Origin of the sequence: Nocardia wallacei (assembly GCF_029869545.1) — a bacterium.
GTDB lineage: Bacteria > Actinomycetota > Actinomycetes > Mycobacteriales > Mycobacteriaceae > Nocardia > Nocardia wallacei_A.
On record NZ_JARWQD010000183.1, the window covers coordinates 1 to 101,470 of the forward strand.

At 70.0% G+C, this 101,470-nt stretch carries 73 protein-coding genes and 3 pseudogenes; 42 read left to right on the forward strand and 34 right to left on the reverse strand.

The genetic code is table 11. The features are described 5' to 3' along the window. Positions 1–875, reverse strand: an 875-nt coding sequence (locus tag QH290_RS15005; protein ID WP_280383421.1) for a Dyp-type peroxidase, incomplete at its 3' end; no start/stop codon positions are given. 309 nt (positions 876–1,184) lie between these two features. Here QH290_RS15005 and QH290_RS15010 point away from each other — a divergent pair. Then, the gene (locus tag QH290_RS15010) at positions 1,185–2,237 is read left to right on the forward strand and encodes a DUF6585 family protein (RefSeq protein WP_280267691.1); all 1,053 of its coding nucleotides are present in this window, start codon (positions 1,185–1,187) and stop codon (positions 2,235–2,237) included. A gap of 9 nt (positions 2,238–2,246) precedes the next feature. Here QH290_RS15010 and QH290_RS15015 read toward each other — a convergent pair whose 3' ends face one another. Beyond that, positions 2,247–2,852, reverse strand: a complete 606-nt coding sequence (locus QH290_RS15015) for a maleylpyruvate isomerase N-terminal domain-containing protein (RefSeq protein WP_280383423.1) — start codon at positions 2,850–2,852, stop codon at positions 2,247–2,249. 156 nt (positions 2,853–3,008) lie between these two features. Here QH290_RS15015 and QH290_RS15020 point away from each other — a divergent pair, with 156 nt between their 5' ends. After that, entirely contained in the window at positions 3,009–4,040 is a 1,032-nt protein-coding gene (locus QH290_RS15020) for an FAD-dependent oxidoreductase (protein WP_280383424.1), read from the forward strand. Here QH290_RS15020 and QH290_RS15025 read toward each other — a convergent pair. The 3 genes from QH290_RS15025 to QH290_RS15035 form a co-directional block, all read right to left on the reverse strand. Continuing rightward, a complete protein-coding gene (locus tag QH290_RS15025) occupies positions 4,000–5,175 on the reverse strand; it encodes a Fic family protein (protein ID WP_280267694.1) in 1,176 nt (391 codons plus the stop codon). The two genes, QH290_RS15020 and QH290_RS15025, sit on opposite strands and share 41 nt — an antisense overlap. 196 nt (positions 5,176–5,371) lie before the next feature. Continuing rightward, a complete protein-coding gene (locus QH290_RS15030; protein ID WP_280383426.1) occupies positions 5,372–7,324 on the reverse strand; it encodes a hypothetical protein in 1,953 nt (650 codons plus the stop codon). Between the two features lie 142 nt (positions 7,325–7,466). Further along, positions 7,467–8,225 carry a CPBP family intramembrane glutamic endopeptidase gene (locus tag QH290_RS15035; RefSeq protein WP_280267696.1) on the reverse strand — a complete coding sequence of 253 codons (759 nt, stop codon included), beginning with the start codon at positions 8,223–8,225 and terminating at the stop codon, positions 7,467–7,469. 265 nt (positions 8,226–8,490) lie between these two features. Here QH290_RS15035 and QH290_RS15040 point away from each other — a divergent pair, with 265 nt between their 5' ends. Both QH290_RS15040 and QH290_RS15045 read left to right on the forward strand, forming a co-directional pair. Then, positions 8,491–8,934, forward strand: a complete 444-nt coding sequence (locus tag QH290_RS15040; protein ID WP_280383428.1) for an EXLDI protein — start codon at positions 8,491–8,493, stop codon at positions 8,932–8,934. 28 nt (positions 8,935–8,962) lie between these two features. Next, a complete protein-coding gene (locus tag QH290_RS15045) occupies positions 8,963–11,179 on the forward strand; it encodes an MMPL family transporter (RefSeq protein ID WP_280383430.1) in 2,217 nt (738 codons plus the stop codon). A gap of 21 nt (positions 11,180–11,200) precedes the next feature. Here QH290_RS15045 and QH290_RS15050 read toward each other — a convergent pair whose 3' ends face one another. From QH290_RS15050 to QH290_RS15065, 4 genes are all read right to left on the reverse strand, one after another. After that, positions 11,201–11,797, reverse strand: a complete 597-nt coding sequence (locus tag QH290_RS15050) for a hypothetical protein (protein WP_280267699.1) — start codon at positions 11,795–11,797, stop codon at positions 11,201–11,203. Positions 11,798–11,868: 71 nt separating this feature from the next. Beyond that, positions 11,869–12,822, reverse strand: a complete 954-nt coding sequence (locus QH290_RS15055; RefSeq protein ID WP_280383432.1) for a hypothetical protein — start codon at positions 12,820–12,822, stop codon at positions 11,869–11,871. A gap of 94 nt (positions 12,823–12,916) precedes the next feature. After that, positions 12,917–13,852, reverse strand: a complete 936-nt coding sequence (locus QH290_RS15060; protein ID WP_280267701.1) for an RluA family pseudouridine synthase — start codon at positions 13,850–13,852, stop codon at positions 12,917–12,919. A gap of 64 nt (positions 13,853–13,916) precedes the next feature. Further along, a complete protein-coding gene (locus QH290_RS15065; RefSeq protein ID WP_280383435.1) occupies positions 13,917–14,357 on the reverse strand; it encodes a TIGR03667 family PPOX class F420-dependent oxidoreductase in 441 nt (146 codons plus the stop codon). 158 nt (positions 14,358–14,515) lie between these two features. On the opposite strand from QH290_RS15065, the gene QH290_RS15070 reads away from it, so the two are divergent. After that, positions 14,516–15,646 (forward strand): AMP-binding protein, encoded by a 1,131-nt coding sequence (locus QH290_RS15070; RefSeq protein ID WP_280383437.1) that lies wholly within the window; start codon positions 14,516–14,518, stop codon positions 15,644–15,646. Here the strand turns inward: QH290_RS15070 and QH290_RS15075 are convergent. Continuing rightward, entirely contained in the window at positions 15,633–16,268 is a 636-nt protein-coding gene (locus QH290_RS15075; RefSeq protein WP_280267704.1) for a GNAT family N-acetyltransferase, read from the reverse strand. The genes QH290_RS15070 and QH290_RS15075 overlap by 14 nt on opposite strands. A gap of 47 nt (positions 16,269–16,315) precedes the next feature. After that, the gene (locus QH290_RS15080) at positions 16,316–16,780 is read right to left on the reverse strand and encodes an MTB12 C-terminal domain-containing protein (protein ID WP_280267705.1); all 465 of its coding nucleotides are present in this window, start codon (positions 16,778–16,780) and stop codon (positions 16,316–16,318) included. 165 nt (positions 16,781–16,945) lie between these two features. Between QH290_RS15080 and QH290_RS15085 the strand changes: the two genes are divergently transcribed. From QH290_RS15085 to QH290_RS15115, 7 genes are all read left to right on the forward strand, one after another. Then, positions 16,946–18,226 (forward strand): FAD/NAD(P)-binding protein, encoded by a 1,281-nt coding sequence (locus QH290_RS15085; RefSeq protein WP_280267706.1) that lies wholly within the window; start codon positions 16,946–16,948, stop codon positions 18,224–18,226. An 8-nt stretch (positions 18,227–18,234) separates the two neighbouring features. Beyond that, positions 18,235–21,345 (forward strand): non-ribosomal peptide synthetase, encoded by a 3,111-nt coding sequence (locus QH290_RS15090; protein WP_280383439.1) that lies wholly within the window; start codon positions 18,235–18,237, stop codon positions 21,343–21,345. A gap of 69 nt (positions 21,346–21,414) precedes the next feature. Continuing rightward, positions 21,415–22,440 carry an ABC transporter substrate-binding protein gene (locus tag QH290_RS15095; RefSeq protein WP_280267708.1) on the forward strand — a complete coding sequence of 342 codons (1,026 nt, stop codon included), beginning with the start codon at positions 21,415–21,417 and terminating at the stop codon, positions 22,438–22,440. 33 nt (positions 22,441–22,473) lie between these two features. Beyond that, positions 22,474–24,081, forward strand: coding sequence for a condensation domain-containing protein (locus tag QH290_RS15100; RefSeq protein WP_280383441.1), 1,608 nt, complete (start codon positions 22,474–22,476; stop codon positions 24,079–24,081). Beyond that, positions 24,078–28,502, forward strand: a complete 4,425-nt coding sequence (locus QH290_RS15105) for a non-ribosomal peptide synthetase (RefSeq protein WP_280383442.1) — start codon at positions 24,078–24,080, stop codon at positions 28,500–28,502. Before QH290_RS15100 ends, QH290_RS15105 begins: the two co-directional genes overlap by 4 nt. Beyond that, positions 28,499–30,337, forward strand: coding sequence for an ABC transporter ATP-binding protein (locus QH290_RS15110; RefSeq protein ID WP_280266171.1), 1,839 nt, complete (start codon positions 28,499–28,501; stop codon positions 30,335–30,337). The genes QH290_RS15105 and QH290_RS15110 overlap by 4 nt, the downstream gene beginning before the upstream one ends. Continuing rightward, complete coding sequence (locus tag QH290_RS15115; protein WP_280383444.1) at positions 30,334–32,064, forward strand: ABC transporter ATP-binding protein; 1,731 nt, start codon at positions 30,334–30,336, stop codon at positions 32,062–32,064. Before QH290_RS15110 ends, QH290_RS15115 begins: the two co-directional genes overlap by 4 nt. A 4-nt stretch (positions 32,065–32,068) precedes the next feature. Here the strand turns inward: QH290_RS15115 and QH290_RS15120 are convergent, their stop codons facing one another. Continuing rightward, positions 32,069–32,767, reverse strand: a complete 699-nt coding sequence (locus QH290_RS15120; protein ID WP_280383446.1) for a siderophore-interacting protein — start codon at positions 32,765–32,767, stop codon at positions 32,069–32,071. A 120-nt stretch (positions 32,768–32,887) separates the two neighbouring features. Here QH290_RS15120 and QH290_RS15125 point away from each other — a divergent pair, with 120 nt between their 5' ends. The 8 genes from QH290_RS15125 (at position 32,888) to QH290_RS15160 (ending at position 50,267) form a co-directional block, all read left to right on the forward strand. Further along, positions 32,888–36,337: a non-ribosomal peptide synthetase gene (locus QH290_RS15125; RefSeq protein WP_280383506.1), complete on the forward strand. Its 3,450-nt coding sequence runs from the start codon at positions 32,888–32,890 to the stop codon at positions 36,335–36,337. 30 nt (positions 36,338–36,367) lie between these two features. After that, positions 36,368–42,496: a non-ribosomal peptide synthetase gene (locus QH290_RS15130; RefSeq protein WP_280383448.1), complete on the forward strand. Its 6,129-nt coding sequence runs from the start codon at positions 36,368–36,370 to the stop codon at positions 42,494–42,496. 20 nt (positions 42,497–42,516) lie between these two features. Further along, positions 42,517–43,278 carry a thioesterase II family protein gene (locus tag QH290_RS15135; RefSeq protein WP_280266167.1) on the forward strand — a complete coding sequence of 254 codons (762 nt, stop codon included), beginning with the start codon at positions 42,517–42,519 and terminating at the stop codon, positions 43,276–43,278. Then, positions 43,271–44,587, forward strand: a complete 1,317-nt coding sequence (locus tag QH290_RS15140; protein WP_280266166.1) for a beta-ketoacyl [acyl carrier protein] synthase domain-containing protein — start codon at positions 43,271–43,273, stop codon at positions 44,585–44,587. The genes QH290_RS15135 and QH290_RS15140 overlap by 8 nt, the downstream gene beginning before the upstream one ends. Continuing rightward, on the forward strand, positions 44,580–47,618 hold the full coding sequence (gene nbtC / locus QH290_RS15145) for a nocobactin polyketide synthase NbtC (protein WP_280383451.1): 3,039 nt from the start codon (positions 44,580–44,582) through the stop codon (positions 47,616–47,618). Before QH290_RS15140 ends, nbtC begins: the two co-directional genes overlap by 8 nt. A gap of 68 nt (positions 47,619–47,686) precedes the next feature. Then, a complete protein-coding gene (locus tag QH290_RS15150; protein WP_280266164.1) occupies positions 47,687–48,670 on the forward strand; it encodes an ATP-binding cassette domain-containing protein in 984 nt (327 codons plus the stop codon). After that, positions 48,667–49,464 carry an ABC transporter permease gene (locus tag QH290_RS15155; protein WP_280383453.1) on the forward strand — a complete coding sequence of 266 codons (798 nt, stop codon included), beginning with the start codon at positions 48,667–48,669 and terminating at the stop codon, positions 49,462–49,464. The genes QH290_RS15150 and QH290_RS15155 overlap by 4 nt, the downstream gene beginning before the upstream one ends. Continuing rightward, positions 49,461–50,267 carry an ABC transporter permease gene (locus QH290_RS15160; protein ID WP_280383455.1) on the forward strand — a complete coding sequence of 269 codons (807 nt, stop codon included), beginning with the start codon at positions 49,461–49,463 and terminating at the stop codon, positions 50,265–50,267. The genes QH290_RS15155 and QH290_RS15160 overlap by 4 nt, the downstream gene beginning before the upstream one ends. Before the next feature lie 41 nt (positions 50,268–50,308). Here QH290_RS15160 and QH290_RS15165 read toward each other — a convergent pair whose 3' ends face one another. Then, the gene (locus QH290_RS15165; protein WP_280383457.1) at positions 50,309–50,620 is read right to left on the reverse strand and encodes a hypothetical protein; all 312 of its coding nucleotides are present in this window, start codon (positions 50,618–50,620) and stop codon (positions 50,309–50,311) included. Positions 50,621–50,878: 258 nt separating this feature from the next. On the opposite strand from QH290_RS15165, the gene QH290_RS15170 reads away from it, so the two are divergent. From QH290_RS15170 to QH290_RS15180, 3 genes and pseudogenes are all read left to right on the forward strand, one after another. Then, positions 50,879–51,949, forward strand: a complete 1,071-nt coding sequence (locus tag QH290_RS15170; RefSeq protein WP_280383507.1) for a glycosyltransferase family 4 protein — start codon at positions 50,879–50,881, stop codon at positions 51,947–51,949. After that, a pseudogene (locus tag QH290_RS15175) lies at positions 51,946–52,209 on the forward strand (glycogen debranching N-terminal domain-containing protein); the annotation flags it as partial. The gene QH290_RS15170 and the pseudogene QH290_RS15175, both read left to right, overlap by 4 nt. A 434-nt stretch (positions 52,210–52,643) precedes the next feature. After that, positions 52,644–54,296, forward strand: coding sequence for a cutinase family protein (locus QH290_RS15180; RefSeq protein ID WP_280383458.1), 1,653 nt, complete (start codon positions 52,644–52,646; stop codon positions 54,294–54,296). A gap of 73 nt (positions 54,297–54,369) precedes the next feature. On the opposite strand, the pseudogene QH290_RS15185 reads toward QH290_RS15180, so the two are convergent. Next, a pseudogene (locus QH290_RS15185) lies at positions 54,370–56,053 on the reverse strand (ABC-F family ATP-binding cassette domain-containing protein). A gap of 154 nt (positions 56,054–56,207) precedes the next feature. Here QH290_RS15185 and QH290_RS15190 point away from each other — a divergent pair. Further along, a complete protein-coding gene (locus QH290_RS15190; RefSeq protein ID WP_280269092.1) occupies positions 56,208–56,747 on the forward strand; it encodes a DUF8020 domain-containing protein in 540 nt (179 codons plus the stop codon). Between the two features lie 34 nt (positions 56,748–56,781). Here QH290_RS15190 and QH290_RS15195 read toward each other — a convergent pair whose 3' ends face one another. Continuing rightward, a complete protein-coding gene (locus tag QH290_RS15195) occupies positions 56,782–57,624 on the reverse strand; it encodes an SDR family NAD(P)-dependent oxidoreductase (protein WP_280383460.1) in 843 nt (280 codons plus the stop codon). Between the two features lie 118 nt (positions 57,625–57,742). On the opposite strand from QH290_RS15195, the gene QH290_RS15200 reads away from it, so the two are divergent. Together QH290_RS15200 and QH290_RS15205 are read left to right on the forward strand one after the other, a co-directional pair. After that, entirely contained in the window at positions 57,743–58,384 is a 642-nt protein-coding gene (locus QH290_RS15200; RefSeq protein WP_280269094.1) for a TetR/AcrR family transcriptional regulator, read from the forward strand. A gap of 114 nt (positions 58,385–58,498) precedes the next feature. Further along, complete coding sequence (locus QH290_RS15205; protein WP_280383462.1) at positions 58,499–59,827, forward strand: prenyltransferase/squalene oxidase repeat-containing protein; 1,329 nt, start codon at positions 58,499–58,501, stop codon at positions 59,825–59,827. Here the strand turns inward: QH290_RS15205 and QH290_RS15210 are convergent. The 4 genes from QH290_RS15210 to QH290_RS15225 all read right to left on the reverse strand — a co-directional run bounded on the left by QH290_RS15210 (position 59,782) and on the right by QH290_RS15225 (position 63,148). Next, positions 59,782–60,210 carry a hypothetical protein gene (locus tag QH290_RS15210; RefSeq protein ID WP_280269096.1) on the reverse strand — a complete coding sequence of 143 codons (429 nt, stop codon included), beginning with the start codon at positions 60,208–60,210 and terminating at the stop codon, positions 59,782–59,784. The two genes, QH290_RS15205 and QH290_RS15210, sit on opposite strands and share 46 nt — an antisense overlap. A 134-nt stretch (positions 60,211–60,344) precedes the next feature. Then, positions 60,345–61,199: a lysophospholipid acyltransferase family protein gene (locus QH290_RS15215; RefSeq protein ID WP_280269097.1), complete on the reverse strand. Its 855-nt coding sequence runs from the start codon at positions 61,197–61,199 to the stop codon at positions 60,345–60,347. Between the two features lie 249 nt (positions 61,200–61,448). Then, the gene (locus QH290_RS15220; protein WP_280269098.1) at positions 61,449–62,069 is read right to left on the reverse strand and encodes an MBL fold metallo-hydrolase; all 621 of its coding nucleotides are present in this window, start codon (positions 62,067–62,069) and stop codon (positions 61,449–61,451) included. After that, the gene (locus QH290_RS15225) at positions 62,066–63,148 is read right to left on the reverse strand and encodes an S-(hydroxymethyl)mycothiol dehydrogenase (RefSeq protein WP_280383465.1); all 1,083 of its coding nucleotides are present in this window, start codon (positions 63,146–63,148) and stop codon (positions 62,066–62,068) included. Before QH290_RS15225 ends, QH290_RS15220 begins: the two co-directional genes overlap by 4 nt. Positions 63,149–63,510: 362 nt before the next feature. Here QH290_RS15225 and car point away from each other — a divergent pair, with 362 nt between their 5' ends. Continuing rightward, positions 63,511–67,005 carry a carboxylic acid reductase gene (gene car, locus QH290_RS15230; protein ID WP_425303605.1) on the forward strand — a complete coding sequence of 1,165 codons (3,495 nt, stop codon included), beginning with the start codon at positions 63,511–63,513 and terminating at the stop codon, positions 67,003–67,005. Between the two features lie 83 nt (positions 67,006–67,088). Then, the gene (locus tag QH290_RS15235; RefSeq protein WP_280269101.1) at positions 67,089–67,874 is read left to right on the forward strand and encodes an IclR family transcriptional regulator; all 786 of its coding nucleotides are present in this window, start codon (positions 67,089–67,091) and stop codon (positions 67,872–67,874) included. Positions 67,875–67,878: 4 nt separating this feature from the next. Here QH290_RS15235 and QH290_RS15240 read toward each other — a convergent pair whose 3' ends face one another. The 8 genes from QH290_RS15240 to lpdA form a co-directional block, all read right to left on the reverse strand. Next, entirely contained in the window at positions 67,879–68,811 is a 933-nt protein-coding gene (locus QH290_RS15240) for a hydroxymethylglutaryl-CoA lyase (RefSeq protein WP_280383469.1), read from the reverse strand. After that, positions 68,808–70,049, reverse strand: coding sequence for a CaiB/BaiF CoA transferase family protein (locus tag QH290_RS15245; protein ID WP_280383471.1), 1,242 nt, complete (start codon positions 70,047–70,049; stop codon positions 68,808–68,810). Before QH290_RS15245 ends, QH290_RS15240 begins: the two co-directional genes overlap by 4 nt. Before the next feature lie 15 nt (positions 70,050–70,064). Continuing rightward, complete coding sequence (locus tag QH290_RS15250; protein ID WP_280264903.1) at positions 70,065–71,507, reverse strand: GntP family permease; 1,443 nt, start codon at positions 71,505–71,507, stop codon at positions 70,065–70,067. 106 nt (positions 71,508–71,613) lie between these two features. Further along, positions 71,614–72,240 carry a nicotinamide riboside transporter PnuC gene (gene pnuC, locus QH290_RS15255; RefSeq protein WP_280383474.1) on the reverse strand — a complete coding sequence of 209 codons (627 nt, stop codon included), beginning with the start codon at positions 72,238–72,240 and terminating at the stop codon, positions 71,614–71,616. Positions 72,241–72,469: 229 nt separating this feature from the next. Beyond that, positions 72,470–73,741 carry a dihydrolipoamide acetyltransferase family protein gene (locus QH290_RS15260; RefSeq protein WP_280383476.1) on the reverse strand — a complete coding sequence of 424 codons (1,272 nt, stop codon included), beginning with the start codon at positions 73,739–73,741 and terminating at the stop codon, positions 72,470–72,472. Beyond that, the gene (locus tag QH290_RS15265) at positions 73,734–74,738 is read right to left on the reverse strand and encodes an alpha-ketoacid dehydrogenase subunit beta (protein ID WP_280264906.1); all 1,005 of its coding nucleotides are present in this window, start codon (positions 74,736–74,738) and stop codon (positions 73,734–73,736) included. The genes QH290_RS15260 and QH290_RS15265 overlap by 8 nt, the downstream gene beginning before the upstream one ends. Before the next feature lie 23 nt (positions 74,739–74,761). Further along, positions 74,762–75,862: a pyruvate dehydrogenase (acetyl-transferring) E1 component subunit alpha gene (gene pdhA / locus QH290_RS15270; protein WP_280383478.1), complete on the reverse strand. Its 1,101-nt coding sequence runs from the start codon at positions 75,860–75,862 to the stop codon at positions 74,762–74,764. Positions 75,863–75,875: 13 nt separating this feature from the next. Further along, positions 75,876–77,324, reverse strand: coding sequence for a dihydrolipoyl dehydrogenase (gene lpdA, locus QH290_RS15275; protein WP_280383480.1), 1,449 nt, complete (start codon positions 77,322–77,324; stop codon positions 75,876–75,878). A gap of 178 nt (positions 77,325–77,502) precedes the next feature. Here lpdA and QH290_RS15280 point away from each other — a divergent pair, with 178 nt between their 5' ends. After that, on the forward strand, positions 77,503–78,441 hold the full coding sequence (locus QH290_RS15280) for an alpha/beta hydrolase (protein WP_280264909.1): 939 nt from the start codon (positions 77,503–77,505) through the stop codon (positions 78,439–78,441). A 41-nt stretch (positions 78,442–78,482) separates the two neighbouring features. Here the strand turns inward: QH290_RS15280 and QH290_RS15285 are convergent, their stop codons facing one another. The 3 genes from QH290_RS15285 to QH290_RS15295 form a co-directional block, all read right to left on the reverse strand. After that, a complete protein-coding gene (locus tag QH290_RS15285; protein ID WP_280383482.1) occupies positions 78,483–79,373 on the reverse strand; it encodes an alpha/beta fold hydrolase in 891 nt (296 codons plus the stop codon). A 158-nt stretch (positions 79,374–79,531) separates the two neighbouring features. Beyond that, complete coding sequence (locus QH290_RS15290; RefSeq protein ID WP_280264911.1) at positions 79,532–80,716, reverse strand: PucR family transcriptional regulator; 1,185 nt, start codon at positions 80,714–80,716, stop codon at positions 79,532–79,534. Between the two features lie 79 nt (positions 80,717–80,795). Beyond that, complete coding sequence (locus QH290_RS15295; RefSeq protein ID WP_280383484.1) at positions 80,796–82,295, reverse strand: MFS transporter; 1,500 nt, start codon at positions 82,293–82,295, stop codon at positions 80,796–80,798. 104 nt (positions 82,296–82,399) lie between these two features. Here QH290_RS15295 and QH290_RS15300 point away from each other — a divergent pair, with 104 nt between their 5' ends. After that, positions 82,400–83,431 carry an Lrp/AsnC family transcriptional regulator gene (locus QH290_RS15300; protein WP_280265064.1) on the forward strand — a complete coding sequence of 344 codons (1,032 nt, stop codon included), beginning with the start codon at positions 82,400–82,402 and terminating at the stop codon, positions 83,429–83,431. 261 nt (positions 83,432–83,692) lie between these two features. Further along, complete coding sequence (locus QH290_RS15305; RefSeq protein ID WP_280265065.1) at positions 83,693–83,905, forward strand: hypothetical protein; 213 nt, start codon at positions 83,693–83,695, stop codon at positions 83,903–83,905. A 30-nt stretch (positions 83,906–83,935) separates the two neighbouring features. Here QH290_RS15305 and QH290_RS15310 read toward each other — a convergent pair whose 3' ends face one another. Beyond that, the gene (locus tag QH290_RS15310) at positions 83,936–86,377 is read right to left on the reverse strand and encodes a hypothetical protein (RefSeq protein WP_280265066.1); all 2,442 of its coding nucleotides are present in this window, start codon (positions 86,375–86,377) and stop codon (positions 83,936–83,938) included. A 274-nt stretch (positions 86,378–86,651) separates the two neighbouring features. Continuing rightward, positions 86,652–88,151, reverse strand: coding sequence for a PucR family transcriptional regulator (locus QH290_RS15315; protein WP_280383486.1), 1,500 nt, complete (start codon positions 88,149–88,151; stop codon positions 86,652–86,654). Between the two features lie 190 nt (positions 88,152–88,341). Here QH290_RS15315 and QH290_RS15320 point away from each other — a divergent pair, with 190 nt between their 5' ends. From QH290_RS15320 to QH290_RS15330, 3 genes are all read left to right on the forward strand, one after another. Next, positions 88,342–89,694, forward strand: a complete 1,353-nt coding sequence (locus QH290_RS15320; protein ID WP_280383488.1) for an 8-oxoguanine deaminase — start codon at positions 88,342–88,344, stop codon at positions 89,692–89,694. Between the two features lie 361 nt (positions 89,695–90,055). Further along, on the forward strand, positions 90,056–91,492 hold the full coding sequence (locus tag QH290_RS15325; protein WP_280265069.1) for an NCS2 family permease: 1,437 nt from the start codon (positions 90,056–90,058) through the stop codon (positions 91,490–91,492). Between the two features lie 88 nt (positions 91,493–91,580). After that, positions 91,581–93,122 carry a cytochrome P450 gene (locus QH290_RS15330; RefSeq protein WP_280383490.1) on the forward strand — a complete coding sequence of 514 codons (1,542 nt, stop codon included), beginning with the start codon at positions 91,581–91,583 and terminating at the stop codon, positions 93,120–93,122. Positions 93,123–93,326: 204 nt separating this feature from the next. Here QH290_RS15330 and QH290_RS37935 read toward each other — a convergent pair. Continuing rightward, a pseudogene (locus QH290_RS37935) lies at positions 93,327–94,070 on the reverse strand (LLM class flavin-dependent oxidoreductase); the annotation flags it as partial. Positions 94,071–94,165: 95 nt separating this feature from the next. On the opposite strand from QH290_RS37935, the gene QH290_RS15340 reads away from it, so the two are divergent. Further along, a complete protein-coding gene (locus QH290_RS15340) occupies positions 94,166–94,945 on the forward strand; it encodes an enoyl-CoA hydratase-related protein (RefSeq protein ID WP_280383494.1) in 780 nt (259 codons plus the stop codon). Between the two features lie 3 nt (positions 94,946–94,948). On the opposite strand, the gene QH290_RS15345 is transcribed toward QH290_RS15340, so the two are convergent. Beyond that, positions 94,949–95,689, reverse strand: coding sequence for an SDR family oxidoreductase (locus tag QH290_RS15345; protein ID WP_280383497.1), 741 nt, complete (start codon positions 95,687–95,689; stop codon positions 94,949–94,951). Positions 95,690–95,738: 49 nt separating this feature from the next. On the opposite strand from QH290_RS15345, the gene QH290_RS15350 reads away from it, so the two are divergent. The 7 genes from QH290_RS15350 to QH290_RS15380 all read left to right on the forward strand — a co-directional run bounded on the left by QH290_RS15350 (position 95,739) and on the right by QH290_RS15380 (position 101,334). After that, complete coding sequence (locus tag QH290_RS15350) at positions 95,739–96,071, forward strand: winged helix-turn-helix transcriptional regulator (RefSeq protein ID WP_280265073.1); 333 nt, start codon at positions 95,739–95,741, stop codon at positions 96,069–96,071. Positions 96,072–96,202: 131 nt separating this feature from the next. Then, positions 96,203–96,649, forward strand: coding sequence for a hypothetical protein (locus QH290_RS15355; RefSeq protein WP_280383499.1), 447 nt, complete (start codon positions 96,203–96,205; stop codon positions 96,647–96,649). Between the two features lie 105 nt (positions 96,650–96,754). Next, positions 96,755–97,660, forward strand: coding sequence for a metal-dependent hydrolase (locus QH290_RS15360; protein ID WP_280265075.1), 906 nt, complete (start codon positions 96,755–96,757; stop codon positions 97,658–97,660). After that, entirely contained in the window at positions 97,657–98,766 is a 1,110-nt protein-coding gene (locus QH290_RS15365; protein WP_280265076.1) for a PDR/VanB family oxidoreductase, read from the forward strand. Before QH290_RS15360 ends, QH290_RS15365 begins: the two co-directional genes overlap by 4 nt. Before the next feature lie 53 nt (positions 98,767–98,819). Then, positions 98,820–100,583: an SDR family oxidoreductase gene (locus tag QH290_RS15370; protein ID WP_280383502.1), complete on the forward strand. Its 1,764-nt coding sequence runs from the start codon at positions 98,820–98,822 to the stop codon at positions 100,581–100,583. A gap of 134 nt (positions 100,584–100,717) precedes the next feature. After that, on the forward strand, positions 100,718–100,954 hold the full coding sequence (locus QH290_RS15375; RefSeq protein ID WP_280265078.1) for a hypothetical protein: 237 nt from the start codon (positions 100,718–100,720) through the stop codon (positions 100,952–100,954). Between the two features lie 107 nt (positions 100,955–101,061). Continuing rightward, the gene (locus tag QH290_RS15380) at positions 101,062–101,334 is read left to right on the forward strand and encodes a hypothetical protein (RefSeq protein ID WP_280383504.1); all 273 of its coding nucleotides are present in this window, start codon (positions 101,062–101,064) and stop codon (positions 101,332–101,334) included. Positions 101,335–101,470: the final 136 nt, after the last annotated feature.

Genomic DNA, 101,470 nt, shown 5'->3' on the forward strand with positions numbered 1-101,470 from the left:
CGGCGGGCTGCTGCCCGCGCTCTTAAGGCCCCCCGCGCCGCGGGGCCGGCCCCCCCCCCGCCCGGGCGCCCGATGATGCTGTCGTGTTCCACCGCGGGCAAATGATCCCATTCGGCGGTCCGCATTCGAATCTTGCGGAACACCAGGTAGGTTCCGCCGCGGAACCACGCCGGTTCCCCGGGCGAATCGGCCCACACCGCGCGATCGAAATCCGGTGTCCCGGGTTTCGGATTCGCGGTGCCGTCCTTGTGGCCGAACATATTTCGCGGCGTACCGCCGTCGGACGGTCTGCCGAGGAAGCCGTGCTGCGTCCAGCGCATGCGGGCCAGACCGGGCATGCGGGCGCGCAGCGCGCGGAAGGCGTGGCTGACGATCTGCGGGTCGTCGGCGCAGATCTGCGCCAGCACGTCACCGCCGCACCAGGCGGGACGCAGTGCGTCACCGGCGAATTCGGGTAGCGGCCGCAGATGCGCGGGGCGCAGGCCGCCGAGGCCGAACCGGTCGTCGAAGATGCCCGGGCCCAGGCCGAAGGTCACGGTCAGGCGCGCGGGAACGAGTCCGGTCGCGAAATCGGTATGGGCGCTGAATACGGCTGGCGTGCCGGGCTTTTCGGGCACCCTGTCGCCCACGGTCAATGCGGCGGCCGTGGCCGTCCAGGCGGACAACAGATCTCGCAGCGCGCCACGGTCGGCGCGCGCGATATCGCAGGCGAGGAACAGCGCGTGCGCCTGCGCCGGGGTGGCGATGCCCGCCTGGCGAGATCCGTGGAACGCCTCGACATCCGGGGCGGGGCCGGAGTGCTCCGGGGCCGTCGCACGTCCCGCGACGACGCCGACGGACGCCGCTCCGGCCATCGCGAGCGCCGATCCGAACATCGCTCGTCGCGAGACTCGGCCATCGACCGGACCGGTGTTACTACGCTCAGTAGTAGACTCGCTCATGCCGCCCAACGGTAGCGGAAGAACCCGAAGCCTTCAATAGAGCTGAAGGCGTGGGTGGGAACTCGACGGGGACAGCGCTATTCGCGACGGTGAGAGCAAATGGCGGAGACGGATTTCCCCTGGCGATCGGCCGAAAAGCGAAGCCCCGCATTATTGGTTGCCGCCGAATCGCGTGGAGCGGTGGCGGAATTCCGTCGAGTCGAATACGATCCGCGCGGAACCAACCGTCCGTTGGAGGGACAATTGACCACCCCGAGTACGCTGCAGCGCGAGACCGGGGGAACCGCAGGTCGGCGAACGGTACCCCTGTCTCAGCTGATCTACCTCATGGCCGAGCACGACAAGCTGGGCGAACACCGCCAGACGTTTCTACCCCCACCGGTGAGTGGGGACACCGTGGTGCGCGGCTGCGCCCTGGTGGCGGGCGGACTGGTCGTCGTGGGCGCCCTGTGCGCGGCCGCCGGTTCGCTGGTCGGTAGCGGTGCCGTCGGCGGGCTGGCGCTGGTCCCGGCAGCGGTCGCATTCCTCCGGGGGCGCCGCAACCGTGGTGGCCGCCGGGCGCGACTGGATCTGTTCGATTACGGCATGACCGTGTACCGCGGATCCGAGAAGATCGTGGCATTCCGCTGGGACACCCTCGAGGTCCGGCAGCAGGTCATCCCGTTCCACAACGCGGCCGCCGCGGCGACCGATTACTCGTTCACGCTGACCGGTCCGGGAAACAGCACCGCGGCCTTCGACGAGCAGATCTTCGACGGCGCGCGGGAATGGGGCCCGACGATCCAATCGGCCGTCACCGCAACGCAATTGCCGCACGTGGTCGCCGCCATCGACAGCGAGCAGACCATTCGCTTCGGCGATATCGCGGTCGATCTGAACTGCCTCACCTACGCGGGGACCTCCTATCCGTGGGAGCACATCCAGCGGATCGAGGCGCAGCACGGCCTGGTCTGCATCAAGGTTGGCGGACAATGGGTTTCGCTGGTCTCGGTCGAAACGATCCCGAATTTCTACATTTTCAACGAGGTCACCGAACGACTACGCCTGGCCGCATTGGACGAGATGGCCGCGGAGGCGGCGCCCGCACCCACGCCGTGGAGTCGGTCCGATCCGGATCCGGCGGAGGCTTCCGGCGGTGCCGGGCCGGTGCCGCCCGCGATACGGCCCTCGGCCGACGTCGCTACGCCGCGCAAAGAGTCCGCCGAGGTGCCGATTCGTCCTGAGCAGGAGGATGTTTCGAATCGGGAGGATGCGGAAAGGGTCGGAGTCTCCGGTCCCGCACGGGAATCCGAGTAGGACGACCCGCTAACGCATCACCGGCAGGACCGGAGTATGCGATCGGCCGGTAGCGGCTTCGATGAAGGCGACCGGATCGGCTACCGCGGAAAGGATTTCGACCGTCCGGCGCAGACCCGGCTCCGGCGGCGCGTCTCCTCCGATGGCGTCGATCAGGTCGAGCAGGTGCGTGGTCGCCTCCACGATCATCGTGTCCGTCAGCGCCTGGAAGCTGACGGTGCCGAGGACGGGGTGGACGAGTCCGGCGGCCGGATCGGCGTCGCGGAGTTCGTCGAGCATCGCCGGGCCGTCCTCGGCGAAGTGGCGGACCAGCGCCTCGGGGCCGATCACCGAGCACTGCTGCGCCTGCTCGGCCACGTCGTCGGCCAGCGTGTGGGCCGCGCCGCCGGGCTCGTTGAAGATGCGCAGCCACTGGGCGCCGCTGGTCACCGTGGGTGACTCCACCCGTTCCCCGCGCAGGAAATCGAGCACCTGCTTGTCCGGGGCCATGTGGGCGACGAGGTCCTGCACCGTCCACTCCGGAAGTCGCGTCGGTGTCGTCCACTGCGCGGGCGTCAATGCCGCGACCCGTTCGCCCCAGGTCAGGCAGAGCTGTTCCAGCGTCGTGATGTCCATCTGATCCTCGGATCCACTCAGCGATTCGGACGCGATGCCCTCTCATGTCAGCACCATCCCGCAGCGGCGCGCAATGAGATATCGCTCGATGCCGACGACGCCGGAATTCGTGTACCGCCGCGGCCGCCCGCCCGCAGGGTCACCGCGTGCACATCGATGCGCGGGCGGAAGGCGTTGGCGGCGACGCTGCCGCCGCATCTGTTCGCGCTCCTCGCGGCCGTCGCCGGTCGGCCTGCGATGAGCGCCAACGGTTTCGATCACCGGCTGCGTCGGGCAGGAGTGTTCGCGCTGGACGACCCGCCGCCGAGCCCCGGCACCGCGGAGCACCTGCTACCCGCGCATACGGTGATCGATCGCCAGATCCTGCTGACGGGTCTCGATGATGTCGTCCACTTCGGGCGCCGGTGTATCGGCTATGACAGCGACGGGGACGTGGTCACGGCGCGGTTCGCCGACGGGGGCACCGCGCAGGGTTCGCTGGTGGTGGCCGCCGACGGCATCGGGTCGGTGATTCGCTCGCAGCGTCTGCCGCACGCCCGCGTCGTGGATTCGGGGACGCGATTGATCTACGGCCGGGTGCCGCTGACCGCCGAGTTGCGCCGCGCCCTTCCGGCGGCGATGTTCAGCGTCTTCAACTCCGTCATCGGGCCGGACCACCGCTTCGTGGGCATTGCACCGGTCGAGTATCGGGAATCACCGGGGGCCGCCGCGGCGCGATCGGCGTCCGGCGAGGACCTGCGCGACCTGGTGCTGGAACAGCTGTCCGGCTGGCATCCACTGGTGACCCGAATCGTCGAGGGATGGGCTCCGGGGAGCGTCTACCCGATCACCGTGCGCAGCAGTATTCCCGTACCACGGTGGCAGGCTTCGAACGTGACGCTGCTCGGCGACGCGATCCATGCCATGAGTCCCGCCGCCGGAGCGGGCGCGAACATGGCGCTGCGGGATGGCGCCGCCCTGGCCGCGGCGCTCGTCGATGTTACCGACGGGCGTCCGCTCCTCGACGCGATGCGCGAATACGAGCAGGCTTATGGTGGAGGAGGGATTTCATATTGTGCGGCGGTCGGCAGGGAACGGGACACAGGCGCAGGGAGCAGATCCGCTGCCGGAGTGACCGGGCCGGTCGGAGCTGCCATTCCCGCGATGCCTAGGATCGGATCTCGCCCAAGTACTGTCGCCACGCCCTGATGTCTTGATGACCGCCGTACTCGAATGGTGCGGTTTGCCCGCCCTGAGCCTGATAAACCCGCTGCTCGAACTCTAAACCGAAGGTTTCTATCGGATCGGCATCTGCTCCGAGGCTATGGAGACGGAATGTGCGTTCCGAATATGCGGCACTGCCGGCACGTACCTCATCGGCCCAGGCGTCGGGTGTGGAGAAGAGATCCCTGTTGAAGTCCGAGGGCGCGCTCGGCGGCAAGCCTTCGCGCTCCAGTGCCCAATTCATCAGTACCCGTGACGACCGGCCGTTGTAGTCGTTGAAGGGATGAATGGAGACATACCGCTGCTGAAGTTCCGCGGCGAGACGATACGGATCGGTCCCAGGTTGGTTGCGGGCGTTGTTGTACCAGTCGGACAGCGACTGTAGTTCGCGTCGAATGGCATCCGGTGTGTTGACACGGTATTCGTATGCGGCCTGGTCGGCGCGGAGCGGAACGGTCCCGGGAGGGACGTATCCCAGATACGGATTCGCCTCGATCGCGGCCAGCTCACGGTCGGTGAACGGTCTGCCCGCCTGAACGCCGATCCGCCTGCTATTGGCGAACTGTCCTCCCTGTCCCATCATGGAGGTGCTGAACTGAGACATGCGCCGGTGAATCTCGGTCATGAAAGCTACGGACAAATTCCGATCGCCGTGTCGCCTGGCGAAGGCGCGGGCATCGAGATAGCCCGCCCACTCTCCTTCGCCGAACAACAGCTCCGGTTGTGGCTGACGGGAGATCAGGGCCGCATGGTGGAGCGGCTGATCGATGAACAAGCTCGACTCCAGCGCGCGCTGTGATGGAGTGCGCAAGCCCAATTCGGCCGACCGTCGATCAATCGTGGCCCGCGCGGAGACGGCTATGATGTCCGGCCGGGTAGTGTTCGGGTCCTCACGGTTCGACCTCGACAGAGCCGTGGCCCGTGCCGGATCGGTGCGTATGCTGCGAACCTGCTCGGCACCTCTGCGATCGGTTTCTCGCACCTCCTCCGCCTGTCGTCGCAGCCCGGCACCGAACCCGCGTGTGAATGTCGAGTCGGCCTCGGTCGCCTCCGTCAGCCGACTGACCCGAGGGGCGATATTTCGACGGAATATATCGGCGAGGACGCTGTTGATCCGCATGGCGCGCGCCCTCCCCATATCCGACGCAGGCCGCGGCTCGGCCTAGCTGCCAGTCCTCATCACCGATCTACGCAGTTCCTCCGCTGCGCCCCTTTCATAGATTGTGGCGCTGGCAATAGCACCGCAAGCCGTAACCTTCCCACCACTGGGTGTATGTGAACGGTAATAAGTCGCTTGCGGAAGTGGGAGGTCGAAGTCACCCGCTGATGGCGTAGGGGCGGCGGATGCGGCGCGCGGCCTCGAGGATGCCGAGGATCCGGGAGCCGGGCAGGCCGATGGAGGCGCCGATGGCGGCGGGGGTCCAGGACTCGTCGGCGAGGGTCAGGACCTCCGCGAGCTGTTCGACCGAGAGCTTGGACAGCCGCCGCTCGGAGATCTCGCGCGCCACCGCCCATACCCCGACGTCATCGATTTCGGCGGCGAGATCATTCACCCCGGCGTGGTCGTCCGAATCCTGTTCGGCCGCTTCGGTTTCCTCCTCGGGCTGTGTATAGGTCTGCCGATACTTGGCGACGTCGACCGGCGCCGGGTCGTCGAGAGCCAGCTGCGTGCTGGCCTCACCCGACCGCTGCTGTCGAGCAGGTTCCGGGCGCGCCGCGGCGGCCGACTTCGAGCCGGGGCGGCGGTTGTAGGGGTGTTCCGCCGAGGAGTTCTGAGAAGAAGCGGTCTCGGCCGCATCGCCGGACCGGGTACTCGGAGATCCGTTCCGCGCGGGTCGGTCCCGGTCCTGCTCGGCCGTAGGCGCCTCGAGTGGCCGCAGGTCCGAGCTGTGCGGCCCGGCGATGTCGCCCAGCCCCTGCCCTTCGGTCTGCGTGGTATGCACGGCGTTGCCATTGCGGTGGGCCGTCGCAGCGGCTCCGTCGCGAGCCATCCGCGCATCGTCCGACCGGTCGTTCCGAGTGCTGGTGGTCAGGTGAAAGCCGTTGTGTCCCAATTCGGTTACCGGCAGGTTGTGCAGGTGGGGGTCGAAACCGTTGGAAGGGGGAGCTGTCGGCGGCTCGTGAAACCCGTTGTGTTCCACAGGGGTTGTGGGCAGGCCGTGCCCGGTTCGGTGACCGTTGGCCGCAGGTGGCGCAGTGGGGCCCGTGCTGCCGTTGTGCGAACGGAGGTCGGCACTCGGGTGCATCTCGGCCGCCGATGCGTGGTGATGTCCATCGACCCTGGGCGCGGCCTCGGCGGAGTGCGGGTGGCCGTTGCGGCGGGGATGCGTTGCCTCGGTGCGGGCGGGGGCGGGTTCGGGCCGGTAGTCGGAAAGCATTGGGCCGGAGTGGGATTCGTGCGTGGGCAGGCGACGGTGGCCTACCGAGCCCTCGCGCACCGCGAAGGCGTCGACGATGCGGTGGGTGACCGTGCGGCCGTGGTCCGTCGTCGAATGGTCCGGTATCGCGTCGATGAGCTGGGCGTAGCGGGCGGAGACCCAGGCGTGCAGCCAGATCACGACGCCCACCATGACCGGGGCCACCGCGGCCTCGGCGGCGCGGGCCGGAGCGCCGTTCGCCAGGTGCGGCCCGGCATTGAGGGCGATGGTGACGCCCAGCAGCGCCGCCTCGAGGAAAACCACCTTGCCCCGGGCGATTTCGCGGCCCCAGCGCGCAGCCGTGGTCGCCACCACCATGATGGTGATGATCGGGATGGAGATCATCGCCTCGAAGCCGTAGCTCAGCCAGTACAGCGGATCGGACATGTCGCCGCTGGGCACCAGATTCTGCTGGACGTTGACGCCCGCCCACACCATGCCGAGCACGACCACGCCGATCAGGGCCCGCGACGACCACTCCGCACGGCGATACAACTGGGCAAGGCGCGCATCGGGATTCGACACCCGCCGCCGCGCCGCGAGCGCCTTGCGATGCCAGCGGGCGTCCGCGTCGTCGGCCCGGCGCAGGGCGCGCTCGACGCGGCGGTCGCGTTTCTCCGCGGCCAGTTCGGCGGCCACCGCGCCGCGCCGCTGACGCCTGCGCTGGGCCCGGATCCATTCCGCCAGATCGCGTTCCGCGGCGATCTCCGATTCGGACAGTTCGTCGAACAGCGCCGGATCCGTCTGCAGCGGGAGCTTGCCGCGCGCGGTCGCCACCCGCTGGGCCAGGGCCGCGATCTCCGCGCTGGCGTAGGACGTCTCTGCATTCCCGGCCGACTGGTCGTCGCGCATCGCGAGCCTTCCATGACGCAGGTATGGTGCCGAATATCCGCAACAGCCGATTACTCGAACATATGTGTGACCGCAGTGAGAGTAATCCGTGACCTACGGGCGGTCAATGGTGACACCGAACATCAGTTCGGTTCGGGCGCATTCAGCGCATGGCGGTATGCCAGAGAATCGCCGCCGTCAGGGCGCCCGCCCCGTTCAGCGACCAGTGCAGGGCGATCGGCGCGAGCACGCTACCGCTGCGCCGACGCAACCAGGTGAATACCGCGCCCGCCGCGGCGGTGGCCAGCACGGCGAGTGCGATGCCGCCGATCTGCCCGGCCAGGCCGCCGCCGAGGAATGTGCTCAGCCCGCGGTTGCTGCTGGTCAGGCCGAGCGAGGAGGCGATGTGCCAGAGGCCGAAAAGCAGTGAGCCCGCGGCGAATACGCCGCGCGCGCCATACGCTCGGTCGAGCGCGCCGTGCAGGACGCCCCGGAAGGCCAGCTCCTCGGGAATGGCCGTCTGCAAAGGGATCACGATCATCGACGCGATCAGTGCGCCGGAAATCGTGGCATAGCGATCGGCCAGAAAGAACGGCCGCGTAATCGGCAGCAGCGCGCCGATCGCGACGGCGCCGAGCACGATGCCGACGGCGGCCACCGAATAGAGCGTGCCCTTGCGCCAGTGCCGCGGTGACAACCCGAGCTCGGACCAGCCGAGCCCGCGCCGCCGCATCATCGCCACCAGGACCACGGCGGCGATGGGCACCGTCACGATGTTGGCCCACGTCGAGGTGAAGTGCGCGATCAGGTTCGTGCAGGCCAGCACCACCACGACAACGGCGACGTCCAGGTAGGCGTGCAACCGGCGGGGCGAGCCGGTGACCTCGGGTTTCGGTGCGGCGTCGTTATCGTTTCGAGACATCGCCGCCAGTCTACGTTCATCCGCCGCGGGCGCGCTGTGTTCCTCCGAACATCGCCGCGATCCGGGACTTGCTTTGTATGTATACGTCTACGTATAGTCTCATTCGGGTGGAAGGTATGAGCGCCCCGGCGATGGTGTCGAGCTGATCCGACGAGGGGTATGGGCTCGAGTTCGCGCTCACCGAATCCCGCGGGCACCGGTGATCACCGTGCCTCAAAGATCAATGAATGCGCACGTGCGCAGCCATGCATGAACGGAGATCCGAATGACCACCGATCCGCAGCACCTCGAGGAGCAGAATCGGGCCGACGACCAGGGCGAGCTCGTCCCGGCCGATGCGGCGTTCGGCGACATCACCCTGAAGGACGGCCCCGGCGGCCTGCGCATCAAGCGCTTCACCGGCCGCTACCTGGCCGAGGTCCGCGAGGTGGCGAAGACCGGCATCGAGATCACGAAGGTCTATCGCAGCCGCAAGGGCAAGTTCGTGATTCAGCGCCAGCAGACGGACTGGTCCGACTTCTCGACGCTGTCCAACTTCGCCGCGGACTGGAAGAACTGGCGCTCGATCCTCGGCGACGGCGACTGGGGCGACTTCACCGTGGAGATCGTCGATTCGCTCGATGACCTGCGCGCGGCCGTGTCGCCCAAGCTGCATCGCCGGGTCGCCGCCGCGGTCGAGCGGCCGCAGGCCGAGACCCTCGATATCTGATCGGGCCCGTTCCCGGAAAGGACCTGACATGTTCGCACGGCTGGGCGCAGTGGTCGTCCACAATCCGTGGAAGACGATCGGCCTGTGGGTGCTGATCGTGATCGCGGTCATGGCAACGGCGCCGAAACTGACCTCGACCACCGACCAATCCGACTTCCTGCCTTCGCATTACGAGTCGATTCAGGCAATGGAGCTGCAGGAGAAGGCATTTCCACAGAGCTCCGCACCCGCGGCGATCGTCGTGTTCGAACGAGCGGACGGCGCGCCGCTGACCGCCGCCGATTCCGCTGCGGTCGAAGCGATCACGGCGCAGCTGGGCGAGGCGCGCATCGAGAACGTCACCGGAATCCAGGCGGCGCCGCCGTCGGACAACCGGCTGATCCAGATCGCCGGTGTGCAGATGACCAAGCCCACCGGCGCCACCGACACCCGGCAGGGCGATGCGGTGCGGGATCTGCGCGATGCGCTGCGGTCGAAGGTGGACGGCACGGATCTGCGGGGAGGTGTCACGGGGCAGGCCGCGCAGACGCTCGATGCCACCGAATCCTCCGAAAAGGGCATGGCCATCATCGGTGTCGCCACGATCCTGCTGATCCTGGTGCTGTTGCTGGTCATCTTCCGCAGTCCGGTGATCGCGCTGCTGCCGATTCTGGTGATCGGCGCGATCACCGGCGTGGTCAACGGGCTGATCGCCTGGGTGAGTAAGGGTTTCGACCTGAAGGTCGACAGCTCCGTGACCTCGATTCTGCTCGTCGTGCTCTACGGGGTCGGCACCGACTACATCCTGTTCCTGATGTTCCGCTACCGGGAACGGCTGCGGGCGGGGGAGGATCCCAAAACCGCGATGGTGAGCGCGGTGACCCGGGTCGGCGAGGCGATCACGTCCGCGGCCGGTGCGGTGATCATCGCCTTCATGGCGCTCACGCTGTCGACCCTCGGCCTGTTCAAATCGCTCGGCCCGGCGCTGGCGATCGCGGTGGCCGTGGCGCTGCTGGCCGGTCTGACCCTGGTGCCCGCGATCGTCTCGCTGTTGGGCACCAAGGTGTTCTGGCCCTCGAAGGCGTGGCGGGCCGAGCCGAAGGGCGCGGGTTTCGCCAAGGTGGGACGAGGGCTCGGCAAGCGGCCGGGCGTCTTCGCGGTCGTGTCCGGCGGCGTGCTGGTGGTGCTGGGTGTGTTCGCCGTGGGCTTCAGCCCGACATTCGACCTCACGTCCGGATCCACCTCGAATGCCTCCGAATCCGTGGTCTACAACAAGGAATTGGTGAAGGGCATGCCCGCCGGTGTCACCCAGCCGTCGGATGTGATGCTGCAGTCGACCGGCGGGCTGACCGACGAACAACTGGGCTCGTATCGGGACGCACTCGCCGCGGTGCCCGGCGTGGGGCAGGTCGCGGAACCCGCTCTCTCGCAGGATCGTACGGTCGCCGACTTCCGCGTGACCTTGACCTCGGCACCCGAATCCGATGCGGCCATCGAGACGGTCGAGGGCCCGCTGCGCGATGCGGCGCACGCGGCCGCGCCGCCGGGCACGACCGCGGCGGTGGGCGGCATGACCGCGGTCTTCGTCGACTTCCAGGATGCGATGAACCACGACTACACGGTCGTATTCCCGGTCGCGGCGATCCTGATCATGATCGTGCTGGCGCTGCTGCTGCGCAGCCTGGTCGCGCCGTGGTACCTGATGGCCTCGGTATTCCTGGGATTCGCTGCGACACTGGGCGCTTCGGTGCTGGTGTTCCAGCACATGCAGGGCGAGCCGGGACTGATCTTCACGCTGCCGGTGATCATGTACCTGTTCGTGGTCGCGCTCGGCACCGACTACAACATCCTGATGGTGGCCCGGCTGCGCGAGGAGGCGCGCGAGGGCAACGATCCGCACCGGGCGGCGGCGCTGGCGGTGCGGCACACCGGGCCGACGATCGTCGCCGCGGGCGTCATCCTGGCGGGCACGTTCGCCTCGATGATGTTGGCGGGCAACACCATGCTGTCGGAGATGGGCTTCGCCATCTCGGTCGGCATCGCGATCGCCGCGTTCGTGATGGCGCTGTTCTTCACCCCGGCGGTCACGGCGTTGATCGGGCACCGCGCGTGGTGGCCGGGACACGGTGACAGCAAGCCGAAGGGGAAGCGCACGCCGAATACCGGTGCGGTGCAGCATGATCCGAACTGGTCGAAGTACATGCACGCCGATACCTACGACCACAACGGTGTACCCCGGGTGTCGGTATCCGAGCGGCGCAGGTGAGCAGTACCCCCGGCGGTGCTCTCAGGGCTGGGGATATCTTCCCCAGCCCTGGGCCACGGCCAGCCTGCGCTTGCTCGAACCACGTTTGATCGCAACGACGATGAGCATGATGAGACCGGCGAGCACTCCGGCACCGGCGACGCCGAACGCCAGGAGGATCGTGGTCACCATCGAGGTGCCGATCCCGCGCCCGACCGCCGCCGTGACCGCGGAATCGCCCTGTGTCACCAGGTGATAGGTGCCGGGCCGGGCGGCATCGAACGAAAAGCCCGCCCGCCCTTCGTGTCCGCCGAAGGCGTAGGTCAGCTCCGAGTCGTAGTCCCGCAGCGATACCGGTGCACCGTCCGGGTCGGCGAGCTGGACGTTCACGCTACCCTCGGGAACCTGTGACGAGGCGGAGGGATATTCGAAATACACGGTGTAGCCGCCCGTTTCGGTGATCCGCACGTCGGCCGAGCCGGGTATCTCGACCCGCTGGAAGTTGTCGACCCGGTCCGACATCCGCACGAAGCCCAGCACGCCGATGGCGACGGCCGCGACGATGCCGATCGCGGCGAGCGCTCCGGCGAAGGCGTACCAGCGTCCGGACGGAGTGACCCGCCGGGATGGTTGCGACATGCTGAGTTCCTCCCTCTCGCCTCGATGCCGATCGGCAAGCGATTGAATCATCGCCCGTCGGACCACGCCCGTTAACCGGCCGACAGCGCGGTCGAACCATCGGCCCGGGACAGCAGCGCGCCGAGCCGCTCATAGGTCGGCGCCAGCCTGCGGAGTGTGGCCGCGGCCGCGGCGTGGTCGTCGGTCACGATGTCGTACTGGAGGGCACCAACCAGGCGGGCCTGCGTGGCGGCCACGTCGGCGGCGGCATCGAAACCGAGGCCGTACAGCGCCGCGGCGGCGTCGGACAGGCGCCGCGCGCCGACCCGGATCGCGAAGTGCATCAGGTGGTCCTTCAGCTCCGGGCCGGGACCGGCGGACAGCATATCGGCGAGAACGCGGGCCGCCGCCGCGGTCCCGAGCGTGCCCTCGGGGACGGGCAGATCCGCCCGGTTCGACAGGAACGCAACGGCATTCGGGACGGCGGCCCGCAACGCCTCGTCGACGGCGACCTCGCGGTCGCGGGCGAAACCGTGCCGCATCGTGAACGGCGAGCCGTAGGGTATGGTCTCGGCCCGCCAGGCCCTCAGCAACAGCGGCACCGGCAGCGCCGCGAACGGATATCCCTGCGGATCGTGCATCACCACCCGCTCGTCTCCCACCTCCAGGACGACGACGTAATGGTCCGCCCCGATCGGCCCGGACATGCCGGGCTGATGACGGAGCAGTCCCATCTCCACCGGGCCGACCAGCACCGGGCCCTCCGCGGTGGCCCGCCGCAGCCTCCGCAGCGCCTCGGCCTCCTCACCCCCGCTGTCGCACCGGCACCGCCACCCCAGCAGCGAGAGCGCGGTATCGAGGCCCAGTTCGGGATCCCACCCGTACGGGTCGAAGAACGGCAGCTCGCCCGCCACCAGCGCCATTCCGAAGGGCGCCCCGGTCAGCACCTCGATGGTTCCCGGCTCCGGTGCCGCATTCCCCAGCATCATCGCCAGCGAATGGCTGTAACAATACGGGCCGGAGCCGGAGTAGAGCAGTCCGGGCATGCGGCATCGCCTCCATCGAAATTATTGTGCCCCAATTAATTTCATCGAATTCCCTACCCACGATAGTGAATTTCCCAGAAATTCGACAGCCGCTTCAGGCGCCCGCCGCCCAGCCGGTCGGGTCCGTCCATGCCCGCAGGGTGCGCGTGGTGTCGAAGCGGCGCGGCTCGCGGGTGATCGGGTCGGTGAATTCCAGTGTGGAGGCCAATAATTGGAGCGGGCGGGTGAAATCATCGATGGGCCGGTCGGTGAGTTCGGGGTAGAAGTCGTCGCCGAGGAGGGGAACGCCGAGGCCGTTCATGTGCACTCGCAGCTGATGGGTGCGGCCGGTGTGCGGGGTCAGGCGGTAGCGGCCCAGGCCGTCGCGGTGCTCCAGCAGTTCCACCAGGGTTTCCGCATTCGGCTCGCCCGCCACCTCGAAGGCCCGGAGTATGTTGCGCTCCTTGAGGATTCGGCTCGTGACGGTGCGCGGCAGCGTCAGCCCGGGATCGTAGCGGGCGACGGCCTCGTACTGCTTGAAGACCCGGCGCCGGTGGAACATGGTCTGGTAGGCGCCGCGGCGGGCCGGATTGATCACGAACAGCAGCAGCCCCGCCGTGGCCCGGTCGAGCCGATGCGCGGGCACCAGCTCCGGCAGGTCCAATTCGCGGCGCAGCCGAACCAGTGCCGTCTGCAGGATGTGCCGACCCCGCGGAATCGTGGCCAGGAAGTGCGGCTTGTCGACCACCAGCAGATCCTCGTCGCGGTGCACGATCGTGATTTCGAACGGCACCTCGGTCTCCGCGGGCAGGTCCCGGTGGAACCACACCGCCCCGCCCGGCACGTAGGGGGCATCCGGCGCGATCGGGCCGTCCAGGTCGACGATGCCGCCCTCGGCCAGCAACTCGTCGATCCGCGCGGCGGGCACCCGCGGCAACCGCTCCACGAGGTGATCGCGGATGGTCGCCCAGGTGCCGTCCTCCGGCAGCCGTAGCCGAGCCGGGTCCAACCCGTGCCGCTTGGCCAGCGGCGGCTTCTGCCTGCGCCTCACGATATCGACCCTAGCGGCCGGAGTTGAGCGGTGATTGCACAGGTCGCGGGGCTTTCCCGGTGACTCAGAAGCCGCGCAGGCGGTCGGGGCGGATGCGAATGAGGGTGGAGTAGGTGGCGTAGAACTGCTCCGCGGGCATTTTGATGTCCACGAAGCCCTGCGTGTATTTGGTGGAGAATTCGGCGATTTCCTCGGGGGTGGCTCCCGCCTCGTCGATGCGGGCGTCGCCGGTGAGGACGGCGACCTCGCCGCCGTGCTCGGTGCTGTTGAGGTGCAGCGAGATTCGCGGATTTCCGGTGATGTTCTTCAGCTTCGCCTGGTTCGCCTGGCTGAAGACGAGGAATTCGCCGTCACGCCACAGGAACCACACCGGATTGGGCTGGGGGGTGCCGCTGCGCCCGACGGTGGTGAGCCAGGCGATGGCCTCGCGGCCCAGCCGCTCGGCGACGTGGGCGCCGAATTCGGTGCTGACATCTACCACGGGGGTGCTGCCGGTCGCGGTCATCGGAACTCCTTCATGACGGTCGTGTCGTGATTCCCGTCGCACAACGCCGACCGATTCGCGAGGATTCCCGCGGCCTGCCCGGAGCGCAAGGCCCGGCATCGTAACCCGACCGTCACTAGGCTAGGCTACCCTTAGTAGACCGGAGATGAGGACGGACGATGCTGAGCGTGCTGCCCGAGACCACTGTCGCCGGGCCCGAATCCGCCCTGCCCGAGCACCTGCGGCGGCGGGTGCTCGATGAGTGGGCGACCGGCGTGGAGCTGTCGGACGTGGTCGCCGTCGCGGGGTTGCTCCGGCGCGGCCGGGCGGTTCCGGTGATCCGGCCCGCGGTGCACTGCGGGGCCCGGCGGATCGACTACGGCGAACTGTTCGACCGCGTCGACGCGACCGGCCCGGCGGTACGAACCGATGAGAACGATGCCATCGGTGTCTGCGTACGGATGCTCGCGGCCCTCGGCGTCCACGGCGGCGCGTCGATCCGTCTCGGCGGCACCGGCGACGGTGTGCGGCTGAGCGCCGCAGCGGTGGCCGCGGCGGTGGCCGATCGCCGCGCGGTCGCCGTCGAACGCCGGTGGAGCCCGGTGGATCCCGCGCTCGGCTCCGCCGACGTGCGCCTGGTCGTCGCGCCGCCGAACAGCGCGCACGCATTGGTCGAATTGCTGGCGGCCGTCGCCGACGGCGCCACGCTGGTCGTGCCGACCGCGGCGCAGCGAGACGATCCGGCCGCGCTGGCCGCATTGATCGGCGCGCTGTCGGTGACACACGTCGTCGCCGCCCCCGCGACCCTGCTGCGCCTGGGCGGCAAGACCGCCCTGCCCGGCGAGGAGTCGTCTCGTATTCCCGACCGCACGTCGCCTCGTTTGCCCTCGGTGCGGCGCTGGGATGTCGTCGGGAACGCTTGTCCGCCAGGGCTTTCCGATTGGCTGCTGACGCTGTCTCCCGACGCCCTCACCAGTTTCGCCTACGCGCCACCGGAATACGCCGGTGCCCTTGCCCGCGGGCCGCTCGACGGCACGGGCCGCGTGCGGCCGATCCCCGGCGCCCGGCTGCTGGTGCTGGACGAATACCGTCGGCCGGTGCCACCGGACGTCGTGGGCGAGCTGTGGGCCGGTGGCGCCGCGCTGGCGGAAGACGAACGCGCCCAGGGTGTTTCGAGTCGAGTCGTGGCAGACCCGTATCCGGTCGACGGTACGGGCGGGCGGCTGGTGCGCACCGGTGCCCGCGCGCGCTGGAACTCCGAGGGCTGGCTGGTCATCGAGACCGAGCCGGGTGCGCTCAGCCGCGGGTGACCGGGAGATCGCCGGGCGTGCGCGGCGCGGCGTAGAGCGCGATCCGCCGGTCCGGCCGGACGTCGAACTCACCCACGCAGGTCCAGTCCGACTTCTCGAACGCGCGCCGGATCGCGCGATTGCTGTACTCCGGATCGCCGAGGACGCGGCGGCAGCGCGGATCGGCGGCGAACAACGCCGACGGCAGTCGTGCGATCCACCGCGACATGACACCGCGCCCGGTCAACTCCAGCTCGCCGGTCGCGATGTGGAATCCCAGATCGTGCGGGTCGGCGTCGTAGAGTCTGCCGCATTCGTCCTTGGCGACGCGGTAGATCTCGATATACGCCGCCTCCCGGCCGTCGACGGAGAGAATGCAGGGCCGCGTATAGCCGCCCTCCAGCTGGGCGCGCAGATGCTGGCGCCATCGATCCACCGGCCAGGGCTGATCCCAGGTCCGCACCAGGTGCGGACGTGACATCCACGCCGCGACGGTGGCGGGGTCGTCACCGTCGGCATCGATCACACGCAGGGAATAGGGCGCGTGAAATTCCGGTACGGGCGGCGCGGGAGCCTGCCGCACCGCGTCGGGGATGTCGGTCAACTCCCGCGGCAGCACGTAGGGAGTGGAGGCCTGGTTCATGGTGGGCTGTCTTCTCTTCCGTCGACGACCGGTCGGCGCGCGGCGGGCTACACCGAGCAGGGCACACCGGCGTAGGTGCCCAGCTGGCATTCCGACTCGCGGGTCAGCTTCCAGGCGCCGTCGATCTCACGCCAGGACAGTTCGAGAGAGTAGCCCTCGAAGCCGGGGGAGCCGAACTGCAGCTGGTGGGTGAGGGTATCCCCGTTGACATTCACCGGACCGGCGGCGTTCCAGTGAAATCCGGGCACGCTGTTGACCACGTTCGCGATCTGATCCGCCATGCCCAGCCCGGCCTCGCCGGCCTCCAGTTCGGCGGCACGGTTCGCGCGCGGCGCACCGGTGTCGAGCAGGACCTCGAGCTTGCTCTGCAGCTCACCGACGCTCGGCGCGGCCGAGTGCATCGGCGCCACCACGGGTGCCGCCAGGGCCGGGGTCGCGCTGACGGCGACGCTGGTGCACGCCGCGGCGGCGAGCAGGAGGGCGGCGGCGGTCCGGGAAGCTAATGCAGGCATCTTGTCTCCGATTCGATCTGTGCGGGGCCGACGTGTGTCGTGCCTCGCTGTTTTCTTGCCGGGAGTTGGCGATCCCCACAATATAAGGTAAGCCTATGCAAAGGAAGGCCACCCTCATCCGGGGCCCGGCATGTCGGTGGCCGGAATCACAGAACGGAGTACCGAGTGGAAAAGCTTCTCGTCGTCGGTGCCGGACCGAAGGCCATGGCCGTCGCGGCGAAGGCTCGCGTACTGCGTGATCTGGGAATGCCTGCGCCGCAGGTGATCGTGGTGGAGTCGCACACCGTGGGCGGCAACTGGCTGCCCAGCGGGGGATGGACCGACGGTCAGCACCGGCTGGGGACCAGCCCGGAGAAGGATGTCGGGTTCCCGTACCACTCGACGTGGGCGCGCGGCCACAACCGGGCGATCAACGAGGCGATGACGGCGTTCGGCTGGACCGCGTTCCTGATCGACCGCGGCACCTATGCCGAATGGGTGGACCGCGGCAAACCCAGCCCCCACCACCATGTTTGGGCCGAATACCTGCAATGGGTGGCGCGCAGGGCCGAGGTGCGGCTGATCAACGGCACGGTGTCGAGCATCTCGCCCGCCGGTGACGGCTGGCGGGTCACGGTCACCGGAACCGAATCCGGCACCCGGATCGACGCGGACGGCGTCATGATCACCGGGCCCGGCAGCAGCCGCCGCGCACTCGCCGAGCACCCGAAGATGTTGAGTATCGCGGACTTCTGGGACCTGGCCGGGAAGCGCCGGTTGCCGCCGTCGTCGCGGGCCGCGGTCATCGGCGGCGGCGAGACGGCGGGCTCGGCGGTGGACGAGCTGGTCCGGCACGACGTGCTCACCGTCGCGGTGATCTCGCCCGCGGCCACCATCTACACCCGCGGCGAAAGCTACTTCGAGAACTCGCTGTTCAGCGATCCCACCACGTGGGCCGGGCTGACCCTGCGCGAGCGCCGGGACGTCATCCGCCGCACCGATCGCGGCGTGTTCTCGGTCGCGGTGCAGGAGAACGTGCTCGGCGACAACCGGGTGCATCACCTGCAGGGCCGGGTGGTGCGGACGGCCGACCACGGTGACGGCATCGGGCTCACGCTGCGCAACGAGCTGCGGCCGGATCAGGAGCACAACTTCGATCTGGTCGTCGACGCGACCGGTGGTCAGCCGCTGTGGTTCTGCGATCTGTTCGATTCGGACACTTCGGATCTGGTCGAACTCGCCGTCGGCGGGCCCCTCACCCCGGAGCGCCTGGAGTCGTCGATCGGCTACGACCTCGCGGTCACCGGGCTCGACGCGAAGCTGTATCTGCCGAATCTGGCGGCCGTGGCGCAGGGCCCGGGATTCCCGAATCTCAGTTGCCTGGGGGCGTTGTCGGATCGGGTGCTGGGAGCCACGGTGACCGTGGATGATTCGGCCGCGGGGTTGTCCCGGCTGGCGAGATCGTAGGTGCTGTCATGTCGTTGACCGCGAGCGAACGCCGAATCTGGTTCCTGCACAGGCGCGATCCGGAGGACGTCGCCCTCACCGTGCGCGCCACCTATCGACTCACCGGTGCGCTCGACATCGCGCGCCTGCGGGCGGCCGTGGGCGCGGTGGCCGCTCGGCACGAGGTGTTGCGCAGCGTGCACCGGGCGGGCGCCGACGGCGAGCCGGAGCGGACCGTCCGCGCGGATCTGTTGCCGTCGTGGGAGTTTCACGACGTGTCCGGCCTGCCGGAGCCCGGCCGGACGGTGCGGGTGCGGGTGCTCGCGCGCCGGGTGGCGGCGCGGCCGTTCGACCTCGGCGACGAGGCGCCGCTGCGGTGCGCTCTGATCCGTTGCGGCGCAGTGGAATACCGGTTCGTCGTGGTGGCCCACGCCATCGCCTGGGACGAGCGTTCCTGGCAGGTGCTGCACGCCGAGCTGACCGCCGCGTACAACGGGGACGCGATGCCCGGTGAACGCGTCACCGAGATCGCGGACCGGACGCTGCCGGAGGAGGCGGCGGTCGAGTACTGGCGCGGTCTGCTGCGTCCGCCACCGCAACCACTCGACATACCCGGCCGGACAACGCTTCCCGGGCCGGGATCCGGACCGGCCGGATATGCCGCGCGGTCGCTTCCGGCCGGGCTCGCGGACCGGCTGCGCGCCTTCGCCGCCACACACGAGGCCGATCCGGCCGCGGTGCTGCTCGCCGCCTGCGAACTGGTCGTGTACCGCTACTGCGCGGCCGCCGACTTCCTGATCGCGGTGCCGGTCCCGGTGCGCGACGACGCCGCCGACGCGCTCGGCAACCACGACAATCTGCTGCTGATGCGGGCGACACCCGCCGAGGACGGCACCTTCACGCGCTTCGCCGCCGCCGTCCGGGATTCCTGGGCCGCGGGCCTGCGTCATCGGCGGGCCGGTATCGATCGGGTGGTGCGGGAGTTGCGTCCGGACCGCTCCGACGGCCGGGACGGACTGGAACACCTGGTGCGCCTCGGATTCGGGGTGCGCGACGACGACGCGGGTTTCGGCTTCGCCGGTGTCACCGCGGACCGCCTCGAACTCGGTCACCCGGCGCAGCGAATTCCGTTGCAGCTGACCATGGTCCGGCGCGACGGCGAGATCGCGCTGGAGGCCCGGTATCGCGCCGACGCCTTCGACCAGCGACTGGTGGACCAGCTGCTGACCCATTGCCTGCGGCTGCTCGACGGCGCGCTCGCGGAGCCGGACCGCCGCCTGGGTGAGCTGGACATGTTCGACCGTGCGGAGCGAGCGGACCTGCTGGCCCGATCGCACGGCGAACTGGTCGCGGCCGCACCGGCCACGCTGGTGGAGATGTTCGAACGCCGGGCCGCGCGGCTGCCGGACGTCACGGCGGTGATCGCCGCGACCGGTGGGCCGGAGTTCACCGAGTTCACCTACGCCGAGCTGGCGCGCCGGTCGAATCGCCTGGCGCACTGGCTGATCGGGCAGGGCATCGGCAGCGAGGACCTCGTCGGCCTGCGCATGCCGACCGGCGCGGACTTCGTGATCGGGGTGCTCGCCGTGCTCGGGGCGGGTGCGGCGTACCTGCCGATCGATCCGGACGCCCCGGATCAGCAGCAGGACTTCATGATTGCCGAGGCCCGGCCGCGAATCGTGCTCGGACCGGAGGAGTTGCTGTCCGCCGAGCGGGCCGCGCGCGGCCTGCCGGAGTCGGCGCCCACCGATGCCGACCGGGTGCGACCGCTGCGGCCGGAGAACTTGGCCTACGTCATCTACACCTCGGGCTCGAGCGGGCTCCCGAAGGGCGTGCCCGTGGCGCATGCCGCGATCGCCGACCACGTCGAGGGATTCTGCGCGCAGTGGGGGCTGACGGCCGGGGATCGGTTGCTGCAGACGTCGCCGACCACCTTCGACGCCTCCCTGATCGAGATGTTCGGCCCGCTGACCGTCGGTGCGTGCCTGGTGATTCCGAAGCCCCGCGCGCTCGCGGACATCGCCTACGTCGCCGATGTGATCGCCCGCCACCGCGTGAGCGTGCTGCACATGGTGCCGTCGATGCTGCGCACGCTGCTGACCCTGCCCGAGGCCACGCGATGGCGCTCGTTGCGTCAGGTCCCGGTCGGGGGCGAGGCGCTGCACGGCGACGTGGCGGACAGGTTCGCCGGGGTGTTCGATGCCGAGCTGCGCAATCACTACGGCCCCACCGAGGCGGTGGTGTCCTCGACGCATCTGAGCGTGCAGGGCCCGCAGGGCACCCGGATCGTTCCCATCGGCGCGCCCAATCGCAACGTGTACGTCTACCTGCTCGACGCCCGCCTGCGCCTGGTGCCCGCCGGGGTTGTGGGTGAAATCTACTTGGGCGGAGCGCAATTGGCGCGCGGATACCTGGACCGCCCCGGACCGGCGGCCGAGCGCTTCGTGCCGGATCCGTTCCGGCCGGGACAGCGGCTGTATCGCACCGGCGACCTGGCGCGCCGCAACCTCGACGGCGAACTCGAATTCCTCGGGCGCGTAGCGGATCTGGCGAAGGTGCGCGGTTACCGGATCGAGCTGGGCGAGGTGCAGGCCGCCCTCGTGAGCCACCCGAGCGTGCGGCACTGCCTGGCCGAGGTGGTCGCCGATCCGCGGCACGGTGCGATGCTCGCGGCCTATGTGGTGCCCGCGCCCGACGAGCAGATCGACGTGGCGCAGCTGCGGGCCCACGCGTCGGCGACGTTGCCGCGCTACATGATTCCCTCCGGGTTCGCGGTGATCGACGACATTCCGCTCACCGCGCACGGCAAGCTCGACCGCGCGGCGCTGCCGCCGCCGCGGCACGCCCCGGCGGTCCGGTACCGGGAGCCCGCGACGGCCACCGAATCGCGCGTCGCGGAACTGTTCGGCGAGCTGCTCGGCCGGGACGCGGTCGGCGGGGACGATTCCTTCTTCGAACTCGGCGGCCATTCGTTGCTGGCGGCCCGGTTGGTGGCCGCGCTGCGCACCGAGTTCGGAGTCGAACTCGAGGCCGGGCTGCTGTTCGAGACGGCGACGGTGTCGGGCCTGGCCGCGCTGATCGAATCCGCCGCGGTACACGGTGCGTCGCTGTCCGCAGGGCACCCGATGAGCACGGGCTAAATCAGGTTAGCCTAACCTGGGCTATAGTTTGCGCAGTTGCGCGGTTTTCGAGGGCAAGGAGTGGTCCGCATGAGGTCAGGCCGAAAAGCGGAGAGACGGAACCGGCGTGGAGCCGTTCGCAAGTCGATCGAACGGATCGGATTCGCCGCCGTCGCACTGACATTGGCGGTCACCGTGGCGGGCTGCGGTTCCGACTCCGACTCCGGTGCCTCGGGCAGCGGCGACGGCGGCGCGGTGACCATCAAGCACCGGCTGGGGGAGACCACCGTCGAGGGGACGCCGCAGCGGGTGGTGACCATCGGCAACCAGTGGCTCGATGCCGCGCTGGCGCTGCAGGTCACACCGGTCGGCTACGTGGATATGGTCGCGGCCGGGACCAACACCAAGGCGCCCTGGGAACCCGAATCCCTCGGTGACGCCAAGCAGCTCTCGCCGAGCGGCAATATGGTCGAACAGATCGCCGCGCTGAATCCGGATCTGATCCTGGTCCCGTCCTACGGTGTCGACAAGTCGTCCTACGACCAGCTGTCCAAGCTCGCGCCCACGATCGGCGCGGTGAGCGAGGGCGTGCAGGTCGACCTGTGGACCGACGACGTCACCACGCTCGGCAAGGTGCTGCACAAGCAGGAGCAGGCCGACAAGGTGATCGCCGACGTGAACGGCCGCATCGACGAGCTGGCGAAGAAGTACCCGGGCCTGCGGGGCAAGACCTACCTGACCACCATGCTGACGGGTCCCGCGCAGCTGATGGTGCTCGCGGACCCCAAGGACGGCTCCGCGAAGCTCTTCGAGCAACTGGGCCTGCGCATTCCGGATCGGTTCGTGCAGGAGGCCGGGAAGGCGGGCGGTCGGCTCGCGCTCTCGCCCGAACGGCTCGCCGACCTGACCTCGGACCTGCTGGTCGCGAGCGCCATGCCCGGCATGGAGGAGAACTTCAAGGGGCTGCCGGGGTACGCGCAGCTCCCGTCGGTGCGGTCCAACGGCCTCGCCTTCGTCGACGCGGCGACCATCAACGCGATCAACACCCCGACCGCCCTGTCGGTTCCGTTCGTGCTCGGCAAGCTCGAGCCGGCGCTGGCGAACGTCGCGAAGTAGACGCGGTACCGGGTCGCCGAGGAAGGATCTTTCATGCCTGATCACAAGGGTATCCCGCTGTCGCTGTCGCAACAGGCGGCACTGCTGCCGGAGCGGCTGCGAAAGGCGGTGGCAGCCAATCTTTTCCGGGCGCTGGAACTGCCCGGCGACCACGACGCCACGGCACTGGCCGCGGCGGCGGACGCGGTGGTCGCCGAGCACGAGATCCTGCGCACCGTGTACCCGCAGGGCCGCCGGATGCCGAGCGGCCAGGTGGTCGACGCGCCCGAGGGAGTGCTCGAGCGCGTCGATACGCCAGCCGACGGTTTGGAGGCCGCGCTGGAGGCCGATGCCCGGCACCGGTTCGACCTGACGCAGCAGCCGCCCGTGCGAATCCGCCTGCACCGCATGCCCGATCGCCGGGTGCTCTCGATCGCGGTACATCCGGTCGCCGCGGACGATGCGGCGCTGGACCTGCTGGTGGAGCGCCTGCTGTCCGGCCCCGCCGCAGCCACCGGGACGCGCGGCTACAGCGACTACGGCGCTGCCCAGCTGCGCAACCTGACCGCCACCGCGGACTCCGATCCCGATGTGGCGTACTGGGTCGGGCGTCTCGCGGATCTGCCCGCCCCGCTGCTGCCGATGTCGGCGGCGACCTTGGCGCACAGCAGCTTCCGGCTCGACACCGGCACCGTCGCCGGGCTCACCGGGTCCGATCGCACGGCGGGCTTCGCCGCGCTGGTGAGTCGCGCGCTGTACGAGGCCGGTGCCGGTACGGATATCGCGGTCGGCATCGTCGATCCCGCCCGGCCCGATGCGGAGGCCGAGAAGGTCATCGGCAACTTCGCCAATTACCTTGTGCTGCGGCAGGACCCGTCCGGCGGCCGCACACCCGCGGAGCTGATCGGCGCCGCGGCCGAGGCGACCGCCGAGGCGCGCGCCCATGCCGGGGTGCGCATCGAACGGCTCACCCACCTGCTGCGCGGCAATGCCGCGGACGATCCGCTGTTCCAGGTGCTGGTGGCGGTGCGCGACGAGGGTGGCGCCCGGGAACTCGTGCGTCACCCGGCGCGGCCCCGCGGGATCGGCCTGACCTTCGATATCGCGCTCGGTGGCGACGGTGCGACGGTGACGGTCGGATACCCGGACTTCCTGGCCGGGCAGCCGCAGGTGGACGAGTTCGTCGAACACCTCGAACTGCGCTGCCGCGAGTGGGGTGCGGCGCCGGATGCCGCCCTGCCCGAGTCCCCGGACTTCCTCGAACTGTTCGTGCCGCCGTCGGCACCGGCCGTCGCGATGGGCGAATCGGGGCTGGGCGGGCCGCCGCAGACCGACGCCGAACGCGTTGTGGTGGAGGCCATCCGGGAGATTCTGGAGCTGGACGAGGACGACGAGATCGGCCGCGAGGACACGTTCTTCTCGCTGGGCGGCGACAGCATCGCCGCGCTGAAACTGGTCACCGTGCTGGCGCAGCAGGGCCATGCGTTGCAGGTACAGACGGTGTTCGGATATCCGGTCATTCACGAATTGGCCGCGCAGCTCACCGAATTCGACGGCGGGCAGGCGGCCGCCGCTCCCGTGCCCGAGTCGGCGCCGATGAGCGCGTCCGGACTGGACGCGGACACGCTCGGCGCGCTCGGCAAGAGGTTCGCGGGTCGATGAGCGACGGGATCCTCGATGTCGTGGCGCTGTCCCCGCTGCAGCGGGGGCTGTACTCGGTCAGCCGGATATCGGACGGAATCGACCCCTACCTGGTGACTTTCGCGGTGCGGGTGGACGAGCTGTCCGACCTGTCCACGCTGCGGGCGGCGTTCGACGCGGTGCTGGAGCGGTATCCGCACCTCGCGGGCGCGGTGGTCGCCGACGATCTGCCGCATCCGGTGCTGGTCGTCCCCGCGTCCGGCCGGATCGGCTGGGACGAGGTGGATCTGCGCGACGCCGAGGATCCCGAACAGGCCGCCTGGGACATCTACTGGAACTCGGGCCGCTACCGGCTGGACCTGGACAACGGGCCGCTGTTCCGGGTGACGGCGGCCAGGGTGGCCGAGCACGCCTACGAATTGATCTGCACGGCACACCATCTCGTCATCGACGGGTGGTCCATTCCGCTGGTGTTCCAGGACCTCATCGCGATCCACCGCGGGCAGGGCGACACGCTGCCGCGCCCGCCCGCGCTGCGCGACTACGCGGCCTGGCTGGCCACGCGGGACGCCCCGGCCGCGCTGGCGGCCTGGACCGCGGATCTGTCCGGGCTGGAACCGATGCCGATGGTGGCGCCGCCCGCGGAACCCGACCTGCCGGTCGTGGGCGAGGCCCGCATGGACCGCGCGGAGACCGAGCGGGTCGCCGCCTGGGCGCGCGGCCGCGGCCTGACCATGAACACCGTGCTCGAAATGGCCTGGGCCCGTATTCTTTCCAGCCTGACCGGCCGCGACGACGTGGTGTTCGGTCAGACCACCTCCGGCCGGGATGCGAGCCTGCCCGGCGCGGACCGCCTGGTCGGGGCCCTGGTCGCGACGATTCCGGTGCGTGTGGAGGTCGACGAGCGCGATGTCGAGGCGGTCGCCGCCGAACTGCAGCGGCGGGTGGCCCGGCTGCGCACCCACGAATTCGTCGGCATCGCGGAGATCACCCGCTGTGCCGGGGCCGGGCAGCTGTTCGACACGCTGCTGGTATTCGAGAACGTGCCCACCGGGTCGATGACCGCCGAGATGGAACTCGGGCACGGCGCCCGGATGCGGTCGCGGCGCATCGACTCACCGAGCCACTATCCGATCACGATCGTGCCGATCGTCGAAGCGGGAGAACTGGTGAGCCGCACCGAGATCCGCCCGGACCTCGTGCAGCGATTCGACCCCGACCGGCTGGCGCGCCGGGTCCTGCACGTGGTGCGCGCAATCGTCGCGGGTGCCCGCTACTGCGACCTGGACGTGCTGCTCGACGACGAGCCCGCGGTACTGAGCGCGCCGAGCGAGGGCGTCACGACAGCGCCGGAAGGGGCAGGCGGTGCATGGGCTTCGGTGCCGGGCAGTACGGGCGGCGCAGGGGATTCCGTGCCGGAGGCGCTGCTGCGGCAGGCCGATCGTGTTGGCGATCGGGTTGCCGTGGTGGATGGCGAGGGGGAGCAGAGCTTCGGTGAATTCGCCGCGGCGGTAAGGGCATTGGCGGACGGGCTGCGGGCGCAGGGCGTGCGGCCGGGCGAGGCGGTGGCGGTCGTGCTGCCCCGGGACCGGCGGGTGCTGCAGGCGCCGTTCGCGGTCGCGCTTGCCGGTGGGATGAGCGTGCACGTCGATCCGGCCACTCCGGCCGAGCGCGTGGCGTACATGGTGCGGACGGCGGGGGCGCGGATCGTGCTCGCCGACGAATCGCTCACGGATTTGATCGTCGAGGTGCGTGCCGAGGGCGTGGAATGCGTCCACGGTGTCGTCGCGCCCGACGGGCGGCTGCGGGTCCTCGGTGCGGGCGAGGCAGACGCCCCGGGCCCGGATCGGTCGAACCGCGTTGCGATCAACCGTCCGAACCCCGTTGCGGCCCATCCCGATACGCCGTTCTATACGGTCTTCACCTCCGGCACCACCGGGCGCCCGAAGGGCGTGGCGGTGTCACACCGTGCGCTGCTGAGCCACTGGGCCAACCACGAGCGGCGGATCTTCGCCCCGCTCACCGAGCGGGCCGGTCGGCAGCTGCGCATCGGGCACGGCTGGTCGACGGGTTTCGACGCCGCCTGGCAGCCGACGGTCGCGCTGCTGAGCGGGCACGCGGTCGTGCTGCTGAGCGAAGCCGAACGCATCGACGCCGAGCGGATCGTGGCGGCCGTCGAACAGCGCGGCATCGATATCTTCGACACGTCTCCGTCGATGCTGAGCCGCCTGATCGCCGCGGGCCTGTTCACCGAGCGCGACGGTGCCGAGCGCTGCCCGCTGGCGGTGCTGGCCCTCGGCGGGGAGGCGATCAGCCCGGACACCTGGAATCGGTTGCGCGCGTTGCCCGATACCCGCGTCATCAACTTCTACGGGCCCACCGAGGCCACCGTGGAGGCCCTGATGGCCGACGTGCACGAGCATCCGGCGCCGACCATCGGGCGGCCCTTCGACCGGATGACCGCCGAGGTCCTCGACCATCGGCTGCGCCCGACCCCGCCCGGCGGGCACGGTGAGCTGTACCTGTCCGGCGATCAGCTCGCCCTCGGATATCTGGGCCGACCCGGCGCGAGCGCGGCCGCCTTCGTGGCCGGGCCCGGCGGACGCCGCTACCGCACCGGCGATCTGGTCCGCCGCACCCCGGAACGCACGGTGATCTACGAGGGCCGCATCGACAGCCAGGTCAAGATCAACGGCTATCGCGTCGAACCGGACGAGGTCACCGTGGTGCTGCGGGAGCTGGACGGCATCGCCGATGCCGCCGCGCTCGCCTTCACCGAACGGGGACGCACCCGCTTGGGCGCGCTGGTCGTGGGAGACCTTCCGGTCCGGCAGATCCGCGCCGAACTGGTGCGTCGGCTGCCGCAGTTCCTGGTGCCGACCCGGATCGTCGCGGTGGAGCAGCTGCCGGTGAACCGCAACGGCAAACTCGACGGCCACGCCGCCACCGCGCTGCTGGCCCGTCCGGATCGCGACACCGCGGCGGACGAGCCGGAGACCGAGACCGAACGGACCCTCCTCGACCTGGTCGGCGCGCTGGGCGCGCAGGGCCGGATCGGGATTCGCGACAGCCTGCTCGACCTGGGCATCGACAGCATCGGGGTGATCGATCTCGTCTCCCGCCTGCGCGGTGCGGGATATCGGGCCGCCGCGCGCGACGTACTCGCGGCGGCCGATCTGCGAGAGCTGGCGCGGGAATTGGATGCCGCCGGACGCGGAGGCGACGATGCGCCCGCGATCCCCGCCGGAACGATCCTGCCGCTCACTCCGCTCGCCCGCGAGATCATCGGCCTCGGCGACTACCGCTACCTCGCGCAGTCCCAGGTGGTCACCCTGCCCCCGGACGTCCCGGTGGGGACGATCGTCGAACGGCTCGAGGCGATCGCGGTCGCGCATCCCGCGCTGCGCTCACGCCTCGCGAGCGGTCCCTCCGGTGAACCGTGCCTGCTGGTCGAGGAAACATCCAGTGCGGCAACACATCTCGAGGTGGTCTCCGACGGCGGCGACGGTGCCGCACAGGTGTCCGCCGCGGTCGACCGGCTGGATCCGGACGCCGGTGTGATGATCGCGGCCACCGTGCTGGAGGGCACGCACCGCCGTCTCGTGCTGGCCATCCACCACCTCGCGGTCGACGTCGTGTCCTGGTTCGTGCTCCTCGACGATCTGCGCCTGCTGGACCGGGGTGCTGCCCCGATGAACGAGTCTCCGGCCGAGAACGCGGGTACCGAGCCCGCCTCGACGCCGCGGATCATCGGCGCCCCGCTGGGCGGCCGCTACACCGATCCGGCCGTGGATCGCGCGGGCAAGACGAGCGCGAGCATCGCCGAACTCGGCGCCGCGGCGACCCGGCGGCTGCTGGACCTGTGCTCCGAATCCGGTGTCGCCCTGGAGGATGTGCTGATCCTGGCCTGCGCGGCCACCTTCGCCGACGGCGCCGATGCCGACGGGCGCGTGGCGATCACCCGCGAATCACACGGGCGCGGGGTGTCGATGTCGGCCGCCGAATCCGGCGGCGACGACCGCAGGGTCGGCTGGTTCACGGTCGAGGAGACGGTGCTGGTGGATTCGGCGCGGACCGCCGGGTGGACGCTGCGCGCCGGGCCGCCCGCGCTGGCCGACCGCAGCCCCGCGGTGCGCGGCCAGGTCCGCCTCAACCACCTCGGGCGATTCGATCTGCTGCAGTTCGGGACCGGGGCCTGGTCGCCGGTGCCGCTGTCGGAGTACAGCGAGAACGTCGGGTGGGCAACACATCCGGACCTGCCGCTGCGCTTCACGGTCGACGTCTCCACCGCGGTGGTCCCGCGCGCGGACGGCCCGTCGCTGGTGGCGCGCTTCGACGTCAATTCGGCCGTACTCGACGAGGCCGCCGCCACCGCGCGCACGCAGCGCTGGTCGGCAATACTGTCGGCGTTCGCGGGGACACGATCGGAAGGGGAGTCATGACGGTCGACGCTGTCGAGCAGCTGGAGCCGGATCGGGTCGCGCTGAAACAACAGCAGCGGGCCGCCGCGGCGGCGCGCAAACGAATCCTGGCGCCGGTCAACGGTTCCCTGACGCTCGCGAGCCTGGTGATCGCCGTGGCGGCGGTGTGCGCGGTGGTGCCGTTCATCCTGATCGTCGAGCTGTGCCGCGAGCTGCTGTCCGGGTCGGCCGACTCGGATCGGGTGTGGCAGTTGCTGATCGCGGCCGTCGTGGTCCTGGTGGTGCGGGGTGTGCTGCAGGCCGGTGCGCTGGCCTACAGCCACCAGGTGGACGCCAAGTTCCAGCTGAGCCTGCGGGAACTGTTGGCGGCCAAGCTGACCCGCGTCCCGCTGGGCTGGTTCACCGACCGCACCTCCGGCGAGGTCAAGAAGTTCCTGCAGGACGATGTCGACAAGCTGCACTACATGGTGGCGCACGCCCGGCTCGATTTCGTCGATGCGGTGACGGTGCAGCTGGTCGCGCTGGTGTATCTGTTCATCGTCGACTGGCGGCTGGCGCTGGTGCTGCTGATTCCCCTGGCGCTGTACGCGCGGCTGCTGGGCGTCATGATGGCGCCCGCGCACGTCGAGCGGCTGGCCGCGTTCGAGCGGTCGCAGCGCACCATCGAGGACGCCACGATCGAATTCGTCGACGGCATCCAGGTGGTGCGCACCTTCGGTCAGGCGCGCAAGGCGCACAACGTCTTCCAGCGCGCGGTCGATCGCACCGCCGACCTGCTGCTGGCCTGGAAGCTGCCGATCACGCGGCTGCAGTCCGCGTCGGAGGTCCTGCTCACCCCGCTGTTCCTCACGCTGGTCGTGCTCGTGGCCGGGATCGGCTTCGTGCAGCTGGACTGGATGGCGGCGGCGGATGTGCTGCCGTTCCTGCTGGTCGGGGTCGGGCTCGGCGGTGCGCTGCTGGGCATCGGCTACGGCGGGCAGGCGATGCGGCAGGCCGCCGCGGCGGCGCAGCGACTGACCGACCTGCAGGATACGGCCGAGCTGGCGGTGACGGCCGCCGCTGGATCGGAACCGGCCGCCGACGCCACGGTGCGGTTCGAGGGTGTGAGCTTCGGGTACCGGCGCAACCGAAACGTTCTGCACGACATCGACATCGAGCTGCGTCCGGGCACCATCACCGCACTGGTCGGGCCGAGCGGCTCCGGCAAGTCCACGCTGGCCCGCCTGCTCCCGCGCTTCTACGACGTCACCGACGGCCGGATCACCATCGGCGGCAAGGATGTGCGCGAGTTCTCCACCGAGGAGCTCTATCGCACCGTCGGATTCGTGCTGCAGGACGTCCGGATGATCCGCGGCAGCATCCGGGACAACATCCGCCTGGCGCGCCCCGACGCCGACGACGCGACGGTCGAGCGGGCCGCCCGCGCCGCGCAGATCCACGAGCGCATCGCGACCCTGCCGCGCGGCTACGATTCCGAAATCGGCGTGGACGCCGTGCTTTCCGGCGGCGAAGCGCAACGGCTGTCCATCGCCCGCACGCTGCTGGCCGATACGCCCGTGCTGGTCCTGGACGAGGCGACGGCCTTCGCCGATCCGGAGTCCGAGGCCGCGGTGCAGGACGCGCTGGCCGTGCTGGTGGCCGATCGCACCGTGCTGGTGATCGCGCACCGCCTGCACACCATCACCGGTGTCGACCGAATCCTGGTGCTGGACAAGGGCCGCGTCGTCGAGAGCGGAGATCATGCCACCCTCTCCGGGGCGGGCGGGCTCTACCAGCGACTGTGGGAAATCAACGAGGCATCGCTGGTCGAGCTGACGGGCTCCCCGGCCGCGGCGGGACAGAAGGAGATCCGGTGATCACCAAGGTTTTCGCGCTCGTTCCGGCCGAATTGCGCCCGCAGGTGCCGCGGTATCTGGCGCTGGTCGTCACGCAGGCGCTGTGCCAGGTCGCGGCCTACCTGCTGGTGATTCCGTTGCTGGAGGCGCTGTTCCGGGGCGAGTTCGGTACCGCGTGGCGGTGGGCGATCTGGCTGGCGGTCGCGGTGGCCGCGGCCTCGGTGCTGTGGTACCTGCAGGCGAAGGCCGGGCTGCGGATCGGTGTCGGCATGCTGCGCGGCGTGCAGACGCGCCTGGGTGATCATCTGAGCACGCTGCCGCTGGGGTGGTTCGCCACGGCCAATTCCGGATCGGTGTCGCGGATCATCGTCGCCCATGTGCGCGAGATCCTCGACGTCGTCACGCATTTGGTGGCGCCGATGGTGGGCGCCGTGGTGATTCCGCTGGGTGTCGCCGTCGGGGTCGCGTTCGTCGAATGGCGGGTGGCGCTGGCGATGCTGGTCGGCCTGCCGGTGCTGCTGCTGGTCAGCCGCTGGGCCAACAATCTGCACTCCCGCTCGAACCAGCGCCTGCACGACGCGTCCGCCGAGGCGAATGCGCGGGTGGTCGAGTTCGCGCAGGCACAGCCGGTGCTGCGGGCCTTCGGCGCGGTCGGCACCGGCAACCGGGCGCTGACCGGGGCGCTGCGCGATCAGCAGCGGGCCGCCACCGGGCTGATCGCCGCCAGCGTGCCGGGGCTGATGGTGTTCGCGCTGCTCGTGCACGCGGTGTATCTGCTGGTGGTCTCGGTGATCGTCGCCCGGACCCTGGACAACACGCTCGCGGTGCCCGCAGCCCTCGCCCTGGTCGCGGTCGGATCCCGCTACATCGAACCGCTGCTGGGGACCGCGCAGCTGAGCAACGCGATGCGCAGCGCCGCGGACGCCGCGGACCGGATCACCGGATTCCTTGCGGTACAGGGCCTTCCGGAGCCCATCGAACCGGTCGAGCCGGAGAACGCGGAGATCGTGTTCGAGGATGTGGCATTCGGCTACGGCGACGAGTCGACGGTGCTCTCCGGCGTCTCGTTCACGGTGGCGCCGGGCACCACCACCGCGATCGTCGGACCGTCCGGCAGCGGTAAGACCACGCTGGTCCGGCTGGCGGCGCGCTTCTACGACGTCGACTCCGGCCGGATCACGCTGGGCGGCCACGATATTCGCCGATTGCCGTCGGACGCACTGCTGCGGCAGGTGTCGCTGGTGTTCCAGGACGTGTACCTGTTCAACCAGACCGTCGAGGAGAACATCCGGGCGGGCCGCGCGGAGGCCACCGCGGAGCAGGTGCGCCGGGCGGCGGCGATCGCCCGCGTCGACGAGATCGTCGAGCGGCTGCCCGACGGCTGGGACACCGTGGTCGGCGAGGGCGGCAGCGCGCTGTCCGGCGGTGAGCGGCAACGCGTCTCGATCGCCCGCGCACTGCTCAAGGATGCGCCGATCGTGCTGCTGGACGAGGCGACCAGTGCCCTCGACCCGCACAGCGAGGCGGTGGTCGCGCGCGGCATCCACGAGCTGACCCGCGACAAAACCGTTGTCGTGGTGGCGCATCGGCTGTCGACCATCCAGCATGCCGACCAGATCCTGTTCGTCGAGGACGGCCGGATCGTCGAACGCGGCGCGCACGCCGAGCTGGTGGCGCGCGGCGGCCGCTACGCCGAGTTCTGGAACGAGCGCTCGCGGGCGACGGGCTGGCATCTGGCGCCCGCGTAGCGGATCACCGCCAGTAGGCCCGCGCGGCGATATTCTGTTTCGGCAGCTTGGTGCGCAGCGTCTTCACGATCGCCCGCGTGGTCGCCGCATCGCATGCGGCCCAGCCGAATCCGTCGGGCGCACAGGTCACGGTCTCCGCGGCCTGGCGCAGCAGCTGCCCGTAGTTGACCCGCTCGACCCAGGTCACCTCGGTCTCGGGCCCGGAGCGCACCGGCAGCGTCCGATCGGATTCGTACTGCCACTCCAGCCATATCCGGGCGGGCGTCTCGCCGATGGCGTCCAGCAGCGAGTTGATCGCGGGCAGCGACGCGGTGTCGCCGAAGATGACGAACTCCGACGGAACCGGTTCGGGGACGGCGAATTTCGACCCCATCACCGTCGCGTCGATGACGTCGCCCGCGGCGGCCCGCTCGGCCCACAGCGAGGCCGGGCCGCCGTGCAGGGCGAATTCGATATCGAAGACGTCGCGGGCGGGATCGGGATCCACCAGCGTGTAGCCGCGCTGCTGGAGGCTGCCGTTGCCGTCGGGGAACCACATCCGGATCCACTGCGTCGGATGCACCGGATGGTCGGTCAGCAGGCCGCCGCCGCTGAACCCGAGCCGCAGGTACTTGTCGCTGATGCGGTCCGTCGAGGTGACGGTCAGCCGGTAGTCGTCGGCGCGCAGCGCCTTGAGGACGAACCCGTTGAAGCCTTTGCCCATGTGGTTAGGTTAGCCAAACCACATCCCTACGTCACGGCCAGTGTCGTGAGTTACTATGCACAAAGGTTAGGCAAGCCTAGCCTTTTTAGCTGATGAAGGCTGTGGCCGGTGAGGAGTCTGATGCTGGGCGAGGCGGACGTTCGCGACATCGTGGCGGCGGAACTCGGGGTGCACCCCGAGTCGATCGGCTACGACGACGATCTGGTGAGCCTGGGCATGCATTCGATGATGCTGATGCAGCTGGCCGCCCGCTGGCGCAAGCAGGGTCACGAGGTGCGCAGCTCCGCGCTGGCCCTGCAGCCGACGGTAGCAGCGTGGACGGAGCTGCTCGCCGGGGCTCGCGCCACCGAGCCCGCGCGGCCCGCGCAGGCCGCACCCGCCGAGGCGGCCGAGACCGACGAGTTCGCGCTCGCCACGATGCAGCACGCCTACTGGGTCGGCCGGCGGCAGGACCAGCGTCTGGGTGGCGTCGCGGCGCACCTGTACGTGGAGTTCGACGGCGCGGGCGTGCAGGCGGATCGGATGCGCCGCGCGGTCGAGCGGGTGGTGCGAAGACACGAGCAGCTGCGCGTGCAGTTCACCGACGGCGGCACCCAGCGCGTGCTGCCCGAACCGCTGCGGCCGGTGTTCCACCTCGTGGACCTCACCGCCGAATTCGACGGTGGCCGGATGGAACTCGAGCGGCTGCGCCAGGAGAAGAGCCATCAGCGGATGGACATCGAGTCGGGCCAGGTCATCGACATCACGCTCACGCTGCTGCCCGACGGCCGCCACCGCGTGCACGTCGATGTCGACATGCTCGCCGGTGATGCGTTGAGCTACCGCAGAATTCTCGACGATCTGGCCACCGCCTACGACACCGACGCCGACCCGGCGGCGGCCATCGGGTACACCTTCCGCGAGTATCTGTCGGACAAGCGGCGCACCGCCCCCGACAACTCGGCGGCGAAAGCGTGGTGGGACAACCGGGTTCACCACCTGCCCGAAACCCCCGCGCTCCCGGTGCTGCCCGAGAGCGAGCGGGCCGATCCGGCGCGCAGCGTCCGCCTGCACCACTGGTTCCCGCCCGAGGCGAAGGCGCAGCTGCACAAGGTCGCGCACGCTCACGGCGTCACCACGGCGGTGGCGCTGGCCACCGTGCTGTCCGAGGTGATCGCGCGCTGGTCGGCCGAGCAGCGGTTCCTGCTCAACGTGCCGCTGTTCGACCGCGAGCCGCTGCACGACGATATCGACCGGGTCGTGGGTGACTTCACCAACTCGGTGCTGGTGGATGTCGATGCGCGCGAACCGGAATCGATGGTGGCGCGGGCCAGGCGGCTGCAACACGAATTGCACAGCTGCGCGGCGCATTCCACCTACGAGGGGCTGGACGTGCTGCGCGACCTCGGCCGGTTGCGCGGCGCCCCGGTGACCCCGTCGGTCGTGTTCACCTCCGGGCTCGATCTGGGCGAGCTGTTCTCCGATCGCGTCACCCGGATCTTCGGGGAGCCGGTGTGGATCCTGTCGCAGGGCCCGCAGGTGGACCTGGACGCCCAGGTGGTCGAGCTGGACGGCGGACTGCTGGTCAACTGGGACGTTCGCCGCGATGCCATGCCCGCCGGGGTCGTCGAGTCGATGTTCGCCGAGTTCCGCAGGCTGCTGCTGGCGCTGGTCGAACCCGGCGCCGACTGGCAGGCGCCGCTGTCGATCGCGCTGCCGGAAACACAGCGCGCGGTGCGGGATTCGGTCAATGCGACGCGCCGGGACCTGGGCGAGCGGACGCTGCACGACGCGTTCTTCGCACGCGCGCAACAGGATCCGGAGCGGGTGGCGCTGCGCTGGCGCGACGGCGGTTCGCAGAGCTACCGCGAGCTGTCCGAGCAGGCGCTGGCGGTGGGCCGGGCGCTGGCCGACGCCGGAGTGCGGCCCGGCGACACGGTCGCCGTCGTTGTTCCCAAGGGACACCGGCAGATTCCGGCCGTGCTGGGCGTCCTCGCCGCGGGCGCGACCTACGTCCCGATCGGCACCGGTCAGCCGCGGGCCCGCCGGGATCGGATCCTGGCGCGCTCGGGTGCCCGGGTGGCCGTCGTCGACGACCACCTCGAACTGCCGCCGGATGTCGCCGCGGTCCGGCTGGACGAGGCGGTGCGGGGGCCGCGCCTGGAGCGTGCGCACGGCGGCGACCCGGACGCCCAGGCGTACGTGCTGTTCACCTCCGGTTCCACCGGGGAGCCGAAGGGCGTGGAGGTCGGCCATCGCGCCGCCGCCAACACCGTCGACGCGCTCGCCACGCACTTCGCGCTGGGCGCGGACGACCGTCTGATCGGGCTGTCCTCGCTGGAGTTCGACCTGTCGGTGTTCGACATCTTCTGCCCGCTGTCGCTCGGTGGCGCGCTGGTGTGCGTGGACGAGCAGACCGAGCGCGACGCCGCGGCATGGGCCGCGCTCATCGCCGAAACCGGTGTCACCGTGCTCAATTGCGCGCCCGGCCTGATCGGCATGCTGCTCGATACCGCCACGGCCCGGCAGCTGCGGTCGATGCGGGTCGTGATCACCGGCGGTGACCGGGTGAATACCGAACTGGGGCAACGGTTCCGGGCGCAGGTCCCGCGGCTGCGGTTCGCCGGGCTGGGCGGGACCACCGAGACCGCCATCCATTCCACGGTGTGCGAGGTCACCGACGACTTCCCGTCCGAGTGGTCCGCCGTGCCCTACGGCACGCCGCTGGCGAATGTGCACCTGCGGGTGGTCAACGAGCGCGGCGAGGACTGCCCGGACTGGGTGATCGGCGAATTGTGGATCGGCGGAACGAGTGTCGCCGACGGCTACCGCGGCGATGCGGAGCGCACCGCGCAGCGCTTCGTCGAGGTCGAGGGTGTGCGGTGGTACCGGACCGGCGATCTCGCGCGATACCTGCCCGACGGCACGGTGGACTTCCTCGGCCGCGCCGACCACCAGGTCAAGATCCGCGGCTACCGCGTCGAACTCGGCGAGGTCGAATCGGCGCTGACCGCGCTGCCGCAGGTCCGCGAGGCCGTCGCACTGGTGACCGAGGGCGGCAGGCTGGTAGCGGCGGTGACCGGCCCCGACGCCGTGGAACCGCTGACCGAGGCGCTGCGAGAGCTGTTGCCCGCGCACATGATTCCCGAGGCGATCGAGGTGCTCGACGAGCTTCCGCTGACCGCCAACGGCAAGCTGGACCGCGCGGCGATCCGGCGGCGGACGGCCGCAGACGCGCTGGCGGCCCGCCATGTCCACGTGCCGCCCGCGAACGAGGTGGAGGCGGCCGTGGAGTACATCGCCGCGCAGGTCCTCGGGGTCGACTCGGTCGGCGTCGAGACCGACTTCTTCGATATCGGCGGCAATTCGATCCTGGCCACCACGCTGACCGCCAAGGTTCGCGGGCTGCTGCAGGTCGAGCAGTTCGGCGTCACCGAGGTGTTCGGCGGGCGGACCGTTCGCGCCATGTGCACGAGTCTGCTCGCCGCCGAGCCCACACCGGCACGGCTGCAACAGGTGTCGCGAATCCTGCTGGAGCTCGCCGGGGTGGGCGTCCCCGCCGGGGACCCACAGCCCGTGTCAGCCCACTGATTTCGCCGCCTCCCGGATTGGTTCTATTCGATGCGTTCGTTGGAAGACCTGCAGCAGGCCATGCAGGAACGGCTGGCCCAGGAGGGCCTGGCCACCGCGCCCACGGTGCCCGTGCGCCGCGACCCCGCCCGTGCCCCGCTGTCGTTCGGGCAGCGCTATGTCTGGGCGCACCAACAGCTTTCGCCCGACAGCACCGCCTACAACCTGTGCCTGCTGCTCACCTTCCGCGGGCAGGTCGACGTGGCGGCGCTGCGGACGGCATTCGAGGCCCTGGTCCGGCGGCACGAGGTGCTGCGCACCACTTACCACTGCGACGACGACGGCGAGCCGTATCAGCGCATCCACGACGATCTGACGGCCCGGCTCGCCGAGCTGGATCTGACCGGCGCGGCCGATGCCGCGGCCCGGGTGCACGAGCTGGCGCATGCCGCGGCGCGGGAGCCGTTCGATCTCACCCGGGAATCCTCGCTGCGGGTGACCTTCGTGCGGGTGCACGCGACCGAGGTGGTCGCGGTGCTGGTCATCCAGCACATCGCCTGGGACGGCATGACGCTGCCCGCGCTCGCGCAGGACGTGCAGCGGTTCTACGGGCAGGCCCGCACCGGCCCGGTGGAGTTCGAACCGCTGCGGTTGCAGGTCGCCGACTTCGCGGAGTGGGAGCAGGAGCGCTTCCGCACCGACGACCGCGCCGCGGATATCGCGTTCTGGCAGAGCAGGTTCGACGGTGATCCGCCCGAGCTGTCGCTGCCCTACGACCGGCGCCCGCTCGGCCCGGCCCTGCACGGCGCGCGCTCGGATCGCCCGCTCGGCGACCGCGCCGACGCCGCGCTGCGCCGGCTCAGCGCCGCGCTGAGCACGACACCGTTCTCGGTGTTCCTCGCCGCCTACTATCTGGCGCTGCGGCAGCTGACCGGACAGCACGACATGGTCGTCGGCACCACCGTGGCCAATCGCGAGGAGTCCGGCCAGGAACTGCTCATCGGCAATTTCAGCAATGTGCTGCCGCTGCGGCTCGCGGCCGGGTCCGTCGGCACCTTCGCCGAACTGGTCGCCCACGTGGGCGAGGTGACCACGGAAGCGTTCCGGCACAAGACATTTCCGCAGGAGGCGATCGCCCGCGCGGTGCACCGGGCCACCGGCCACGCGGGATCGCAGCTGTTCGACACCATGGTGCTGTTCCTGCATCAGCGGATCGACGGACCGCAGCTGCCCGACGCCGCCACCAGCTGGGAGCTCATCGATCACGGCGCCGCGCTGCTGCCGATCGTGTGCGAGACGTTCATGCACGCCGACCGCACCGACGTGCAGCTCACCTACCGCACCGACCTGTTCGATCCGGCCACGGTCGACCGTCTGCACGAGTACATCGACCGGATGCTCGCCGCGGCAACGGAATCCGTGCCAGTGGAGCGGCTGCTGACCCTCTCGGCGGCCGATGCCGAGCGATTGCACACCTGGTCGCACGGCCCGGCGGTGCCGATCGCGCCGGAGACGACCGACGCGATGATTCGCGCGGCCGCCGCCAGCCATCCGGAGCGGATCGCCGTCGTCTTCGACGATATCGAGCTCACCTACGCCGAATTCGACGCACAGGTCAACCGGCTGGCGCGGCTGCTGCTCGAGCACGGTGTGCGCCCCGGCGACCATGTCGGCGTGCTGGCCGAGCGCAGCGAGTGGCTGCCGATCACGTTCGCGGCCGTGCTGCGGGTCGCGGCGGTGTATGTGCCGATCGATCCGGGCTACCCGGCCGACCGGATCGAATATCTGCTCGCGGACTCCGAACCCGCCGTCCTGGTGCGGTCGGTCTCGAGCGTGCCGGTGCCGGATGTGGTGACTGACATGCCCGTGATCGACCTCGGGGACGCGGCGACCGGGGCGCGGCTCGCCGGGCTCGCGGGGTCGCCGCTGGGCGCGGACGAACTCGCGCGCTCCCCTCAGCCGCTCGACGCCGCCTACCTGCTGTACACCTCCGGCACCACCGGCCGTCCCAAGGGCGTCGTCATCGATCACCTCGGCATCGCCTCGCACGCCCAATGGTTCCGCGGCCGTCCGGGTTTCGACGCCGAGCGGGTGCTGCAGAAGGCACCGATCGGGTTCGACGTCTCGGTCGGCGAACTGGTGGTCGCGCTGTGCAACGGCGGCACCTCGGTGCTGCCGCCGCCGCAGTGGTGGCAGGCGGATGTGGAGTCGCTGGTCGGCATCGTCGAACGGCACCGCGTCACGCAGATGTCGCTGGTGCCCAGTGCCTTACGCGCGTTCCTCGACGCCCGGCCGGATCCGCGGCGGCTCGAATCGCTGCGCTGGCTGTATCTCGGCGGTGAGTCGGTACCGCCCGCGCTGGTCGCCGAGACCCGCCGGGTGTTCGGCTGCACCGTCATGGGCCTCTACGGCCCGACCGAGGCGACGATGGACCTCACCTGCGAGGAATTCCTCGACATCGGCGACGACGCGGACGGCCCGGCGACGGCGTTGATCGGTGTGCCGGAATGGAATTCGTCGGTGTACGTGCTCGACGAGCGGCTGCGGCAGGTGGCCCCCGGCGTGGTCGGCGAGCTGTACCTGGGTGGCGTGCAGCTGGCGCGCGGCTATCACCGCCGCCCCGACCTGACCGCGGGCGCGTTCGTGGCCTGCCCGTTCGGCACCGATCCGGGCGAACGCATGTATCGCACCGGCGATATCGTGCGCTGGAATGCCCGAGGACGGCTGGAATATCTGGGGCGCTCCGACGACCAGGTGAAGATCCGCGGCCACCGCATCGAGCTGGGGGAGATCGGTACGGTGCTGCGCGCCATGCCGGGCATCGCCTCCGCCGCCGCCGTCGCGGTGCCGCACGCGGGCGGCCCGATCCTCGCCGCATACTATGTGCCCGAACCGGATTCGGACTTCGCCACCACCGCGGACGAGGCGGCCGAGACGCGGATCAAGGAGCATCTGGCGGTCCGGCTTCCGGAGTACATGGTGCCCGCGGCCCTGGTGCGACTGGATGCGCTACCGCTGACCGCGAACGGCAAGCTCGATCGCAAGGCGCTGCCGGACCCGGATCTGGGCGGCGGTACCGCCCGCGGCCGTGCCCTGCGAGAGGGCCCCGAGCAGGCCGTCGCCGCGGCCGTGCGGCAGGTGCTCGGGCTCGGTGACACCACCGAACTGGGCGCAGACGACGACTTCCTCGCGCTGGGCGGCGATTCCATCACCGCGATCCGGATGGTGTCGGCGCTGAAGAAACACTCCCTGATCATCACCACCAGCGCGCTGTTCGAGGCCCGCACGATCGCGCGGATCGCCGCGGCCACAGCACCTTTGAACGAGGTGGACGCCCCGGCCCTCGTCGACGGCGACGGCACCGGGTGGATTCCGCTCAATCCGATCGCGACGATGGTGACCGAGCAGGCCGTGGAATACCGCGGTTTCAGCCAGTCGACGGCGGTGGTGACACCCGAGGGGTGCACCCGGGAGCGGGTGTCGGCGGTCCTGCGGGCGCTGCTGGACCGGCACCCGCTGTTGCGCGCTCGCGTGGTGCCCGGGCCCGACGGCCGCCTCGCCTACTATGTACCGGCCTCGGGTGAGCCCGTCGCCTATCCCGGGGTCGATGAGGTGGTGCTGGACGCCGCCGAGTGGGACGCGGTCGCACCGGGCGAGCTGCAGCGCCGGATGCGGGGGGCCGCACGCGAACTCGACGCCTCGGCGGGCCGCATGGTCGGTGCCGTCTGGGTGCGTTCCTCGGACGGGGCCCGCGGCCGTCTCGTGCTGGTGATCGATCACATGGTGGTGGACGGGGTCTCCTGGCGGATCATCAACGACGATCTGCGGCAGCTGTGGGCGGCCGTGCGTGCGGCCGAACCCGGTGCGGCCCGGGTCCTCCCGGCCGACGGCACCTCGGTGCGGGCGTGGAACACCGCCGTCGCGGAGCTGGCCGACTCCGACCGTGTGCGAGAGTCGCTGCCGTACTGGCGATCCGCGGCGGCCGGGCCGGATCCGCTGCTCGGCGAGCGCGCCCTCGACCCGGCGATCGACACCGTCGCCACCGTGCGGGAGCTCACCGCCGAACTCGGCGCCGCGGACACCGCGGTGCTGATGACGACCGCCACCCGGGCGTTCGGCTGCGACTTCCTCGACATCCAGGTCGCGGCGCTGGCCGTGGCCGTGCACCGCTTCCGGCACCGCCGCGGCACCGACGCCGACACCGTCTCGCTGACGATGGAGCGGCACGGTCGCGTCGAAAACCTGTTCGCCGGAGCGGATCTCGCCAATACCGTGGGCTGGTTCACCACCGCCTATCCGGTCAGCCTGGACGTGGGCGCGGCGGATGTCGAATCCGCGGTCCGGGCGGTGAAGGAGCAACTGCTCGCGGTGCCGGACAGCGGCATCGGCTGGGGGCTGCTGCGCTGGCTGAACCCGCGGACGCGCGCGGAGCTGGCCGCGCATCGCGCGCCGCAGATCGCCCTCAACTACATGGGCCGCTTCGCGGTCGCGGGCGCGGCGGAGGTGGCCGGGGAATGGGACGCGGCACCGGAATTCGGCTATCTGGGCGGCTACGCCGACGACGCCATGCCCGCGCCCGCGCTCATCGACATCAACACGGTGGCGGTCACCGACGATGACGCGGCGGCCCTGCACGCCTCGTTCCGGTTCGCCAGCGGCGTACTGAGCGAGGCGGCCGTGCGCGAACTGGCCGAGTCGTGGATGGAGGCGCTGCGCGAACTGGCGAAGACGGTGCGCGAGAACCCGATTCGGCGCCTGACCCCGAGCGATGTGCTGGCCCGCGACGTCGGCCAGCTCGATCTGGATCGCTGGCGCGCGCTGTACGGCGAGTACGCCGACGTGTACCCGCTGTCCCCGATGCAGTCCGGCCTGTACTTCACCGCGCTCAGCACGGCGGGCCGGGACCTGTACCTGGTGCAGACGATGATCACCGTCCGCGGCCCGCTGGACGCGCCGCGGCTGGTCCGGTCGATCGACACGGTGCTGAACCGGTATCCCAATCTGCGCGTGTCGATTTCGGTATCGCACGCCGGTCGTCCCTATGCCATCGTCGCCGAGCATATGGAGATCCCGCACCGCGAGCTGGACTTCTCCGATCTGCCGGACGCGCGGGATCGCCTGCAGCAGTTCGTGACCGCCGATCTGGCCGACCAGTTCGACCTGTCCCGCGGACCGCTCATGCGCTCGGCGCTGATCCACCTGCCCGGCGACGAGCACGTGGTGATGCTGACCACCCACCACGTCCTCACCGACGGCTGGTCCGGTCAGGTGCTGCCGCGGGAGCTGTTCGCCGCCTACGCCACCGACGGCACGGCGCCCCCGTCGGGCGACCCGGACACATTCGCGAAGTTCCTGCTGCAGACCGCGGCTCGCGAGGCCGAGGCCGAGGCCGCGTGGGACGACTACCTGTCGCGGGTGCGGCCCTGTGTCGTTGCGCCGGGCCGGGAATCGGGCGACGGCGGTGTCCCCGCGGCGCGCGGCGCCGAGCTCGAGCCCGCGATGGTGGACACCCTCACCGCGCTGGCCGCCGAGCTCGGCACCACCTTCAACGTGGTCTGCCAGCTGGCCTGGGGGAGTGTGCTGTGCCAGCTGACCGGCACGGGCGCATCGGTGTTCGGCGAGGTGGTCTCGGGCCGCCCGGCCGATCTCGACGATGTGGACACCGCGGTCGGCTGCTTCGTGAACACGGTGCCGGTCGCGGTGGACCTGGACCCCGCGCGCAGCTGGCGCGAGGTGCTGGCCGAGATGCAGCAGCACCGGCTGGAACTCATGGAATACCACCAGTTTCCGCTCACCTCGGCGATCCGGGCGACGGGCGCGCGCAAGCTGTTCGACACCATGTACGTGCTGCAGTCCTACCCCTCGGGGCGGGACGAGATGGTCGAGCAACTGCGGTCGGCGGGGCTGGAGCTGGTGGAGGTCGCACCGGGCGGCGCCACCGACAATGCGTTGCTGCTCATGGTGTTCCCGGCGAATTCGCTGCTGCCCGGAGATCGCGTCCGGGTCATGGTCTTCTACGACGAGTCCGCATTCGAGCCCGACGATGCCCGCATCGTCGAAACCGCGTTCCTTACCACGCTGCAGTCGATCGCGGCGGACCCCGATCGCCGCATCGGCGAGGTGCGGGTCCTCGACGACGACGATCAGGCCGTCCTGGTCATGCGGCGCATGTGGCAGTGAGCAACAGAGGAGAGACAGATATGGCACATGTGCCCGGATGGATCCGCAAATTTCACAAGTCCCGCTCGGAATCGGCGGCGCCGCTGCTGATCTGCCCGCACGCCGGGGGCGGCGCCTCGGCGTACCGGTCGCTGTCGAAAGTATGCCGGGACGATTTCGACGTCCTGCTGTTCCAATATCCGGGGCGCCAGGACCGCGCCACCGAACCGGCGATGACGAGCATCGAGGCGATGGCGGGCGGGGCGTTCGACGAGTTCGCGCGCTCGCCGTACAACCGGGGTGAGCCGATCACGGTCTTCGGCCACAGCATGGGCGCGCTGGTGGCGTTCGAACTGGTCCGGCTGGCCGAGGCCGCCGACGTACCGGTGCGCCTGCTCGCGGTCTCCGCCGCGGTGCCGCCGTGGCGGGTGGCCGAGGTGCCGCCGCATCCCACCGACGACGAGGAACTGCTCGACCACCTCAGCGCGCTGCAGGGCACGGGCGAGGAGGTGATGGGCAACCGCGAGCTGATGCGGATGACGCTGCCGGTGCTCAAGGCCGACTACCGCGCCTTCGACGCCTACTCCTGCGCCGATGATGTGGTGTTACGCACGGAGATTCACGCGATGGGCGGCGAGGACGACGTCGTCTCGTTCGGCGATCTGTACGGCTGGCAGCGGCACACCGAGCGCGACCTGCAGGCCACGATGTTCGAGGGCGGGCACTTCTACCTGTACGACAACTTCCCGGGCATCGCGGAACTTCTGGTGCCGGAACCGATCTCGGCGAGCAGACATGAGTGAGGCGGGCGTGGTCGGCGCCGATCCCGTGGTCGTCGCCGGAATGGCGATCGAGGCGCCCGGCGGCATCGAGACCCTGTCGGCGTACTGGGACGCGCTGGCACAGGGCAGCGATCTGATCGGTCCGTTTCCGCGCGACCGCGGCTGGCCGATCGAGCAGCTGCTGACGCTGGACCGCAACGAGGGCTGGGGCAAGGTCAGCGACGCCGGTGGATTCGTCTCCGGGGCAGCGGAATTCGATCCCGCGTTCTTCGGGATCACCCCGCGCGAGGCGGTGGTCATGGATCCGCAGCAGCGGGTGGCGCTGCGGGTGGCCTGGCGCGCGCTGGAGAACGCCGGGATCAACCCTGCCACCATCGACGGCACCGAGGTCGGCTGCTACATGGGCGCGTCCGTCACCGAGTACGGCCCGCACGCGGCGGCGGTGACCGACTGCGTCGGCTATCGGGCGACGGGCAGTGCCATGGGCGCGGTCGCGGGCCGGATCTCGAACTGCCTCGATCTGACCGGACCGTCGGTCGTGGTGGACACCGCCTGTGCTTCGTCGCTGTCGGCGGTGCACCTGGCCGCGAACGCGATCCGCGGCGGCGAATGCGAGTGGGCGCTGGCCGGGGCCGCCTGCGTGATGGGTTCGCCCGGAGCGTTTTTCGAATTCTCCAAGAACAACGCGCTGGCGCCGGACGGGCAGTGCCGCCCCTACTCCGACGACGCGGCGGGCACGCTGTGGGGCGAGGGCGTCGGAGTGCTGGTGCTGGAGCGGGAATCTCGCGCCCGCGAGCACGGGCACCGCGTGTACGGCCGGATCCTCGGTTCGGCGGTCAACCACAACGGTCGCGGCGGGCCGATCGCGGTGCCGAGCACCCCGGCCCAGGAGCAGGTCATCCGTCGGGCGGTGCGAGCGGCGGGCATCGCCCCCGAACTCGTCGGCATGATCGAGGGCCACGGCACCGCGACCACCGTCGGCGATCCGATCGAATTGGCCGCGCTGCAGTCGATTTACGGTCACAGCAATGCCCTGCTCGGCTCGGTCAAATCGAATCTCGGTCACGCCCAGGCCGCCTCGGGCATCCTCGGCCTGATCAAGCTGCTGCTCAGCGGATTCCACGGGCAGATACCGCCGACCCGGTTCGCGGACCGGCCCGCGAGCACCGTCGACTGGGAGTCGTCCACCCTGCGGCTGGCCGCCGAACTGCGGGACTGGGCACCGCACGAGGGGGTGCGCTACGGCGCGGTGTCCTCGTTCGGGGTATCGGGAACCAACAGCCACGCGATCGTGGCCATGCCCGTTGCGGAAGAGGAGATCCATGTCTAGCTACCGGCTTCCGGACGGCACCGTCCCCGTCCTGCTGTCCTCCGACACCCCCGACGGCCTGCGCCGGGAGGCGGCGGCGATCCGCGAGTACGCGCTGGACCGGCCGCGGATCGCACCGGCGCGCATCGCGGCGATGCTGTTTCGCACCCGCTCGGCGCGGCGGCACCGGGCGCTGATCATGGCCTCCGGGCGGGACGATCTGCTCGCGGGCCTGGGCGCGGTCGCGGCGGGTGAATCGCATCCCGCCGTGGTCGCCTCGGCCGAACCCGCCCGGCCGCGCCGGGTGGCGTACGTGTTTCCGGGGCAGGGCAGCCAGCGGCCCGGGATGGGCCGGATGCTGTACGACCATTCGTCCGCGTACCGCGCGGCGGTCGAAGAGTGCGACGACATGTTCGGCGAGCTGTTCGGGCTGTCGCCGCTGAAATATCTTCTGGACGCGGACATGCCGCCGGACGACAGTGCGGAAACGGTGCAACCGGCGCTGTTCCTGCAGATGATCGGTGTGGCGGCGATGTGGCGGGCGGCCGGGGTGGAACCCGTGGCGACCGTCGGGCACAGTCAGGGCGAGATCGCCGCCGCCTATCTGTCCGGCGCGCAGACGCTGCACGACGCGGTCCTGGTGGTCACCAATCGCGCGCGGATCGTGGACGGCCTGCAGCTGGACGGATATTCGATGGCGGTGCTCGGGGTCGGCCGCGAGGAGTGCGAGGATCTGCTGGCCCGGCACGCGGGCTGGGCGGAGCTGTCGGTGGTCAACTCGCCGAGCCTGCTGGCGATCTCCGGGGAATCCGCGACGGTGCGCGATATCGTCGAATTGCTCAACGGCGAAGGCAAATTCGCCAGGGAGATCCGAGTCCAGTACCCGGCGCACACCTCGTTCCTGCAGAGCGTGCGCGAGCCGCTGGCGGGCACGGTGGACGACGCCATGGACAATCGCGAGTTCTTCGACACCGAGATCGACTGCATCGGAGCCACTTTCGGCGACCGCATCCAGTCGGACCTGTCGATCACCGACTACTGGTACCTCAACCTGCGCAACCGGGTGCGGTTCGACCGTGCGGTGGCGACGGCCATCGGACGCGGCGTCGACACCTTCCTCGAGATCTCCGAGCACCCCACGCTGATGCTGGCGATGCAGGAGAACCTCGCCGCCGCGGGCGGGAAGCAGCTGCGGGCGCTGGCGACCTCGCGGCGCACCGCCGAGGATCTCGCCGAGTTCACCCGCAACCTGGCGTCGGTAGCGGTCCACGATGCGGATTTCCACTGGGATGCGTTGCGCGAGAAGGTTTGCGAGCCCCCGGAGCTGCCGCTGCTCGACTTCCCCAACACGCAGATGGCGGCGAAGAAGCTGTGGGCGGCGTATCCCTACGAGACATCGGCGGGGGAGGCCGCCTCCGCTCCCGCGGTCGGCGTCCCCACCCGCCGGGTGGTCGAACGCTGGCAGCGGCTGTCGCGCCGCACGATGACGCCGCCGCGCACCTTCGCCGTCGTGGACCACACCGGGCGGTGCGGGGATCTGGTGGCCGCGCTGCCCGCCGCCGCCCGCCGCCTCGGCGCCACACCGGCCGAGAAGGATGCCGACACGGTCGTGATCCTGCTGCCGGAGTCGGGGGGCGCGACGGCGGCCGATGCGGTCGACGGCGTCGCCGCATTCCTAGGGGACCGCGGCTGGCTGCCGGATCTGGACGGTGTCCGCGAGGTGTGGCTGGTGACCGTCGGCGGCGAACGGGTGCTGCCCGCGGATGTCCCCGACGTCGCGCATGCCGCGGCCCAGTCCGGATTCCGGTGCCTGGCACCGGAACACCTCGGTGTCGCGTTCCGCCATCTCGATCTGGCCGCCGCGGAAACCGGTGCGGCCGCGGCGAAGTCGATCGTCGGGGCGATCCACACCGCCGGTGAGCCCGAACTCGCCGCGCGCGACGGCGGGTTGTATGTCAAGCGGCTGCACCTCGACGACGACGCCGCGTCCGGCCGCCCGCTGCGCGATGCGGAGCTGCGCGATGTGCTGATCATCGGCGGTACCGGCAAATTGGGCCTGGAGCTGTGCGGCCACCTGGCGCGCGCGGGCGCGGGACGGATCACGCTGCTGAGCCGGTCCGGCGGCGACGCCGCTGCCGCGGAGCGGATTTCGGCGCTGCGGGACTCCGGTGCGGAGATCGTCGTGCGGCGCTGCGACATCACCGACGAGGATGCGGTGCGGGCGCTGGCGGAGGAGTACCGCGGGGGCGGGGCGACGCTGGTCGTGCACGCCGCGGTCGATTACGCCGCGACCGGCGAAACACCCACGCCCGCATCGGTATACGCGGCCGCCGCGCCGAAGATCCTGGGCCTGGACCTCGTGCTGCGGCACCTGCCGCTGGCACCGGACGGCCGGGTGGTGCTGTGCTCCACCCTGGTCGCCACCCTGGGCGGCCGGGACAACATGGTCTATGCCGCGACGAACCGGATGCTCGACGCGCTGGCGGTGCGCTACCGCGAGCGCGGCATCGCCTGCTCGAGCGTGCAGTGGGGCCTGTGGCCCGAGGTCGGCGCCGGTCGGGAGCAGGCGCTGGCACGGACCGACGGCACGGGTGTGCACCCGGTCGACCCGGCCGCCGCCGTCGCGGCCGGACTGACCACGGCGGCCGCCGATTGCATTGTGGCGGCGGTGGATTGGGCCACGCTGCGCCGCCTGTTCGAGATGTTCGGGCAGTCGGTGCTGTTCGACGCGCTCCCGGCGGACGAACCGGCGGCGACGCCGGAACCCGAGCCGGTGCCGGTGGCGTCCGAGGCCCCGGTAGCCCCGCCCGATACGGCCGCGCCCGCGGTCCAGGACACCGGCGAGCGGGTGCGCCAGGTGCTGCGCGTGGTGATGGGCCTCGAGCCCGACGACGTCATCGACGGGTCCGTCCCGCTCGTCGCGCTCGGCCTGGATTCGCTGCAGGCGCTGGACCTGCGGCGGCGGGTCGAGACCGAACTACAGCGGGAACTGCCGGTCACGGCGATTCTGGGCGGCGGCTCACTGGACGAGGTGGTGGCGCTGCTCGGCTAGCCGCAGAGCGCGAACAGGCAAGTCAGGCCACCGGCGGTGGTGGTCGCAGACCCGGAGACGGAGAACAAGTGTCGGAACGCACGAGCGAGCCGGTCGGTGCGACCGGACGGGACCACGCCATCGTCGTCGAATCCGTGGAGAAGTCCTACGGTGACGTAAAAGCCTTGCGCGGCATCAGCTTCACCGCACCCACCGGCACGGTGCTCGGCGTGCTCGGGCCGAACGGCGCGGGCAAGACCACGACCGTCTCGGTGCTGTCCACGCTCGCCCGGCCGGACGCGGGCCGCGCGCTGGTGGCGGGCTACGACGTGGTTCGGCAGGCCGAGCAGGTGCGCGCGTCGATCATGCTGACCGGCCAGTACGCCGCGCTGGACGAGGTGCTGACCGGCCGGGAGAACCTGGTGCTGTTCGGGCGGCTGATGGGCCTGCGGCGCAAGGCGGCCGCGCGCCGCGCCGACGAACTGCTGGCGCAGTTCGACCTCACCGAGGCCGCGGACCGCAAGGTCGGCCAGTATTCCGGCGGCATGCGGCGGCGCGTCGACATCGCCTGCGGCCTGGTCCGCCCGCCGCAGGTGGTCTTCCTCGACGAACCGACCACCGGGCTGGACCCGGTCAGCCGGCAGAGCCTGTGGTCGCTGGTGCGGTCGCTGCGGGATGAGGGCGTCACCATCCTGCTCACCACGCAGTACCTCGAGGAGGCGGATGCGTTGAGCGACAACATCATCGTCGTCGACAAGGGCACGGTGATCGCCGAGGGCACCGCCGACCAGCTCAAGGCCCGGTCGGGCGCCAGCTACTGCGAGGTGGTCCCGGTCGACGCCGCGCAGGTACCGGCCGTCGCCGCGGCACTGGACGGGCTCGGCGAGATCACGATCGCAGAATCGCGGGACCGGGTATCGCTACCGGCGCCCGACGGCGCGGTGACGCTGTCGGAGGCCCTGCGGCGAATCAACGGCGCCGGAATCGAATTGATCGATATCGCGCTGCGGCGGCCGTCGCTGGACGAGGCGTTCATCGCACTGACCAGGCCCGCGACGGAGGCTTCGGCATGACTGTGGCGGATACCGGGCGTTCGGCGAACCACGTTCCGGTGCACCGGGTTCCGGCTCGGATGCAGTGGATCGCGCTGAGCGAGCGCGGTATTCGCACGGTGCTGCGCGAGGGCGATGCCCTCATGCTGTTCACCGCGCCGCTGGTGTTCTTCGTCTGCTTCTACGTGCCGCTGCGGCGGTCGATGGAGGCGGGCGGCGCGGACTACGCGCAGTACCTGTTGCCGCTGATCGCGGTGCACGCCATGTTCTTCACCTCCATGTTCGCCGGGGACCGCGCCGCGCGGGAGGTGGTCGGTGGGATGGCCACCCGGCTGCACTCGCTACCGATGCGGCCGTGGGTACCGGTGGCGTCGCGACTGTCGGCGAATCTGGTGCGCGCGACGGTGGCGCTGGCGGGCGCGCTGACGATCGGCGCGGTGTACGGGTTCCGGTTCGAGACCGTCGGCGGGGCGGTGCTGTTCGTCGTCGTGCTGTTGGCGTTCGCGATCGGGCTGGCGATCGGCACCGACGCGCTCGGTACCGTGACCCGCAACCCGGAGCTCGGCGGCACCGTCCTGTTCGTCCCGCAGCTGCTGCTGATCATGGTGTCCACGGGACTCGTCCCGGCGGAAGGGTTCCCCGGCTGGATCCAGCCGTTCGTGCGCAATCAGCCGGTCTCGCAGGTGGCGGGTGCGCTGCGCGACCTGGCCGCCGGGCGCTACACCGCCCATCTGGCGGTGTCCGCGCTGTGGATCGCGGGCCTGCTGGTGGCCGGGGTCGCGCTGGCGATCCGCGCCGAGGGGCGGCGTCGATGACCGTGAAAGGGGCTGTGGTGGTGGATGACTCGCGCACGAGGTCCGGCCTGATCGATCAGAGTCTCGTCGAGGCCGGTCGGCTGCTGCGCCGGTGGTCGCGGCAACCGGACGTGCTGGCGAGCACGCTGGTGCTGCCCGTGCTGCTGCTGATCATGTACGACCTGGTGCTCGACAGGTCGCTGGGTGCGCTCGGCGGCACCGATCCGATCCACGGCTTCGTCGCGATGGTCGCGGTGGCCGGTTCCATGTACGGCGCGGCCGGGACCGGGATGTCGCTGTTCCGGGAGCGCGAGAGCGGTCTGCTGCGCAAGTTCTGGGTGCTGCCGATCCACCGCTGGTCCGGACTGGCGGGCCGGCTGCTCGCCGAATGCGGCCGCGCGGCCGTCACGACCGTGGTGGTGGTCGCGGTCGGGATGCTGCTCGGCCTGCGCTTCCAGCAGGGATGGGCCGGGGCGCTCGGGGTGCTGGCCGTCCCGATCCTCGTGATCGCCGGATTCACCCCCCTGGTGATCATGGTCGGGGTCAGCAGCATCGGCGACAAGGTGGTGCAGCTGTTCGCGATCGTGGTGCTGGTCGGCATGTTCTTCAACTCGGGATTCGTTCCGGTGCAGAACTATCCGGGCTGGCTGCAGCCGATCGTGCGGGCTCAGCCGATGAGCTGCGCCATCGACGCCATGCGCAACTTCACCGTCGGAGGCCCGCTGCTGGTGCCGGTGCTGCAGACACTGGCGTGGGCCGTGGGGCTCGCCGCGGTGTTCGGCGCACTGGCCGTGCGCGGCTACCGCAGGGCCGCCGAGAGTTAGCTGTCCGGCGCCGGTCGCGGCCTGCCGAAGCGTATAATGAATCACTTTGTGGCCCTTGCGCTTACATTCGCCTTTACATCCGGCGAACGTTGCTGATATTGCTGTGTCGATGCCGTGTCCGGCGCTAGAGTGGTGATCAGCCGCTGACCGCCCGGCGCGATGACGCGCCTCGGGGCGCCGTGGATCGTGGTGACACCCCGCGCAGGGCTGATCACCACGGCACCGTCGCCGGACCCGGAGTTCTCCCGAACCCATCCGCAGCCGATCCACGCCACGGAAAGTGCGCCGGTCAGCGTCGCGACCGCCGCGCGCCCACAGGTAGCGGCGTCCGGGCAGATTTCATCGTCGAACACCCTCTCCGAACGAGGCCGTGCCGCCGTGTGCCGGCGCCGTTCCCGTCCGGCGATACCTGCCGCCGGGACGCCTCGCTGCCTTGTCGCCGCGGCACATTCGGCACTCGGCGCACGGGTGCCGACCGCTTGTGTGTTATCAGGAGAAAAGTCATGAACGCTCAGTTCTCGGCTCCGGAGCAGGGCTTACGGCCCGCGCAGTCCTCGGCCCGCATCGCCTCGTTCCAGGTGCCGCCCACCCGCGACACCCTCCACATCGCGATGGTGGTGCCGCCCTACTTCGACGTCCCGCCCAAGGCCTACGGCGGCGTCGAGGCCGTCGTCGCCGATCTGGTCGACGCACTGGTCGGGCGTGGTCACGAGGTCACGCTGCTGGGTGCCGGGGAGGCGGGCACCCGGGCCCGGTTCATCCCGGTGTGGGACCGCATCCAGGCCGAGCGGCTGGGCGACCCGTTCCCGGAGGTGTTGCACGCGTTGAAGATCCGCCGCGCCCTGGAGCGGCTGTGCGCGCACGAGGACATCGACCTGGTCCACGATCACACCTTCGCGGGCCCGCTCAACGCCCCCTCCTACCGGGGTCTGGGCCTGCCCACCGTCGTCACGGTGCACGGACCGGTCGACGGCGATCCGCACCACTACTACAGCGCGCTGGGGCGCGACGTGTCGCTGGTGGCGATCAGCGACCGCCAGCGCGAACTCGCGCCGGATCTGAATTGGGCGGGCCGGGTACACAATGCGCTGCGGATCGGCGATTGGCCTTTCCGAACCGAGAAGAGCGACTACGCTCTGTTTCTGGGCAGGTTCACCGCCGACAAGGCGCCGCACCTGGCGCTGGAGGCCGCGCACGCCGCCGGAATCCCGCTGGTGCTCGCCGGTAAGTGCAACGAACCCCCGGAGCAGGCGTATTTCGACAGGGCGGTGCGGCCGTTGCTGACCGAGAACGACCACGTGTTCGGCATGGCCGACGCCGCCGCCAAGCGAAAGTTGTTGTCCGAAGCCAGATGTCTGCTGTTCCCGGTGCAGTGGGAGGAGCCGTTCGGGATGGTGATGATCGAGGCGATGGTGTGCGGCACGCCGGTGGTGGCGTTGCGCGGCGGCGCGGTGGCGGAGGTGATCGTCGACGGCGTGACCGGCCGCATCTGCGACGATCCGGCCGAGCTGCCGGTGGCGGTGAAGGAAGTGCAGGACTACGACCCGGCGGCGTGCCGCGCGCACGTGGCCGCGCACTTCGGCGAGGACACCCTCGGCCGCGGCTACGAGCAGGTGTATCGCCGGGTGCTGCGGTCGCGGCGCGCGCCCCGGGTGAGTCGTGCCGGAAAGGACGCCGTATGACCGGTCCCACCCCGCTGAATTCCGGCGAGCCGTCGCTGCTCGGCGGCGCCATCACCCTGGTCGAGGGCAGCACGTTCTGCCTGTCGGACCGGGTCGGTGACGTCGAGCCGGGCACCGCGCAGGGCCTGTTCTATCGCGACGCGCGGGTGCTGTCGCGGTGGGAGCTGCGGGTCGACGGCCAGCGCCCGGAGCCGCTGTCGGTGCTGAGCCCGGAGGCGTTCACCGCGCGGTTCATCGCGCGGCGGGGGGGCCCCGCCGGGGGGGGGGGGGGTGGAGGGGAGGGGACCCCCCCGCCCGGGCGTGGGGGCCCCCCCCCCCGCCCGGGGGGGGCTCGGGCCGCGGGGCCGAAAAAGCGGGGTGGGTGGGGTGGCGGGCGGCATCTTTGTGGGGGGGGGCCTTCTGGGGCGGGTGTTTGCACCCCCCCCCGGGGGGCCCCGGGGGGGGGGGCGGCGGGGGGCTCCTCGCGACCGATCAGCCTGAGGCGTTCCTGTGGGGTAGAAGTCATTTCGACGATGATCCGGATAATTCGGGCGCCGGTCCACCCATTTTCGATCTTCGCGGCACGGGATGTGATCTTTCCCGCGCAACCGACCGACCGGTAACGCTCGCCGCCCCGGCGGCGACGTTCCCCGTGACACATGCCCGTCGGGGGGCTTGTCCGTCCATTTGTCAGAACCGGAATGGGGATAAGGACATGGCTCTTCGCGAGTTCCTTGCGCGCCATCGCATCATTTCCGCCGCCGCCGCGCCCGCGGTGCTGGGGGTGGCGGCGATCGTCGCGGCGTCTTTCGCACTGACGTCGACGCCGGAAACCAGGGATACGCAGCTCACCTCGTCGGTCACCGAATGCCACGACATGGTGACCATCTCGGTCGCCGGTCGCGGCGACACCCCGGTCGCGGGGACCACGAAACTGCTGGTCGACGCCAATGGCAACGAGTTGCCCGCCGCGCTGTCGGGCGACCACAGCAGCGAATGGGTCGACCCGGTGGTGAACGCACCGGCCGGTGCCGTGGAACCGGGCTCCTATGCCGCGGTCTACATCGCGTATCCGGCGAATATGGCGACCTATGAAGACGCGGCCACCACGGGTGTCGCGAATACCGAGCGGGTGATGCGGGAGATCACGCAGGCCTGCCCGGACACCAAATTCTCGATCGTCGGCTACAGCGAGGGCGCCGATGTCGTGCGCCGCGTCGCGATGAATGTCGGTCATCAGGAGCCCGGCGCCGACGGGAAATACGGAATCGTCGATCCGACGGATGTTGTCGGTGTCGTCATCCTCGCCGATGCGGGGCGCAGCGCGGGCGACGGCCCGTTTCCGGGGGCGAAGGATCCCTTCGCCCATCCCGACGGTTTCGATCAGCGCTATCAGAATGGCGTGAAACCGGTCGCGGGACAGGGGGCGCTGCCGGGTACGAGCGGGGATTTCGGCGCCTTGAACGGAAAGATCGCGTCGTTCTGCTCCGACGGCGATCTCACCTGCGCCGCACCGCAGAACATTTCGCTGCTGCAGCTGATGGTCAATGTCGGCCGTCAGCTGAACGTCGATGCGCTCGAGCGCGAGGGGCTCACCCCGGCGACCGGGCAGGATGTCGCGGTGGTGCTCGGCCGGATCGCGCTGGCGGCGTTCGCCGATATTCGGTCCCAGCCCAATTGGATGCAGAGCGACGAGACCTTCCTCAAGGTGCTGCTGCGGGTGTCGGACCCGGCCTACAAGCCGGGACAGGCGAAGGCACCGGCGAAGGCGGATTCGATCGCGGCGGGCGATATGTCGCCGCTGGCCTACCTGCCGCAGAAGGTGTTCAACGAGATCATCGGCCTGATCGTGACCAATCAGAACACCATCCCCGTGATCATGAGCGACCCGTACCAGCTCACGCTCGGGCCCAACCACACCGGTCATCACTTCGACTACTGGAAGGATGCCGATCCCCACGGCGGCAAGCCGCTGACCTCCGCCGAGTACGCGGCGGCCTGGCTCACCCACCTGGCGAAGCAGGCGCAGGCGGGCGAGCCGGTCGACACCACCGCCAGGCCGGAGGCCGCGGATCTCGCCGCCGCCTACAAGGCGGCGGAAACCTCGACATCGGCGAAATCCACTGCGACGACGAGCACTTCGGCCAAGCCCACGACCTCGTCGAGCACCGGCGCCGCGCCGACCGGCGGGACATCGGTGACCACCCCGCCGACAAGCTCGGCGCCGGGCACGACCACTACGCCGACGGTGACCACCCCGCCGGACCGCACGCCCGTGGCGGCCACCGCGACAACAACGCAATCGCCCACCACGACAACGGGATCCGCGACAACAACCACCACGGCCCCGAGCACCACGGCGAAGTAGAGACCACGCCGCGAAGTGGATTCCGGCCGAAAGCATGTCGGAAACATGTGGTGTAGGTGCCGGGCCGGGCGGCTCAGCGGGAGCGCACCACGCGGGTTTCGTCCCAGACCGGGGTGTCGCTCTCGTACACCACGCCATCGGCCCCGAATACCAGAAAACGGTCGAAGCCCCGGGCGAACCATCGGTCGTGGGTCACCGTGATGACGCAGCCCTCGAATTCGGCGATGCCCTGTTCCAGCGCCTCGGCGGAATGCAGGTCCAGGTTGTCGGTCGGCTCGTCCAGCAGCAGCATGGTGGCGCCGGACAGTTCGAGCAGCAGCACCTGCAGCCGGGCCTGCTGGCCGCCGGAGAGATCGTCGTAGCGCTGCTCGGCGGCGCGGGCGAGCCCGTACCGGTCGAGTACCCGGCTCGCATCCTCCCGGCCCATGCCGGCGCGGCGCTCGGTGCCCAGGTGCAGGATCTCGAGCAGCGTGCGGCCCGAAAGATCCGGCCGCGCATGGGTTTGCGCGAAGTATCCCGGGCGTACCCGGGCACCGAGCGCGGCGACGCCGGTGTGCGGCACCGGCGCGAGTCCGAGGCCGTCGCCGGGCAGATGCCCGATATCGGGATCGGTGCCGCCCGCCGCCAGCAGCCGCAGGAAATGCGATTTGCCGGAACCGTTGGCGCCCAGCACCGCGACGCGGTCGCCGTACCAGATCTCCGCGTCGAACGGCCGCATCAGGCCGGTGAGCTCGAGCCGCGTGCACACCAGCGCCCGCTTGCCGGTCCGTCCGCCGCGAATGCGCACGCGGACGTGCTGGCGCAACGGAATCTCCTGCGGCGGACCGGCGGCCTCGAATTTCGCCAGCCTGGTCTGCGCGGCGTGATAGCGCGCCGCCATTCCGTCGTTGAATTTCGCCTTCTCCCGCAGGCGCAGCACCAGCGCCCGCAGCTTGGCGTGGTCCTCGTCCCAGCGCCGGCGCAGTTCCGCCAGACGGGGAATTGCGGTCCTCGCGCGCCTGGTGATAGCTCGCGAAACCGCCGCCGTGGATCCAGGCGCTCGCGCCGTTGACGCCCGGTTCGAGGGTGACGATCCGGGTGGCCGCGTTCGCGATCAGTTCCCGGTCGTGGCTGACGAACAGCACCGACTTGGGCGAGTCGGCGAGCGTGCGCTCGAGCCACTGCTTACCCGGCACGTCCAGGTAGTTGTCCGGCTCGTCGAGCAGCAGCACCTCGTCCGGGCCCGCGAACAACGCCTCGAGGACCAGGCGCTTCTGCTCGCCGCCGCTGAGCGCGCGCACCGACCGCCACTTGGCGCGATCGAACGGGATGCCGAGGGCGGCGGTGGTGACGCTGTCCCAGCCCGCTTCGATCTCGTACCCGCCGACGTCGGCCCAATCGTTCAGGGCATGCGCGTAGGCCAGCTGGGCGGGTTCGTCGTCGCGCTCGATCAGCGCGTTCTCGGTGGCCTCGAGCGCCTGCGCGGCGGTCCGGACGGCGGCGGGCGCGACCGACAGCAGCAGGTCGCGGACCGTCGAGTCGTCCGCGATGCTGCCGATGAACTGCCGCATCACGCCCAGCGAGCCCGACCGCGTCACCGCACCGCCGTCGGCGGCGAGATCACCGGCGACGATCTTCAGCAGCGTGGTCTTACCGGTGCCGTTCGGCCCGATCAGCGCGGCCTTCACGCCGTCACCGATCCGCAAGCTCACGCCGTCGAGCAACTGGCGCCCGTCGGGGAGGAAGTAGTCCAGGTCGGCGATGTCGATGTGAGCCACGGAGGCTCAGACAACCCGATCCGCCGGGGCCGTGGCAAGCGAGTTTCGGAAACCGACCGCCGCCCACGGTTTTTCGCGGGAGAATGGGGGCGGCCGAGATCCGGCCACGAGGGGATTATCGGCCGTTGCCCGGCCGATGGAAGTGGGGAAGATCATGAGAGCCAATCGAATCGCCGCCACCGCCCTGCTCGCGATCGGTGTCACCGGCGTTACGGCGGGCGTCGTGCAGGCCGAGCCCGCCGCCGAGGTGGGCATCCGCGGTGTCGAGCACGGCATCGGCTACGTCACCGCGGCGGCTCCGGGCGACAGCGGCGTGACCACCACCGTGGACGCCGGGAGCTTCGCGCTCACTCCCGACGGCCAGGCGGTGACGCTCACCGACGGCGTAGGCAACCAGGTCGTGACACTGCCGCTGACGGTGCAGGCCGCGGGCGGAACCGTCGGTCTCACACCGCGAATCGACGCCGCGGGCCGCAGCCTGACGCTGACGCCGCAGGCCGACCCCGCGCAGGTGGCACAGCATATCGACGAGGCGGAGACCCTCGCGCGCAAGCAGCACAACGCGGTCGTGGGTGCGCTCATCGGCGCCGGGATCGGCGCGGTGATCGGATTCTTCCTCGGCGGCGTCGGTGCCCTGGTCACGGTCCCGATCGGCGCCGGTATCGGTGCGCTGATCGGCTTCTCGACACCGTAGGTCGCTCCCGGTGCGCGGCGCCGCGATCCCGAGATCAGGCGCTGCGCACCGTTTCTCCGCGCAGCAGGTCGGCCGTGATCTCCGCCAGCCGATCCGCCGCACCCGGATCGAACGGCGCACCGTGCACGTCGACGGCGTCGTCCTGCATGAATGCCGACAGCCGCGCCGACGGCGGATTGTCGAGATGGCGCAGCAGGCGGGGGAGCGCGGCGGCCATCGGCTGCGCCCGCTCGCGCATCCCCGCAACGACTTTCGCGTCGGCGGCGTCGTAGTCGCCGGTGAAGCCGGAGGCCGTCAGCCCCGGATGCAGTAGTACGTAGGCGATCCGGCTGTCCGGATAGCGCCTGGTGAACGCGACTCCGAGCAGATCGCTGAGCTTCCCGCACTGATGCATGATGTCGTCGGGCCGGTACTCGCGGGCGAATTGCAGGTCGTCCCAGCGGATTCGGGACAGCTCGCCGCCGGGCCCGGACAGATCGAGCAGCACCGGTGCGTCGGCCCGCTCCAGCCGCTCGGCGAGGCCGTGCCCGAGCAGATACCGGCTCAGGTAGAACAGCGCGAAGTTGGCCTCGAAGCCCTCCATGGTGACGAATCGGCGGGATCTGTAGTAGCGCGCGGCGAGTACCAGGATGTCGACGACCGGGTAGGCCGCGGTGATCCGATCGATCACCCGCCGGTTCTCGGCGACCAGGCTGAGATCGGCCTGGATGAATTCCAGGCGCGAGTCGGCGCCGGACTCGCGGGCGGCGTCGAGCAGTGCCTGCCCCTTCCGCGGATTGCTGCCGAGGGCGACGACCCGATCGCCGCGGCGCAGACAGGTCAGCGCGAGCGCCTTCCCCATGCCGTCCGTACCGCCGGAAATGACCACGGTCTTCACAAGAATTCTCCTCACTCGGGCATGTAGACCAGATTGACTATCAATCTAGACTCGTGAGTCTAATACGTTTCGGGCCGGAGAACCAGACTCGTGAGTACAAATTGCCTATGATGGCTGGATGAGCGCGGCGACCGGTACCTCCCCGACCCGAGCGGCCCGGGGTCGCATCGACAAACAGCAGGCCGTGCTGGCGGCCGCGTTCGCCGTCTTCGCCCGGGTCGGATACGCGCAGGCGCGCGTCGATGAGATCGCGGCCGAGGCCAAGGTCGCCAAGGCCACCGTCTACAACCACTTCGGCGATAAGGACACCCTGTTCCGGGCGGCGGTGCGGGCGCTGTCGGACAGCGCGCTGGCCGCGAACCTCGCCGCGGTCGAACGGCTCGAGGCGGCCGGTGACGACATCGCCGCGACGCTGCGCGACGTCGGAACGCACCTGGCCGCCTGCTATTGCGCCGAGGATTCCCGCGCGCTGCGGCGGCTGATCTGCGCCGAGGCCGCGCAGTTCCCGGACCTGCTCGAGGTTGTCGACGCCGTGTCGGCCCGGGTCGTCCGGGCGCTCGCGGACCGGCTCGCCCGGCTCGCGCTGGCGGGAGCGTTGCGTCTCGACGACCCGGATATGGCGGCCGCGCAATTCGCCGCCCTGCTCAGCGGTCCCGTCGACGCACGGTCCCGGTTCGGCACCCGCGCGGTGCCCGAATCCGAACTACGTGCCGTCACCGACGCCGCGGTCACCACATTCCTCGCGGCATACGGCCGCTGAACCGACGGTCCGGAAAGGGCCTACGAACAGCACATTTCCCGTAACTATCCGGACTCACCGGTATGCGCGCAGATCCCAGCGGGTATCGGAGTAGGCAAGGGAAATCGGGAAGTGATGGCGATGCGAGGTGTGCGGGCAACGGATTTGGACGGCCGGATCGGCGCTGCGGTGGAATGGCTGTACCGGCATCAGCGGCCGGATGGGCGCGACGGCGCGGGATGGGGATGGATATCGGATGTGCCGCCGAATCCGATGAGTACCGGGGAGGCGGTGTGCGCGCTGGCGCTGGCCGGACGCGAGATACCGCGGGCCAAGGAGGTCGCGCTGCTGATTCGCCGAATCGCCACGGGCGGTGAGGATTCGGAGCCGCCCGTGGAGGCGGCGTGGCGGCTGCGGGCGCTGCGGTGCCTGGGCGTCGCGGCCGACGATCCCGACGCGGTCGCCTTCCGGCGGGTGCTGCTCGAAGCGCAGGACGCCGACGGCGGCGGCTGGCCTATGACGGGACGGGCCGGGCCGGTATCGATCACCGCGACCGCCAATGCGATTGCGGCACTGGGGACCTCGGCGCCGTCGGATCCCGCGGTGGCCGACGCCGTGCTCTGGGGAGCCGGGCGACTGGTCTCCTCCATACTCGACCGGCCGTCCTCGCGCGCGCAGCCGGTCTACGAATCCGGCTGTGTGGCAGCGACACTGGCGCGTCCGGAGGTCGCGGCCATCGGCGGAGACCGCTTCGTGCACGCGCGCGAACTGGCCGTGTGCCGGTTGCTGGCGGCGTTGCGGCGGGGCGGGATGCGCATCGAGGAGGAGTCGTTCCGGCGCGGCGGGGCGGCCGATACCTGGCGGCATCTCACACTGCACGCGACGCTGGGCGCGCTGACCGCCGCCGATCCGCAGGCGGTGCGTGATCCGGTGGTGCTGCAGGCCCTGGCGGGCCTGCTCGACCTGCAGGAGATGGAGCCGCTGCACTCGCAGTACGGCGGATTCCGCACCTCGGCGGATGGGTACGTCACCTCGTCGGCGACCGCGCAGGCCCTGGAGGCGATGGTGCGCGCGCGGGCGCAGATGGGCGACGACGACAGCGCCACCACGGTATTCGAACCGATCGGGCGGATGTTCCGGCACCGCCGCGCCGAGGCCCGGCGCTCGGCCGCGGACCGGCGGCGGGCGACGGCGTTCGGTCGCGGCCGGACCGACGCCACCGTGTGGGCCACGAGCGGTTCGGCGGGGCTGACGATCGCGCTGATGGCCGTGCTGCTCGCCGACCACCTGGGGCGGATCGGCAGCCGCGCGCTGGTCGCCTGGGGGATGTTGTTCGTCGCGGTGGGGACGTACGAGGGGATCGCGGTACGGCTGCCGCAGCTGTCGCGACGACGGATCGCCGCCGCGGTGATCGGCACCTACTCGGCGGTGGTGTTGCCGGTGCTGGCCTTTCTGCTGACGTGATCGGCCACCGCGGACCGATGGTGCCAGGCGGCAACGAGTCTCGCGCCCTGCTCCGCGGTGATGACCCGCTCGGCGATCCCGGCGGCGACCGCCTCCTGCACGCAGGTGTCGGCCGCGCTCGGGGACATCACCGAAATAGACTCCCGCGCAGGGGATTCCGTGGTGATACCGGCGTAGCCGTATTCGACGTGCCGGGGAGAAATCGAGACCGTCGTCTCGTCGGCGTGGCCGAGCGGTGCGGTGGCCAGGCGCACGACGAGGTGCTCGGAGCCGAAATCCACCACGGTGCCGTGCGCGCCGTGGACACAGCGCGGGTTGCCGCACGGGGCGTGCAGGGTGACGGGATCGCCTATCCCGAGTTGCCAGCCGTACCGATCCAGCAAGGGATGCTCCCTCCTGTCACGCCGCGTTCCTGTAGTGAACCACGGGGTCTCCGCATGCCGCAGCGTTTCGCGGCGCGTAATCCCTTGGTACGGAACGGTTCACAAGATCACCGCCGCGTGGCGCCGGACCGGGATCAGACCGGGACGAGGTCGGCCAGGCCCGACAGCGGCCCCGGCAGCCCGGCCAGGTGCTTCTTGACCCCGGTGGCCACGGGATTGGGCGTCTCCTCGCGCAACCGGTCGAGCTCGGTCTGCATGACACCGACCGTATCTCGGTAGCAGGCGTCGACCACGTCCGGATTCTCGGGGTCACCGGGCTCCGTCGACCAGGCCAGCGGCGGCAGGAAGCTGACCTGCACCGTCGCGGGCAGCGGGAGCTGCGGCAGGATCGGCGCCACCCCGAACGGGACGCCCACGGTGTAGGGAAAGACCTTGGCGCGCACCAGCTTGTCGAGCTGCAGCAGCCGGGCGGTGCGTTCGCCGCGGCTGACGATGAAAATGGAATCGTGACCGCCGTTGGCGACCGCGGGGATCACCGGAACCCCGAGTTCCAGTGCGAGCCTGACGAATCCCTTGCGGTCCGCGAAGTCGATCTTGGCGCGGTCGGACCACGGGCGGCATGCCTCCCAGTCGCCGCCCGGGTAGACCAGCACCGCGCCACCGTCCTTGAGTCCGGCGGTCGCCGCCTCCCGGGATGCGGGGAGCACCCCGAAATCACGCAGGCTGTCGCCGAGAAACGGTGCGCGCAACAGGATTTCGTGCGCGACGCCATAGGTCGGCTCGCCCGGCCTGTGGTCCATCATCGCCATGAAGGTGATCCACACCTCGGGCGCCCAGTAGATCGACGAGTGGTTGCCGATGATCAGTGCGGGGCCGGAGGCCGGGAGATGCTCGATGCCGGTGACCGTCGGCGTGAAGTAGTTGACGTAGGCCCGCGCCAAGGGGAGCAGCGGGTGGTTCGGATCCGGAATCTGCCGGGGGTTGCTCATGTGCCATCCTGTCTGTCGTGTCGCCGGTGGACGGCGGCACACGACGACCGGCCCGGCACCCGAAAAGGTGGCGGGCGGAACCGAATTGCCCCTTGGTCACATCCCCGTTGATATTCCCTGTCGGCCGCGCGTGCGCGAACCGGCACGGTGCGTTCGCATCGTCTGCCCGACCGATGCCGATCACCGTCCTCCTGCACTGCCGACATTACCAACCCAAGCAATTGCTTGGTGGAGAATGTGCGGAATCTTTCAGTGCCCGCGGGCGATCCACTCCTGGAGGTGCGGGGCCTCGGCGCCGATCGTGGTGGAATCGCCGTGGCCGGTGTGCACGGTGGTTTCCGGCGGCAGCGTCAGCAGGCGGGTGCGGATCGACTCGATGATGGTGGGGAAGTCGGAGTAGGACCGCCCGGTCGCGCCCGGCCCGCCGGAGAAGAGGGTATCGCCGGTGAACAGCGCGTTCTCCGCTTCCAGGTAGAGGCAGCAGCAGCCGGGGGCGTGGCCGGGCGTGTGCAGCACGCGGATGTCGGTGGCGCCCACCGGGATTCGCTGATCGTCGGCGAGCGGGCGGTACTCGACATCCGGATGGACCGCGCGCCACAGCATGTCGTCGGCGGGGTGTAGCCAGATCGGTGCCCCGACCGCCGCGGCCACCTGCGGGGCGACGTTGATGTGATCGTTGTGGGCATGTGTGCACACGACGGCGGTGACGGTCCGCCCGGCGACGGCATCGAGAATCGGTGCGGCGTCGTGGGCGGCGTCGACGATCACCGCCTCGTCGTCGGTGCCGATCACCCACACGTTGTTGTCGACATCCCAGCTGCCGCCGTCCAATTCGAACTTCCCCGAGGTGACGACGCGACGGATGTTCACAGCACCACCACCGAGCGCAGCACGTCGCCGTTGTGCATGGTGGTGAACGACTGCTCCACGCCGTCGAGCGGAATGCGTTCGCTGACGAAGCGTTCCAGCGGCAGGCGGCCCTGGCGGTACAGGTCCAGCAGCATCGGGAAGTCGCGCTCGGGCAGGCAGTCGCCGTACCAGGAGGACTTCAGCGAGCCGCCGCGGGAGAAGAAGTCGATCAGCGGCATGTCCAGGCGCATATCGGGGGTGGGGACCCCGACGAGCACCACGGTGCCCGCGAGGTCGCGGGCGTAGAAGGCCTGCTTCCAGGTTTCCGGGCGGCCGACCGCATCGATCACCACGTCGGCGCCGAAGCCGCCGGTCAGTTCCTGGATGCGCTCGACGATATCGTCGCCGGTCGTGAGGGTGTGGGTGGCGCCGAGTTCGGTGGCCCACTGCAGTTTTCGCGGATCCCGGTCGACGGCGATGATCGTGGTCGCCCCGGCCAGCCGCGCCCCGGCGATGGCCGCGTCGCCGACGCCGCCGCAGCCGAGCACCGCGACCGAATCGCCGTAGCGCACGTTCCCGGTGTTGATCGCCGCGCCCAGCCCGGCCATCACGCCGCAGCCGAGCAGCCCGGCCACCGCCGGATCGGTCTCCGCATCGATGACCGTGCACTGGCCCTCGTGCACGAGCGTCTTGTCGGCGAAGGCGCCGATGCCGAGCGCGGGGGTCAGGACGGTGCCGTCGGCCAGCGTCATGGGGCGGCTCGCATTGTGAGTGCTGAAGCAGTACCACGGTTTTCCGCGCTTGCAGGCCCGGCAGGCGCCGCATACGGCGCGCCAGTTCAGCAGCACCCGATCACCGGGTTGCACATGGGTGACCGCGTCGCCGACGGTGTCCACTACGCCCGCGGCCTCGTGCCCGAGCAGGAAGGGGAACTCGTCGTTGATGCCGCCCTCGCGATAGGTCAGGTCGGTGTGGCAGACCCCGCACGCCAGCACGCGCACCACCACATCGTGCGGCCCCGGCTCCGGAATGACGATGTCGACGATCTCGACCGGCGCGCCCTCGCTGCGGGCAACGACACCGCGGACCTTCTGGGACATGGCAATCTCCTTATACGCTGACACCCACCACCCGGATCGTAACCGCGGCCGTCGCACCCGCGCGCCGGGTTACGAGTTCACCCAGCGCATCGCGGGGTTTCCGGTGTCCGCGACCGCATCCGGCGTGAGCCGGGCAAACGGTGCAAAAAGCCCAGCGTGACGCACGCCTCAATCGGCTCTAGCTCGGTGGATGGCGCGGCTCGGCGTGACCCGCTTGACACTGCGGCACGAGCGGGACGACCGTGGAGATGCTTAGTGCAAGCAACTATTTCTCAGGGCGGGATGCGAAATCCCGCGCGCATGCATCGACTGCCGGTATCTGTCGGGACTATTCAGAGAGGTCGGGGATGGACATCTTGGGGATGGAGGTCGCGGATGAGGATGCACAGCTGGTACGGCGGGCGACCGAACTGATCGAGCGCGATCCGCAGATCCGCGCGGCCCTGCCGATCGACGCGGTGGGCGAGGCCGTGCAGCGGCCGGGGATGCGCCTGGCCGAGTCGGTCGCGACCGTCATGGAGAGCTACGCGGACCGCCCCGCGCTCGGGCGGCGCGCGGTCGAGTTCGTCGCCGACGACGCCGGGCGGCGGCGGGCGCGGTTGCTGCCCCGCTTCGACACGATCACCTACGGTGATCTGTGGCAGCGGGTGCGAGCGCTGACCGCCGCGTGGCACCACGACCCCGAACACCCCACGCGGGCAGGGGATTTCGTCGCGATCCTCGGTTTCACCAGCATCGATTACACGACCGTCGACCTGGCCTGCACCTGTGTGGGCGCCGTCGCCGTGCCGTTGCAGGCCGGTGCGTCGCAGGCCCAGCTGACGCCGATCGTCGTGGAGACCGAGCCGCGGGTGCTCGCCGCCGATGTCGAACAGCTCGATGCGGCAATCGATCTGGCGCTCGCGACCGAGTCGGTGCGTGCGCTGATCGTGTTCGACTACTACGCCGAGGACGAAATCCAGCGTGCCGCCGTCGAATCCGCCCGCGCCCGGCTGGCGGACAGCCCGGTGCGGGTGGAGACCCTCGACGCGGTGCTGGCCCGCGGCCGCGAGCTGCCCGCCGCGCCGCTGCACACCGCCGGGGACGACAGCGAATTGGCGTTGCTCATCTACACCTCGGGCAGCACCGGAACACCCAAGGGGGCAATGTATCCCGAGCGGCTGCTCGCGCGGATGTGGCGCCCGGGGCCCATACCGGCGCTCGGGCTCAGCTACATGCCGATGAGCCATATCGCGGGCCGGGCGTCGCTGACGACCTGCCTGGCCTCGGGCGGCACCGTGTACTTCGCGGCGCGCAGCGATATGTCGACACTGTTCGACGACATCGCGCTGGCCCGCCCGACGATGCTGTTTTTCGTTCCGCGCGTGTGCGACATGGTGTTCCAGCGCTTCCGCGGCGAGGTGGATCGCACGGTCGCGGCCGGGGCGGATCCCGCGGTGGCGGAGCGCGAGGTGAAAGCCGAACTGCGCGAGCACTTCCTGGGCGGCCGCTTCCTGCTCGCCCTGTGCGGCAGCGCGCCGCTGTCGGCGGAGATGCGGACGTTCATGGAGTCGGTGCTCGAGCTGGGCATGTTCGACGGTTACGGCGCCACCGAGACCGGCGGCGGGGTGCTGCTCAACAACCAGGTGCAGCGTCCACCGGTGATCGACTACAAGCTGGTCGACGTCCCGGAACTGGGGTACTTCGGCACCGACAAGCCTTATCCGCGTGGGGAATTGCTGGTCAAGGCGGAGTCGCTGGTGCCGGGCTATTACAAGCGGCCGGATCTGAACGCGGAGATCTTCGACGCCGACGGCTTCTACCGGACCGGTGACGTCATGGCCGAGACCGAGCCGGACCGGCTGGTGTACGTCGATCGCCGCAACAATGTGCTGAAGCTGTCGCAGGGCGAGTTCGTGGCGGTGTCGAAGCTGGAGGCCGTGTACACCTCGAGCCCGCTGATCCGCCAGATCTACGTCTACGGCTCCAGCGAGCGCGCCGCGCTGCTGGCGGTCATCGTGCCGACCACCGACGCCGCGGCCGCGCATCCGGACACCGCCGAGCTGAAGGCGGCCATCGCGGAGTCGATGCAGCGGGTGGCGCAGGACGCGCATCTGAACTCCTACGAGATCCCGCGCGACTTCCTGCTCGAGACGGAGCCGTTCAGCATGGACAACGGGCTGCTGTCGGGCATCGGAAAACTGTTGCGGCCCAAGCTGAAAGACCGCTACGGCGCCCAGCTCGAACAGCGCTACGACGAACTCGACCGCGAACAGCGTGACGAACTGCAGGCGCTGCGCGGTGCCGCGGCCGACCTGCCGGTCCTGGAGACGGTGGGGCGGGCGGCGCGGGCCCTGCTCGGCTGCGCGACGACCGAGCTGCGGCCGGACGCGCACTTCGCCGACCTGGGCGGGGATTCGCTGTCGGCGCTGTCGCTGTCGACCCTGCTGCAGGAGATCTTCGGCGTCGAGGTGCCGGTGGGGGTCATCCACAGCCCGGCCACCGACCTGCGGCGGCTGGCCGAGTACATCGAGTCCGAGCGGCGGTCCGGCCGACAGCGGCCGACGGCCGCGTCCGTGCACGGCGGTGGCGGTGAAATCCGCGCCGCGGACCTGACTTTGGACAAGTTCATCGATACGGCGACCCTGGCCGCGGCGGCCGATCTGCCGCGCACGCCGCATCCGGTGCGGACGGTGCTGCTGACCGGGGCCAACGGCTACCTCGGCCGGTTCCTGTGCCTGGAATGGCTACAGCGCCTGCACGATTCGGGCGGCACGCTCGTGTGCGTGGTCCGCGGTGCCGACGCGGCCGCGGCGCGCGAGCGCCTGGACGAGGCGTTCGACAGCGGCGATCCGGAGTTGTCGCGTCGCTACCGGGAGCTGGCCGAGGGCACGCTGGAGGTGCTGGCGGGTGATATCGGCGAACCGAACCTCGGTGTGGGCGAACAGGTGTGGGCGCGGCTCGCGGAGTCGGTCGATCTGATCGTGCATCCGGCCGCGCTGGTGAATCACGTGCTGCCCTACGACCAGCTGTTCGGCCCGAACGTGGTGGGCACCGCCGAGGTGATCCGGCTGGCCCTGACGGCCCGGCTGAAGCCGGTGACCTACCTGTCGACGGTGGGAGTGGCCGATCAGGTGGATCCGGAGGTGTTCACCGAGGACGGCGATATCCGGGAGATCAGCGCCGTGCGTGCGCTGGGCGACGGGTACGCCAACGGCTACGGAAACAGCAAGTGGGCCGGTGAGGTGCTGCTGCGCGAGGCGTACGACTGGTGTGGTCTGCCGGTGGCGGTGTTCCGCTCCGACATGATCCTGGCGCACAGCCGCTACGCGGGCCAGTTCAATCTGCCGGATATGTTCACGCGGCTGCTGCTGAGCGTGCTGGCGACGGGCGTGGCGCCGAAGTCGTTCTACGAGACCGACTCCGAGGGCGATCGGCAGCGCTCGCACTACGACGGGCTGCCCGCCGACTTCACCGCCGAGGCCATCACCACCCTCGGCGCGCGGGCGGGCACGGGGTACGAAACCTTCGACGTGCTCAATCCGCACGACGACGGGCTGTCGCTGGACGAGTTCGTGGACTGGCTGATCGCGGCCGGGCATCCGATCGAGCGCATCGACGACTACGCGGAGTGGTTGTCGCGCTTCGACACCGCGCTGCGCGCCCTGCCGGAGCGGCAGCGCAAGCACTCGGTCCTGCCGCTGCTGCACGCCTACGCACGCCCCGGCGCCCCGATGCGCGGTGCCGCCCTGCCCGCCAAGAAGTTCCAGGCGGCGGTGCAGCACGCGAAGATCGGTGCGGCGGAGGACATCCCGCACCTCGGCCCCGAGCTGATCGAGAAGTACGCCAACGATCTACGCCTGCGCAATCTCCTGTAGACAGATGAACTTGCCCCGGTACAACGACGCCCGCACCCGGCCCCTCGCCGGTAGGCGCCGCTCATCGGCGTAGATTCGGCGGTATGTCGAGCGATGACGGCGGTGCGGCGTCGAGGAATCAGCCGCTGCTGGTGCTGGTCAAGATCACCGAGATTCTGGACGCGTTCTCGCCGGCGCGGCCGTCGATGACGCTCGGCGAGATTCAGCAGGCCACCGGACTCCCGGCGTCCACGGTGCAGCGGCTGGTCACGAACATGGTCGCGCAGGGGCTGCTCGACCGCGTCGGCGACCAGATCCGGATCGGGCTGCGCATGAGCTACTGGGCGGCGACGGCGGTGAAGGGCCTGGACCTGTTGTCGATCGCCAACCCGGTGCTGCGGGAGATCCGCGACAAGACCGGCGAGACGGCGTGTCTGTTCCGGGCCGAACACGGTTTCCGGGTGTGTGTCGCGATCGCCGAGACCCGGCACGCGCTGCGCCGGGATATGTACGTGGGCAAGATAATTCCGCTGTACGCCGGGTCGGCGGGCCGGATCCTGCTGGCGTGGAATCCGGAGCTGGCCGAGTCGGTGCTGGCGGCGCCGCTGGAACCGCTCACCGAGGGGACCGTGACCAGCCCGGACGAGTTGCGCGCGCGCATCGCCCAGGCCAAGGCCGACGGCTACGCGATCACGGCGGGGGAGCGCGAGGACTCGGCGTCCGGCCTGTCCGCGCCGGTCTTCGACGCCTCCGGTGATGTCGTCGCGGCGGTGACCATCAGCGGCCCGACCATCCGCATGCCGCAGTCGCAATGCGAGGCGTGGGTCGACCTGCTCGTCGGCTACGCCGAACAGATCACCCGGACCATCGGCGGTCGCCTCCCCGCGTGAGCGGTCAGGACCGGACAACCCACTCGAACGCCGCGGCCTTCGACCGCGCCCCCTGCGCTGCCTTGGAACGGTTGGGCTCGCCGAGCTCGGCGAGCAGCGCCTCGGAATTGCCGACCAGCTCGGCGAGGGTGTCCGGCCGGAACCAGCCGGGACGCGTCGCGAACAGTAGATCCTCGGTGGCGGTATTGCCGCTGGCGCCGGGGGCGAAGGGGCAGCCGCCGAGGCCGCCCAGCGCGCCGTCCACCATCGTGGCGCCCGCGTCGATCGCCGCGAGGGTGTTGGCGACACCGAGTCCCCAGGTGTCGTGGCCGTGAAAGACGATGCGCCGCTGCGGCGTCCGGGTGCGCACCGCGGCGACCAGCTCGCGCACCTGCACCGGCACCGCCTGGCCGAGCGTATCGGCGAGGACGATGTCGTCGGCGCCCGCGGTGCGCGCGTCGTTGGCGATGCCGATCACCCGCTCGGGGTCGACGGGACCCTCGAAGGGGCAGGTGAACGACGTCGCGATGCACAACTGGATGGACCCGCCCGCCTCCTGCGCGAGCCGCACGGCCGCGGGCATGGCGGCCACGCTGTCCTCGGTGCTGCGGCCGATATTGGCGCGATTGTGCGAATCCGAGGCGGAGAAACAGTACTGGAAGTTGCGTGCCCCGGCCGCGGCGGCCTTCTCGACATGGCGCGGTGTGGCCACCCACACCCAGCACCGCTCCAGCTCCTGCGGGGTCAGCTCGGCGATGATCTCGAGCGTATTCGCCAGTGGCGGAACGAGATCCGGCCGGGCCATCGACCCGATCTCCAGCGCCGGGACCCCGAGGCGCAGCAGCGTGCGCGCGGTCTCGACCTTGCGTTCGGTCGGCAACAGCTTGCCGGTGAGCTGCAATCCGTCGCGCAGTGTGACGTCGCGCAGCTCGGCCGCGGGTGTGTAGCCGAACGTCATGATGTGCCTCCTGTGCCGGAATTGCCTGTGCGGGAGTCTATTTCGTCGTCGGTCAGCCCCAGTACCGATGCGAGCACCTCGCGGGTGTGCGCGCCGAGATCCGGTCCGACCGTCCGGATCGGCAGCGAGGCGCCCCCGATCACCGGGACGATACCCGCGAATCCGACGGTGGCCGGTTCGGCCGCCCCGGTGTCGACCGCGAACTCCTGAATCATATTGCGCGCCCGGTACTGCGGGTCGTCGACGATGTCGGCTGCGGTGTAGATCGGGCCCGACGGCACCCCGGCGGCATCGAGAATCTTCAGCGCCTCGTCGCGGGTGTGCCGGGACGTCCATTCGGCGATCGCGGCGTCGAGTTCCTCGCGGCGGCGCCAGCGGGCGGCGTTGTCGCGCAATTCGGGGTCGGCGGCCAGGTCCGGCCGGTCGATCGTCTCCATGTAGCGCTGGAAGATCGCGTCGCCGTTGCCCGCGATGATGATGCTGGTGCCGTCGCCGCACGGATAGGCGTTGCTGGGGGCGATGCCCTCCATCCGGCCGCCGACCCGTTCGCGGCGGACGCCGTAGGCGAGGTAGTCGGGGATCAGCGATTCCATCACCGACAGGATCGACTCGTTGAGGGCGACGTCGATGATGCGCTCGCCCAAGGGAATTGCGGTGTCGGACCGGGTCCGCTGGAACAGTGCCATGACGGTGCCGAAGGCGGCGTAGATCCCGGCGATCGAGTCGCCGATGGAGACGCCGGTGCGCACCGGCGGCCGGTCCGGGTCGCCGACCAGTTCGCGCAGCCCGCCGACGGCCTCGGCGACCGCGGCGAATCCGGGCCGCTGCGCCAGCGGCCCGGTCTGGCCGTAGGCGGAGATGCGGGTGACGACCAGGTCGGGATTCGCCGCGTCGAGCACCTCCGGCCCGAGGCCCCATTTCTCCAGCGTCCCCGGGCGGAAATTCTCCAGCAGCACATCGCATTCGCGGACGAGGTCGAGCACGAGGGCGCGCCCCGCCTCGGTCTTCAGGTCCAGCACGATCGACTTCTTGTTGCGGTTGATGGTGCGGTACAGCATGGAGGTGTCGCCGCTGTAGAGCCGCCAGCGGCGCAGTTCGTCGCCCGTGACCGGCCGCTCGACCTTGATCACCTCGGCGCCGAAGTCGGCCAGCATGCGACCGGCGGTCGGGGCGGCGATGTAGTTGCCCAGCTCGAGCACGCGGACACCCGACAGCGGGCGAACGACCTTGTCTTGCATACCTTTTCTCTCCGATCAGAGCAGCGCGCTCAGCGGCAGGATGAGCAGGATCGCCACCACCGACGCGACCGAGACGCCCACCGAGCAGGTCTTCAGCGTGCCGCGCGTGGTCTGGCCCAGCAGCGACTGCAGCAGCCAGAAGGTATTGCTCGTGACGTGCACCGCGAACAGCGATCCGGCGCCCGCGGCGAGCGCGATCAGCACCGGATCGATGCCGAGGGCGGGCGCGACCGGGCCGAGGATTCCGGCGGCCGTGATCGCCGAGATCGTCACGGAGCCGACGGCGACGTGCAGGATCGCCGCGATCACCCACACCATCAGCAGCGGCGCGGCGGTGCTCGCGGTGAAGTATTCGCCGAGGATCTTGCCCAGGCCGGTCGCGGCGATGGTGGCCGCCAGCGAGCCGCCGACACCGGTCAGGATGAGGATCTGGCCGCTCTCCTTGAATCCGGTGGCGATCGAGCGCTGCATCGCCTCGGCCCCGACGGCGTAGCGGCCGACGAAACTGGTGCCGACGAGCCCGATCAGCAGGGCGATCACCGGCGCCGAGAGGAATTCGATCACCGGATTGTGCACCTCGGCGACGTCCAGCACGGCGCCCAGCGCGATCAGTACCAGGGCGGTGAGCAGCGGCGCCAGCAGCACCGGCAGCGGAGTCTCGGAGCGCGTCGCCGCGCTGGTGCGGGTGCCGACGACCCCGCTGCCCGGCTCGGTGCTCGCCGCCGCGCCGCGATCGGCGACGGCTGCGTGCTCGGCGTGTCCGGAATCCGCGGCGGGCTCGCCGGTGCCGGGAACCGGCTCCTCGCCGAGGAAGGGCTGTTCGTCGCGCTCCTCGTTCCACCAGCCGCGGTCGAACAGGAAGCACATGACGGCCACCGCGATGGCGACCGTGGGGATCACCAGCAGCACGCCGAACAGCAGCATCTTGCCCAGCGGCACGCCGAGCAGTCCGGCCAGCGCCAGCGCGCCGACGCCCGGCACGGTCAGCACGATGCCGCATTCGCCGCCGATCGCCAGGGCCGTGGCCATCCGCGCCGTGCCCCGCTTACCGATCTTGGCGGCGAGATTGCGCGCGAGCGGCGCCGCGATCACCAGCAGCACGTCGAGGAAGATCGACTGCAGCAGCGTGGCGACCGTCAGCGACATCGCGTACGGCATCCGGTTGGGCCCGAACACCTTCAGCAGCGCGCCGACCAGGCGCTGGATCGCGCCCGTCTGCTGCAGCATCGCGCCCATCAGCACGCCGAACGCGATCAGCAGCCCGACCTCGGCCATGATGTCGCCGAAACCCTTGGTGATGGTCTCGATGGTCTTCTCGGTACCCAGCCCGGCGGTCAGCCCCAGATAGGCGGATCCGATGACCAGCGAGACCGCCGGGTTGAACTTGAATCGGACGATCAGCAGGACCACCGCGAGGATCGCGACTCCCGTATTGATCATCGTTGCAACGTCTGACATGCGTAAATCCCATCGAGCCGCACTCACGGAGTGCTCGGTCCCGCAGTGCAGAGCAACGATCATGCCGTGATGCGGGCCACAACAGGCTCACATTATGGGCAGAGACTCACGATATAAGCAAGCGGCTGGCCTGCCGGGCTCGATACTCCCGCCGCCACCGGCTGAAACCCAGCAGGACCAGCAGGAAGAAGACCCCATAGACGGCCCCGGAGACGTACAACCCGGACTGGAACGCCAGCGGCACGCCGACGAGGTCGACCAGCATCCAGATGATCCAGAAGTCGACCAGGGCGCGGCTCTGCGCGAACGTGGCGATGGCGCTGCCGACGAAGATGTACGCGTTCGCCCACGGCGACCACGCGACATGCAGCCAGGTCAGATGGATGAACAGCTCGGCCACCAGCACGGTGCCCAGCACCAGCACGGCGAGCAGGACCAGGCGCTCACGGGTGGTGGCCGGCCGCACGAGCAGGCCGTGATCGTCGCGGGTGCCGCGGGTCCACGACAGCCAGCCGTAGACGGCCAGCGCGCAGAACAGCACCTGCTTGAGCGCATTGCCCGGGACGTGCGCGTCGATCGAGGCGGCCAGCAGCAGCAATGCGCCCACCAGCTGCACCGGCCAGGTCCACACGGTCTTGCGCATCGCCAGCCACACCACGGCCAGCGACAGGATGTTGCCGGTCAGGTCGGTCCAGAGAATGTGCTCGCCGAAGATCTGGAATCCCGCGTTCACGCGGCGACTCCCGCGGTGGGGCTGCCGAACTCCTCGGCGTCGGCGACGTGCATCTCCCGGACCTCCTCGATGCCAGAGCTCCGGGGGTGCCTCCCATCCGGACTCTCACCGTCGGTTCGGGCTTCCACCGACCCCGGAGCGCGCGTTCACCTCGCCCAACCACGCTGCCACGGCACCGTATTCCGCCGCACACCACCACCCGGGTGTGACCTACGACTCGATCGGGTGGTTACGCGAGGATGCGGAGGGGGTGTTCGAGGAGGTCCTTCAGTTGCTGGAGGAATGTAGCGGCTATGGCGCCGTCGATGGCGCGGTGGTCGGCGGACATCGTGATGCGCAGGATCTTGCGGGCGATCACGTCGGTGCCGTCGAGGCGCAGTTCGTCCTGGGCGGCGCCGACGGCGAGGATCGCGGATTCGGGCGGGTTGATGACGGCGGTGAACTGCTCCACGCCGAACATGCCCAGATTCGAGATCGTGAAGGTGCCACCGGACATCTCCTCGGCGCGCAGCTTGCGGTCGCGCGCCCGCCCGGCGAGTTCGCGCGCCTCGGTGGCGATCTCGGAGACGCTCTTGCGGTCGGCGTCGCGGATCACCGGCACCAGCAGCCCGGCGGGGGTGGCGACGGCGATGCCGAGGTGGATTCCCCTGTGCCGCAGCAGTTTTTCTCCCGCGAAGGACACGTTCACCGCCGGATCCGCGCGCAGCGCCGACGCCACCGCCTTGACCAGCAGATCGTTGACACTGACCTTGCCCTTCCCGGCCGGCTCCAGCGTCGCGTTGATCTGCACGCGGAGGGCCAGCAGGTCGGTGACGTCGATCGCGCTGGTCAGGTAGATGTGCGGGGCCTGCTGCATGCTCTGGGTGAGCCGGGCCGCCGACACCTGCTGAATCCGGCTCAGCGGCACCTCGTCGGAATCGCCGGAGGGGCCAGCTGCCGCCGCCGGTGCGAATCCACCAGGGCGCGGGGCGGATTCGACATCCTGCCGGGTGATCCGCCCGCCCGGGCCCGTGCCGGTGACGGTGGCGAGGTCGATGCCGAGTTCCCCGGCGATCTTGCGGGCCAACGGGGAAGACTTCGGCCGACGCTCGGTCCCGGAACCGAGAAGGCCCGTAGCAGAGTTGTCCGGGCTGGCGGCGCCTGTCGCGGAGTTACCCTGCCCGTCACCGCTTCCGGAGACCGTAGCCGGGTCCGATTGCGCACCGGCACTTCCGGAGGTCGCCTGCGCGCTGCCGTGCGCGGAACCCGACGGCGACCCCGTCCCGCTCCCGTCTCCGACGATCGCGATCGGCTCGCCGATCGGGACCCGCGACCCCGCGTCGGCGAGGATCTGCTCGAGCACGCCGTCGTCGTAGGCCTCCAATTCCATGAGGGCCTTGTCGGTCTCGATCTCGGCGAGCACCTCGCCGCGGGTGACCGGATCGCCCACCTGCTTGAGCCAGGACGCGATGACGCCGTCCTCCATCGTGTCGGACAGGCGGGGCATGGTGATTTCAGGCAATGTAGGTGTCCTTCGAGTTCCGGCGTCCCACGGCCGCAAGGGTTTCCACCGCGGCGGTGTACAGCGAGTCGGCCGACGGCAGCGCGAGCCGCTCCAGCGGTTTCGAGTACGGCAGCGGCACCTCGGCCATGGCCACGCGCCGCACGGGTGCGTCGAGGTAGTCGAAGGCGCCGTCGGAGATGGAGGCGGCCACCTCCGCGCCGATGCCGTAGGTGAGCCAGTCGTCCTCGCCGATCACCGCGCAGCCGGTCTTGCGCACCGAGGCGATCAGGGTGTCGCGGTCCAGCGGCCGCAGGCTGCGCAGGTCGATCACCTCCGCCGAGATCCCTTCCCCGGCAAGCCGTTCGGCGACCTGGGTGGCTACGGTCGCCATCCGCGAATAGCCGATCAGCGTGATGTCGGTGCCCTCCCTGGTCACCGCGGCCTTGCCGATCTGCACGTCGGGAATCTCCTCGGGCACGTCGCCCTTGGTGTTGTAGAGCGCGAGATTCTCCAGGAACAGCACCGGATCGTCGTCGGCGATCGCGGCCCGCAGCAGCGCCCGGGCGTCGGCGGGCGTGCTCGGCGCGACCACCTTCAGCCCGGGCACGAACGCGTAGTACAGCTCGATGTTCTGCGAATGCGTCGCGCCCAGCTGCTGTCCGCCGCCGCCCGGGGTCCGGATGACCATCGGCACGCTGGTCTGCCCGCCGAACATGCCGTAGATCTTGGCGGCGTGGTTGACGATCTGATCCAGCGCCAGCAGCGAGAAGTTGATCGTCATGATCTCCACGACCGGGCGCAGCCCGAGCATGGCCGCGCCGATGGCGGCGCCGACGAAACCCTCCTCGGCGATCGGGGTGTCGCGCACCCGCTTCTCCCCGAATTCGGCGAGCAGCCCGGCGGTGATCTTGTATGAGCCCTCGAAGATGCCGATCTCCTCCCCGATGAGGAGGATGTCGTCGTCGCGCTGCATCTCCCGGCGCAGGGTGTCGCGCAGCGCTTCGCGATAGGTCATGACAGGCACGGTGATGTCCTCTTTCAGGCCACGGGGAACAGCGGATCGGCGGGCAGGCGGCGGGAATCACCCGGAACCGGTGTGGCGTAGGTGTAGTCGAACAGGCTCGACGGCTCCGGATGCGGGCTGGCGTCGGCGAACGCGACGGCCGCCTCGACGCCCTCGCGCACCTCGGCCTCGAGGGCGGCGGGGTCCTGCTCGGACAGCACCCCGGCCGCGATCAGCTCGGCCTGGAAGGTCGCGATCGGATCGTTCTCGCGCGCGGTCGAAACATCCTCGGCGGAACGGTATTTCGCGGGATCGACCACCGAGTGCCCCTTGAGCCGGTAGCTGACCGCCTCCAGCAGCGCCGGTTTGCCCTCGCGCCGGGCACCTTCCAGCAGCTCGGCCGCGATATCGCGCACGGCCAGCACATCGGTGCCGTCGACGCGCTCGCCGCGCATCCGATAGGACTCGGCGCGCTTGTACAGGTCGGGCTCGGCGGAGGAGCGCTCGACCGTGGTGCCCATGCCGGTCTGATTGTTGATCACCAGGAACACGATCGGCAGCCGCCACAGCGCGGCGATGTTCAGCGACTCGTGGAAGGCGCCGATATTCGTGGTGCCGTCGCCCATCTGGCACACCACGACGTCGTCGCCGCCGCGGTAGTCGATGGCGAGCGCGGCGCCGACGGCGAGCGGAACCTGGCCGCCCACAATGGCATAGCCGCCCAGCAGCCGGGTCGCGGTGTCGTACATGTGCATCGATCCGCCCCAGCCCTTGGAGGTGCCCGTGGAGCGGCCGTACAGCTCGGCCATCACCCGGCCGGGTTCGATGCCCTTGGCGAGCGCGTAGCCGTGCTCGCGGTAGTTGGTGAACAGGTAGTCGGTGGGCCGCATCGCGGCGGCCATGCCCACCACCGTCGCCTCCTCACCGAGATTGAGGTGGCAGTAGCCGCCGATCTTGGCCTGCTGGTAGCTCTGCGCGGTGCGCTCCTCGAAGCGCCGCACGAACAGCATGTCCCGGTACAGGCCGCGCAGGATCTGTGGATCCTCGGTGTCGAAACGCTTGGCGGCCTTGGCATTCGCCCGGGGCTTGGCGGGCGACTTGCGGGCGGACTTGCGCGGGGCAGTGGTCGTGGTCACGGGTGGGACCTCCTCAGCGCTTGCGCGGCGCGATGTGTACCGGCAGGCCGAGCCCGGTCAGGGCCGCCTCCATGCCGATCTCGCCGAGAGTGGGGTGGGCGTGAATGGTGTCGGCCAGCTCGTCGAGCGTCGCCTCCAGCGAAATCGCCAGCGCGCCTTCGGTGATCAGATCGCTGGCCGACGGTCCGATGATGTGCACACCGAGCACTTCCTGATGCCGTTGCCCGGCAACGATCTTCATGAACCCCTCGGTGTCGCCGAAGGTCCTCGGGCGCCCGAGCGCGGCGAACGGGAACTTCGCGGTGATCACCTCGTGCCCGGCGGCGCGCGCCGCGTCCTCGGTCAGGCCGACGCTCGCGATCTCCGGATGGGTGAAGGTGGCGGCGGGAATCACGGTGTAGTCGATGTGGGCCGGGTGCCCGGCGATCACATCGGCGGCGGTCAGGCCCTGATGGGAGGCGACGTGGGCGAGCAGCGCCCGGCCGGTGACGTCGCCGATGGCATAGACGTGTTCGACGCCGGTGCGCAGCTGATCGTCGACCTCGATGAATCCCCGTGCGTCCGTGGGAATTCCGGCGGTGTCCAGGCCGAGGTCGGCGGTGTTGGGGCGGCGGCCCACCCCGACCAGCACGACATCGGCGTCGAGTTCGCGCGCCTTGGGGCCGCCGACGGTGACGCGCAGGGCATCGCCCTGCGCGATCGATTCGACCGTCGACCCCGTGAGCACCGTGATCCCGCGCTTGCCGAACGAGCGGCCGAGCGCGACGCCGATATCCTTGTCCTCCAAGGGAACCAGGCGGTCCTGCAGCTCGACGATCGTCACCTCGCTACCGAACGTGGCGAACAGGCTGGCCCATTCGGCGCCGACCGCACTGCCGCCGACGACCACCAGCCGCCGGGGCACCTCGGTCAGCCCGAACGCGCCGTCGGAGGTGATCACGCCGGGCAGCTCCGCGCCCGGAATCGGCAGCCGCGCGGGCACCGAGCCGGTCGCGACGATCACGTCACGCGCGTCGATCCGCCGGACGGAAGTGGTTGGGGGAGCGGCATAACGGGGGCCGCCGGGAAAGATCGGCGACGGGCCGACCTCGTGCACCTCGACGGTGGTGGGCCCGGCGAAGCGGGCGTGCCCCTCGACGACGGTCACGCCGTTGGCCTTCAGCAGCCCCGCGACACCGTCGGTCAGCTCCTTGACGATGCCGTCCTTGCGCTGCCGCACGGCGGCGAAATCGAACCGCACATTGTCCGCCAGGACGCCGAATTCGGCTGCGGCGGAGACGGTCTGGAAGACCTCGGCGCTGCGCAGCATGGCCTTGGTCGGGATGCAGCCCCAGTTCAGGCAGACCCCGCCCGGGCGCTCCTTCTCGACCAGTCCCACGGACAGTCCGCGCTGCGCCGCGCGGATGGCGGCGACGTACCCACCCGGGCCGCCGCCCACGACCAAAAGATCGAATTCCGGCACTCGTGGTGCTCCTCGTGTCGACGATTACGACCCCGCCCCGGTTGTGGCATGAGTCATCCCGAACGAGTCTTGTCGCCACCGAGTGCACAAACAATGACCCGGTAGCCCAGGAATCGTGGCCGAAAAGTGTGCTCTGCGCCCAGCCCGTGCGGGAAGTGATCTCCGGGCGTACAACGGAATGGTGAGGGCTTCACGATGTTCGGCCGCGCTGTCGAGTCTTCTGGTGACCGTCGCCGCGGTGGTGGTCCTGTCGGCACAACCGGCCGCGGCGGACGTGGTCGGCGAGGAGTCCCTGGGCGGCTCGGTCTCGCGGGTGGACGTGTACTCACCGGCGATGGATCGGGTGGTGAGCAACAGGGTGATCCGGGCCGCCGGTGGTCCCGCGCCCACCCTGTACCTGCTCACCGGCATCGGCGGCGGTCTCGACGGGATCTCCTGGTGGGACGACACCGATGTGCGAGAGTTCTTCGCGGACAAGCACGTCAACGTCGTGATGCCGGTCGGGGGCGCCTACAGCATGTACACCGACTGGGTGGCCGACGACCCGGTGGTCGGCCGCGGCCGGTGGCAGACCTTCCTCACCCGGGAACTGCCCGCGGCCCTCGACGAACACCTGGGAGCCACCGGGGCCAACGCGATCGCCGGGGTGTCGATGAGCGGCGGTTCGGCGATCGACCTCGCCATCCAGGCCCCCGGGCGGTACCGCGCCGTCGCGTCCTACAGCGGATGTCCGTGGGCCGCCGACCCCGTGGGCATCGCGTTGGTCAGCGCGCAACTGGCACGTGGCGGCGCGAATCCGGCCAATATGTGGGGAATTCCGGGCGCCGCGCACTGGCAGGCGCACGACGCGTTCTCGCATGCGGGCGCCCTCGCGGGCAAGACCGTCTACCTGTCGGCGGCCTCCGGCGCGCCCGGCCCGATCGACCAGGGCGGCATCCCGTTCCCGCCGGTCGAGATGATCGCCAGCACGTGCACCGCCGCCTTCGCCGGTCGCCTCGCCGAAATCGGCATTCCCGCAACCCATGTGAACCGCCCGCAGGGGTCGCACACCTGGGGTCAGTTCGAGGCCGACCTGCACGACTCCTGGCCACATCTGGCGGCCGCCCTCGGCGCCTGAGGGCCGCGGCGGTCCGCGGCGAAAGCCCTACTGCCCCTTCCTCACCCGGCCACGGCCACGTCGGCCTGCTGCGCGGCTCCGGCCGCGGGAGTGTGGTTGTCGGTGCGGCGGAGGAAGTCGACCAGGATGTCGGAGATCGCGGGCATGTCGACGAAGGCGACGTGGGATCCGCCGGGGATTTCGGCGAATTCGGCGTTCGGCATCGAGGCCGCGGCGGTGCGCTGGGCCTGCGGCGGGAACAGCGAATCCTGTTGGCCCGCAACGACCAGGGCGGGGAGGTGGATATTCGCCAGTTCCGCGGTGCGCGAACCGCTGGCCCACTCCCGGCATGCGATCGCGTGCCCGACGCGGCCCTCGTACGGCCGCGGCCCGCCCATCATCGAATCGGCGATGCTCTGGTAGTCGCGTTCGGTGGCATCCCAGTCGCCCACGGGGCGTACGAGATCCATGCCGAGCAGCAGCCGCACGGCGGGCGGCATCGGCTCCATCGAGTGCACCTCGGCCAGCGCGTCCATGAAGACCCGGCCGAACCGGGACACGTCACCGATACCGGCGATGAACGACGCCGACCGGAACGCCTCGGGGCGCGTGAGAACCGCTGTCTGAGCGATCATTCCGCCCATCGAGGTGCCGACCAGGTGGCACGGGTCCAGCCGTAGCGCGTCGACAACGGCGAACATATCGGCGGTGAGCTGTCCGATCGAGTACGGCGCGTCGGTGACCTCCGACGGCGGCATACCCCGGTGGTCGTAGGTGACCACTCGATATCCGGCCTCGGCCAGCGCGGGCACGGTCACCGGATGCCAGGCGGCGGCGCGATGCGAACCCGAAACCAGCAGCACCGGCGGGCCGTCGCCCGCGATCGTGCATACCAGTTCGGCCCCGTCGCGGGCCTTTACCGTGGCGGTGCGTTTTCGGAGAGCCGATCTCATCGAGATCCTTTCTGTCGCAAACACAGGAATGCAACTACGCGCTCCGAAGTATGCACATATTCGTGCATCTTGACCAAAACGTAAGAATCGCAAAATCATTCGTAAGAACACCTGCACGGACATCGCCGGGATTTGCGGGGATTACGGAAGATCGGTGTTCAGCCGCGTATATCGAGGGCGTAGAGGGCCAGGGAGAGTTCGACATAGGAGCGCTGGCCCTCGAGGGGCCGGGCGAGCAGGGCCGAGATGCGCTGCAGGCGGTTGATGACGGTGTTGCGGTGGCAGTGCAGGCGCGGGGCGGCGTTGGCGGCCGAGCAATTCTCGGCGAGCCAGACGGACAGGGTGCGCAGCAGGATGTCGCGCTCCTTGGCCGGGAGGTCCAGGACGGGCCCGAGGGCGTGCCGCAGCAGCAGGTCGATGAGATCGGGGGAGCGGGCCAGCAGCGCCTCCGGATACCGTTCGTCCAGCGACGCCAAACCCGTTGCGCCGGTGGGCAATGTCTCCAGGGCGACCAGCGCCAGCGCATGAGCCGAATCCACCTGTGCCAGACCGGGTACGGCGGGTGAGGCACCGGCCCGGCCGCGGACCAGGGGCCGCAGGTGGTGCAGCACCGCGTCGCTGTCGCGGTGTTCCAGCGAGACCAGGCCGATGGTGGTGTCCACCCGGTCGTGCCACACCGATCGAATTCCCAACGCGGACAGGGTCGTTTCCGCTCCGGCCCGCAGCGGGCGGCCGTCCCCGCGCGCCGCCACCACCAGATACGCGCCCTGCGGCGGCAGCTCGAGTTCGCGGGCGGCGCGCGCGGCGAACCCGCCGTCGTGCGCCCGCCCCGCCAGCAGGTCCTCGATCAGTGCGTGCCGCCGCCGCTCGTCGCGGCGCACCTGCTCGAGTTCGGTATTGCGATACGAGGTGACCAGGGCGGAGGACAGGCCGTCGATCACCGTCCACATCGCCGTACCGGCCTCCCGGATCTCCTGCGGCCCCACATCCTCGGCCTTGTCGAGCAGCGCCTCCCACACGATCCCGCCGCCCAGCCGGAAGGTCCGCAGCATCGCCTCCAGCGGAACCCCCTGTTCGGCCCGATGCTTGCCGATCGACGCCGCCACATCGTCGCGCTCCGGATCGCTCGCCTCCCCGCCCAGCAGCTCCAGAATCCGGGTCAGATACCGTCGGCACCCGTCGCGCAGGTCGGCCCGCGGCACCGAGGTGTAGTCGGTCCACTCCGGGTTGTCGGTGAAGATCGCCGAGATCAATCGCCTGGTCAACGCGGTGATATCGGCCCGGCACGCGTCCGCCAGCTTCCGGGTCCCCGGGGTGGACAGGGGTGGGTGCGGCGCCGCCATGACGATCCACGTTACCGGGGGTACGGGACCGGCGGGCCCGGCGGGCTCGGGCCGGGGACCCGCCGGACACCGCTCGGATTCAGACCTGCGAGCGCTCCGGAATCGGCTCGGGCTCGACCGCCCCGGGCCGCCGCGCCCGCATCAGGCCGAATGCCGCTGCGGCGCCGAGCAATCCGACGATTCCGCCCGCCGCGAGCGTGCCCTGCACACCGGCGGCCGCGCCGAGCCGAATCGCCTCGGCGGGCAGCTGACCCAGCAGCAGCGGAGCCTGCCCGCCCGCGACGGCACGCGCGATGGCCTGCGGATCGGGCACGGCCCGGTCGGCCAGCACCTCTCCGGCCCGTGCCGTGAACGCGCTGCCGAGGGTCGCGATGGCAATGGTGAACCCGAGCTGTTGCGCGGTATTCAGTGCGCCGGTGGCCATTCCGGCCCGCTGCCACCCGACCGCCGAGGTCGCGGCGGAACCCAGCGTCGCGGTCGCCAGCCCGACACCCGCCCCGATCGCGAGGAAGCCCGGGATCAGCGCCGCCCAGCCCGCCTCGCCGTGCACCAGCGCGGTGCCCAGCACCCCGCCCGCACCGACGAGCAGCAGCCCGGTGCCGATGATGCACCCCGGATTCGGGCCGTGCAGGTACCGGCCGATTCCGCCGGACACCACGAAAGCCATGGCCGACAGGGGAAGTCCGACCAGACCGGCCTCGATCGGGCTCAGGCCGAGGACCGACTGCATCCAGATCTGGGTGTACATCAGCGCCCCGAAGGCGGCGAAGAACAGCGTCGTCCCCGCGATCAGGACTCCGGTGAACACGCGGTTGCGCAGCAACGCCAGGTCCAGCATCGGCTGCCGGGAACGCCGCTCGACGACCACGAACGCCCCCAGCGCCGCCACCGCGGCCGCCAGCGTCCACCAGGTGCCGGAGTTCGACCAGCCGTGCTCGTTGGCGCGGATCAGCGCATAGGTGGCCGCCGCGGCCGAGGCGGTGAACGTCACCATGCCCGCCACGTCGACGCGACCGCGGTGCGGTGGCTCGTCGGCGGCGAGCACCCACGCGCACAGCGCCATCGCGAGCACGCTGACCGGCAGATTCACGAAGAAGATCCACCGCCACGAGGCCATCTCGGTGAGCAGGCCGCCCACGATCGGGCCGACCGCCGACGAGGCGCCCGCGACGGCGCCCCACATCCCGTAGGCGGCGGCCCGATCGCGCCCGTCGTAGGACTTGTTCAGCAGCGCGAAGCAGGTGCAGGACATGGCCGCGGCCCCGACGCCCTGCACCACCCGCGCCGCGATCAGCACGCCGGGATTCGGCGCGACCCCGCACACCAGCGAGGACAGCGCGAACAGCGCCAGCCCGGCCAGGTAGGTGCGCCGATGCCCGGTCAGGTCGGCGATCGATCCGGCGCCCAGCATGAGTGCGGCCATCGCCAGCGCGTAGCCGTCGACCACCCACTGCAGGGAGCCGAACGAGGCGTCGAGGTCGCGCTGCATATCCGGGAGCGCCACGTTCACGATCGTGACGTCGATCAGCAGCATGAAGGTACCCAGGCACACCGTCAGCAGCGGTAGCCATCTGCGCACAGTCGTTGTCCTCTCTCGAAATTCGGTATCGAAACGGGCGTCGAGTATCCGAGGATCGAGGGAGCCGGGTCGCCCCGAAGGCGTGTCGGCGTACATTTCCTCCCATGAGTGCCGCCGAGACGCGAAACATGGTCCCTCTGGACGCACTGGATACGCAGATCGTGCACGCACTGCAGCTCGATCCGCGTCGTCCCTTCAGCCGTGTCGCCGCCGAGCTGGGGGTCGCGGAGCAGACCGTCGCCCGCCGCTATCGGCGGTTGCGGCGCGAGGGCGTGGTCCGGGTGATCGGCGCGGTCGACGCGCCCGCGCTCGGCGAGAACGACTGGATCGTGCGGGTGCGCTGCCGCCCCGACGGCGCGCAGCAGGTGGCCGAGGCGCTGGCGAAGCGCCACGACGCGGCGTGGATCAGCATCGCGGCGGCCGGGGCGGAGGTGGTCTTCTCCCTGCATCCGCGCAGCCACCAGGACCGCGACGACCTGCTGGTCCAGCGGCTGCAGCGCAGCGCGCCCGTGCACGACATCTCCGCGGCGATGATCCTGCACCGGTTCGTCACCCGGGACGTGCGGGACTGGCGCGGGCGGCAGCACGCCGGGGGAGCGGCGACGACCGCCGCCGCCTCCGGTGACGCCGCGGACGAAATGCATTTGCGCGACGAGGATCTCGCCCTGCTCGACCTGCTCCACCGCGACGGCCGCACCAGCTACTCGGTGCTCGCCCGGGCCACCGGCACCAGCATCGGCCGGGTGACCCGGCGCATCGCGGCGCTGCAGGCGGCCGGGATCCTCTACTTCGACCTCGATATCGCCCCGGCCGCGCTGGGGTCCGGCATGGTGGCGCTGCTCTGGCTCGGCGTGGCCCCGGCGCGGCTGGACGCCGTCGGGCAGGCCATCGCCGAGCAGCCCGAAACCGGTTATGCCGCAGCGGTTACCGGGCCGTTCAATGTGTTCGCCGTGGTGTCGTGTGCCGACGCCGACGGTCTGTACCGGTACGTCACCACCCGGATGGCGGCCCTGGACGGGGTGCACAGCTTCGAGATGTCGCCGGTGCTGCGGCGGTTGAAGCAGGCGGGCGCGCACACCATCGACGGCCGTTTGGCGCATCCGGATGGTGTGGTACGAAAGTGGTTACATCGCTGAGCATTCCGAGCAATCGCCGGAGATCGCGGGTTTAGCCGCTCGGGGTGCGGGATAATCCAGGCGGGTATCGGACACACGGTGTTTCACGATTGTCGCCGGCGGACGGTCATCCGGCACTGGCGCCTCGCGGATGAGCCGACCTCGGCGAGAAGGCGAGGCGGCATGGACGAAGGCCACAGTGAACCGCCACTGGAATGTGCCGCGAGGCCCGGTGAATGTCGTTGCAACACTGCGGTTTTCGCGGGAATAGCCGACCAGCTGGTGCGGCAGTTGTTCGACGTCGGGCTGCGTTTGGACTCCATCGGCGCGGTATTCGAGGGCGACGAGGCCTCGGCAATCCAGCTGGACAAGACGCAGACGGCGCTCACCGACATCCTGGCGGGCCTGGACCATATGATTCGCGATACCGGCCTGGCGATGCTGTCGGTGACCGCCGCCTTGCCGGAGGCCGAACTGCAGCGGCGCCGATCCTGACCGCCCCCGCGGTGGTATCGGACCGCACGCTCAGCTGAGCAGATGCGCGACCCGGCTGCTCATCGCGCCCCGCCACGCCGCCTGCCAGGCCGCGGTCGGGCGATTGGCGCCCGGCGTCGCCAGCGAGTTCCACGGCGTTCGCGAGCGCCCCGACGCCCACTGGTCGGTGGTGGCCGCCGCGGCGATCGCCCGGCGGGCATCCCGAAGCCGTTGGTAGTCACCGGGATTGGCCAAGACGTGGTCGACCGAGTCCCGCACCTGGGTGGCGTGCCGGTTGCCGATCGCCTGCAGCATGCGGCCCGCGCCGTCCCGGTCGCCGACATCGGCGAGCATGCCCGTGGCGGCACCGGAGTCGCCGTCGGCCAGCCGCTGCAGCTGTTTGATCTTCGCGGCGGTCGGATCGGCCATGTAATCGTCGATGAACGCCTGCTGTCGCCCGGTGAAGGCCCCGCCGTCGAGGGTCACACCGGTGGGGTTCGCGCGCTGGAATCGGAAGGCGGCCGCCTGCAGCGTCGCCAGGTCCGCGGCGGCCTCCTCGCCGCTGCCCGTGCCGTTGACCAGATTGTTCGCCGACGCCTGGGCGCGCTTGGCCGCGGCGACGACATGGCCCAGATGCTTGTCGGCCAGCGTTTCGTCGTCCGCGTTCGCGTCCACGATCTCCCACGACCGAATGGAATGCTGCATGATCTCCCTGTCGGTGAACCCGATCGAGGTGAGCATCGCCCACGCGTCGTTGGTGCTGCCGCCGAAATCCTCCAGGCTCTGCAGTGCCGCGGCCGCGCCGCGGAACGAATTGATCCCGCCGTTGTGCCGCGCCGCCTCCCGGGCGCCCCGCTCGTATTGATTCCATTTCATGTACGACCTGGCGTAGGTTCCGGTGGGCCCGCCGACACCGGGTGAACCCCAGAATCCCCACTGGCCTCGCTGTGCGTTGCGCTCCAGGCGGGCGCCCGGCCGCAGCGGCGAACGCGTTCCGGCCCACAGCCATTCGGTGATCGGGGAATTGTTGACGGTGCTGACGGCGGCCAGGGCGGGCAGCAGGCTCGCGCTCATCGAGTGGCCGACACCGGCGGCCCCCATCCCGATGGCCGTGCCGCCGGACGAGCCCGAGCCCGAACCCCGGGCGCCGTTGCCCTGCGCGGCCAGCGCGAACCGGTTGGCGAGCCACTCGTTGCCGCGGTCCAGGCTCGCGCTGAGCCGCCGGAGCTGCAAGATCGCGACGATCTCCACGATCGCGCCGATCATGAACACCACCATCACCTGGTCACCCGCGAGCTCGAACAGGTTGCCCAGGATCAGCACGTAGACACCGAGAAAGACGGTGAACGCCGTCATGCGCGCCGCGGCGACCATCCCGTCGACGACATTGCGGATCAGGAACGTCTGCGTGGGCCCGTACACGAATCCGCCTGCGGCGAAACCGAATATGGACATCAGGCCGTGGTAGACGGTGTCCAGCGCCGCCCGCATGACCTTGAGGGCGAGGACCGCACCGAAGGCGAGCAGGATGGTCCCGGACAGCAGCAGCAACAGGCCGGTGCCGATCTGCTCGAAATTGGGATTGTTCATCGACTCCTCGGCGACGCTGTCCCCGCAGCCGGAGACGGCTCGCTTCACGCGGGCCTCGCTGGCGGCCTCGATCGCGGCCGACCAGGCGGCGCGGCAGGCGGGCTGCCCGTCGATGACGTGCCCGAAGTTCCACACCTGCAACGGTCGCCGCGCGAAGTTGTCGGTGAGCGTGGCCTGCATCGTCGCCACCATTCCGGCGGGTTCGGCGCTGTCGTTCCCGTTCAATCCGGCCGCCAGCGCGATGCCGAGATCGCGGCCCTGCGCGAGCCAGCCGTGCGGCGACAGCACCTCCGCCAGCGGTTCGGCGAGCAGCACCGCCCCCAGCACCGCCACCACCAGCATCGTCACCGCCTGCATGGTGGCCTTGCCGTGGAAACCGCGGGCGACGAAGTACGCCACGAAGAATGCGCCGATCGTCGCGGCGGTGACCAGCATCAGCGGCGTGGCGACCTGTCCGGTCAGGTTGTGTGCCACGCCGAGCAGCGGTTTGGCGAACAGGTTCAGCCATTCGAAACTGAGCGCGTAGCCGATCAACCAGATCGCGGTGACCACAAGGATTTTCCAGCCCGCGAACTCCAGACCGAGGACGACGGAGATCGCGGTGTCGCCCGGCTCGAGCACGCCGCCGTGGTCGGTGGCGAACAGGTAGCGCGACGCCTCGACACCCGACGAATCGGTGACGTGGGTCCAGCCCAGCGCGCTGCCGACCGAGGAACCGGCTGTGTGAGAGCTGGTTTCGGCATTGGCGAAGGCCGGGTCGGCCGTGGCCACGGCACCCAGCACGCCGGGAAAGACGAACAGGACGACGAAACCGATCAGCAGCCCGGCCGCCCGGCATCGTCGTACCCGCGAAAGTACCGGCCACAGCACCGGATTCGACGTTCCTGATTTGCAGTTGTCCACCGCTACAACCTGATTCGTTTCCATACCCACGCATGTGCGTGCACGGCAAAGGGCAAAGCATCGGAGCGGAAATCCCTCGGGGCTGCTCGACAGTCCCCGGAAACGCGGTGGAAACGTTAATGCCGGGGTGTGAACGAACTTCGTCCACGCAGTGAACAGCGCACCGTGAAAACGCCGGTGCGCGTTGGTGATTCGTCGCCTCGGCGACCGGTGCCGTTCACCCGGTGTTCGTTCTGCTCACCGGGCCGCGCGCGGCGTTGTGCGCCGGACCTGCTCAGCGCAGGGCCAGCGCCAGGAAGAAGTCGACGCGATCCTCGAGGCGGGACAGGTCCCGGCCGGTCAGCTCCTCGATGCGGGCGATCCGGTAGCGCAGGGTATTGACGTGCACGTGCAGCAGCTCGGCGCTGCGCGCCCAGGAGCCCGAGGTCTGCAGGAAGGTCTCGAGGGTGTGCACGAGATCGGAGCTGTTGTTCTGGTCGTAGGTGGTCAGCGGGTCCAGCAGGCGCAGCCGGAACATCCGCCGGACCTCGTCGGGCACGCTGGCCAGCAGCATCATGTGGGTGGCCAGCTCGTCGTGGCCGACCGCGCAGGCCGGGCGGTGGCGGTCGGCGGCCACCCGGCGGGCGTGGCGGGCCTCGTCGACCGCACCGCGCAGGGATTCGCCGTCGACCACGCCGCTGACGCCGATCGACAGCCGGATGCCGCCCAGACCGGGCTCCAGGGTGTCGAGCGCGGACTGGATCATGTCGAACACGGATCGGCCGGTCGGGATCAGCGCGATCGCCTCACCGTCCACCACCCCGGCGGCCGGTGTTGTGCCGTACAGGATTTCGCGTAGCAGCGCGCGTAACTCCCTGGGCCGCAACCCTTCCTCGGCCGCGGCGGCGACGGCCACGTAGCCCTCGGCCGAGCCGAGCCCGGTCAGCTCCAGGCGCGAGATGATATCCGCCGGTTTGGCATCGGAGACGATCAGCTGGATCAGCTCCTCGGCCAGCCGCCCCTCGGCGCTCTGCCGGTCGTCGTGCCGGGCGCGCTCCAGCGAGCAGACCGCCGCCAGCTCGCCGGTGAGCGCGCGCCGCTCCTCCGGCCAGTCGGCGCAGTCGCCGTCGAAGACCAGCAGCCAGTCCGCCGCGCGCGAGGTGCCGTGCTCGTCGACGGCGAACAGCGAATAGGGCCGCCCGACGGAGGCGATCACGCACGGCAGGCGGCGGGCGCCGAGGAATTCGGCGACGGCCCGCGCGGGCGGCGGCGCGTCCGGTCCGGCGACGACGCGCCCGGTCGAGGTCATCACCCAGCAGCGCATGCCGAGGTCGCGTTCGATCAGCTCGAGCACCGAACCGAGCCCCGTCCCCGACACCAGCTGCCGATGCCGGTCCAGGATCGCCGACAGGTCCGCGGCGCGCCCGGTCGACAGGTCGCGCGTGATCCGCTCGGTGACCGTCTCGAACGCCACGTGCTCGAGCACCCGGAACAGCGGAATCCGATGCCGTCGGCAGGCCTCCACGACATCGGCGGGCGGCTCGCCGTAGCGGGCGTCGCCGGTGGCCAGGGCCGCGACCTTGGCCCGGGCCAGGGACGCGACGAACGTCTCGCTGTCCTGCGGACCGGTCCGCCACTGCATGCCGGTGAGCACCAGCTCGCCCCCGGTCAGGTAGCGGCTGGGGTCGAGCAGGTCCTGGGTGACGACCCAGCGCACGAACCGGTCGAGCTCCTCCTCCCCGGTGACGAGCTCCAGTCCCAGGTCCGTCATGGTGAGCAGGGAACGAAGACGCATGATTCTCGACGCTAACAGCCCGCGGTCCGAAACACCGCCGTCATGCGGTTTGGAGATAAGCACAAACTCCGCCGTGTGAACTGGCGCACAGTTCGTCGCTGCGGTCGTGGCCGTGAGGCACCCCGCGCGGGTGTACTCGTGACACACCGATTCATGCCGATGGAGGTCAGATGGCGCAGCAGGTGGACCCATGACGAAGCTGGTCATCGACAACGCCTACCTCGCGCCGGTCGTCGGCGACGAGATCGCCCACGGCCATCTCACCGTCGACGACGACCGCATCACCGGGCTCGGCGCGGGCCCGGCGCCGCGCGTCGAGGGCGCCGAACGGATCGACGGCACCGGGTGCCTGGTCACGCCGGGGCTGGTCAACACCCATCATCACCTGTATCAGTGGGCCACCCAGGGGCTGCACCAGGACTCGACGCTGTTCGAATGGCTGACCGGGTTGTACCGCACGTGGGCGGGAATCGACGCCGAGGTCACCTACGGCGCGGCCGCCGCGGGACTGGCGTGGCTGGCGTTGAGCGGAACCACCACCTCCACCGACCACCACTACATGTTCCCGAAGGGCCGCGGCGACCTGTTCGAGGCCGAGGTCCGCGCCGCCGCCGAGGTGGGGCTGCGGTTCCATCCGTGCCGCGGCTCGATGGACCGCGGACAGTCCGACGGCGGCCTGCCGCCGGACGAGGTGGTCGAGAAGACCGACGAAATCCTCACCGGCACAGCCGAAACCATCGACCGATACCACGATCCGTCGTTCGGCTCCATGCTGCGCGTGGCCGTGGCGCCGTGCTCGCCGTTCTCGGTCAGCGAGACGCTGCTGCGCGAATCGGCCGCCCTGGCGCGAGACAAGGGCGTGCGCCTGCACACCCACCTCTCCGAAACCCTGGACGAGGAGGATTATTGCCGCGAGCAGATGGGATGCTCCCCGGTCGAGTACATGGACAAGCTCGGCTGGCTCGGCGACGACGTGTGGTTCGCGCACGCGGTGCACCTGCACGACGGCGACATTCGGCGCTTCGCCGACACCGGCAGCGGGACGGCGCACTGCCCGAGTTCCAATGCCCGCCTGGGCGCGGGGATCGCCCGGGTGCGGGACCTGCTGGCCGCCGGGGCGCCGGTCGGGCTGGGCGTGGACGGCGCGGCATCGAGCGAATTGACCTCGATGGCCGGAGAAATGCGCCAGGCGATGCTGTTCCAGCGCGCGGTGCACGGCCCGACCGCGCTCACCGCCCGCCAGGCCCTCGAACTCGGCACGCTCGGCGGCGCCCGGAATCTGGGGCGGCACACCGAAATCGGCAGTCTCGAGCCCGGCAAGATCGCCGATATCGCGGTGTGGCGGGTCGACGGCTTTCGCGCCGCCGTCACCGATCCGGTCTGCGCGCTGGTGTTCGGGCCCACCCCGCCGCTGGCGCGGCTGCTGGTCGGCGGCCGCACGGTTGTAGAAAACGACGAACTGCGCACCGTGGCACACGACGCGGTCGCGCGGGCCGGTGCCGACGCGCGTCGTCGGCTGATGCGTGGGGAGGGGCAGCGGTGAGGATCGCGAGGCTCGTCGGCGTACTCGATGAGGGGTTCGCCGAAGCGGCTCGCGAATACCGTCACCGGCGGAAGTTCAGGTTATCGACGGAAAGGTGCGCAACCGCTCGTTCACGGATTCATCTCTGAGAGCCGCCGCGGCTCTCGTTCACCCGGCCATCTCGCCGCGATTATCGAAAGCTGTTGATCAACAGGAGTTTCCGGACTCCACAACCGCACAACCGAACCCCAGGTCCGTTGACGGCACGGACCCCGGGTCGGCGCGCGCCGTGGTCGTCAGGGCCCGGAGGCGACAGCCTGCGTCACCACGCAGGGTCCCCGAGCACGGCGCAATCAGATACTGCCCGAGGAGGGCACACGCCATGACCCAAGTTGAAACCCGCACGACCCCCGCGGAATCCAGATCCGTATTCGACCGGCTGTTCCGGATCCGCGAGCGCAACACCAGCGTTTCTCGCGAAATCCGCGGTGGTATCACGACTTTCGTCGCGATGGCCTATGTCATTCTGCTGGTCCCGCTGATCCTGGGCGGTGCCACCGATGTCGACGGCGCCCATCTCAGCATCGCTCAACTCACCACGGCCACGGCGTTTTCCGCCGGGCTGTCCACCGTCCTGATGGGTCTGGTCGGCAATGTGCCGCTGGCGCTGGCCGCCGGGCTGGGCGTGGTGCCGGTGGTGGCCTTCCAGGCCGCCCCGCACATGACCTGGTCGCAGACCTTCGGCCTGGTGGTGCTGATGGGCGTGGTCATCGTGATCCTGGCCGCGACCGGGCTGCGGACGATGATCATCAATGCCATTCCGCTGGCGCTGAAGAACGCGATCGGCGTCGGGATCGGCATGTTCATCGCGATGATCGGCCTGGTGTCGTCCGGGGTGGTCGGGCACGGTTCGCCGGACGGGCCGCCGGTGGGGCTCGGTCCCGACGGCCACCTGCAGGGCTGGCCGGTCGTGGTGTTCGGCGTGGGTCTGCTGCTGATGCTCGCGCTGTACATTCGCAAGGTACCGGGTGCGATCCTGATCAGCATCGCGATCGCGACCGCCCTGGCGATCGTCATCAACGCGATCGGCGATATCGAGCCGAAGTCGTGGGGGACCGTGGTCCCGGAGATGCCCGAGAAGTTGTTCGCCGCACCGGATTTCGGGTTGATGCTGGATATCGACCTGTTCGGTGGATTCGCCCGGGCCGGGGCGCTGACCGCGGGCGTGGTGCTGTTCACGCTGGTGCTGACCGGGTTCTTCGACGCCATGGGAACGATCTTCGGGGTGTGCGACGAGGCGAAGCTGCTGGACGACAACGGCACCATGCCCGGACTGGGCCGGGTGTTGACCACCGACGGCGTCGCGCAGATCATCGGCGGGGCCTCCGGCGGGGCGGGCAGCACCGTCTACGTCGAGTCCGCGACGGGCGTCGGTGAGGGCGCCCGTACCGGACTGACCAGCGTGGTGACCGGCGGATTGTTCTGCCTCGCAATATTTTTCACGCCGATCGCGGGAGTGGTCCCGATCCAGGCGGCCGCCCCGGCGCTGGTGCTGGTGGGTGCGCTGATGATGACCCAGGCCCGCAAGATCGACTGGGGCGACCTGGAGGTCGCGGTCCCCGCCTTCCTGACCATCGTCGCCATGCCGTTCACCTACTCGATCACCAACGGCGTAGGCGCGGGCCTGATCGCCTACACCGTGATCAAGGCCGCCCGCGGCAAGTTCCGCGAAATCCATTGGCTGGTATGGATAGTAAGCACCGTCTTCACCGCCTACTTCGCCATCTCCGGCATAGAAGCCCTACTAGGCGGCAACTGACCCGCCCCCCCATTGCCATCTCGGTGCACATATGTACACTGAACCGTGGGTGAGATCACCAAACACCCAGTTCGGAGGCATCGAAGCCATGGCGTCTGCAGCGCGGAGCACCACCGGGACCGGTAGCGCGGTATTGCATCCGCCTCGCCGATTGCCGACGTTCATCCGCTGGCACGGCACGGACGTGACCTGGTGGCAGTCGTGGAAGCTGGCGCTGAGAACGCTGCCGCGGGTCCGCGATCACACCATCGTCGAGTACCTGACCGGGCTGCCCGGCCAGGACGACGTGCTGGTCGCGCGGATGCCTTTCCTGAAGTTCGTGGTCGTGCGGAGCCCGGAACTGGCCCGGCACGTGCTGGTCTCGAATCAGAACAACTACGCCAAGAGCGCCGAATACGACATGCTGGCCGTGGCTTTCGGCCGTGGCCTGGTCACCGATCTGGACAACCAGCGGTGGATGCGCAATCGCCGGCTGGTGCAGCCCGTCTTCGGCAAACGCAATGTCGATCAGTTCGCGGGCCCCATGACAGAGGCCGCCGGTGCGGCCGTCGACCGGATCGCCGAACTGCACCGCGCCGGGAGCCCGATCGATATCAACGCCGAAATGAACCGTGTGACACTGGATGTCGTCGCGCGCACCATGTTCGGTACGGATCTGTCCGGCCCGATGACGCAGGTGCGGCTGTCGGTGTTGCTGCGCTACTTCGGGATCGGGTTCATGACCAATCTGAGCCGCCCGATCCACGCCGCGTCGACGTGGGTGCTGCGGCACGGGCCGCATCCGGAGTCGGCGGAGAACCCGCGCCTGCCGATGCGGGTGATGCGCGCCATCAGCTGGGTCGTGGCGCCGCGGGCCATGCGCGACCTGCGCCACGTCGAGGGGGTGATCGACGGGCTGATCGCCGATCATCGCAGCGGCCGGATCACCCGCAAGGACAATCTGCTCGCGCTGCTGATGGACGCGCGCGATCCCGAAACCGGTTACGCCTACACCGATCAGGAGATCCGCGAGGAGCTGATGACCTTCATCGGCGCCGGAATGGAAACCACCGCAACGGCCTTGGCGTGGGCGTGGCATCTGCTCGGCCGCCATCCCGAGGTTCGGCAACGTCTCTACGACGAACTCGACACCGTCCTGGGCGGGCGCGCGCCCACCGCGGCGGATGTCGATCGGCTGCCGTGGACGAAAGCCGTTGTCGCGGAGACCATGCGGGTGTACCCGCCGGTCATCGGGCTGGCGCGGGTGGCGATCGACGACGATGTGCTCGGCGGGTACCCGATCAAGGCCGGGACCACCGTGGCGATCATCCTGCACGGGGCCCACCACAACGAGCGGATCTGGGATCGGCCCGGCGAGTTCGACCCGACGCGCTACCTCGCCGAGAACCTGGAACCCGCGCAGAAGCACGCGTCGCTGCCGTTCGGCGCCGGGAAGCGGATGTGCGTGGCCTACGGTTTCGCCAATATGGAGGCCGCGCTGGTGCTCGCGACCATGGCGCAGCGGGTGGAGCTGAACCCCCACGACGACAAGCCGATTCGCCCGCAGATCTCCTTCACCGGCGGCCCGGACGGCCCGGTACTGATGGACCCGGTATTCCGCGGCGCGGGCCGCAAGGACAAGTCGGCCTGACTGGAGTAGTGCGGTGACCAGGCCGAGTTGCGTTGTGAATGCCGCGGGCGTGACCGCCGCGATGCGGATCAGGACGTGCTGCGCGCCCGCCTGCACGTACTTATCCAGCTGTGCGGCAATCTGTTGTGCGGATCCGGTCATCATCACCTGGATGTTGCCGACCGTGTCCAGCGGCATGCGGTAGGTCGCCTCGCAGTATTCCTCCAGTGCGGCTCGTCCTTGCTCGACGTCGTCGTCGATGTGGACGGTGGCGAAAAGCGCTGGAGTGACGGAGTTTTCGGTCCGCCCCGCCGCGGCGCTCGCCTGGCCGATCGCCTCCAGCCCGGCGGCGTAGTCGGCGGGGTCGGGCGGGTAGGGGAGCCAGCCGTCGTACAGCCGACCGGTCCGGGCCAGGGCGGCCGGGGTGATTCCGGCCAGCCAGATCGGCGGGCCCCCGGGCCGGTGCGGGCTCGGCACCTCGGGCAGCCAGTCGTATCGTAAGACCTTGCCGTGGAACGGATTCGAGTTGCCCGACCACAGCTGCCGCCACAGCCGCACGGTGTCGTCCAGATGCGAGAACCGGGTCTTGAATCGCACCCCGGCGAGCTCGAACTCCGGCTCGCTGATGCCCGGGAATCCAGCCCCGACGCCCAGCGTCAGCCGCCCCTGCGACAGTAGATCCAGCGAGGCCAGCGTCAGCGCGGCCTGGACCGGATGGCGGTAGGCCGGGATCAGCGCGGCGGTGCCCAGGGTGATGCGTTCGGTCACCGATGCGGCCGCCGCGAGCAGCGTCAGCGGCTCCACCCGCGCCCGCAGCAGCGAATCGCCCACCCACACCGAATCGAACCCGAGCCGCTCCGCATTCACCACCAGCTCGAGCAGCCCGCGCGCCGAGCCCCCGGCCTCGAGCTGAGCCTGCCCGCCGGGCAGCAGCAATCCATACCGAATATCGTTCACGCCACCCAGCATCGGCGAACCCCGGACCTGCGACAATTCCCCGCAGGGTATGGCGCTACGCGCGGAACGGGCGTCCGGCGCCTCGCACCGCAACTACCGTGGACATCATGACCGCTGTCGATTATCAGCATCTGCTCGTCGCGCGGGACGGCGATACCGTCCGCATCACCATGAACCGGCCGGATCGGCGCAATGCGCTGTCTGCCGAGCATCTGACCGAGCTGCTGTCGGCGTTCCGGGAGGCCGGGGACAGCGACGCGACCGGGATAGTGCTGGGCGGCAACGGCCCGGTGTTCTCCGCCGGGCACGATTTCGCCGATGTGGCGGCGCGTTTCCTGCTCGAGGTGCGCGAACTGCTGACCCTGTGCACCGAACTGATGTCGACCATCGAGGCGGTGCCGCAGGTGGTGGTCGCCCGGGTGCACGGGCTCGCGACGGCCGCCGGGTGCCAGCTCGTGGCGTCCTGCGATCTCGCCGTCGCCGCGGAGTCGGCCGGATTCGCGCTGCCGGGCGGCAAGGGCGGCTGGTTCTGCCATACACCGGCGGTGCCGGTGGCGCGCGCGATCGGCCGCAAACGCCTGATGGAGCTGGCGCTGACCGGCGACCCGATCGACGCGCGGACCGCAGAGCAGTGGGGCCTGGTCAATCACGTGGTCGCCGATGCCGACCTGGACACCGCGGTCGACGACCTGCTGGCCCGCGCCACCCGCGGCAGCCGCGCGAGCAAGGCCCTCGGCAAGCGCACCCTCTACGCCCAGCTGGACCGCCCCGAGGCCGACGCCTACGCCATCGCCGTGGAGGTCATGGCCGCCGCCTCCCAATTGCCCGGCGCCCGTGAGGGAATGGCCGCATTCCTCGAGAAGCGGCCGCCGGTGTGGCCGGACTGACGACTAGGCCGAGGTGACGTAGTCGCTGCCACCGATGTAGACGGTGTGCCCGTTGTCGGCCGGTGTGCTGGTGGCGTCGGCGACGGCGGTGGCGAACTCCTCGACGGTCGGCAGCGGGCCGTGTGCGGCGCGCGCGGCGACGGCCTCGGGGTCCCGGCGCTGCAGCAGCTGCACGATGATGGTGCCGTCGATCATATCGCCGGACACCACCGTGAAACCGATACCGCGCGAATCGAATTCGGGGATCAGCCCGCGCAGCGCGTCCTCCCCGGCCCGCTTGCTGGCGGCGATCGGCTCGTAGGCCTGCGGCACCGGCTTGCGGCCGTGGAAGTGCGCCTGATGGCTGGTGACGAACACGATGCGACCGCCCGCGGGCATGTGCGGCAGCGCCAGCCGCACCAGCCGCAGCTGCGCGTCCCGGTTGATCGCCATGGCGTAGTCGGGCGCGGCGCCGTGCTCGAGCCCGCCGGAAGCGTTGAGCACCAGCACATCCAGGCGTCCGAAGTCGGCCACCACCTGCTCGATGAGCGCCCGCGACGCCGCCTCGTCGGACACGTCCGCCCCGGCGATCGACGCGCTGCCACCGGATTCGATGATCTCCGCGACGAGTCGCTCTGCGCGCCTGCGCTTTTCGCGATAGTTGAGCACCACGTGGTCGCCGCGTGCCGCCAGCACCCGCGCCGTCTGCGCGCCGATGCCGCGCGACGCCCCGGTCACCACCACGATTCGTTGCGAACCCACCATGCACTCCCACTCGATCGCTTCTATTTCAGAATCACTATGGTAGTTCGAAATGAGAAGTGCAAGACGAACCGGGGTGGCCCGACCGGCGGACCCGCCGACCTACGCGGCGATGGAGCTGCTCGGCCAGCGTTGGATGCTGCGCGTGCTGTGGGAGCTGGAGCCGGGACCGCTCGGCTTCCTGGAGCTGCGCCGCCGCATGGACAACTGCTCGTCGAGCATGCTGTCGCAGCGCCTGCAGCACCTGCAGGGTGCGGGCCTGGCGGCGAAACGGCCCGACAAGGCACACGAATTGACCCGGGCCGGGCGCGAACTCGTCACCGCCCTGCACCCGATCTGGGAGTGGTCGCGGAGCTGGGCGGGACCGGCGCCGGACGGGGACTGACGGCCGGGTCGTCGTCCCGGCGTTGCGCGCGCCGCGTGCGAAACCGGCGCGGATGGGTCATCATCCGGGGCAGGTCGGCCCATGGCGCCGGCGCGGGTGAACAGTGGCTGGATGATGTACGGGGTGCGCGGATGACGGGTAGACATGCAGGCCGCGGCCGGTCGGCCGGTGTGGCGGTGCTGGCGGCGGTGCTGGCGATCGCGGGCTGCGGCGGATCGGATTCCGGCGATCCGGAGCCGGTCGGCAGCCCGGCGCCCACGGGGAACGCGGTCCCGGAAGTGATCGACTGTTCGTTCAACCAGCCCGCCGTGCGACCGTCGAAGCTCATCCTCGCGTGCGCCGACCTGGGCCTGCGCGTCGAGCAGATCGCCTGGACCTCGTGGGGTCCCGGTACCGCGGAGGGCGACGGTATCCAACATCTCAACACCTGCGATCCGAACTGCGCCGCCGGGCACTTCGTCACCAAGCCGGTCCGCATCGTGCTCACCGACCTGGTCGAACCCGGGCACGTCTTCACCAGGGCAACGACCATCGATGCCAACGGCGAGAAACTCAGCCGCCCCCTGACCAAGCGCTGACCCCGCACTCTAGGTGTAACTCCGGGTCTCATCTATAGGTACACTGTTGCTACGTTCGTGAAGCAACGGCAGCGACTGCCGGGACGGAACACACCAGGAGTACCGATGAAGTTACTTCCCTTTCGGGCGCGCCGGGAGATGATCGACCCGGGTGAGGTAGCGCTGCAGGCTCGGAACGTGCAGTTCGATTGGCGGCACACCCCGCTGCACTGGATGGCGGCCGAGCCCGTCGCCTCGCATCTGATCAACGCGCTGAATCTGCTGCTGCCCGAGGGTGAGCGCATGTTCTGTCAGACGTTCTCCGAGGCGCTGCCGCTGGTCAAGGACGAGAAGCTGCGCGAGCAGATGCTCGGCTTCATCGGCCAGGAGTCGATGCACGCCGAGACCCACAACGGCGTGCTGGACGAGGTGCTGGCCGCGCACGGCATCGACGTCGAGCCGTATGTGCGGCAGATGGAGTTCCTGTTCCGCAAGACGCTCGGCCCGCGCGAGGGCCAGACCGCTCACGAGCAGTTCCAGACGCTGGTCGAGCGCCTCGGCTTCATCGCCACCCTCGAGCACTTCTTCGCCTACCTCGGCGACTGGGTGCTCAATGCCGACCTCGAGCAGTTCGGTGCCGATCCGAACACGCTGGATCTGTTCCGCTGGCACGGCGCGGAGGAGGTCGAGCACCGCTTCGTCGCCTATGAGGTCGCCGAGTACTTCGACATCGGCTACCTCCGGCGCTGCGCGCTGATGCTGGTGGTGTTCCCGATCTTCGTCTCCCTGGTGCTGCGCGGGACGAAGTATCTGGTGCGGCAGGATCCGTCGCTGCCGGACATGCGTTACCCGCGGCTGATCGTCAAGGTCTTCGGTTCGATGTGGCGCGGTGCGCTGCCGGGCGTGCCGTCGCTGCTGTGGAGCGCGCTGACGGTGTTCCAGCCCGGCTACACCCCCGAGTCGGTGGGCTCGACCGCGCAGGCGGTGGCGTACCTGGCGAAGTCCCCGGCGGCGCGGGCCATGGCGTCGTGACCACTCGGCGTCCCGTGCCGGCGCAGCCGCCGGCGGATCTGTACGGCAAACGCCGCGCGGACCGTGCGATCCGGGTGCTGCACACCGTGGCCGAGACCCGGCTGCGCTGGACGACCCTGATCAATCGCGGCGATTCCGCGGGCCGCGTCGACGACCGCCGGCTGGCGCTGACGGTGGTGGAGCGGCGCGTGGAGGCGCACGACACCGACGTGATCAGCCTGCTGCTGACCTCGCCCGACGGCCGCGAACTGCCACCCTGGCGGCCCGGCGCGCACCTGGACCTGGAACTGCCGTCGGGCCGCTTGCGCCAGTACTCGCTGTGCGGTGATCCGGCCGATCGGCACAGCTATCGCATCGCGGTGCGGCGCATCCCCGAGGGTGGCGGCGGCTCGCTCGAGGTGCACAGCGACCTGCGGCCCGGCAGCCGGGTGACCGTGCGCGGGCCGCGCAACGCGTTCCCGTTCGTGCTGCCCGGTCACGGCTCCGATGCGGCCCGGGTGCATTTCGTGGCCGGTGGCATCGGCATCACCCCGATCCTGCCGATGGTGCGCATGGCGCATCGGCTCGGTGTCGACTGGTCGATGGTCTATGCCGGGCGCAGCCGCGACACCATCCCGTTCCTCGACGAGATCGAGAGCTTCGGCGACCGGGTGACCGTGCGCACCGACGACGAGCACGGGCTGCCGACGGCCGCCGACCTGCTCCCCGGTGCCGGGCCCGACACCGCGGTGTACTGCTGCGGCCCGGTGCCCATGACCGACGCGATCGCCGCGGCGGTCCGCGACGTGCCCGGTATGGAGCTGCATTCGGAGCGGTTCTCGGCGCCGCCCGTGGTCGACGGCACGCCGTTCGAGGTCGAATTGGCCCGCACCGGCGAGGTGATCGAGGTCGCCGCGGACCGGTCGGTGCTGGAGGACGTGCTGACGGTGCGCCCCGACGTGGCGTACTCGTGCCGCCAGGGGTTCTGCCGCACTTGCAAGGTGCGCGTTCTGTCTGGGACAGTAGAACACCGGGATGCGGTGCTGACCGCGGACGAGCGGGCCGACGGCGAGATGCTGATCTGCGTATCCCGCTGCGCCGGTGAGCGTTTGGTGCTGGATCTCTAGGATCCGGCACCCCACTGACGAATTTGCCGGCGACGGCATCGAAGGAGAACATCGTGACCGATCAGATTCCCGTTCCGGATGTGGAGCGGACCGTGCGCAGCGGCGACTTCGAGCTCGCCGTCTACGAATACGGCGAACCGAGCGCCGAGACCGTGGTGCTGGTGCACGGCTGGCCCGACGACCACCATCTGTGGGATCGGGTGATTCCGTTGCTGGCCAACCGATTCCATGTCGTCGCCTACGACACCCGCGGGCACGGCCGCTCCACCCGCACCCGGCGCACCGAGGACTATCGCCTGGATCGGTTCGCCGCGGACTTCTTCGCCGTGGCCGAGGCCGTCAGCCCCGGCAGGCCCGTGCACGTGCTCGCGCACGACTGGGGATCGGTGCAGATGTGGGAGGCGGTGTGCGAGCCGCGGGCCGAGGCGCGGATCGCGTCGTTCACCTCGGTCTCGGGACCCAACCTCGACCACATGGGAAAGTGGATGCGCAGCAAGCTGTCTCGCGGTGCGGCCTGGGGGCCGTTCACACAGCTGCTGTCGTCGGCCTACACCTTCCTGTTCATGACCCCGGGCGTCCCGCGGGTGGTGCTGCGGCCGCTGTCGGCGGAGACGGTGTGGCGGCGTTTCGTCGGGCTGATGAACGAAACCGCCCCGGAGAACGTGACATTGGGCCCGGCGTTCCGCGAGGACTTCTTCGACGGAATGCGGATCTACCGCGCCAATATCCTGCAGCGGCTGCTCAACGCGCGCGACCGGCGCACCGAGGTGCCGGTGCAGCTGATCATCGCGCGCCGCGACGTGGCGGTGCGCCCGGCCGGTTACGACGATTCACCGAAATGGACCGCGCGGCTGTGGCGGCGCGAGGTCGGCGGCGGTCACTGGCTGCCGTTCTCGCATCCCGAACTGCTGGCCACCGCCACCTCGGAACTGATCGATTCGATCGGTGGCGGCGCCGCCCCGCGCTCGCTGCGGCGGGCCGAGGTGGGCCGGGAGCGGCAGCCGTTCGAGGATCAGCTGGTGGTGATCACCGGCGGCGGCAGTGGCATCGGGCGCGAGACCGCGCTGGAGTTCGCGCGCCGCGGCGCCGAGGTGGTGCTGTCGGACATCAACCTGGACGCGGCCAAGGAGACCGCCGAACTCGTCACGGCCGCAGGCGGTCTCGCGCACGCCTACGCGCTGGACGTCTCCGACGATGCCGCCGTGGCCGAGCACGCCGAGGCGGTCGTCGCCGCGCACGGGGTGCCCGACATCCTGGTCAACAATGCGGGTATCGGGCAGGCGGGTGATTTCTTCGCCACCAGCGCAAGCGAATTCGACCGGGTGCTGCGGGTCAATCTGGGCGGTGTCATCAACGGCTGCCGCACCTTCGGCGCCGCCATGGCCGAGCGCGGGCTCGGCGGGCATATCGTGAATCTGTCGAGCATGGCCGCGTATACGCCGCAGCGCGGGTTCAGCGCGTACTCGACCAGTAAATCGGCGGTATTCATGTTCTCCGACTGCCTGCGTGCGGAATTGGCGGGCAAGGGCATCGCCGTGCACACCATCTGCCCCGGCATCGTGCACACCAATATCGTTGCCACGACCACATTCTCGGGCGTTTCCGCCGAGGAGCAGTCTCGCAAGCAGGCCAAGTACGACAATCTCTACCGCATGCGCAGCTACGGTCCGGAGAAGGTCGCCGCGCAGATCGTGCGCGCGGTCGAACGCGATCGCGCGGTGGTTCCGGTGACCCCGGAGGCGCACCTGCAGTATCACTTCCATCGGCTGGCGCCCGCCGTGGCCCGCTTCGTCGCCGCCCGCGTGAAGCTGACCTAGGCGCCGTCAGGTATCGAGAGTGCGGCGGCGAGAAAGACAATTTGTTTCACGCCGACCGTCCGGTGCGATTCTGCTGTAGCATCGCCCCCCACACAAAGTCATCGCTTCTGACAAAAGCTAGTGGAGGTGAGTCGATGGCTAAAGGAACCTTCTCCTATCGGGATGAAACCGGCTATCCGCGCCAGATCGTCGATCCGCGCGAATACAACGACTACAACGTCACCATTGCGGCGGGCGATATCAGCAACGCGACCGATGTGACGGCGACGCTGTTCACCGGGCGGAACGGGTCCGGCCGGAGCGATTCGATCTATCCGGGCGGCAGCCGGTACGGACACGAGGTGTATCTCAGTTGCAGGTTCAGCCGCTGAGCCGGGATGGCGGGGCGGCAAATTCACCCATCCGGAAATATTTCCCTATCTCTGTTGCAACCGAATCTTAAGGGGCCCTTTAGGGTCGGTTCGTTATGGTCCCCGGCATGGAGATTGTGACGACACTGGTGGCCATCGCCGTGTTCTGCGGCGCCATCGTGCTTGTGGTGCGGGCGGTCAATCAACCGCCGCGGCGCCGAAACCGTTGGGGCTATGGAGATTCCGGTAGCGCCGGAGTCGGCGTGTACGGCGCCGATCTGTCGGGCGGCTATGACGGCGGCGATTCCGGCGGCGGAGGCGATTCCGGCGGGGGCGGAGGCGGCGGCTGTGGTGGCGGAGGCGGTGGCTGTGGTGGCGGAGGCGGTGGGGGCGGAAGCTAGGTGTACTGACCACGGACGTTGGTGACGGCGTGGCGAGCTGACATGGCGAAGACCTCCGAGTGAAGTGAGAGCTGTCTAGGAACTCATTCACTGCCGGAGGTCTTCGTGTCCCACCGTAATGCCCCGCTCTCGGAGT

Excerpts from the sequence above, each read along its gene's own strand:
- QH290_RS15375 (WP_280265078.1), top strand. The coding sequence starts at position 100,718 with ATGGCTAAAGGAACCTTCTCCTATCGGGATGAAACCGGCTATCCGCGC.
- QH290_RS15325 (WP_280265069.1), top strand. The coding sequence starts at position 90,056 with ATGACCCAAGTTGAAACCCGCACGACCCCCGCGGAATCCAGATCCGTA.
- QH290_RS15245 (WP_280383471.1), bottom strand. The coding sequence starts at position 70,049 with ATGCAAGACAAGGTCGTTCGCCCGCTGTCGGGTGTCCGCGTGCTCGAG.
- nbtC (WP_280383451.1), top strand. The coding sequence starts at position 44,580 with ATGTCTAGCTACCGGCTTCCGGACGGCACCGTCCCCGTCCTGCTGTCC.
- QH290_RS15055 (WP_280383432.1), bottom strand. The coding sequence starts at position 12,822 with ATGCCCGGACTGCTCTACTCCGGCTCCGGCCCGTATTGTTACAGCCAT.
- QH290_RS15075 (WP_280267704.1), bottom strand. The coding sequence starts at position 16,268 with ATGAACCAGGCCTCCACTCCCTACGTGCTGCCGCGGGAGTTGACCGAC.
- QH290_RS15190 (WP_280269092.1), top strand. The coding sequence starts at position 56,208 with ATGAGAGCCAATCGAATCGCCGCCACCGCCCTGCTCGCGATCGGTGTC.
- QH290_RS15315 (WP_280383486.1), bottom strand. The coding sequence starts at position 88,151 with ATGCGTCTTCGTTCCCTGCTCACCATGACGGACCTGGGACTGGAGCTC.
- QH290_RS15090 (WP_280383439.1), top strand. The coding sequence starts at position 18,235 with ATGTCGTTGACCGCGAGCGAACGCCGAATCTGGTTCCTGCACAGGCGC.
- QH290_RS15285 (WP_280383482.1), bottom strand. The coding sequence starts at position 79,373 with ATGAGATCGGCTCTCCGAAAACGCACCGCCACGGTAAAGGCCCGCGAC.
- QH290_RS15250 (WP_280264903.1), bottom strand. The coding sequence starts at position 71,507 with ATGTCAGACGTTGCAACGATGATCAATACGGGAGTCGCGATCCTCGCG.
- QH290_RS15140 (WP_280266166.1), top strand. The coding sequence starts at position 43,271 with ATGAGTGAGGCGGGCGTGGTCGGCGCCGATCCCGTGGTCGTCGCCGGA.
- QH290_RS15120 (WP_280383446.1), bottom strand. The coding sequence starts at position 32,767 with ATGGGCAAAGGCTTCAACGGGTTCGTCCTCAAGGCGCTGCGCGCCGAC.
- QH290_RS15350 (WP_280265073.1), top strand. The coding sequence starts at position 95,739 with ATGAGAAGTGCAAGACGAACCGGGGTGGCCCGACCGGCGGACCCGCCG.
- car (WP_425303605.1), top strand. The coding sequence starts at position 63,511 with ATGGAGGTCGCGGATGAGGATGCACAGCTGGTACGGCGGGCGACCGAA.
- QH290_RS15080 (WP_280267705.1), bottom strand. The coding sequence starts at position 16,780 with ATGCCTGCATTAGCTTCCCGGACCGCCGCCGCCCTCCTGCTCGCCGCC.
- QH290_RS15110 (WP_280266171.1), top strand. The coding sequence starts at position 28,499 with ATGACGGTCGACGCTGTCGAGCAGCTGGAGCCGGATCGGGTCGCGCTG.
- QH290_RS15215 (WP_280269097.1), bottom strand. The coding sequence starts at position 61,199 with ATGAGCAACCCCCGGCAGATTCCGGATCCGAACCACCCGCTGCTCCCC.
- QH290_RS15235 (WP_280269101.1), top strand. The coding sequence starts at position 67,089 with ATGTCGAGCGATGACGGCGGTGCGGCGTCGAGGAATCAGCCGCTGCTG.
- QH290_RS15360 (WP_280265075.1), top strand. The coding sequence starts at position 96,755 with ATGAAGTTACTTCCCTTTCGGGCGCGCCGGGAGATGATCGACCCGGGT.
- QH290_RS15025 (WP_280267694.1), bottom strand. The coding sequence starts at position 5,175 with ATGCGGATCAACAGCGTCCTCGCCGATATATTCCGTCGAAATATCGCC.
- QH290_RS15265 (WP_280264906.1), bottom strand. The coding sequence starts at position 74,738 with ATGACCTATCGCGAAGCGCTGCGCGACACCCTGCGCCGGGAGATGCAG.
- QH290_RS15200 (WP_280269094.1), top strand. The coding sequence starts at position 57,743 with ATGAGCGCGGCGACCGGTACCTCCCCGACCCGAGCGGCCCGGGGTCGC.
- QH290_RS15160 (WP_280383455.1), top strand. The coding sequence starts at position 49,461 with ATGACCGTGAAAGGGGCTGTGGTGGTGGATGACTCGCGCACGAGGTCC.
- QH290_RS15180 (WP_280383458.1), top strand. The coding sequence starts at position 52,644 with ATGGCTCTTCGCGAGTTCCTTGCGCGCCATCGCATCATTTCCGCCGCC.
- QH290_RS15095 (WP_280267708.1), top strand. The coding sequence starts at position 21,415 with ATGAGGTCAGGCCGAAAAGCGGAGAGACGGAACCGGCGTGGAGCCGTT.
- QH290_RS15240 (WP_280383469.1), bottom strand. The coding sequence starts at position 68,811 with ATGACGTTCGGCTACACACCCGCGGCCGAGCTGCGCGACGTCACACTG.
- QH290_RS15300 (WP_280265064.1), top strand. The coding sequence starts at position 82,400 with ATGAGTGCCGCCGAGACGCGAAACATGGTCCCTCTGGACGCACTGGAT.
- QH290_RS15170 (WP_280383507.1), top strand. The coding sequence starts at position 50,879 with ATGGTGGTGCCGCCCTACTTCGACGTCCCGCCCAAGGCCTACGGCGGC.
- QH290_RS15065 (WP_280383435.1), bottom strand. The coding sequence starts at position 14,357 with ATGACCGCGACCGGCAGCACCCCCGTGGTAGATGTCAGCACCGAATTC.
- QH290_RS15100 (WP_280383441.1), top strand. The coding sequence starts at position 22,474 with ATGCCTGATCACAAGGGTATCCCGCTGTCGCTGTCGCAACAGGCGGCA.
- QH290_RS15050 (WP_280267699.1), bottom strand. The coding sequence starts at position 11,797 with ATGTCGCAACCATCCCGGCGGGTCACTCCGTCCGGACGCTGGTACGCC.
- QH290_RS15135 (WP_280266167.1), top strand. The coding sequence starts at position 42,517 with ATGGCACATGTGCCCGGATGGATCCGCAAATTTCACAAGTCCCGCTCG.
- QH290_RS15330 (WP_280383490.1), top strand. The coding sequence starts at position 91,581 with ATGGCGTCTGCAGCGCGGAGCACCACCGGGACCGGTAGCGCGGTATTG.
- QH290_RS15380 (WP_280383504.1), top strand. The coding sequence starts at position 101,062 with ATGGAGATTGTGACGACACTGGTGGCCATCGCCGTGTTCTGCGGCGCC.
- QH290_RS15280 (WP_280264909.1), top strand. The coding sequence starts at position 77,503 with ATGGTGAGGGCTTCACGATGTTCGGCCGCGCTGTCGAGTCTTCTGGTG.
- QH290_RS15070 (WP_280383437.1), top strand. The coding sequence starts at position 14,516 with ATGCTGAGCGTGCTGCCCGAGACCACTGTCGCCGGGCCCGAATCCGCC.
- QH290_RS15105 (WP_280383442.1), top strand. The coding sequence starts at position 24,078 with ATGAGCGACGGGATCCTCGATGTCGTGGCGCTGTCCCCGCTGCAGCGG.
- QH290_RS15345 (WP_280383497.1), bottom strand. The coding sequence starts at position 95,689 with ATGGTGGGTTCGCAACGAATCGTGGTGGTGACCGGGGCGTCGCGCGGC.
- QH290_RS15320 (WP_280383488.1), top strand. The coding sequence starts at position 88,342 with ATGACGAAGCTGGTCATCGACAACGCCTACCTCGCGCCGGTCGTCGGC.
- QH290_RS15030 (WP_280383426.1), bottom strand. The coding sequence starts at position 7,324 with ATGCGCGACGACCAGTCGGCCGGGAATGCAGAGACGTCCTACGCCAGC.
- QH290_RS15035 (WP_280267696.1), bottom strand. The coding sequence starts at position 8,225 with ATGTCTCGAAACGATAACGACGCCGCACCGAAACCCGAGGTCACCGGC.
- QH290_RS15205 (WP_280383462.1), top strand. The coding sequence starts at position 58,499 with ATGGCGATGCGAGGTGTGCGGGCAACGGATTTGGACGGCCGGATCGGC.
- QH290_RS15225 (WP_280383465.1), bottom strand. The coding sequence starts at position 63,148 with ATGTCCCAGAAGGTCCGCGGTGTCGTTGCCCGCAGCGAGGGCGCGCCG.
- QH290_RS15155 (WP_280383453.1), top strand. The coding sequence starts at position 48,667 with ATGACTGTGGCGGATACCGGGCGTTCGGCGAACCACGTTCCGGTGCAC.
- QH290_RS15340 (WP_280383494.1), top strand. The coding sequence starts at position 94,166 with ATGACCGCTGTCGATTATCAGCATCTGCTCGTCGCGCGGGACGGCGAT.
- QH290_RS15290 (WP_280264911.1), bottom strand. The coding sequence starts at position 80,716 with ATGGCGGCGCCGCACCCACCCCTGTCCACCCCGGGGACCCGGAAGCTG.
- QH290_RS15040 (WP_280383428.1), top strand. The coding sequence starts at position 8,491 with ATGACCACCGATCCGCAGCACCTCGAGGAGCAGAATCGGGCCGACGAC.
- QH290_RS15045 (WP_280383430.1), top strand. The coding sequence starts at position 8,963 with ATGTTCGCACGGCTGGGCGCAGTGGTCGTCCACAATCCGTGGAAGACG.
- QH290_RS15130 (WP_280383448.1), top strand. The coding sequence starts at position 36,368 with ATGCGTTCGTTGGAAGACCTGCAGCAGGCCATGCAGGAACGGCTGGCC.
- QH290_RS15125 (WP_280383506.1), top strand. The coding sequence starts at position 32,888 with ATGCTGGGCGAGGCGGACGTTCGCGACATCGTGGCGGCGGAACTCGGG.
- QH290_RS15015 (WP_280383423.1), bottom strand. The coding sequence starts at position 2,852 with ATGGACATCACGACGCTGGAACAGCTCTGCCTGACCTGGGGCGAACGG.
- QH290_RS15020 (WP_280383424.1), top strand. The coding sequence starts at position 3,009 with ATGCGCGGGCGGAAGGCGTTGGCGGCGACGCTGCCGCCGCATCTGTTC.
- QH290_RS15355 (WP_280383499.1), top strand. The coding sequence starts at position 96,203 with ATGACGGGTAGACATGCAGGCCGCGGCCGGTCGGCCGGTGTGGCGGTG.